Genomic DNA, 112,702 nt, shown 5'->3' with positions numbered 1-112,702 from the left:
GGCGATCGTGGCGACGAGACGGGTGTCGGCGACGCGGTCCGGCGGTGCCTCAACAGCGAGGCGCTGTTCCGCCTGACGTGCCGGTTGTGCAGGTCGCAGGCGTGGCTGCGGTGCCGCGTCCCTTGCGAGGCCGGGCGCGACGCGCAGTAGCGGATCGCCGAACAATAGCAGGCGATGCCCCGCGCGCCGGGCCTGCGCAGATGCGTTGTGCCCCGCCACCGCCTCGCCGATGGGAACGCCGCGGACCAGCGCTGCACACAGCGCGTCTATGGTCACCGGCGAAGCGAGGCTGATCCGGGACGTGGTGACGAGGGCCCCGATCGATGTCGAGACCGCGAGCCGCATCCCGGCGCCGTGAGTCCGATCGACGAAGCTTTTTCGTGAAGGCCAGCCGACGCAGGTGTTCCAGATCATGGCACGTGCCCGGATCGCCGAGGGATGCAGCTGGCGTAGCTTGAGTATCTGCGAGCCGAGGCGGGCGTCGCAGCGGTGGCAGTGGCCGCTGACCCGGCAGGTGGGTGGGCGCATCGTACCCGTGGCCAGGAAGTCGCGGTCGAGCGGGCAAAGCACCAGCGGGCCGAGATCGCCGTCGATGCCATCGCCGTGGCCGGTCAAGCAGACGAGGCTCTTGCCATGCCCCAGCAGGCTGCGCAGAGCCTCCGGATCGGCGTGACGGCCGGCGAGGGCAAATCCCGTGCCCTCGACCAGCCCAATCGGCAATCGAGGCACGATCTCGACGCGAAGCGGTGCTTCCTGTGTCGGTGCCGTCAACGCCGCGAGGCTCGCCGCTGCCTTGGTCTGCAGTTCCGCCAGATCGCGCCCGACGAGGATTCCGGGGATCGACAGCCCGACCGTCGCCTCGACGGCGTCGAGGTGCCGATCGGACAGATCGTCCGCCAAGGCGACGAGGATGTCATACGGACCGAGCGGCGACGCCGCGCCGACAGCATCGGCCACGAGACGTCGCCCCGTGCCCTCAGCGAGGGCCTCGGCGACATCTCGCGCACCGCTGCCGATCGCGTGGCAGGCGCCGCGCGTCCTGGCAGCGGCCGGCGCTGCGCCGGGCTCCTGCCAATCCCGGCATTCCGCCGGCATCGTCATCACCCCGGGCTGGCGCTACCAGTGCAGCGAGTCGCTGATCTCGACATTGACGCCGCTCCGGGCGAGATCGGCCCGGATACTGGCGAGTTCCGCCTCCGCCAGATGCAGCTTCTCGAGCCCCGTATGGAACCGCTCGAGCGCTGCCATCCGCATCTGGTTCTCTTCGCGGGCCGAGCCTTCCTGCAGGCTGTCCATTCCTTCCGCACTACCGGACATCGCGTCACTCCTTCCGATATCGTCGCAGCCCCACAGCGAGGCGTATCTCAGGATACACGTATTGGTTGTATCTACAAGACGTGTGAAAACAGTAAGGGGAGCGAATATCTTGTCGTCGGCGCCGTTGCGGGCTCGCTTTTCAAGGGGCGAGGGGGCAAAGCGGAGGCAACCCGCCCGATTCCATGACCGCGGTGATTGCATTGAAAAAACCGAGCGGCATCCTTGCCGGCATCTGCCTGACCATCCTTTCCGGCCTGTCCCTGGCGTCGATGGACACGGTCGGCAAGTTCCTGACCGGCAGGCTGCCGGTGATGGAGGTGGTCTGGGCCCGCTATTTCTTCCATACGCTGGTGATGGTCGCCTGGCTCGCCCCGACAACCGGCATGCGGTTCCTGCGGACGAAACGGCCGGGCCTGCAGCTTCTGCGCGGCGGCACGCTGCTGGTCGCGACGCTGCTGATGTACACGGCATTCTCGCGGATACCCTTGGCCGACGCGACCGCGGTGCAGTTCTTCGCGCCGGTGCTGGTGACGGTTCTGTCGGTGGTCTTTCTGGCGGAGCGGATAGGCGTTCATCGCCTGGCGGCGGTGCTCGTCGGCTTCGGCGGGGTGCTGCTGATCGTCCAGCCGGGATTTTCCGAGACCGATCCCTATCTGCTGCTGCCGCTCGGGGCGGCAGCGATCCTGTCGGTCTATTTCCTGCTGACCCGGACGCTCTCGGGGGCCGACGACAGCGCCTCGACGCTGTTCAACACGACGGCCGTGGGCGCCGTTCTTCTGACACTGGCGGTTCCGCTGGTGTGGCAATGGCCGACGCCGATGGAGTTCGCCATGATGGTGGTCGTGGGCCTTCTCGGCGCCATCGGGCATTTCTGCCTGGTCGTGGGCTTCTCCTACGCCTCGGCCTCGGCGCTCTCGCCCTTCCTCTACTCGCAGGTGCTGTTCGCCAGCATCTTCAGCCTGGTGCTGCTCGGCGATCCGTTGCGGCCGAGCCTCATCGCGGGCGCAGCGCTGCTCATCGGCAGCGGCATCTACATCTGGTGGCGCGAGAACCGGCGCTAGCCGGCCGGTCAATGTCTCTTCAGGGATCCCGGCGCCGCCGGGATCAGGACACGCTTCGCTGGCGCGGCGATCAGCGGGCGATGCGCAGGCTGGAGATCTCTTCGGTGATCGAGCCGAAGGCCGCCGCCAGCTGCTCCTTGCTCTGGGCGTCGTAATAGAGCTTCGCCGTCGGGTCGGCGATGCCGTAGGACGCGCAGTCCTCGAGCAGCTTCTTGACCGGGCTGCCATTGCGCACGTCGAAGGCGATGGTGAAGATCAGGATGCCGTCGGTGCCATCCGGATAGCGGCCGTCGCTTTTGGCGTTCTCGCAGATATTCGCGGTGGTCTCGTTCATTGCCTCGACATAGCGATTTTCGCTTGCCGATTTGGTCGTCTTGGTCGTGGCGTCGAAGATCCGGCCGGGCTTCGTGCCGGTACCGTTCATCACCTGGCCGTAGCCGAAGGCGCCGTATTGGGACCGGTTGGAATTGCTGCTCGAGGAGTAGGTGTTCTCGCCGTCTGTCATGACGACTATGACCTTGAGGTTGTCCTTGGCATCCTTGGCGCGGCCCTCGGTGAAAGGTTCGCCGGGCGAGACGACGTGCCAGCCCCAGATGAGGCCCTGCGGAATGTTGGTGAGGTTGTGCGGCTGCATCGCGTTGAGCGCCGCGTCGACAACACTCAGCTGGGCGCTGAGGGGCGTGATTGGCGTGGTGTCGCAGCTGTAATTGGTCCCATCGGAGCCATTTTCCGACGAGAAGTACTTTTTTATGTCGCGTTGTGACGCAAAGTAAAGCGCCGTCGACCGGTCCGAACCGCCGAGAATATCCTCAAGATAGTTATTTTCCGGTCGGGGGCTCTTTGGCTCATCGGGCGCGAACATCGGTACGAACAGCGATTTGCCGTTGCTCGAGGCAAGGGTTGCGGTTCCGGGCACGGGTGCGTCGTCGGTGGCTGCAAGTCTCAGCGGTCGGGCCTCCACGCAGCCTTCCCAGCCGGACGGAAATCGCTTCGACGCCGCTACCGCGACCTGCTCCCAGTATATGCAGTTGCTTCCCCACCAATACTTGCAGACATTTTGCGTTCCGGCCTTGACACTGGCGTTCTCCCACAGCCACTGCCGGGTCAGCCAGGCGCCGTCGGACTTGCGCCGCCAGCGATTACCGACCTTCTCTGCCAGCTTATTGTTGCCGTCTTTCCAATTTTCCCAGTCGAGATTCTCGTGGTGGATCGGCGAGTCCCCATAGCGGTCCATCCAAGGGGCGTCGATATTGTCCTTGCCGACATTCACCGATCCGGAGAAGGGGACGACGCCGATCATCACCGGCGGTAGACCCGGCGCGGTCTCGTTGATCTTCATCAGCGAGGCGGTCAGGTCCTTGGCGGCCTCCTTCAGCGTGTCGATCTTGCGTTTGCCGCCGACCGACCAGGCCATCGAGCCGGAATTGTCGAGTACCAGCGCCATCTCGATCGAGCGGTTCTGCACGACGATCTCGCTGGTCGCCGAAAGCGGGAACTGGCGCCAGTCGATCTGCTCGTTGGTGACGAAGGCCAGAAGGTCGCCGAACCACGTCGGCTGCTGACGCGTCGCCGTGACCTTCAGTACGGTCTCACCGTCGACCACCGTGACGCCATCGTAATGGAACTGCGTATAGCCGCGGGTGGCCTCGCCGGCATTGTGGAAGAAGTAGGCGGTAGCGACACGTGAGAGATAGCCGGGGTCCTGCGACTGCGCGTACTCCTTGGCCGCGGCGAGCGCGGCCGTGTCGGCGGACTGCTGCAGATTGCGCTCGGAGCCGTAGACCGCGTTGAGGTCGACGGCCGCTGCCATGCAGCAGGCCAGCAACGGCAGGGTCAGGCCGAAGATGACGGCGACATTGCCACGCCGGTCGTGCCATGCGGCGCGCAGGTTAGGGAGCTTGGTCATGGCGCGAGCCGCTGGTTGTTGCTGGGACATGCGGTCGATCCTTGCACGTCAGGCATCAAGGGACGGTGAATCCCATCGTGCTAATTTTCCCAGACGATCTCTTTGCTGAGCCGCGGCCGGAACGTGTAGCTCTTCTTCACGGTGATACCGTCGAACCAGCCCGCGAAACCGAAAAGCGGGTCGTAGTCGTAGGCGACGTCGGCAATGATCAGGTAGGTCTTCGTGTCGAAGAAGAGCTCCTCGGGCACCGGATGGGGCTGGTCCGGCGTAAGTCCCGCGCCTGTATTGCTCTTCGACCAGTCGACCACGCCCTTGCCGTCCGCGTCGACGGCGACCGTCGTGATCGTCATCTTGAGCTTGTCGGACGGAAACGGCGTCATGATCGCCGTGGAGATGTCGAATATGTTGGTGATCGCCACGTCGTTCATGGTTCTGGTGCGGGCGACCAGATTACCGATCGTCTCGGCGGTGGAGTCGACCTTCTGGACCATCTGGAACGCCTGCGTGCCTTCGAACCAGCCGAAGTAAAGCAGCAACGCGAAGGGCGCGATCAACGCGAACTCCACTGCACCGACGCCCTCGCGCTGCCGGACGAAGTCATGCAATCGGCGGGGAAGGCGAAAGCGGAATCCTCGGCGCATCGTCGTCTCCCTCAGCACGTGGTCTTGCTGCTGGCGAGATCGCCGAAGGGCTCGTTCATGAAGGCCGACATCGCGAAGATCACGGCATTCCCGTCGGTATCGGTTGCCAGGTTGCTGAGGAAGGCGGCCGACCACGGCCATTCGTAGAACACCCGCAGCACGGTGATCGAACTTGCGCCGCCGGGATCGAAGCAGAACTCGCTGTCGTCGATCTGCTTCAGCTGCATAGGGGCGTTGACCGGGATCGCCTTGTAGGTCGGGAAGGTGCGCAGGTCGATCTTCAGCTTCTCGCAGGCGAGGACGAAATCGACCTGCTCGCAGAGGCGCTCGCGAAAGTCTTCCTCGCTGATGTCGGCCTTCTGGATCTGACCCGTCAGCACCTGTCGTGCCACGCCGTCCACCGCCGTATTCAGGAGGACGCCGATTGCCGATATCCCGGCCGATTCGATGATGGCGAAGATCAGCGCGAACAGCGGCAGGCCGACGAACGCGAACTCGACCGCCGCGACGCCCGAACGGTCGCGCACGAAGGCCGACCGAAGTAATCGTCGGAAACAGGATCGTAAACGCAGCATCGGTCCGCCGTTGGATGAGACACGTCAAGATCATGCAGGCGGAGTCGTTACTTTTCCTTGAGGGAATGCCGCCGAATTCGAGCAATCGGCCGGTCAGGGACGGCGGCCACGGACGAACGCGCTTCTCCCGCGGACCCGACCCGTCGACCGCCGCCGTCGCCACGGCCCCAAGGCAACGGGATCACCATGGGCGGCCCCCTCCGCAACGGCAGGCTCGCCTTGATCAGGATCAAGGCGAGCCCATTCCGCGGCTGTCACAGGATCGACGAAACACCGCGCCGCGATGGCACCGACACTGTCGCGGCGGCCGATCCTGGAGAGGACACCGAACATGCGGAATCAAGTCGAGGCGATCCTCGTGGGCATTGCGGCCTTCGTGGCGATGCTGGGGGCGGCCTTCGCCCGGGATGCGGAATTCGCCGCCCACGCCTGGGTGCTGTTCTTCGTCCTGGCCGGGACCACGGTGGTGCTGCTGCGGCGCATCGAATTCGCCGACGCAGCCCAGATCCCGCTTCGCTCGGTGGACACCGGCTACATGGATGGCGTCGTACGCTACGGCGTGATCGCCACGATGTTCTGGGGCGTCGTCGGCTTCCTGGTCGGCGTGGTGGTGGCCTCGCAGCTTGCCTGGCCGGTCTTCAACATCGAGCCCTGGTTCAATTTCGGCCGGATGCGTCCGCTGCACACCTCTGCGGTGATCTTCGCCTTCGGCGGCAATGCCCTGATCGCCACCTCCTTCTATGTCGTCCAGCGGACGACGCGGGCGCGGCTCTGGGGAGGCGACCTCGCCTGGTTCGTGTTCTGGGGTTACCAGCTCTTCATCGTGCTCGCGGCCACCGGCTATCTCCTCGGCATCACGCAGAGCCGGGAATATGCCGAGCCGGAATGGTATGTCGATCTGTGGCTGACGGTTGTCTGGGTCGCGTATCTCGCGGTGTTCATGGGCACGCTCATCCGCCGCAAGGAACCGCACATCTACGTCGCCAATTGGTTCTATCTGGCCTTCATCGTCACCATCGCGATGCTGCACGTCGTCAACAACCTGGCGCTGCCAGTGTCGCTGCTCGGCGCCAAGAGCTACTCGGCCTTCTCCGGCGTGCAGGATGCGCTGACCCAGTGGTGGTACGGCCATAACGCCGTCGGCTTCTTCCTGACCGCCGGCTTCCTCGGGATGATGTATTACTTCATCCCCAAGCAGGCCGACCGTCCGGTCTACTCGTACCGGCTGTCGATCATCCATTTCTGGTCGCTGATCTTCCTCTATATCTGGGCCGGTCCCCATCACCTGCACTACACCGCGCTGCCGGACTGGGCGCAGACGCTCGGCATGGTGTTCTCGGTGATGCTCTGGATGCCCTCCTGGGGGGGCATGATCAACGGCCTGATGACGCTGCAGGGTGCCTGGGACAAGCTGCGCACGGACCCGATCCTGCGGATGATGGTGATCTCCGTCGCCTTCTACGGCATGTCGACCTTCGAGGGACCGATGATGTCGATCAAGGCGGTCAACTCGCTCAGCCACTACACCGACTGGACGATCGGCCACGTGCATTCCGGCGCGCTCGGCTGGAACGGCCTGATCACCTTCGGGGCGCTCTACTACCTGGTGCCGAAGCTCTGGAACCGCGAGCGGCTCTACAGCCTGCGCCTGGTCAACTGGCACTTCTGGCTCGCGACTCTCGGCATCGTCGTCTACGCCGCGGTCATGTGGGTCGCCGGCATCATGCAGGGCCTCATGTGGCGCGAGTACGACGGCGAGGGATACCTCGTCTACTCCTTCGCCGAGACGATCGCCGCCATGCATCCCTACTACATACTGCGGGCCTTTGGCGGGCTGCTCTACCTCGCCGGGGCGCTGATCATGGCCTTCAACATCTACCGCACCATCCGGGGCGACGTCCGCGAGGAGGCCCCGATGGGCCGACGCGCCGCGGTCGCGGCGCCCGCAGAGTAAGGATCAGCAGCCATGGCACCCACACAGAAGAAGTCCCTGCTCAAGCATCACGGCAAGATCGAACGCAACGCCACGCTGCTGCTCGTCGGATCGCTGCTCGTCGTCTCGGTCGGCGGCATCGTGGAGATCGCGCCGCTCTTCTATCTCGAGAACACGATCGAGAAGGTGGAGGGGATGCGGCCCTACTCGCCACTCGAGCTGGCCGGTCGGAACATCTACATCCGGGAAGGCTGCTACGTCTGCCACAGCCAGATGATCCGGCCGTTCCGCGACGAGGTCGAGCGCTACGGCCATTACAGCCTCGCCGCGGAGTCGATGTACGATCATCCGTTCCAGTGGGGCTCGAAGAGGACGGGGCCGGACCTCGCGCGCGTCGGCGGCCGCTACTCCGACGAGTGGCACGTACAGCATCTGATCGATCCCCGCTCCGTCGTGCCGGAATCGATCATGCCGACCTATGCCTTCCTCAGCCGCGATCTCGACATGGCTGATCCGGCGGGTCACCTCGTCGCCAATCGCGGCGTGGGCGTGCCCTATACCGACGAGATGATCGAGAGCGCCAGCGCCGACCTCAGAGCGCAGGCCGATCCCGACGCCGACACGTCGGGTCTGCTCGAGCGCTACCCGAAGGCGGTGGTCAGCAATTTCGACGGCGATGCCCGGCATCTGAGCGAGATGGATGCGCTGGTCGCCTACCTGCAGATGCTTGGAACGCTCGTCGACTTCTCGGTCTACGAGCCCGAACAGAACGACCGCTAGGAGCGCCGGAATGGATTACCAGACCATGCGCAGTTTTGCCGACAGCTGGGCCTTGCTGGCCATGGCCCTGTTCTTCGTCGGCGTCGTCCTCTGGGTGCTGCGGCCCGGCGGGCGCAAGAGCGCCGACGATGCCGCGAATATTCCGTTCAAGGAGGATTGAGATGGCCGACGAGAAAGAAGTCGACGCCGTAACCGGTGTCGAGACGACCGGCCACGTGTGGGACGGCATTCGCGAACTGGACACGCCCATGCCGCGCTGGTGGCTGTGGACGTTCTACGCGACGATCGCCTTCGCCGCCGTCTACACCGTGCTCTATCCCGCCTGGCCGCTGGTCAACGGCGCGACGACGGGCCTGCTCGGCTGGTCGAGCCGCGCCGATCTGCGGACCGAGATTTCCGCCGCGGACATGCTGAATGTCGACCGCGAGACGGCCATCCAGACCACCGAGGTCTCCAAGATCGCTGCGAGCCCGGAGCTTCGCCAGTACGCCGTCGCAGCCGGGCGCGCCGCCTTCAAGGTCAATTGCGTCCAGTGCCATGGCTCGGGTGCCCAGGGCGGGCCGGGCTATCCGAACCTCAACGACGATGCCTGGATCTGGGGCGGCACGGTGGACGACATCTATCTGTCGATCCAGCACGGCATCCGCTACGGCGCCGACGACGAGACGCGCTATTCGGAGATGCCGGCCTTCGGCCGTGACGGGATCCTCGACCGCACCCAGATCGCCGACGTCGCCTGGTATGTCCGCCAGCTTTCGGGCCAGGAGGCGGATGCCGCAGGGGTCGAGCGCGGCGCGCCGCTCTATGTCGAGAACTGCGCCGCCTGCCACGGCGAGGCCGGCGAGGGAATGCGCGAGGTTGGTGCTCCGCGGCTCAACGACGCGATCTGGCTCTATGGTGGCAGTCACGCGGAAATCTCCGCCCAGGTGGTCGCGCCGCGACACGGCGTCATGCCGGGCTGGGAAGACCGGCTGGGCGAGGGGACGGTGAAGGAACTCGCCGTCTACGTGCACAGCCTCGGCGGCGGTGAACAGGTCGCCGCCGAGTAGGCGGACCAGCCGGCGGCGCCGCGAGCATTCGCGGGTAAGGCCGCCAGCGCTCCGTTCTCCGCCGGCTTGACACAGATCAAGGTGGCCTTGCGGCCACTTCCTTATGCGGGACGATACCGGCCGCTATGCGGCTGAGACGAGGTCTCGACAATCCCATGCTGCACCAGCCCGACATCGACAAGATCGACGTCCAAGCCGTCAACACGGCGGCCCGACAACAGAGTCAGCCGCTCTACGCTCCCCGCCAGAAGATCCATCCGAAGCGCGCCGAGGGTCGGTTCCGCCGGCTGAAATGGATCATCATGGCGGTGACCCTCGCGGTCTACTACGTCACGCCATGGCTGCGCTGGGATCGCGGTCAATACGCCCCGGACCAGGCGGTGCTGATCGACATCGCCAACCGCCGCTTCTACTTCTTCTTCATCGAGATCTGGCCGCAGGAATTCTTCTTCGTCGCGGGGCTCCTGGTGATGGCCGGGGTCGGGCTGTTCCTGGTCACCTCGGTCGCCGGTCGGGCATGGTGCGGCTATACCTGCCCGCAGACGGTCTGGACGGACCTCTTCCTCGTCGTCGAACGGTTCTTCGAAGGCGACCGCAACGCCCGGATCCGTCTGGACAAGGCGCCGCTCAGCTTCGACAAGGTCCGCAAGCGCGTTCTCAAGCACGCGACCTGGCTGGTCATCGCCGTGGCGACCGGCGGCGCCTGGATCTTCTATTTCGCCGATGCGCCGACGCTGCTGCGCGACTTCCTGACCGGCTCGGCGCCCTTCGTCGCCTATGCGACCGTCGGGATCCTCACCGCCACGACCTATGTGCTCGGCGGGCTGATGCGCGAACAGGTCTGCATCTACATGTGTCCCTGGCCGCGCATCCAGGCTGCGATGCTCGACGAGGATTCGCTCGTCGTCACCTACAACGACTGGCGGGGCGAGCCGCGCACTCACGGCGCGAAGAAGGCGGCGGCCGCCGGCATTCCTGCCGGCGACTGCGTCGACTGCAACGCCTGCGTCGCCGTCTGCCCGACGGGGATCGACATCCGCGAGGGACAGCAGCTCGCCTGCATCACCTGCGCCCTCTGCATCGATGCCTGCGATGGCGTGATGGACAAGCTGGGGCGCGAGCGGGGCCTGATATCCTACGCGACGCTGCGCGACTACGACGCCAACATGGCGATCGCCACCGACCCGGCGACGGGCGCGATCGATCCCGCCCGCGTGCGTGGCCCGGACGGTAGCTTCACGGCCAGCCTCAAGCATTTCGATTGGCGGGTGCTGCTTCGGACCCGCACGTTGGTCTACACCGCCGTCTGGGCAGCAATCGGGATCGTCCTGTTGACGGCGCTGCTGGCACGAGACCGGCTGGAGGTGACCGTCCAGCACGACCGCAACCCGGTGGCGGTAACGCTCAGCGATGGCTCGATCCGCAACGGCTACACCGTCAAACTGCTCAACATGATCGCCGAGCCGCGGACCATCACGCTGCGGCTCGAAGGCCTGCCGAACGCCGCGATGCAGGTCAGCGACATCGACCAGCCGGCGGGAACCGAGTTCGCTGTCCCCGTCGAGCCCGACCGCTTGCGCACGCTGCGGGTTTTCGTGGCGCAGAGGCCGGAGGCGGTGCAGCCGGGCTCCACCGAGTTCCGCTTCGTCGTGGAAGACCCGGCCTCGTCCGAATCCGACAGCTACACCGCCATCTTCGACAATCCGGAGCGTTGACATGATCGAACGTCTATTGGGCACGAGCCAGTTCACCGGCCGGCATATGGCTGCGGTCATGGTGCTGTTCTTCGGCACGATCATCGCCGTCAATTTCACCATGGCGTTCCTCGCGACCTCGACCTGGAGCGGCCTCGTCGTCGGCAATTCCTACGTCGAGAGCCAACGCTTCAACACCGTGACAGAAACCCGCGAGCGCCAGGCGGCGCGAGGCTGGTCGGTCGATACGGGCTACGAAGATGGACGTTTCGTCGTCGCTCTCGTCGACCGTGAGGGCCAGCCCGTGCAAGGGAGCAAAGTGACGGCTGCGATCGGCCGGCCGGCCTCCGCGCAGCAGGACAGGACCCTGACACTGCAGCCGCTGCGGGAAGGCGGCTACGGCGGCGAAACCGATCTGGCGCCGGGGCTCTGGGAGGCCGACGTGATCGTCGAGACCCCCGGGGCGGAGAGCTGGGAGAAGCGGATCCGCTTCCACGTGGAGGCGGCTCGATGAGCTGTTGCGGCGGCGGACTGGCGGCCGTTGTCGCCGGCGAGACAGGTGATCCGGCGCGGCTCCTCAAGGCGGAGGAGCTGGCGCATGCCGGCCGCCTTCAGGACGACGGGACGGTTCAGTACGTTTTCGCCGTTCCGGATATTTCCTGCGGGCGATGCATCTCGACCATCGAGACGGCCCTGGCGAGCCTCGAGGGCGTCGTCAGCGCGCGGGTGAACCTGACGATGCGGCGGGTGACCGTCGTTCTCGACGAGGCGGACCGCCCGGCGCTGATCGTGCCGGAGACGCTGGAGCGCATCGGCTATCGGGCGACGTCGATCGACCTCGGCGATCTCGACGTGCTCGGGCAGCAACGGGAATCGGCGCAGCTGCTCAAGGCGCTGGCGGTCGCCGGATTCGCCGCCGCCAACATCATGCTTCTGTCGGTATCCGTCTGGTCGGGTGCCGATGCGGCGACCCGCGATCTCTTCCACCTCGTCTCGGCGCTGATCGCCGTGCCGACCATCGCCTATTCCGGCCAGGTCTTCTTCCGCTCGGCTTTCGCGGCGCTGCGCGGCGGGCGAATGAACATGGACGTGCCGATCTCGCTCGGCGTCCTGCTCGCCCTCGCCATGAGCCTTGCCGAGAGCCTGACCGGCGGCGAAGAGGCCTATTTCGACGCGGCTGTGACGCTCTTGTTCTTCCTGCTGATCGGTCGCTTCCTCGACCAGCGCATGCGCGAGCGTGCCCGCAGCGCGGTGACGGGTCTCGCCCGGCTGGCGGCCAAGGGCGCGACCGTCGTCGAAGGCGACGCGCTGCGTTACGTGCCGCTGGACGAGGTCCGCCCCGGGATGATCCTGCGGGTGGCGGCCGGCGAGCGGGTGCCGGTGGACGCCGAGATCCTGCGCGGGTCGAGCGCGCTCGACCGCTCGCTGGTGACCGGCGAGAGCGAGCCCGCCGCCGCCGCCGTCGGCGACCGGATCGAGGCCGGGACGCTGAATCTCACCGGCTCGCTCGACATGCTGGCGCTGAAGGCGGCCAAGGACTCCTTCCTCGCCGAGATCGTGCGGATGATGGAGGCGGCGGAGGTCGGGCGCGGCCATTACGTCCGAATCGCCGACCGGATGGCACGGATCTATTCTCCGGCCGTGCACATCCTCGCTGCCGCCAGCTTCCTGGGCTGGCTCGTCGCCACGGGCGGCGACTGGTATCACGCGCTCTACATCGCCATCGCCGTCCTGATCATCACCTGTCCCTGCGCGCTCGGCCTCGCGGTGCCGGTGGTCCACGTGATCGGCGCGTCACGCCTGTTCGAGGCGGGCATCCTGATGAAGGACGGCTCGGCGCTGGAGCGGCTCGCCGAGATCGACCAGGTGGTGCTGGACAAGACCGGCACGCTGACGACCGGCACCCCGCGCGTCGTCCGCGCCGATATCGGCGAGGGCGCTCCGGCCGCCTGGGCAAGGGCGCTTGCCGGCCACTCCACCCATCCGGCCTCGCGAGCCGTTCGGGCCTGGCTGGGGGCGGGGCCGACCCTGCCGCTCGTCGATATTCAGGAAGTCGCGGGATGCGGGATCGAGGGTCGCAGCGACGACGGGCGCCTCGTACGGCTGGGACGCGGCGATTGGGCTGCGGAAATCGCGTCGCCCGGCGGGGCACTGCCAGGCGATGGGCCGGCCTTTGCCGTCGAAGGCGGCGCGTGCGGCGGTTTCGTGCTCGCCGAGACGCTGCGTCCGGACACGGCGGCGGCGATCGGGGCGCTGGCGAGAGCGCGTCTCGGCGTCGAGCTTCTCTCCGGGGATGCCGCCGGCCCGGTCGACCGTCTGGCGCAGGGACTGGGGATCGACCGCTTCGCCTCGTCCCAGACGCCGGCGATGAAGATCGGCCGCATCCATGCGCTGCAGGCCGAGGGCCACCGCGTGCTGATGGTCGGCGACGGGCTCAACGATGCGCCGAGCCTTGCCGCCGGGGACGTCTCCATGGCGCCGGCCTCCGCCTGCGACGCGGGGCGGCAGGCGGCGGATTTCGTGTTCACGCGCGACAGCCTGATGGCGGTGCCCTTCGCGCACCGCATCGCGCTGCGGGCGAAGGACCTGGTGCGGCAGAATTTCGGCCTGGCGATCCTCTACAATTGCTTCGCCGTGCCGCTGGCGGTGGCGGGATACGTCACCCCGCTCGTCGCCGCGGTCGCGATGTCTTCCTCTTCGGTCATCGTGATCGGCAACAGTCTCCGGCTGACCCGGGGCGGTAGCGAGCGGCGGCTGTCGGGCCGGCAGGCCCCGCAGCAGCTTCCGGAGACGCCGGCGGCCAGCGGGTCGGTGGCGTCGCCGCAGCCCTTGCAGGAGCAGGCGGCATGAACCTTCTCATCGTGTTGATCCCGGTAGCGCTGGGGCTTGGAGCCCTCGGTCTGTTGGCCTTCCTCTGGAGCCTCAACAGCGGCCAGTTCGACGATCTCGACGGCTCGGCCGAGCGGGTGCTGGAGGATGATCGGCCATTGCCATGACCGCAGGGTGGTCCCGCCGTTCGCAGAGGCGGAGCCGCCTCGTCAGGGCCTGATCAATCTCACGCTTGGAATGCGCGGAGGGAACGCACCCCGCCGCGAAACGTCTCGCAGTGGCGGCATTCGCCGCACCCCGGTCCGGCCTTATCGTGCCGACCGGCAATTCAGGAGTTTTATCGATGATCCTTGCCAACGGAACGATCGTAGCCGTCGTGGACGGAAAGAACCTCAAGCTCTTCCACAACAAGGGGACCGAGACGCAGCTCGACCTCGCACCGATGGCGGACCCGACGATCGACGCCAGCAATGCCGGGTCGGGCGCCCGGCATCAGAGCTCGTCGGCCAATCCGGACGCGCATCGCGGCGACGAAGACGCCTTCGCCGCCGCAAGTGCCGAGCATCTCAACCAGATGGCGCTCAAGAACAAGCTCGAGCATGTCTTCATCATCGCCGACCCGCGCACGCTCGGCGAGATGCGCAAGCACTACCACGCGAACCTCAAGGGCAAGATCGTCGGCGACCTCGCCAAGGACCTGACCGGCCATTCGGTCGACGACATCGCCCAGGCGGTTCAGAAGGCCTGATCGGGCCGGCTTCCGCCGATAGACTCCCCGGCCGGCGCGTGCTCCGAAGCGGGCCGCGCCGGCCGCGATCGGACTGCCGGTCGACCGGCGCCACCACGCGACAAGCCACGCTGCCGCGCCGTTGTGCAGGCTGCACATCATTCGTTCTTTCGGTGCCGATTCAATCCGCAGGGCAGCGCCGCCGACCGGCTTGACCGCCTACCGGCCTTCCGTCAGTCTGTATTTGTGTAGACAAATGGAGGGGAGACGAAATGGGTTTGCTTTCAAAGACAGGCTGCGCGGTAGGCATGGTTCTCGCCGGGCTCACCGGCACTCATGCACAGACCACGAGCGTCAATATCGGCCTGTCCGGCTGGACCGGTTTCGCGCCGCTGACGCTCGCCAAGGAGGCCGGGATCTTCGAGAAGAACGGCCTCGACGTCACGCTCTCCAAGATCCCGCAGGCGAGCCGTCACCTTGCCATCGCGTCGGGCGACATCCAGTGCGCGGCGACGACGGTCGAGACCTGGGTCGCCTGGAACGCCAACGGTGTCGCGGCGACGCAGATCTTCCAGATGGACAAGAGCTACGGCGCCGACGGCATCGCCGTGCGCGGCGACATCGAGAGCTTCGCGGATCTGAAAGGCAAGACGATCGCGGCCTCGACGCCCGGCACCTCGCCGTATTTCCTGCTCGCCTGGATGCTCAACGAGAACGGCATGTCGCTCGACGACGTCTCGGTGGTCAATATGGAGCCGGGACCGGCGGCGCAGGCTTTCGTCGCCGGGCAGAACGACGCGGCGATGAGCTACGAGCCGTATCTGTCGACGGTGCGCGACGCGCCCAACTCCGGCAAGATCCTCGCCACCACGCTGGACTACCCGGCGGTGATGGACACGGTCGGCTGCACGCCGGCCTTCCTCGAGGAAAACCCCGAGGCGGCCAAGGCGCTCGCGGAGAGCTATTTCGAGGCGCTGGAGATGATCGAGAGCGACCAGGCCCGGGCCTACGAGATCATGGGCGCCGACGTGAACCAGACTGCCGAGCAGTTCGCCGCCTCCGCCTCGCACCTGCGCTGGCAGGACCGGGAGGCCAACAAAACGTTCTTCGCCGGCGAATGGCGCGAGTTCTCGGATGCTGCCGCCGACCTCCTGCTCGACATCGGCGTGATCCGCGAGAAGCCGGAAATCGACGGTCTGGCCGACCCGAGCTTCATCCAGTAAGGCATTCGCCATTGTCCCCCTGCGGCCGGTGCTAACCGGCCGCAGGGGCTTTTGACCCACCAAGCGCCGGACCCCGCACGATGATCCGACCCTTCCAGCCGGTGGACACGCGCACCCGCGTCGTCCTCGGCTTTTCGTTCTTCGTGCTGTTCGTCGCCGTCTGGTCGCTCGCGACCTTCGGCGGCTTCGTGTCGCGGACCTTCCTGGCCGATCCGCTAACCATGCTGGGTGACGGTTGGTACCTGCTGTCGCAGCGCGGTTTCCTCGGCGACATCGGCATTACGATCTGGCGCGTCGTCGGCGGCTTCACCATCGCGGCGGCGCTCGCCGTGCCAATCGGCATCGCCATGGGCACCTACAAGCCGGTGGAGGCGCTGCTCGAGCCCTTCGTCTCCTTCGCCCGCTATCTGCCGGCTTCCGCCTTCGTGCCGCTGCTCATCCTGTGGGCCGGCATCGGCGAGACGCAGAAGCTGCTGGTGATCTTCATCGGCTCGTTCTTCCAGATCACCCTGATGGTGGCCGGCGCCGTCGGCTCGACGCGGCAGGACCTGGTGGAGGCCGCCTATACGCTGGGGGCGAACGATCGCGGCATCGTGCGCCGCGTCCTCGTGCCGGCCAATGCGCCGGACATCGCGGAAATCCTGCGGCTCGTGCTCGGCTGGGCCTGGACCTACGTCATCGTCGCCGAACTGATCGGGGCTTCCTCCGGCATCGGCTACATGATCATCAACTCGCAGGCACTGATGGCGACCGGCCAGATCATCTTCGGCATCATCGTCATCGGCCTGATCGGCCTCGTCTCGGACTTCCTGTTCAAGTCGATCAATCGCTGGCTCTTCGCCTGGAGGCTGGCATGAGCGAGCTCGTCATTTCCGGCCTCGGCCGGGTGTTTCCCGGCGTGAAGGGCGGCGCGCCGGTCGTCGCGTTGCAGCCGACCGACCTCACCGTGCCGTCCGACGACTTCGTCACCATTCTTGGGCCGTCCGGCTGCGGCAAGTCCACGCTGCTGCGCATCATTGCCGGGCTCGACCGGCCAACCACCGGCACGGTGACGCTGGACGGGGAGGCGATCACCGGCCCGGGGCCGGATCGCGGCATGGTGTTCCAGTCCTACACGCTGTTTCCCTGGCTGAGCGTCGAGGACAATATCGCCTTCGGCCTGCGCGAGAAGCGCATGGGCGAGGCAGAGAAGCGCGAGATCGTCGACTTCTATGTCGACCAGGTCGGTCTCAAGGGCTTCGAGAAGCACTGGCCGAAGCAGCTTTCGGGCGGCATGCAGCAGCGCACCGCGATTGCCCGCGCGCTCGCCAACGACCCGAAGATCCTGCTGCTCGACGAGCCGTTCGGCGCGCTCGACAACCAGACGCGCGGGCTGATGCAGGAACTCCTGCTCGGCATCTGGGAGCGCGAGCACAAGATGGTGCTGTTCGTCACCCACGACATCGAGGAGGCGATCTTCGTCGGCTCGCGGGTGGTGACGATGTCGGCGCGACCCGGCCGGATCAAGTCGATCCTGCCCGTCGACCTGCCGCATCCGCGCCACTACAAGATGAAGTCGAGCCCGGAATTCAGCGAGATGCGCGCGCGGCTGACCGAGGAGATCCGCGCCGAGGCGATCCGCGCCGATCGCGGCGAACTGGCCCGCTCATAGACGGGACGTCAGCCGGTGGCTCTGCGGATGTACCATGCGCACGGCGGTGATCGGACGGGCGAGCAGCCAGGTGCGACGCTCGCCGACGAAGACAGGTTCGCTCTCTGCGACATCGAGGATCCTCGACTCGCGCGCGCTCGGCAGGGCGGCGAGGAAGGTGAATTCGGCGCGCGAGAACGGCGCGGCACCGACCAGCCATTCGTTCGGCCCCAGGGTCTCGAAGCTCTCTTCCATCGCCGTCGGCGCGGCCGACGGATTGATCAGCCGATCCTCGAACTGATACGGGCGCTCGTCGGCAAGATGCAGGCACTCCAGATGCAGGACCATGTCGCCGGGCGCGACGCCGAGGCGTTCGGCGTCGCGTGCATCCGCCGCTCGGGCTTCCCGCGCCAGCAGCTTGTAGCGGTAGGCAGCCCCGGCTGCGGCGACCTCCTGGGCGACCAGCGGAATGGCGAAGCGGGCCTGGCGGACGGGATGCAGCGCGACGCGCGTGCCCACCTTGCGCTTGCGCTCGATCAGTCCGGCGCGCGCCAGTTCCTGCAGCGCCCGGTTGACGGTGGCCCTGGCTGCGCCGAACTCGGCGGCCAGCGCCTCCTCGCCGGGGATCAGCGCGCCGGCCTTCCAGGTCTGCTCGCCGATGCGCCGGGCGATCTCATCCTTGATGACCCGGAACGAGGAGCGGGGACCGGGCTTCACAGGCGCCCCATGATTTTGGCCAGCACGGTGCGATAGCGCCGGGTCAGCGCCTCCGCGTCGATGTGCTGACCCTCCCGCACGACGTGACGCCCGGCCGACCAGGCATCCGTCACCGCGTCGCGGCCGCCGGTGAAGATCCAGCCGTCGAGGATGCCGTCGCCCTTGCCGGAGCCGGCGAAGCGGGGCGGGTCGAGTGCGACGAGATCGGCGAAGGCGCCGACCCGGATCGCACCCGCCTCGCGGCCGAGCGCACGAGCGCCGCCCTCAAGCGCGCCGTTGTAGAGGCGGCGGCCGACGGAGCCGCCCGGCTCGGCGAGCATGGCGCGGCCTCTGTGCTTGAGCCGCTGCGAATATTCCAGCTGGCGCAGTTCCTCGGCGGCGCTGATGCGGATGTTGGAGTCCGAGCCGATGCCGAAGCTGCCCCCAGCTTCCAGGAAGGCGACGCCCTCGAAGATGCCGTCGCCGAGATTGGCCTCGGTGACCGGACAGAGGCCGGCCACTGCGCCGGAGCGGGCAAGCGCTTCGGTTTCGCCCTGCGTCATGTGGGTGGCGTGGATCAGGCACCAGCGTTCGTCTATCTCGAAATTCTCGAGCAGCCATTCGATGGAGCGGCGCCCGGTCGACGCGAGGACTTCCGCGATCTCGGCCTCCTGCTCGGCGGCGTGCATATGAAGGGGTCCGTCCGGGAGGGCAGCCGCGAGCACCCTTATGTCGTCCGTCGGGGCGGCACGCAGCGAATGCGGCGCGAGGCCGAGCCTTGTGTCGGCGGGCAGGGAGCCGACAATCTGCTTTGTCCGCTCGACCAGCGCCAGGAACCGGTCGACATCGTTGCCGAAGCGCTGCTGGCCGCCGGCAAGCGGCCGCCCGTCGAGACCGCCGGTGCGGTAATGCACTGGCAGCAGCGTCAGGCCGATGCCGGTCTGTGCTGCCGCGGCCGCGATGCGCGCCGAGAGCTCGCCGAGATCGTCATAGGGCGCGCCGTTCGGTGCATGATGCAGATAGTGGAATTCGGCGACGGCGCCGAAGCCCGCCTCCAGCATCTCCATGAAGGCAAAGGCGGCGATCGCCTCGATCTCGTCCGGCGTCAGCACGTCGAGGAACCGGTACATCAGGACTCGCCATGTCCAGAAGCTGTCGCGGCCTTCCGGCCCGCGGGTCTCGGTGAGCCCTGCCATGGCGCGCTGGAACGTATGGCTATGGAGGTTCGACAGCGCCGGCTGCAGCACGGGGACAGTGCGGTCGGCAACTTCATCGTCACCCGCCGGGGCGATCGCGGTGATACGTCCGTGGTCGCCGATCGTGACGAGGCAGTCGCGCGCCCAACCGTCTTCCAGCAGCAGCTGTTCCGCCCTGATCCGCATCGGCTAACCTCGTCCCCGCCGCGATTGACAGTATATGTCTATACATAATAGGTTTTTGGCTCAACCGAAACCGACGGATGCGCGCCATGGCCAGACGCCTTCTCACCGAGCTGACGCTCGCGACCATGGAGCGGTCGGGCGCGCCCTACGGGCTGGTGACGAACGCGGCGGTGGCGACGATCGACGGGCGGATCGTCTTTGCCGGCCCGGCTGCCGACCTGCCGGCCGAATGGCACGGCAAGGAGGCCGAGGGGCTCGGACAGCGGCTGGTGACGCCGGCGCTGATCGACTGCCACACTCATCTCGTCCATGGCGGCAACCGCGCCCGCGAGTTCGAGCTGCGTCTGGCCGGCGCGAGCTACCAGGAACTCGCGGCGGCGGGCGGCGGCATCGTCTCGACCGTCTCGGCAACGCGCGCGGCGAGCGAGGATGCGCTGTTCGACAGCGCGTCGCGGCGTCTCGACGCGCTGCTCGCCGAAGGCGTGACGACGGTGGAGATCAAGTCCGGCTACGGGCTGACCGTCGCTGACGAGCTGAAGATGCTGCGGGTCGCGCGCTGGCTGGGCGCCGAGCGCGACGTGCGCGTCGTCACCACCTACCTTGCCGCGCATGCGGTGCCACCGGAATACCAGGGCCGGCCGGGCGACTACATCCAGGCGGTGGTGCTGCCTGGCATGGAGCAGGGCGCGGCCGAGGGGCTGATCGACGCGGTCGACGGCTTCTGCGAGGGCATTGCTTTCTCTGTCGACGAGATGGGAACCGTCTTCGAGCGCGCCAGCGCGCTCGGCCTTCCGGTCAAGCTTCATGCCGAGCAACTGTCCGATCTCGGCGGCGCGGCGCTTGCGGCGCGGTACGGCGCGCTGTCGGCCGATCATCTGGAATATCTGTCCCAGGAAGGGGTCGACGCGCTGGCGGAAGCGGGGACCGTGGCGGTGCTGCTGCCGGGCGCGTTCTACACGCTGCGCGAGCGGCAGGCGCCGCCCGTCGCGGCGCTGCGCGAGGCAGGTGTTCCGATGGCGCTCGCCACCGACTGCAATCCCGGCTCGTCGCCGCTGACCTCGCCGCTGCTCGCGATGAACATGGGCTCGACCCTGTTTGGCCTGACGCCGGAGGAAGCGCTGGCCGGTGTTACCCGCGAGGCTGCCCGCTCCCTCGGCCTCGCCGACGAGCTCGGCACGATCGCGGCCGGCAAATGCGCCGAGTTCGCCGTCTGGGATGTCGAGCATCCGGCCGAGCTCGCCTACCGGATCGGGTTCAACCCGCTGCACCGGGTGATCCGGGACGTCGCACCATGACGATCATGCTGACACCCGGCGAAGTCACGCTGGCAACGCTGGAGCGCATCTATCGCGGCGCCGAGCCGGTGCGGCTCGACCCCGCCTGCCGGCCCGGCATCGAGGCCAGTGCCGCGCGCATCGCCGAGATCGCGGCCGGCGAGGACGCCGTCTACGGCATCAATACCGGCTTCGGAAAGCTCGCCAGCGTGCGGATCGCGCCGGGCGACGTCGAGACGCTGCAGCGCAATCTCATCCTGTCGCACTGCTGCGGGGTGGGTGAGCCACTGGCCCCCGAGATCGTGCGGCTGGTGATGGCGACCAAGCTCCTGTCGCTCGGGCGCGGCGCCTCGGGAGTTCGCCCGGTGATCGTCGAGCTGATCGAGGCGATGCTGGAAAAGGCCATCCTGCCGGTGGTGCCGGGGCAGGGCTCGGTCGGCGCCTCCGGCGATCTGGCGCCGCTGGCACACGTCGCGGCCGCGATGATCGGCGAGGGCGAGGTGCTGGTCGACGGTACCGTGCGCCCCGCCGCCGAGGCGCTGCGCGCGGCGGGGCTGACGCCGGTGACGCTTGCGGCGAAGGAGGGCCTCGCGCTGATCAACGGCACGCAGGTCTCGACCGCTTTGGCTCTAGCCGGCCTCTTCCGCGCCTTCCGTGCCGCGCAGGCGGCGCTCGTCACCGGCGCGCTGTCGACCGACGCCGCGATGGGCTCCTCCGCGCCGTTCCATCCGGAGATCCACACGCTGCGTGGCCATCGCGGACAGATCGAGGCGGCGGCGTCCCTGCGCGCCCTGCTCGAGGGGTCGCAGATCCGCGACAGCCATCTGACCGGCGACGAGCGGGTGCAGGACCCCTATTGCATCAGATGCCAGCCGCAGGTCGACGGCGCCTGTCTCGACGTGCTGCGGCAGGCGGCGGCGACGCTGGTGATCGAGGCGAAAGCCGTCACCGACAATCCGCTGGTGCTGTCCGACGGCTCGGTGGTTTCCGGCGGCAATTTCCACGCCGAGCCGGTGGCGCTCGCCGCCGACCAGATCGCGCTGGCCATCTGCGAGATCGGTGCGATTGCCCAGCGGCGCATCGCGCTGCTCGTCGATCCGGCCCTGTCCTTCGGCCTGCCGCCGTTTCTCACCAAGCGTCCTGGCCTCAATTCGGGGCTGATGATCGCCGAGGTCACCTCGGCCGCGCTGATGAGCGAGAACAAGCAGATGGCGCATCCCGCCAGCGTCGACTCGACGCCGACCTCGGCCAACCAGGAGGACCACGTCTCCATGGCCTGCCACGGTGCCCGGCGGCTCCTGCCGATGACGCAGAACCTCTCGGCGATCATCGGCATCGAGGCGCTGACCGCAGCGCAGGGCATCGATCTGCGCGCGCCGCTCGCGACCGGCACCCGACTGCTCGACGCCCACGCCGCGATCCGCGCCGTCGTGCCGACGCTGGAGGACGACCGCTACATGGCGGGCGACCTGGACGCCGCGGCCGAGCTGGTGCGCTCCGGCGCACTGGTCGCGAGCGTCGGCGACGTGTTGCCGGGACTGGACTCGTGATGCGCGACATCGGCGCCGTCGATCTCCTCCCTTGTGGGGAAGATGCCGGCAGGCAGAGGGGTGTAGCGGGGGGCGCCTTCCTCGAAGCCTCTCGTCTTCTCTATCGGCGAGGAGGGATCAAGGCGGGCAGAAGTAGGGCGTGCACCGCCCCCCTCTGGGCTGCCGCCCATCTCCCCCACAAGGGGGGAGATCAGTCGCTGCGATGCTTCGCCATATCCGCTGGCGTCGGCCGCTCGCTGCAGCGGGGCGACTCCGCTCGAGTCCTAGGATTTTCGCACGACATCGGCGCCGTCGATCTCCCCCCTTGTGGGGGAGATGCCGGCAGGCAGAGGGGGGTGTCGGGGGGCGCTAGTCTTGGACGGTATCGCTTTCAAAACCAGCGACAGCAGGGATCACGCCGGAGATCGTGCGGCACCACCCCCCTCTGGGCTGCCGCCCATCTCCCCCACATGGGTGGAGATCGATCGCTGCGATGCCTCGCCTTTCCTGGAGGCCCAGCATGAGCCCCGTCGAAGTCCGTCGCGGCACGTCGCCGGTCATTCTCGGCCTGCCGCATACCGGCACCGACGTCCCGGACGACATCCGCGCCTGCCTGAACGACGAAGGCCTGAAGCTGCGCGACACGGACTGGCACATCGACCTTCTCTATGACGGGCTGCTGCCGGACGTGACGACGGTGCGCGCGACCTTCCACCGCTACGTCGTCGACGCCAACCGCGATCCAGGCGGGGCGAGCCTCTATCCGGGGCAGACGACGACGGCACTGGTGCCGCTGACCGATTTCGACAACCAGCCGATCTGGCGGGAGGGCAGGGCGCCGGACGACGCTGAGGTCGCGCGGCGGGTGAAGCTGTTCCATGCGCCCTATCATGCCGCGCTTGCCGCCGAGATCGCGCGGGTGAAGGCGATCCACGGCGTTGCCATCCTCTATGACTGCCACTCGATCCGTTCGCGCATCCCGTATCTGTTCGAGGGAATCCTGCCGGATTTCAACATCGGCACCGATGGCGGGCGAACCTGCGACAGGCTGGTGGAGCTCGCTGCCCGCGGCGTGTGCGCGACGGCGGACGGCTATACCAGCATCGTCAACGGCCGCTTCCGCGGCGGCTGGACCACCCGGCACTATGCCGCGCCGGGCGACGGGGTTCACACGATCCAGATGGAACTCGCGCAGTCGACCCATCTCGCCAGCGAGACCCCGCCCTTTGCGTATGACGAGACGCGGGCGGCGCGCCTGCGCCCCGTTCTCGCCGAACTCCTGCGCCGCCTCGAAGCGCTGGCGCCCGCACTGAAAGGCTGACCCGATGACGCTTCCCGACCGCCGCCACAACGCCCGCACCGTCCGCGCGGCCCGCGGCACAGAGCTGTCGGCCAAAAGCTGGCTGACCGAGGCGCCGCTGCGCATGCTGATGAACAATCTCGATCCGGAGGTCGCCGAAAACCCCAACGAGCTGGTGGTCTATGGCGGCATCGGCCGGGCAGCGCGCACCTGGGACGATTTCGACCGGATCGTCGCGTCGCTGCGGACGCTGGAGGAGGACGAGACGCTGCTGGTGCAGTCCGGCAAGCCGGTCGGCGTCTTCCGCACCCACAGGGATGCGCCGCGCGTCCTCATCGCCAATTCCAATCTCGTGCCGCACTGGGCGACCTGGGACCATTTCAACGAGCTCGATAAGAAGGGGCTCGCGATGTACGGCCAGATGACGGCCGGCTCGTGGATCTATATCGGCACGCAGGGGATCGTGCAGGGCACGTACGAGACCTTCGTGGAGGCCGGCCGCCAGCATTATGGCGGCAATCTCACCGGCAAATGGGTGCTGACCGGCGGTCTCGGCGGCATGGGCGGCGCGCAGCCGCTGGCCGCGGTGATGGCCGGCGCCTCCTGTCTCACCGTCGAGTGCAACCCGGACTCGATCGATTTCCGCCTGCGCACCCGCTACGTCGACGAGAAGGCCGAGACGCTGGACGAGGCGATGGCGATGATCGAGCGCTGGACCGCCACCGGCGAGGCCAAGTCGGTCGGCCTCCTCGGCAACGCCGCCGAGATCCTGCCCGAGATGGTCCGCCGCGGCATCCGCCCCGACATCGTCACCGACCAGACTTCGGCGCACGACCCAATAAATGGTTATCTGCCGATCGGCTGGTCGATGGCCGAATGGCGTGCCCGACGCGAGAGCGACCCGAAATCGGTGGAGAAGGCGGCGCGCGCGTCGATGCGCACCCATGTCGAGGCAATGCTCGCCTTCGATCAGGCGGGCGTGCCGACGCTCGACTACGGTAACAACATCCGCCAGGTCGCCAAGGACGAGGGGCTGGAAAACGCCTTCGACTTCCCGGGATTCGTGCCGGCCTACATCCGCCCGCTGTTCTGCCGCGGCATCGGCCCGTTCCGCTGGGCGGCGCTCTCCGGCGATCCGGAAGACATCTACCGCACCGATGCCAAGGTGAAGGAGATCCTGCCCGACAACCATCATCTTCACCGCTGGCTCGACATGGCGCGCGAGCGCATTGCCTTCCAGGGACTGCCGGCGCGGATCTGCTGGGTCGGGCTCGGCGACAGGCACCGGCTGGGCCTCGCCTTCAACGAGATGGTGCGCAACGGCGAACTCTCGGCGCCGGTGGTCATCGGGCGTGACCATCTCGACTCGGGCTCCGTCGCCTCGCCGAACCGCGAGACCGAGGCGATGAAGGACGGCTCCGACGCCGTCTCCGACTGGCCGCTGCTGAACGCCCTGCTCAACACCGCCTCCGGCGCCACCTGGGTGTCGCTGCACCACGGCGGCGGCGTCGGCATGGGGTTCTCGCAGCACGCTGGCATGGTGATCTGCTGCGACGGAACGGAAGACGCCGACCGGCGCATCGCGCGCGTCCTCTGGAACGACCCGGCCACCGGCGTCATGCGCCATGCCGATGCCGGCTACGACGACGCGCTCGACTGCGCGCGCGAGAACGGGCTCAATCTGCCGGCGATCCTCTAGGGGCAGACGTCGCTGGCCGAATGGCCGCGACGTCGGCGCCCATTGAAGTCCGCGTCGCGGCGGCGATAGGCTGGCCGGCCATGCCGGAGGGTGCCCGTGGACTTCATGAACCTCCTCAAGTCGATCGAGGCGCTGCTCTACGAGCTCGTCTCCTGGCTTGTCTTCTATCCGCTGACCCTGTGGCGATGCATCCGTGAGCCGTTGCGGATGATGGCCTATGCCAGGAGCGAGCTTGCCGATGTGCCGGACGAGCAGTTCATCGATGCGCTCAGCCCGCCGATCTTCCTGTTCCTGACGATCGTCATCGCGCATCTCCTGGACCTCGGTTTCGGCGCGTCGCACGTGACTGCCGGCGGCGTCTTCGCCGATACCCGCAATCTCCTGATGTTCCGGGCGGTGGCGTTCAGCCTGTTGCCGCTGCTCCTGGCGGTGCAGGCGGTCCGGCAGCAGGGGCTGGCCCTGAACCGGGCCACGTTGCGGCCGGCCTTCTACAGCCACTGCTTCATCGCGGCCCCCTTCGTCCTCGCCATCGACCTGGCGATGACGGTCGGCATTCGGGACGGCACCACGGCGCGGATGCTGGGCGCATCGATCTTCCTCGCAGGTCTCGCCTGGTATCTGGCCGCGTTGACGCAATGGTTCGTCGTCTATCGCGGAACCAGCCGGCATCGTGCCTTCGCCAGGGCGCTGCTCTTCGTTCTGCTGGGCGCCGTCGCGCTCCTGGCCGCGCTGATCCTCGCCGCCTTGTCCATCATGGTCAGCGACGGCAGAGGGCTGCAGTGAAGCTGCGGCGCGTGGGCGAAGGACCGTGAGGCGGGTCGGCTGCTTTGCCGGCGCTGGCGCCCGCGGCTGAGGTCGCCGGCTCCTTTGCCCGCGGCTTGACCGGCAGCACAGGTTCGGCCCATCAGTCCTGCGGAAAGCGCTGAGCCGAATACCGCATCGCGCTCGGCATACTGAGGAGCGGCGACATGGCACGGAAAATTCGGGACGCCAGCTGGCTGGTGGACGAAGCGGCGGCCGAGGCGCCGGCGGAGCCGTGCTGGCTCTGCGGGCGGCCGCTGGGAAAGACCGTCGACCGCTTCCACCCCATCCCCAAGAGTCGGGGCGGGCGCGACACGGTGCCCGTCCACCCGATCTGTCGGGAGACGATCGACGCCAACTTCACGGCGAGCGAACTGGTCCGTCATGCCGAGAGCGGCACGCCGCTCACCGACAACGAGACGGTCGCTCGCTTCGTAAAATGGGTCGCCGGCAAGCCCGCCGACTTTCACTCGGCAACCAAGACCGGGCGGTAGCGGCAGGCGTCGATGAAATCGCCGCGCTGTCGCGGCCGGATCTGAGCTCGTCGTCAGCTGGACGCGGATACGAGGCAGTGCCGCCGGTCGGCTCGTAGGCGGCGCTGAAGACCTGCGAGGTGACGTGCGCCCGAGATCGCGGCGGCGGTCATCGGAGACCAAGCCAGGCGGCGGCTTTGGCGTGCGGAATGGACGGAAACATAAGTTAATCGTTCGTCATCCCGGCCGATGGTTGTCCGGGCTAGCTCTGAGACTTCACGGAACCCCCGTCCTGCACGGCGTGGGCTCTGTCGTCATCGGAGTTCACCATGCCTTCAGTCTCCACCACCCACGGTTCCCAGGACGATCGAGCGAGAAATCGGGAGAGCCGCACGCCGGACCAACTCGGTGCCATGCGGGCACGGCGGCCGCATCACAAGGCCCGCAGGGGTGGAAGACTGATCGTCGTGCCCTGGTTCATGCCGAGCCGCGACGAAGGCAAAGGCGCCGGATCCCTGCAGTCGGTATGGATGGCTTTCGTGGTCGTCGCGTTGCTTGCCCTCGGCTGCACCATTGCGATGGCTGAGGAACGCCCGTCCGCCGTCAGTGTCGTGACGGCGCGCGAGAGTGTCCTGACCGACCGCGTCCGCGTCGTCGGCTCGCTGGTGGCGCGCGAGGAAAGCATCGTGAAGGTGGATCTTGCCGATGTGCGCATAGTCGCCGTCGAGGCAGAGGCGGGGGACATCGTGCAGCAGGGCGACGTGCTGGCCCGGCTCGATGCGACGCTGATCAATATCGAGCAGAGTGCCAACGCTGCCCGTCTGGCCCGCGCCGACGCGGCGATAAAACAGGTGGAAAGCCAGATCGAGGACGCCGCCCTGGCGCATGTGCAGGCCCGTGCGGACATGGAGCGCAGCAAGCAGCTGAGCGCCAAGGGCTTCGCCGCGGAAGAGACGTTCGAACTGCGCCAGACCACGCTGAAGCGGGCGGCTTCGGCACTGGCGCTTGCACAGCAATCGCTCTGGGTGGCGCAGGCGGACCGGCGGGTGATCGTCGCCGAAGGCCAGGAGATCGCAGCCCGGCTGGCGCGCACGGTGATCGCGTCGCCGACCGACGGCCGCATCCTGCGGCGAACTGCCAGGCTGGGCGCACTGACGTCCGCCAGCGGCGAGCCGCTGTTCGTGATAGCCGAGAACGGCGAGATCGAGCTCGATGCCGAGGTTCCGGAAGCGGATTTCGCGCGCCTGGCGGTGGGCCAGGCAGCCGGCATCGTGGTGCTCGGCCGCGGCACGCCGCTCGAAGGCCGCGTACGCTTGCTGGCGCCGGAGTTGCAGGCGGGCAGCCGTCTCGGTCGCGCCCGCATCAGCCTCCCGCAGGCCGGCAATCTCAGTGTCGGGGCCTTTGCGCGGGGCGAGGTGGACATCGAGCGCCGCGGCGGCGTGTTCCTGCCGGCGACGGCGCTGAGCGATCGGGCGGGCAAAGTCACCGCACAGGTCGTCGAGGACGGAACCGTTGTGGTGCGTATCCTGGAAACCGGCCTTCGAACCGCCGGGCTCGTCGAGATCCGTTCGGGGGTAGAGGCGGGCGAGACGGTCGTGCTGCGCGCCGGAAACTTCCTCGTCGAAGGCGACCGTGTGGCCCCTGTCGAAGTGGACTATCCGATGGCGGCACCGTCCGAACGCCCGATCCTGACGTCGGACGCTGCACAATGAACGTCTCCGCCTGGGCGATCCGCAACCCGATCCCGTCCATCCTCCTGTTCGTGGTGCTGACGGCGCTAGGCCTCTACAGCTTCCAGAAGCTGCCGATCACCTTCTTTCCGACGATCGACGTGCCGCAGGTCAGCCTGACGATCACCGATTCCGGTGTGGCCCCGACCGAGATGGAGACCAGCGTTACGCGTCTCGTCGAGGATGCCATCTCGGCGCTCTCCGGCGTCGACGAACTGAGCTCGACCATCAGCGACGGCGTCTCGACGACCTCGGTCGATTTCGAGCTCGGCGTGCCCATCGACCGGGCGGTGGCGGACGTGCGCGATGCGGTCGCGAAGATCCGCAGCGACCTTCCCGCGACGATCGACGAACCGGTCATCGAACGGGTCGATGTCGAGAGCGAGGCCGTGGTGACCTATGCCGCCGCCGACAAGGCCATGACGGCGGAAGAGCTCTCCTGGTTCGTCGACGACGTCGTCATCCGGCGGTTGCGCGGGGTGCCGGGTGTCGGCCGGATCGACCGGGTGGGCGGCGTGGCGCGCGAAATCCAGGTGCAGCTCGATCCCGATCGCCTGCTGGCACTCGGGATTACCGCAAGCCAGGTCAACACCCAACTCTCGGCAACGCACCTGGACCTTTCCGGCGGCCGCAGCGAGGTGGATGGGCGCGAGCGGGCGGTCACGATGGTGGCGACGACCGGCACTGTGGAGGAACTGGCAAGGCTGGCCATCGCGCTTCCCGATGGTTCGACGGCGAGGCTCGGGGAGCTCGCCACCGTCGTCGACGGCTTTGCCGAGCCGCGAAGCTTCGCGACGCTGGATGGCGGCGACGTCGTCAGCTTCTCGGTCTACCGAGCCCGCGGGGCGAGCGACGTCACCGTGGCCGAAGAGGTCGCGGATGCCCTGCGGCAATTGTCCGTCGAGCACGGCAATATGCGCTTCACGCGCATCGACGACAGCATCACCCAGACGCTCGGCAACTACCACGCCGCGCTGAGCACCCTTGCCGAGGGCGCGGCCCTCGCTGTCGTCGTCGTGTTCCTGTTCCTGCGCGACTGGCGCGCGACGGTGATTGCCGCGGTCGCGCTGCCGCTGTCGGCCATTCCGACCTTCTGGGCGATGGACCTGCTCGGCTTTTCGCTGAACATCCTCAGCCTTCTGGCGATCACCTTGGTGACGGGCATCCTCGTCGACGACGCCATCGTCGAGATCGAGAACATCGTCCGGCATGGCCGGAGCGGCAAGAAGCCGTACCGGGCCGCCATCGACGCATCAGACGAGATCGGCCTTGCCGTCATGGCCATCTCCGCCACGATCATCGCCGTCTTCGTGCCGGTCGGCTTCATGAGCGGCGTGGTCGGCCAGTACTTCCGCGAGTTCGGCCTCACGGTGGCGATCGCCGTGTTCTTCTCGCTGCTCGTCGCCCGGCTGATCACGCCGCTGATGGCGGCATATCTGTTGCGCGCGCATCCGGTGAGACACGCCCCGCAGGGACGCGCCATGCGGTTCTATCTCAGGCTGCTGCGCCTCTCGATGGCGTGGCGCTGGATGACGCTCGGCACGGCGTTCGCGCTGTTCGCCGTGTCGATCTGGTCGGCGCAGTTTCTGCCGAGCGAGTTCATCCCGCCGGAGGACAATGGCCGGATGTCGGTTTCGATCGAGCTGCCGCCGGGCGCGACGCTTGCCGAGACGCGGGAAACCGCCGGCCTCATCGCGTTGCGCGTCGGCGCGCTCGACGAGGCGCGACTCGTCTTCATCCAGGGCGGGGCAAATGCCGCCGGCCTAAGGGATGTCCGGCGCGCGGCCGTGCGGATCGACTTCGGACCGGCAGCGGAGCGGGCGCGTTCGACGGATGTGCTCGAGCCCGTCGTCGCCGACATCCTGCGGACCGTTCCGGACATCAGGTTCGAGATCCTCAACGATCGGGGCGGACGCGACGTGTCCTTCGCCGTCCTCGGCAAGGATGGCGAAGTCGCCGGAGACGCCGCTGCCGCCATTCTCGAGGAGCTGGCGGCCAGCAGCTTTGCCGTTGGAGCAAGCTCCACCGCGGCGGCGGCACGGCCCGAGCTCCAGATCCGGCCGCTGGCCGAGCGGGCGGCGGATGCCGGCATCTCCCCGCAAATCATCGCCGACACGATCCGCGTTTCCACCGTCGGAGCCAGCGACAGCGACCTGCCGGAATTCGTCGAGGACGGGCGCCGGATCCCGATCCGGCTGCAGCTCGCCGATTGGGCGCGCAACGACATCGGCACGCTTCGGTCGTTGCGCATTCCCAGCCTCGGGGGGCCAGCGGCCCCGCTATCGGACATCGCGACTATCACGCTCGGCACCAGTGTCGCCAATATCGATCGCTTCGACCGCGAGCGACGCATCGAGATCAGCTTCGACGCCCCGGCAGGAATGACCGCCGGCGAGGGTCTCGATGCTATCCAGTCGCTGGCAACGGTGCGGGCGCTGCCGGAAGGCGTGCGGCTCCAGGCGACCGGCGATTCCGACGACCAGGGCGATGTCTTCGCCGGCTTCGCCACCGCCATGACCGCCGGGCTCGGCCTGGTGATGATCGTCCTGATCCTGCTGTTCGGCAGCGTGCTGACGCCGCTGACGATCCTCGTCACGCTGCCGCTGTCGGTCGGTGGCGTGGTCGCGGCGCTGATGGCGACGGCGACGCCGATCTCGCTCCCGGTGGTCATCGGCGTCCTGATGCTGATGGGAATCGTCACCAAGAACGCCATCATGCTGGTCGACTTCGCGGTCGAGCGCGAAAAGGCGGGGGTGGCGCGTCGCACGGCGATGATCGAGGCGGCGGCGGAGCGGGTGCGGCCGATCCTGATGACGACGCTCGCCATGGTCGCCGGCATGATCCCGGCAGCAATGGCGTCCGGCGACGGCGGCGAATTCCGCGCGCCGATGGCGATCGCCGTGATTGGCGGCCTCATCGCGTCGACCATCCTGTCGCTGGTGGTCGTGCCGACGCTCCACTGCCTCGTCGGCGATGTCGGCGCGTTGTTCCATCGGCTATGGTCGCGCGTCGGTCCGGCGGTTGATACCGTCGAGACAGAAGAGCTAGAGGGATCGGCATGATGGCCGCCCCGAACAGTTCGGCCGACCATGGGCCTCAACGGGAATGCCATGAGCCAGAGCCCACCGACCAAGCGACCCTGCATTCTCATCGTCGAGGATGATTTCGAGATAGCCCGCATGCTGGCGGCAACCCTGGCCGACGCCGGCCTGTCGACGGAAATCGCGGGCGACGGCGTCGAGATGGATGCGCTGCTGCGGCGATCGGCGTTCGACCTGATCGTGCTCGACGTCATGCTGCCGGGGGAGGACGGGCTCAGCCTCTGCCGCCGGCTGCGCGCCGAGCTGACCATCCCGATCATCATGCTGACGGCCCAGGGCGAGGAGATCGACCGCATCGTCGGACTCGAGATCGGTGCCGACGACTACGTCACCAAGCCGTTCAGCGCCCGGGAGGTCACCGCCCGGATCCGGGCCCTGCTGCGGCGCGCAGCCTATTCCCCGAACGAGCGTGACAGTCTCAAGCCGCTGCGCTTCGATGGCTGGACCCTCGACCCGCAGCGCCGCCAGGTGCGTGACCCGAGCGGTGCACGCGTCGCCATGACAACGGCCGAGTTCGACCTGCTCCTGGTGTTTTGCCGAAATCCTGGAAAGGTGCTTTCGCGGGAGCAATTGCTGGCCAACACCCATGCCGGGCTCGCCGGCCCGATCGACCGCAGCGTCGACGTGCATGTGCGGCGCCTGCGGCAGAAGATCGAGGCGGATCCGGGCGAGCCTGTCCTGCTGAAGACGGTGCGGCTCGGCGGCTACATGTTCACCGCGACGGTGGAACTGCCGTGAACCGCCTCTGGCGGCGCCTGACGCCGCGCACGATCCGCGGACAGATCACCGTGGTCATCGTCATCGCGGTCGTGGCCGTTGTCATCACCGGACGGGGCATCGAAAGCCTGCGGAAAAGCGACTATTTCGGCATCGAGGATTTCGACGTCATCATGGAGCGGGCGTCGATGGTGGCGCTCCTGCTGCAACAGGCGGACCCCGACGAGCGCCCGGTTATCCTCAGATGGTCGGCGGCGGCGACCCCTCTGAACCTGACGCTGACCGATAATGCCGCATTGAAGCCGATGATCGCTGCCTCGCCGCCGGCCGGCTGGCTTGAAACAGTGACCGGCTGGCTTTTTCCGCCGGACGCAGAGCTGCCGCCCGGCGGGCGTAGACTCGTCATCGACGGGCGCCCGGCACTGTCGCTTCCGGTCGAGGGCGAAACCGTGCTGCTGGTGCGTGATCTTCCGAGCGCGTTCAACACCGACGACTTCATCGGTCCCCTCAGCTACTACGTCTCCGCGTTCGTGACGCTGATGCTGCTTTTCTCCATCTACGCCGTGCGCAGCGTGACGGCGCCGCTGGCGCGGATCTCGGCGGAGCTGAACCGCTCCGATGGCGTCAGCGAGGACACGGTATTCGACGAAAGAGGTTCGGAGGAGGTCATCAGCCTCGCGCGCGCGCTCAACGGCATGCGCACCCGCATCCGCGAGATGGTCGACACGCGCACCCGCATGCTGCGCAGCGTCAGCCATGACCTGCGGACGCCTTTGACCCGGCTGCGGCTGCGAACGGAGCGTCTGGAGGACAGCGAACTGCGCGAGATGATGATCGCCGACATCGATCACATCAACGCGCTAATCGATGAAACGCTGGATTACCTGCGGACCGACGCCACCGGTGAGGAGGCGGAGAGGACCGACATCGCCAGCCTGATGCAGACCCTCCAGGCGAATTTCGCCGATGTCGGCTTCGCGGTAACCTATGGCGGGCCGGACCGCCTGATCGGCCGGTGCAAGCCGAACGCGCTGACGCGCGCTGTGACCAATCTCTGCGACAACGCGCTGAAATTCGGCAGCAGCGCCGCAATCACCCTGGCTCCGGCCGGTTCGATGATCCGCATCGACGTCGCCGACGACGGGCCAGGCATCGCCGTCCATCAACGCACCAGGGTGCTCGAGCCCTTCTTCAAGGTGGATTCCGCACGGAGCACCGGCCGTAGTTCCAGCTTCGGCCTTGGCCTGTCGATCGTCACCGATATCGTGCGCGCCCATGGCGGCCGACTCGAGTTCCACGACAACCATCCCCGCGGTCTGATCGCCCGGATCTTGCTGCCCGCGCTCTAGCGGCGCTCGAAGCACGCCGCTCGTCGCTTCCCGTAATATTTCTACATAAAACGACGCTCACGGCCGCCGTCGCAGAGGCTACCGATCTCGCACGAGAACGACATCCATCGTCGTTCCTTTCTCGACGAGACGGCAATGACTGACATAGCGTCCACACACCGCAATCTCGATGCACTCCAGTTGCGCCGCAAGACGACGATCCGGATCGTCGTCGCGGCACTCGGCCCGCTCCTCGTCCTCGCCACCGGATCGGCGCAGCCCGACAGCCTGTACCGCGAGAGCCTGGAGGCCGCCGGGATCATGCTGATCGTCGTCGGCATTCTCGGCCGGACCTGGTGCACGCTCTATATCGGTGGCCGCAAGGCGCGCACGCTGGTCGCCGACGGCCCGTACTCGGTCAGCCGAAACCCGCTTTACCTGTTTGCCTTCGTCGCTGCGGCGGGCCTCGGCGCCCAGTCGGGCAGCTTGATCGTGGCCAGTCTCTTCGTCGTCGGCGCCTATGCCATCTTCGTGCCAGTGGTCCGCCACGAAGAGATTGCGCTCGGCGCACTCTTCGGGGCCGAGTTCGATGCCTATCGCAAGCGCGTGCCACGCTTTCTGCCGCGGCTTTCGCAGTGGCAGGACGCGCCGATCCTGATGATCGATCCGAAGCACTATCGGCAGACGGCGCTCGACGGCCTGATCCTGCTCGCTTTCGTCCCGGCGTTCTACGCCGCGGAATGGGTCCGAACTCTCGTTCCGGGCCTGCCTATCCTGCACCTGCCTTGATGGTTCGACGGGCAGGAGTGCGCGTTTCGCGGGGTCCGCCGGCGCGTGATCCTGCCGGCAGCGCCTTCCGCAACCCACCACCGGTTTCGACCAATCTCCACTTCCTAGGGGCTGAAAATGAACTTCCGTCTGTGCCTGCTCGCCACGACTGCCCTCGTCTCCGTCTCCTCCACCGCCCTGGCTGCCGATCCGGGGGAATACGAACCGGCAATTCCAGAAGCACCGGTTGTGGAAGCGCCGGCAGTTGATTCCGGGGTCGACCTGATCATCGAACTCGGCGTCGGCGGGAATGTCTCGCCGGAATACGAGGGCTCCGACAAATATTCGGTCTCGCCTTCGCCGATCGTGGGCTTCGGCTACCTCCGCATTCCAGGCCTGTTCGATATCGGCAGCACCGGCCCGGAGGAGGGCGGCCTCTCGATCGGCCCCGCCTTCGAGTACACGGGCGAGCGGAACGCCGATGATTTCGACGCCCTCGACGGCCTCGACGATGTCGACGCGACCTATGAGGTCGGCATCAGCGTCGGTTACGAATGGCAGTTCGCCGAGATCTACGGCGAGGCGCGCTACGCCTTCGGCGGCGCCGAGGGCGTGGTCGGGGAGGTGGGGGCCAATGCCATCTATCGGCCGACGCAGCAGCTCGTGCTGAAGGCCGGTCCCTTCGCGACCCTGGCCTCGGAGGACTACACCGAGACCTATTTCGGCGTGACCGCCGCGGAATCGGCGAATACCGGCTTTCGTCTCGACGCCTACGATCCGAAGGGCGGCCTGAAGAGTGTCGGCGTGTCGGGCTCGGCCCGGTACGAGTTCCGGCAGGACTGGTTCCTCAATGCCGATGCCTCCTACAGCCAGCTTGTCGGCGATGCAGCGGACTCCCCGATCGTGAAGGCCGGCGACGAGAACCAGTTCACCTTCGGGCTGGGCGTCTCCAAGCGCTTCACGCTCGACCTGTTCTAGGAAACGGGCGACGTCGCCGCCCCTGCGAGGCATCCCAGGGGCGGCGTTTTCTTGGAAGAATTGCGGAAGTGGAACATGAGACCCGACATGCTGCCGAGGCGCGGGATCACGCGCAGCATCTCTGCGAGCCAATGCCGTGCCGCACGCGGGATGGCGAACTGGTCGACCGGACGCTTGTCCCGGGAAGCCAAGGTTCCGATAGCCGACATCGTGGCGCTCGAGCGGGGACGTCGCCTGATCCCGGCGACGACGCTCAGGTCACTGATCCAGGCGTTCGAGCGCCACGACATCGACTTCCTGCCGGATGAAGGGCTGAGACTCGTCCGGGGTACGCTCGACCTGGTCGGCGACAGGACCGATGCTGCGGTCCCCGAAGAGGGGCGCGGAGACGAGCCACCGCCATCGTGATGAGCAGGATCGCTCGCCAGAGGCGCCTGAGCGCAAGGCTCGGGCGCCTCTGGCATCCCTCAGCCCTCGTGGATGAGGTCCGACAAGGCGATGGGGAACCGCCGGATGCGCCGGCCCGTCGCATGCCACACCGCGTTGGCGATGGCACCGCCCGTCCCGGTGACACCGATCTCGCCAACGCCTTTGATGCCGAGGGGGTTCACGTGCGGGTCGTCCTCGTGGACGAGGATCGCTTCCAGTGCAGGAACGTCGGCGTTGACCGGGATATGGTACTCGGCAAGATCGGCGTTCATGATCCGGCCCGAGCGACGGTCGACGACCGCATGCTCGTGGAGGGCGAAGGATATGCCCCAGATCATCCCGCCGAAGAGCTGGCTCTCGACGAGCTTCGGGTTGATGACGCGCCCGGCCGCGAACGCACCGACCAGCCGGCTCACCCGGATCTGCCCGAGATCGGGATCGACCCTCACCTCGGCGAACACCGCACCATGCGCGTGCATGGCATAGGCCTCCTGCGCAGCTCCGTCGGCGGCTCCCTGGCCACTCGCCTCGATCTCCGCGAGCCCGGCCCGCTCGAGGATGGCCGAGAACGACTCGCCCCGGCTTTCGTCGTCGCGGCGCACGAGACGCCCGTCACGCGCCAGCGTGCCGACATTGCCGGCACCAAAGAGCGGCGAGCGTTCGTCGGCCGTGGCGATCTCCGCGAGTTTGGCCAGGACGTTGAGGCCGGCCATGTGGAGCGCCATCCCGGCGGTTGCCGTATGGCCTGAGCCGCCGGCAATGCCTGCGTCGGGAAGATCGGAAGTACCTGACCTGAACTCGACCTCGTCGATGTGAAGGCCGAGTGCGTCTGCGCCGATCTGCGCCAGCGACGTCCAGGCGCCCTGGCCCATGTCGTGGGCACCGGTTTCGATGCGGGCGGTCCCGTCGCGACGGATCACGGCGCGGGCATTGGCCTGGAACATCACGGCAGGGAAGGTCGCCGTGCCGACGCCCCAGCCGACGAGGAGCCCGTCCGCATCCCGCATCTGGCGCGGCTCGAGCGGGCGTCCGGACCAGCCGAAGCGCTCGGCGCCTTGCGCGTAACAGTCCTTGAGGCGTTTCGACGAGAACGGCTTGCCGGACATCGGCTCGACGTCGGCGTGGTTCCTCAGCCGAAACTCGAGCGGGTCCATCGCGGCGGCATAGGCCGCCTCGTCGATGGCGCTTTCCAAGGCGATCGAGCCGCTGGCCTCGCCCGGCGCCCGCATGAAGAGCGGCGTGCCGGTGTCGAGGCGCACGGCTTCGTAGCTCGTCCGGATGGCGGGGCTGGCGTAGAGCGTGTGGGCGACGTCGGCCGCGGGCTCGAAGAAGTCGTCGAAGGTGCTCGACGCCGTTCTCGTGTGGTTCGCGATCGCGGTCAGCCCGCCATCACCGGCAATGCCGATGCGCAGCGTCTGCCGCGTGGCCGCGCGATGCCCGACGGGTCCGAACATCTGCTCCCGGCGCAGCACCAGCTTCACCGGCCTGCCGGTGAGCCTCGCCGCCATGATGCCCAGCACCTGCGGGCCGGCCGGGAAGCCCTTCGAGCCGAAGCCGCCGCCCAGATAAGGGCTGCGGATCGCGATATTCTCCGGCGCGATGCCGAACAGGCCGGCGAGGCGCTGCTGCGCCATGGCCATGCCCTGGGTCGGCATGTCGAGCGAAAGCCGGTCACCGTCCCACACGGCGACAACGCAATGCGGTTCCATGGCGTTGTGATACTGCGCCGGGGTCTCGTATGTCGCCTCGACGCGGCGGTGCGCAGCCCGCATGCCTTCCTCGACATCGCCCGTTTCGGCATGCGACGGACCGCCGACACCGACCGCTTGCGGAACGAAGCTCTCGGCGCCGTCAAGGCCGGTGAGGGCCGGCTCGACCTCGTATCGCGGGGCCAGCAGGGCGGCGCCTTCGGTTGCTGCCTCCAGCGTCTCGGCGATCACCACGGCGATGGGCTGTCCGGCGTAGCGCACCCGGTCGTTCTGCAGGAGGTCCATGCGGAACATGAAGGGGTTGGACTTCTCGTCCGGGTCCATGGCGAGGTCCGGCCGGTTGCCGGTCGTCATGATGTCGACGACCCGCGGATGGGCTCGTGCCGCGGCTTCGTCCAGGCCGATGACCCGGCCCCTTGCGATCGTGCTGGTGACGCAGACCGCGTAGAGCATGCCGGACGGGTGGTTGTCGGCGGCATAGGTCGCCGCGCCGGTGACCTTCAGGACACCTTCGCGGCGGGTCATCGGCTGGCCGATGTTCGAGCCGTGCCGTCGGTGCAGCGCGTTTTCGGTCAGGTTGATCTCAGACATGGTGCATACCTGCTGGAGCGGGAGCAAAGGCGGAGGCGGGGAGGGCCGGCAGCCGGTCGGGCGTGCCGGCGGCTGCAAGCTGCAGGGCGCGGGCGACGGTGCGCCGGGCGAGCTCGATCTTGTAGGCGTTGTCGCCGGAGGGGGATGCGTCCTCCAATGCCGCGTGAGCGGCTCGCTGGAACGCCTCGGGGCCGGGCACCTGGCCGACGAGTTCGGCTTCCGCCGCCTCGCAGCGCCATGGCTTGGCGGCAACGCCGCCGAGCGCGATCCGCGCCGCAGCGATGCGGTCGCCGTCCATCGCGAGCCCTGCAGCTGCCGAGACGAGAGCAAAGGCGTAGGACGTGCGCTCGCGGACCTTGAGATAGCGCGAATGCTTCGAGAATGCGTCGGCTTCGGCGGGCAGGCGCACCGCGACGATGATCTCGCCGGGCCGCCGGACCGTCGTCTGCTCGGGCGTGGTGCCGGGCAGGCGGTGGAAGTCGGCGAGCGGCACCTCACGGCGACCGTCGGTTCCCTCGAGCTCGACGACCGCGCCCAGCGCGACGAGCGGCACGCAGAAGTCCGAAGGGTGGGTGGCGATGCAGTGTTCGCTCCAGCCGAGGACCGCGTGCGCCCGGTTCTCGCCTTCCAGCGCATCGCAGCCGCTGCCCGGCGCACGCCGGTTGCAGGCACTGGCGGTGTCGTAGAAATAGCGGCAGCGAGTTTCCTGCATCAGGTTGCCGCCGACCGTCGCGGCATTGCGCAGCTGGGCGGAGGCGCCCGACAGCAGCGCCTCGGCCACCGAAGGATAGCGGGCGGCGAACTCCGGGTCGTGTGCAAGGTCTGCGTTGCGCACCATCGCCCCGATGCGGGTGCCGCCGTCGGGCAGCGTCTCGATCGCTGCGAGGCCCGGCAGATGGGTGATGTCGACGAGGCGTTCGGGGCGGGTGATGCCGCCCTTCATAAGGTCGAGAAGATTGGTGCCGGCGGCGAGGAAGACCGCACCTGGCTGCGAAGCCGCCGCGACCGCCTCGGCAACCGTCGCCGGGCGGACATAATCGAACCTGTTCATGCCGCCTGCTCCCGGTTGGTTTCCACAAGTCGGCCCTGTGCGTCGATCACCGCCTCGGTGATGCCGGCATAGGCACCGCAGCGGCAGAGATTGCCGCTCATGCCTTCGCGGACCCGCTCGGGGTCGGTGCCGGCCTGGCCCTCGGCGATCAGGCCGACGGCGCTCATGATCTGGCCGGGCGTGCAGTAGCCGCACTGGAAGCCGTCATGCTCGATGAACGCGGCCTGCACCGGGTGCAGTTCGCCGTTCGTGGCGAGGCCTTCGATCGTGGTGATGCCGGCCCCATCGAAGCTGATCGCCAAAGCGAGGCAGGAATTGATGCGGCGACCGTCGACGAGGATGGTGCAGGCGCCGCACTGTCCGCGATCGCAGCCCTTCTTCGTGCCGGTGAGGTCGAGCCGCTCGCGCAGGAGGTCGAGAAGCGTCACGCGTGGATCGTCGATCTCGACTTGCCGCGCCTCGCCGTTGATCGTCAGGCTAATGGAATGGTTCATGCGGTCACCCGTTCAGTGTTATCCGGACCGAATGGTCGAGGCGGCACGCCTCTGGCCAGCCTTGATAGTCTCTGCGCGGCGACGGGAAGCGAAGCTCAGCTTCGGCAGCGATCCATCGGCGCGGAACGGGATATACGGAGGCATCCTCCGCTTACAAGTCTAGAGGAGTTCGAAATTTACAGATGGCCTTGAAGCCAGGGAAGGCAACGCGCAAACCGCGAGCCGATTCGGTCCGGAACCGGGAACGTTTGCTAGAGGCCGCGGCGGAGGTTTTCCGCACGGGCGGGGCGGAGGCGAGCCTGGAGATGGTCGCCCGTCGCGCCGGGGTCGGGATCGGCACGCTGTACCGCCATTTCCCGACCCGGGATGCGCTGTTCGAGGCGGTCTATCGGCGGGAAGTCGAGCAGTTGACCGAACTCGCGGAGCAACTTGCCGGGGCAGGAGACCCGGTGGACGCGCTTCGGGAATGGCTGCGTGCGGGGATCAGACTGGTGGCGACGAAACGTGGCGCGCTGACCGCCCTTGCGCTCGCAGTGGACAGTTCTTCGGAGGTCTACGCATTTTCCCAGACCAATCTCACCAAGGCCGCCGGGATGCTCCTCCAGCGGGCCATCGCGGGAAAGCGGATCCGTGACGATGCCACGGCCGAGGACCTCCTTCATGTGCTGATCGGCATTTCGCTGATGGGGAAGGAGGCCGGTTGGGAAAAAAAGGTGATCCGGCTCATCGACATCTTCGTCGATGGACTCCAGGAGCAACCGGACGGGCATCCGGTGGCTGAAGCGCCTCATGCGGAATAGAAGCGATCTGACATGGAAGGCCCGAAAGCCTGTGATGGTGGGCGCGACAGGGATTGAACCTGTGACCCCCTCGGTGTGAACGAGGTGCTCTCCCGCTGAGCTACGCGCCCGGACCGCGCGGCGAGGCGCCAGCGGCAAGGTGCCGGGGATATAGTGCCCGAAAGGCCCGCTCGTCAACAACCGGCTTGCCATAGGCCGGTCGTGGCGCGCCGGTCAGCGAAGCAGTGTTGTCCCGGACACGGTTCGCCGGGCGAAATCAGCATCGAGCCGGGCGTAGTCGTCGATTATCACCGTGGCTCCGGCCCTTGCGTCGGGATCGGGCGCATAGCCGAAATCGACCAGCACTGAAGCGATGCCCGCAGCGCGGGCCGCCGCGATGTCGGTGATCGTGTCGCCGATCATGATCGACCCCGCCGCCTTGCCGCCGCTTTTCTCGATCGTGCCGGTAAGGTGGATCGGGTCGGGCTTGCGGCGGGGGAAGGTGTCGGCGCCGCAGATGGCCGCGAAACGGTCGGCGAGGCCGAGTTCCGACAGGAGCAGGATGGCGAGCCGCTCGTGCTTGTTGGTGCAGATGGCCAGCGTGAAGCCGCCGGCGGCGAGGCGGTCCATTGCATCGAGTACCCCGGGAAAGGGGCGTGACCGGACGGCGATGTTGGCTTCGTAGTGGCTGAGGAAGCGGGCCAGCTGCTCGGCTTCCTCGGCTTCGCCGAGGGGGCGGCCGTCCCAGCCATAGGCCTCGCGCAGCATCACCCTTGCGCCGTGGCCGGCATGCGGGCGCACCAGGTCGAGCGGCACCGCCTCCATGCCGACCGATGCCAGGCAGTGGTTCAGGCTGTCGGCGAGATCCGGCGCGGTATCGACGAGGGTGCCGTCGAGATCGAAGACAGCGACATCCGTCATGTCAGGGTTCGCCTTGCGCTGATCGCCGCGATCCTGCGGCGTCGCCCGCTCTGGCCGGACTCGGCGATGGCGTCAACCACGGGGGTCGGTAATCGACACTCCGGTCGAGACCGGCTAGACGGTCGGGCAGAACGCGCAGGAACGAGGCCGTCATGGCGGACATGCAGGAACTGAAAAGGCAGGCCGCGAAGGCTGCGCTCGAGCGCGTCGAGGACGGCATGCGGCTCGGTATCGGCACGGGCTCGACCGCCGAGGCATTCATCCGCCTGCTGGCCGAGCGGGTCGAAGGCGGGCTCGGCATCGTCGGCGTGACCACTTCCGAGCGGTCCGAGGCGTTGTGCCGTGAACTCGGTATTCCGACAGCGACGCTGGAGGCGGTGCCGCAGCTCGACCTGACGGTGGACGGCGCGGACGAACTCGACGCCAGGCTGCGCCTGATCAAGGGCGGCGGCGGGGCGCTGCTGCGCGAGAAGATCGTCGCGGCGGCGTCGGACCGGATGCTGGTGATCGCCGACGCTTCGAAGCGGGTCGAGACGCTCGGGGACTTCCCGCTGCCGATCGAGATCAACGGCTTCGGACTGATCGCGACCTTCCTGGCGATCCAGAAGGCGTCGCGAGCCATGGGGCTTGCTCCCGACATGACATTGCGCCGCGTCGGCGAGGAACCGTTCATCACGGACAGCGGTCATTTGATCCTCGACGCATCGTTCGGCCGCATCGAGGAGCCGGAAGCACTGTCCGCAGCGCTGCATTCCGTGCCGGGCGTGGTCGAGCACGGGCTTTTTCTGGGTCTTGCGACGGAGGCGATCCTGGCATCGCAGGACGGGATTTCGATCCTGCGAGCGTGAGGCCCACGGTGGCGAGTTAACTTGTCAGCCCATGCGGCGATCCACTAGACCGTGCGCCGAGGACGACCAGGCATCCCCGAGAGGCTCCGAGAGCACAGGGCCAGCCTTCGTCGTAATAACGTGATAAGCCGATGCGAGCCGATACGGGCATCGCCAGATAACGGAGACTAACGCTTGATGAACTTCAGCCAATCGACGCGCCGGGGCCTGGTCGTGGCCGCCGCCTTCGCGCTGATGGTGCCGGCATCGGCGATGGCGCAGGAGGCTTCCGCCTCGCACATCGCAGCCGCCCGCGACGCGATCGCCGCCATCGACGCGACGGCGCAGTTCGACAACATCCTGCCGAACGCGGCGACGCAGATCAAGGCAGAACTGATCCCGAACAGCCCCGATCGCCAGACCGAGATCTCGGACATGGTCGACGAGCGGGCCATCGAGCTGGCGCCGCGCCGTGCAGCGCTGGAATCGGAAGTGGCCCGCGTCTATGCGAACCTCTTCACCGAGGAAGAGCTGCGCGCCATTGCCGACTTCTATCAGTCCGAGGCCGGCAAGAAGCTGCTGGCGCAGGGTCCGGCGGCGACGCGCGACATGCTTCAGGCCGCGGAAGTGTGGAGCAACGGCATCGAACGCGATCTCCGCCAGAGCGCGCTCGACGGCATGAACGAGCTATATGGCAGCGCGACTCCGGCCGAGGGCGCGGCGCCCGCCGATCCGGCTGCGCCCGCGACGCCGCAGTAAGAACGGGAGCCGGCGTGAGCACCTACGACTACGATCTCTTCGTCATTGGCGGCGGCTCGGGCGGCGTCCGTGCGGCCCGCCGGGCGGCGATGCTCGGCAAGCGGGTGGCGATCGCCGAGGAGTACCGCTTCGGCGGCACCTGCGTCATCCGCGGCTGCGTGCCGAAGAAGCTGTTCGTCTATGCCTCGCAATATTCCGAGGCATGGGAAGACGCGCGCGGCTATGGCTGGCATTTCGGCGAGCGCCGGTTCGACTGGTCGCAACTGCTGGCCAACAAGGATCGCGAGATCGAGCGGCTCGAAGGCATCTATCGCGCCAATGTCGAGAAGACCGGCGCGCAGATCCTGGCGTCGCGCGCGGTGATCGAGGGGCCGCACGAGATCCGGCTCCTGGCGACGGACCGGGTGGTCACGGCGGACAAGATCCTGATCGCCACCGGCGGTCGGCCCAACCCGCATGGCGACCTGCCGGGCGCGGAACACTGCATCACCTCGGACGAGGCGTTCCACCTGAAGCGGCTGCCGGGCTCGGTGGTGATCCTGGGCGGCGGCTACATTGCCGTCGAGTTCGCCAACATATTCCATGGTCTCGGCGTCGACACGACTCTGCTCTACCGTGGCCAGGAGATCCTGCAAGGCTTCGACGACGATCTGCGCAACGGCCTGCATCAGGCGATGACCCACAAGGGCATGTCGGTACGCTGCCGCGACACGCTGACCAGGGTGGTGCAGAAGCCGGACGGGCGCTTCGAGGCGCATTGCGAAAGCGGCGACATCCTCGACGCCGACGAGGTCATGCTGGCGATCGGCCGCAAGGCGAATACGGAGAATCTCGGCTGCGAAAAGGCCGGGATCGCGCTGGACTCGCGTGGCGGCGTGGTCGTCGACGAATATTCTCGCACCAATGTCGAGAACATCTTCGCCATTGGCGACGTGACGCATCGCGTCCAGCTGACGCCGGTCGCCATCCACGAGGCAATGTGCTTCATCGAGACCGCGTTCCGCGACAATCCGACCATCCCGGACTACGCTACCATCGCCACGGCAGTCTTCTCGCAGCCCGAGATCGGCACGGTTGGGCTCACCGAGGCCGTTGCGACCAAGAGCTTCGACGAGATCGAAGTCTACAAGGCCAGCTTCAAGCCGCTGAGGAACACGCTCTCCGGGCGCGACGAGCGGATGATGATCAAGCTCGTGGTCGACGCCGACAGCCGGCGCGTGGTCGGAGCGCATATCCTGGGCCCCGACGCGGGTGAGCTCAGCCAGGTGCTCGGCATCGCCGTCAAGGCCGGGGTGACGAAGGACCAGTTCGACGCCACCATGGCCGTGCATCCGACCATGGCCGAGGAACTCGTCACCATGTACGAGCCGAGCTACCGCCTGCGGAACGGCGAGCGCATCGCCGCCTGACCGGCGCCCCGGGCGCCGGCGGGAGGGTCGGACACGGCATCGGCCCTGGTCTTCACATGTGGCGATCGCCCCGCGGCACCAAAGCCGTGCGGATATTGATCTTGCGCCGCGGTTCGCTACAGCAGGGCCCATGGATATTCACGAGGACCATCCCGATCTGGCGCAACTGGCGGCGAAGGGCGAGATCGTCGCCTATTTCGGCTACGGGTCGCTGGTCAATCGCCGGACGTTGCGCACGAAGTTCCTCGGCATCCGCCGGGCGAGCGCCGTTGGCTGGCAGCGCTTCTGGCTGCCGCGCGGCGTGGGTGGCGAGATGGCGCTGCTGTCGGTGCAGCCGACAGAGGATCAGGCCATCGAGGGAGTGGTCGTCTATGACCGGGCGGAGCATCTGCCCGCCGTCGACGAGCGCGAGGCAGGCTACGCGCGGCGGATCGTCGATCTCGGCCGTCTCTCCGTCGAGCGGCCGCCGATTGCCGACGTGCCGGTCTATATCTATGAGGCCCACCGGGGCGCCCTCGACGCCTCCGAAACCCAGTCCGCGATCCTGCAGAGCTATCTCGACGCGGTGATGCAGGGGTTCCGCACGCTTTACGGCGAGGATGGGCTGCGCCGCTTCGTCGCCGGCACCGAGGGCTTCGAGACAAAGGTCCTGCAGGACCGCGAGCAGCCGCGCTACCCACGCGCCGTCACCCTCTCCGATGGCGAGGCAGCGCTGTTCGACCGGCTGGTCAGCGAACGCGGCGCGCAGTTCATCACGGCGGCCTGAACGGGGTGCGCGCCCTGCTACGCCGCGAAAGATGACAAATCTGCCCGGAAGTGCTTAAAGCCCGCGCAGGTGGCGTACCAATTGTACGGTGCGGCGACCATCTTATTTCGACCCGCGACGTATAAGACAGACGACCGGCGCAGCGTCCGGTCAGGAGACATGACCATGGCGAAGGACTGGAACCCGGCAAGCTGGCGCTCGATGCCCATCGAGCAGGTCCCGGATTACCCGGACCCGATGGCACTTGCCGAGACCGAGAAGAAGCTCGCGACCTATCCGCCGCTGGTTTTTGCAGGTGAGGCGCGCAAGCTGACCCGTGCGCTTGGGGAAGTGGCGGAAGGCCGCGGCTTCCTGCTGCAGGGGGGCGACTGTGCCGAGAGCTTTGCCGAGCACGGCGCCGACAACATCCGCGACTTCTTCCGCGCCTTCCTGCAGATGGCCGTCGTCCTGACCTTCGGCGCCTCGCAGCCGGTGGTGAAGGTCGGCCGCATCGCCGGGCAGTTCGCCAAGCCGCGCTCGTCGAACAACGAGACCCGGGACGGCAAGACTCTGCCTTCCTATCGCGGCGACATCATCAACGGCATCGAGTTCGACGAGGCCTCGCGGATTCCCTCGCCGGAGCGCCAGATCGAGGCGTACCGCCAGTCGGCGGCGACGCTCAACCTGCTGCGCGCCTTCGCCCAGGGCGGCTACGCCAATCTGGAGAACGTGCATCAGTGGATGCTCGGGTTCGTGGGCGGGAGCCCGGAGGCGGAGCGCTATCGCGCGCTCGCCGACCGCATCTCCGAGACGATGAACTTCATGCGGGCGATCGGGATCAATTCCGAGAACCACCCGTCGCTGCGGGAGACCGATTTCTTCACCAGCCACGAGGCGCTGCTGCTCGGCTACGAGGAAGCGCTGACGCGCGTGGATTCGACCTCCGGCGACTGGTACGCCACGTCCGGCCACATGATCTGGATCGGCGACCGCACCCGGCAGGAAGAGAATGCCCATGTCGAGTTCTGCCGCGGCATCAAGAACCCGATCGGCCTCAAATGCGGCCCGTCGCTCGAGCCGGACGCGCTGCTGCGGCTGATCGACAGGCTGAACCCGGAGAACAAGGCCGGGCGCCTGACGCTGATCACCCGCTTCGGGCACGAGAAGGTCGAGGCGCATCTGCCGAAGCTGATCCGCGCCGTGGAGCGGGAAGGGCGCAAGGTCGTGTGGTCCTGCGATCCGATGCACGGCAACACGATCACGCTCAACCACTACAAGACGCGGCCCTTCGACCGGATTCTCTCCGAGGTCGAGAGCTTCTTCGCGGTGCATCGGGCCGAAGGCACCCATGCCGGCGGCATCCATATCGAGATGACGGGCAAGGACGTCACCGAATGCACCGGCGGCGCGCGGCCGGTTTTGGCTGAAGATCTGTCGGATCGCTACCACACCCATTGCGATCCACGCCTCAACGCCAACCAGGCGCTGGAGCTTGCCTTCCTGGTGGCCGAGCTGCTGAAGCACGACCACGCGGCCGCGCCGCAGCAGCAGCAGGCGGCCCGCCGCTGAGCGGCGTCGCGGTTGATGTCGGGCGGACGGATCGGTGAACGATCCGTCCGCGGCAGGCGCCGGTGACGGGCGAGGCCACCGGATACTATCTTAATCGGGTCCCCCGCCGGAGCCGACGCGATGCCCCTGATGCCCAGCCTGTTCATCTCCCACGGCTCTCCCGACGTGGCGATCGCCGAGACCGAGGCGACGCGCTTCCTGCGGGGCCTGGGCGCCGCCTTGCCGCGGCCGCGGGCCATCGTGGTGGCGAGCGCGCATTTCGAGGCCGAGGGCAGGGTTCTCGTCTCGGGTGATGCGGCGCCCGAGACGATCCACGATTTCGGCGGCTTCGACCGCAGCCTCTACGAGATCCGCTACACGGCGCCGGGCGATCCGGAGCTTGCTGCAACCGTGGCGGCAGCGCTCGGCGACGGCGGGTTCGCCGCGGAGGTGGTGACCGGCCGTGGCTTCGACCATGGCACATGGGTGCCGCTGAGCCTCGCCTACCCGGACGCGGACATCCCCGTTATCCAGGTGTCGATCGACCCGGGCGAGGGCCCGGCCTACCATCTGAGGCTGGGGGAGGCGCTGGGCTTCCTGCGCGCCGAGGAAGTGCTGGTGATCGGGTCGGGCTCGTTCACCCACAATCTTCGCGAAGCCTTTGCCCGCATCCGGCAGAACGATCGCCAGGCGGCGACGCCGGAATGGGTCTCAGGTTTCGCCGACTGGATGACGGACCGGCTCGTCGCGGGGGACCGGTCGGCGCTGCAGACCTATCGGACGAGTGCTCCGTTCGCCCGTGAGAACCATCCGACCGACGAGCATCTGATGCCGCTCTATGTCGCCCTGGGAGCGGCGGGCGCCGCGGCCAAGGCGACGAAGCTTCATGCGAGCCAGGATTTCGGCGTGCTGGCCATGGAAGCCTTCGCTTTCGTCTGAGGCGAAATATCCAGCGATACGAAGCGGAAACCGGCGGATGCTGAGACCATGATTCAAGCGATCGACCTCGACACACGCCCCGGATTGCCCGCCGACCTGCGCGCGCTGCTCGAGAAATATCCGCGCGATGTTTGGGACGGCCACGCCAATCTCGGCACCACGGCGCGGTTCTGGCTGCAACGCCACGACATGTTTCGCGAACTCGGGGCCGCGCTCGGCGACGGGCTGTCGCAGCATCGCGAAGGCACGGTCGAGCTCGATCCCTTCCGCCGCTGGTTCGCGCCGCGGCTGCAGTTCTTCCTGACGCAGCTCGAGGGCCATCACCAGGTCGAGGACCAGCATTACTTCCCGGTCTTCCAGCGGGCCGAACGCAAGCTGGCGCACGGTTTCGACCTGCTCGAGGCCGATCACGAGGTGATCCACCACGACCTCATGCAAACCGCGGAAACGGCCAACCGCTTCCTGGCGATCGAGGTAGCCGCCGGCCCTCGGCCGAGCGATGCGGCGCGCCGCGCGGCGGATGGCTACGCCGATGCGAGCGAGCGGCTGTTGAAACGGCTGATCCGACACCTCGAAGACGAGGAGGATCTGATCATTCCTCTGATCCTCGATCGGGGAGAGGCTGCGATCGGGATCTGACGGCGGCCAGTTCCGGCCGCGGCTCGTCGGGTGCGGCAGTCTCGCGGCGGCGGGGCCCGCGGATGCGCCTTGTGAGTGCAGGACCCCATTGCCGCCAGGCGAACCAGCTTGCGAGCAGGACGGCGATGACCGCCAGGGCGATGCCAACGCCTTGCTCCATCACTTCCAGCTGCGCGAAGACCGAGCCGATCGAGTAGCCGAAGACATAGCCGAGCGTGGTGAAGATGCCGGCCCAAAGCCCTGCGCCGATCAGGTTGAGCAGCGCGAAATGTAGCACCGATATGCGCGAGAGGCCGAGCGCGATCAGTCCCGGCATCCGCAGCCCGTAGATGTAGCGGTTGACGATGACGAAGAAGGCCGGGAACCGCTCGACGAGGCCGATCGCCCGGGCGAATTTGTCGTGATCGCGCCAGCGCGCCACCCAACGATGGTTCGAGCAGTAGCGCGCGAACAGGAAGACCGAGAGATCGCCGATGCACGAGCCGACAAAAGCGAGGGCAATCATCATCTCCAGCGGGTAGGAGCCGCGGTAGGCAAGGAAGCCGCCGATGATCGCGAAGACCTCGCCCTCGAAGAAGGTGCCGGCCAGGACGATGATCGGTCCGAATTGGCCAATGAGGCCCAGTATCTCGTACACCATGGCTCCGAACATCGGGATGGGGACAGCCATCGGCAACCGGCCGCGGCGTTGTCAGGTTCATTCCGCCGGCTTGTTACAGAGTTTTGCGGCGCAAAAAAGTGGTTTCATTCGCCAGGCTGACGAATGGCCGTCGAGCGCCTGCCACTCAATCCCGCCGGAGCGCTCATGCGTCTGCCGGCAGGATCGCGCGTCGTATTGTCATCTGCAAGCGTCACGACCGACTGCGTTCCATGCGGTCGAGGCGCTCGTCGATCGCGGCCAGCATCGCGCCGAGGGCAGCAATTTCGGTGCCGCGCAGAGCATCGACCTTCTCGTGCAGCGCCAGGATCTCGATCTCGGCCTTGAGGTTGACCTGGTAGTCGTGGCTGGCATCGAGCCGGTCACGCGCAGCCGCGCGATTCTGAGACATCATGATGATCGGCGCCTGGATGGCGGCGAGCATCGACAGGATGAGGTTGAGGAAGATGAACGGGTACGGGTCGAACGGGTTCTGCGTCAGCAGGACCGTGTTGACGAGAGCCCAGATGACGAGGAAGCCGAGGAAGCCGAGAATGAACCCCCACGACCCGCCGACGATCGCGATCCTGTCCGACAAACGGTCTCCGAACGAGAGCTGCGCATCGAAATCGGCGTTGCTGTCGGCGGCGATGGGCTGCCGGGCGTGCGCCTGCTCCAGGATCCGCCGCTCGGCGGGGCGTAGCACGTCGAGCGGTCGGCCGAACCAGCGCAGGGCCCCCGCCTCGAATTTCTCTCTCGACATGGTGGTTCTCTCCAAAGTCGGCCGAAGCCGGGCTCGCGCCGTCACCGGGAGATTGATATGAGCCGGATCGACGGTTGAACAGATGACCGGCGAGAACACCAACGGGATGTTCCGAGAAGGGCTTGGCGTGCAGAACCTGACCGACCGCCTGACGCTTGCCGTCGCGCAGCTCAACCCCGTCGTCGGCGACGTCGCCGGCAATCTGGAGCTTGCCCGCACGGCACGGGCCGAGGCTGCGACCCAGGATGCCGACCTTATCCTGTTCACCGAGTTGTTCATCGCCGGCTATCCGCCCGAGGACCTCGTCCTGAAGCCGGCCTTCGTCGATGCTTGCCGGGAGGCAGTGGAGTCGCTGGCGCGGGACACCGCGGACGGCGGGCCGGGTGTGATCATCGGCTGCCCGCTGCGCGACGACGAGGGCCTGCACAACGCCGTTGCGGTGCTCGACGCGGGCCGGATCCAGACCTGGCGTTCCAAGGTCGACCTGCCGAACTACGGCGAGTTCGACGAGAAGCGGGTCTTCCAGGCCGGTCCGATGCCGGGTCCCGTCAACTTTCGCGGGCTGCGGCTCGGCATTCCGGTCTGCGAGGACATCTGGGGCGAGCTCGGCGTCTGCGAGACGCTGGCGGAATCGGGCGCGGAAATCCTGCTGGTGCCCAACGGCTCGCCGTTCTATCGCGGCAAGCTCGACGTGCGTCACCAGGTGGTGCTGCGGCAGGTCATCGAGACCGACCTGCCCATCGTATACGCCAACGCCGTCGGTGGGCAGGACGATCTCGTCTTCGACGGCGCATCCTTCGCGTTCCATGGCGACCGCAGTCTCGCCTTCCAACTGCCGGAGTTCGACGAAGGCGTCTACGTCACACGCTGGCGAAAGACCGAGGACGACTGGATCTGCGAGGGCGGGCCGGTGGCTTCGCTGCCGGACCCGGACGAGGCGATCTGGCGGGCCTGCGTCCTCGGGCTGCGCGACTATGTCGACAAGAACGGCTTCCGCTCGGTCGTGCTCGGTCTTTCCGGCGGCATCGACTCGGCCATCGTCGCCGCCATGGCCGTCGATGCGCTGGGCGCGGCGCGCGTCCACTGCGTGATGATGCCCTACCGCTACACGGCCGAGACCAGCCTCGAGGACGCGGAAGCCTGCGCCATCGCGTTGGGCGTGCGCTACGACGTCGTGCCGATCGCCGAGGCGGTGGAGGGGTTCGGCCATGCCCTGGCGCCGCTGTTCGCCGGCACCGAGCCGGGCGTGACCGAGGAGAACATTCAGAGCCGGGCGCGCGGCGTCATCTTGATGGCGATCTCCAACAAATTCGGCGCGATGGTCGTGACCACCGGCAACAAAAGCGAGATGAGCGTCGGCTATGCGACGCTCTATGGCGACATGAACGGCGGCTTCAACCCGATCAAGGATCTCTACAAGACCGAGGTCTTCCGCCTCGCACGCTGGCGCAATGCCCATCGTCCGGCTGGCTCGCTCGGTCCGGACGGGGTGATGATTCCCGAGCGGATCATTGACAAGCCGCCATCGGCGGAACTGCGCGAGGACCAGAAGGACGAGGATTCGCTGCCGCCCTACGAGGTGCTCGACGCGATCCTCGAGCATCTGGTCGAACATGACGGCGGCGTCGACGATCTGGTGGCGCGCGGCTACGACGCCGACACGGTGCGGCACATCGAGCGGCTGCTCTACGTCGCTGAATACAAGCGTCGCCAATCGGCGCCGGGCACCAAGGTGACGCGGAAGAATTTCGGCCGCGACAGGCGCTATCCGATCACCAACCGCTTCCGGCACGGAGCCTGACCATGCTGGAAATCCCGCCGCTCGACTCGCTCGCCATCGCCTTCACCGGCGTCGGCCTCCTGTTCTTTCTGCGATATTTCCTCGCCATGCGACGGATATGGAAGGTCGTCGGCTATCGGCCGAGCTTCCAGTTCGGCGACTTCTTCCGGGCGACGCGGCGCGAGGCGTTCGGGCCCGATCTCGAACCCGAACGGCGCTATGCCGCGCGACAGCTGGTGATCGGGAGCGCGATGCTGCTCACCGGACTGGTTCTATTTGCCTGGCTGCTGGCGACGGGCACGCCGATACGGCTGGACATCTGAGCCGGCAGTCACCGGCGTTGACGGCGCCCGGCCGAGCCCCCTGATTGCCAGCGCCTCCCGCGTTCTCTAGTCAGGGCCATGACCGTTACCGTTCGTTTCGCGCCGTCGCCCACGGGCTACCTGCATATCGGCAATCTGCGCACCGCGCTGTTCAACTGGCTGTTCGCCAGGCGGGAGGGCGGACGCTTCGTCCTGCGCTTCGACGATACCGACCGGGAGCGGTCGCGGCGCGAATTCGCCGACATGATCGAGACGGATCTTGCCTGGATCGGCATCGCGCCCGATCTGACGGTGCGGCAGTCGGACCGGCTGGCACTCTACGAGGCGGCGGCGGAACGGCTGCGGGAGGAGGGCCTGCTCTATCCCTGCTACGAGACGCCGGACGAGCTCGACCGCAAGCGCAAACGGCTCGCGGCGCGTAACCTCCCGCCGGTCTATGGCCGCGAGGCGTTGCGGCTGACGGAGGCCGAGCGCGGCGCGTTGGCTGCCGAGGGCCGCCGCCCGCACTGGCGGTTCCTGCTGCCGAATTTCGGCGCCGATCCGTTCGCGCCGACGCGGACCGAGATCCACTGGGACGACCTCATCCGCGGACCGCAGACGGTCGATCTCGCCTCGCTGTCGGACCCGGTCCTGGTGCGTGAGGACGGCAGCTTCCTCTATACGCTGCCGTCGATCGTCGACGACGGGGAACTGGGTGTCACACACGTCATCCGGGGCGACGACCACGTCACCAATACCGGCGTCCAGGCGGCGATCTTTCAGGCGCTCGGCCTCGCGGTCCCGCGCTTCGGCCATCACAACCTGCTGACGGCGCTCGGCGGCGAGGGCCTGTCGAAGCGCACCGGGGCGCTGTCGCTCAAATCGCTGCGGGAGGAAGGCTACGAGCCGATGGCCGTCGCCTCGCTGGCGGTACTGGTCGGCCATGCCGGCGCCATCGAGGCCATGCCGGATTTGTCATCCCTGGGCGACCGCCTCGCCTTCGACGAGGTCTCGGCATCGTCGTCGAAGTTCGATCCCGCCGAGCTCGACCGGCTTAACGCCGAGATCGTGCACGGGCTCGAATATCCGGCGGTTGCCGACCGGCTGGCGGCGATGGGCGTGCCGCCGGAGCACGCGGCGACCTTCTGGGATGTCGTCCGGGGCAATTGCGCCAAGGTCGGCGACGTTGCCCAGTGGGTGCCGGTGGTTTTCGGCGGCGAAGTGCCGACGCCCGACCTCTCCGAGGACGACCAGGCGATGGTCCGGACGGCGCGTGACCTCTTGCCGGCGGGCGAGATCGACGCCGGCACGTGGCGCGCCTGGACCGGCGCGGTGAAGGAGGCGACGGGCCGCAAGGGCAAAACGCTGTTCATGCCGCTCCGCCTGGCGATCACCGGCGTCGACCATGGCCCCGAGCTTGCCGGCCTGCTGCCGTTGATCGGGCGCGAGCGGTTGCTGTCGCGCCTCCGCTGAGGCGAACGAGATTCTGAGGCGCGCGCCTCAGCCCTCCGCTTCCTCCTGCTGGACGGCCTGCGCCGTTGCGATCGCCGCCATGTTGACGATGCCGCGGGAGGTGACCGAGGGCGTCATCACGTGGGCGGGCGAGGCCGCGCCGAGCAGGATCGGCCCGACATGAAGCGCCTCGGTCATCGTCTTCACCACGCCGAGCGTGATGTTGGCGGCATCGAGATTGGGGAAGATCAACAGGTTCGCTTCGCCCTTCAGGGTCGAGTTCGGCATCAGACGCTTGCGCATCTCCTCGTTCAGCGCGGCGTCCCCGTGCATCTCGCCGTCGACTTCGAGCTCCGGGGCCTGCGCACGGATCAGCGCCAAAGCGCGGCGCATCTTGCGCGTCGCCTCGGTGTCGTCTGTGCCGAAATTGGAGTGCGAGACCAAAGCGCCCTTCGGCTCGATGCCGAAACGCCGGATCGCCGCGGCGGCGAGCAGCGTCATCTCGGCGATGTCCTCGGCAGACGGGTCGCGCTGTACGTAGGTGTCGAGGAAGAACTTGGTGCCCTGCTGGAAGATCAGCCCGCTCATCGCGGCGAAGCGGCGCACGCCCGGCATCATGCCGATGACCTGGCTGATGTCGCGTACATGTGGCGGGTACCGACCCTCAAGGCCGCAGAGCAGTGCGTCGGCTTCGCCGCGCGAGACCGCGACGGCGCCGATCACCGTGTTGTTGGTGCGCACGATGGTGCGCGCCGTATCGGGATTGACGCCCTTGCGGCCTACCTTTTCGAAATAGTGGTCCACATAGTCCCGGTAGCGCGGATCGTCCTCGGGATTGACCACCTCGAAGTCGGTGCCTGGCCGGATGCGCAGGCCGTAGCGCTCGAGCCGGCTCGCAATGACGCCGGGACGGCCGACGAGGATCGGCAGGCAAACCTTCTCCTCGAGCAGAACCTGCGCGGCGCGCAGCACGCGCTCGTCCTCGCCGTCGGAGAAGATGACCCGCTTGCCGGAATTGCGGGCGATCTGGAAGATCGGCTTCATCATCAGGCCGGAGCGGAAGACGAAGCGGTTCAGCCGGTCGAGATAGGCCGGCATGTCGGTGATCGGCCTCAGGGCGACGCCCTCGGCCTCGGCCGCCAGTGCCACCGCCGGCGCGATCTTCAGGATCAGCCGCGGATCGAAGGGCGAGGGGATCAGGTAGTCCGGGCCGAACACCGGCGTGTCTGAACCATAGGCCTTGGCCGCGACTTCGGAGACTTCCTCGCGGGCGAGAGCCGCGATGGCGTCGACCGCAGCGATCTTCATTCCCTCGGTGATTCCGGTGGCGCCGCAATCCAGCGCGCCCCGGAAGATGTAGGGGAAGCAAAGGACGTTGTTGACCTGGTTGGGGAAGTCCGAGCGCCCTGTGCAGATCATCGCGTCGGGCCGCACCGCCTTAGCAAGTTCCGGCATGATCTCCGGCGTCGGGTTGGCGAGCGCCATGATCATCGGACGCTCGGCCATCGACTTGAGATATTCCGGCTTCAGGACCCCGCCGGCGGAGAGGCCGAGGAACACGTCGGCGCCCTCGATTGCTTCCTCCAGGGTCCGCTTGTCGGTCTGCCGCGCGTAGACTGCCATCCAGCGGTCCATGCGCTTCTCGCGCCCCTCGTAGACGACGCCTTCGATGTCGGTGCAGGTGATGTTTTCGCGCCGGGCGCCGAGTTCCACCAGCAGGTTGAGGCAGGCGATGGCGGCGGCGCCGGCGCCGGAGGTGACGATCTTCGCCTCCGCCAGCGTCTTGCCGGCGAGCATCAGACCGTTGCGGATCGCCGCCGCGACGATGATCGCGGTGCCGTGCTGGTCGTCATGGAAGACCGGGATCGCCATGCGCTCACGCAGCCGGGCCTCGACCTCGAAGCACTCCGGCGACTTGATGTCTTCGAGGTTGATGCCGCCGAAGGTCGGCTCCAGCGCCGCGACGACGTCGCAGATGTGGTCGATCTCGCGCGCCTCGATCTCGATGTCGAAGACGTCGATATCGGCGAATTTCTTGAACAGGACAGCCTTGCCCTCCATCACCGGCTTGGAGGCGAGGGGACCGATGTCGCCGAGGCCGAGCACGGCCGTCCCGTTGGAGACAACCGCGACCAGATTGGCCCGGCTCGTGTAGACCGCCGCCAGCGACGGGTCACGGGCGATCTCGCGGCAGGGAGCGGCGACGCCGGGCGAATAGGCCAGCGCAAGGTCGCGCTGGTTGCCGAGCGGCTTGGTCGCGCGGATCGCGAGTTTTCCGGGCGTCGGGTAGCGGTGGTAGAACAGCGCCTGCTCGTCGAGGTCGGCGATGGTCATGCCCGTGCCGCCTGTTTCGTTCTCCGACATGCAAAGTCCCCCGCTTTTTCGACAGCCTTCCCGCGCCGCCCGGGGCTCCTTCTAAACGATCACCTGCGGCTGGCAACCGAAGAGCGCCGACTGCCGCAACGGGAGCGCGCCGTGCGTCACACGGATGCAATCAGAATCAGTCATTTCCAGCTCTTAGCGAAGGGGACCACAGAGGCAGGGACAGGATGGCGACCATGCACCAGCTGACGACGGCGCGTCACTTCCGGACGCTGTTCATCTCCGACGTCCATCTCGGGTCCAAGGCGGCACAGGCCGAGTTGCTGGTGGATTTCCTGCGCGTGCATGACGCCGAGAAGATCTATCTCGTCGGCGACATCGTCGACGGCTGGCGCCTCAAACGGTCCTGGCACTGGCCGCAGGCCCACAACGACGTGGTCCAGAAGCTGCTTCGCAAGGCCCGCAAGGGCGCTTCGGTCATCTACGTGCCCGGCAACCACGACGAATTCCTGCGGGATTTTCCCGGCCAGCATTTCGGTGGCGTCGAGGTGAAGCTGACCGACGTCCACGTCACCGCGGACGGACGCCGGTTCCTCGTCATCCACGGCGACGCTTTCGACGTCGTCGTCCGCAATGCCCGCGTCATCGCCTATCTCGGCGACTGGGCCTACGATGCCGCGATCGCCATCAACGTCGTGTTCAACGTCGTGCGCCGCCGCCTCGGTTTCCCCTATTGGTCGATCTCGTCCTGGGCGAAGCTCAAGGTCAAGAACGCCGTCAACTTCATCGGCGCCTTCGAGATGGCGCTGGCGGAGGAGGCGCGCCGGCACGACTGCGAGGGCGTTATATGCGGCCACATTCACCACGCGCAGCTGACCTCGCATGACGGCATCGAATACGTGAACACCGGCGACTGGGTGGAAAGCTGCACCGCCGTCGCGGAGCGCCACGATGGATCGTTCGAACTGATCCGCTGGACCGAGACGGCGCGCGAGAAACTTCCGCGAGGCGAGGACGAGACTTATGTCGCCGATGTCGTCCCGCCGGCCGCGGCCGAGGCGGCGTGATAGCAAGGACGATGTCCATGAACCGTTTCCTGATCGCCACCGACGCCTGGCACCCGCAGGTAAACGGCGTGGTCCGCACGCTCTCCAGTCTCTGCGACCAGCTGCGTGACCGCGGGGCCGAAGTGCGGGTCGTCAGCCCGCTCGACTTTCGCACCGTCGCCTGTCCGACCTATCCGGAGATCCGGCTGGCCCTCGCTTCCGCCGACCGGCTGGGGCAGATCGTCGACGAGTTCCAGCCGACCGCCATCCACATCGCGACGGAAGGCCCGGTCGGCCTCGCCGCAAGACGGGCGGCACTGCGCAGCGGACGGCGCTTCACGACAAGCTTCCATACGCGGTTCCCGGAGTATCTGCGCAAGCGGGCGCCCATCCCCGAGAGCGTCACCTACGCCTTCCTGCGGCGATTCCACGCCCCGGCCTCGGCATGCCTGGTGCCGACCGAGTCGATGCGCCGCAAGCTCGTCGAGCTCGGCTTCAGCAACCTCGTCACCTGGACGCGCGGTGTCGATCGCCGCCAGTTCCATCCCGCCGAGCCGATCGCGCTGAACCTGCCGGGTCCGATCTTCCTCACCGTCTCGCGGATCGCGCCGGAGAAGAACATCCAGGCGTTCCTGGATCTCGACCTGCCGGGATCCAAGCTGGTCGTCGGCGACGGCCCGATGTTGCCGGAGCTGATGAAGCGATATCCGCAGGTGCATTTCGCGGGCGCCCAGACCGGCGAGGCACTGGCACGCTATTACGCCTCGGCGGACGTCTTCGTGTTTCCGTCCAAGACGGACACGTTCGGGATCGTGCTGATCGAGGCGCTGGCCTGCGGCGTGCCGGTGGCCGCCTATCCGGAGCCGGGCCCGCTGGACGTCATCGCGGGGTCGGATGCGGGGCGGATCTCGACGGACCTGCGCGAGGCGTGCCTTGCGGCGCTGTCGCTGCGGCGCAGCGACGCGCTGGAGCGCTCCAAGGCCTATAGCTGGGAAGCCTGCGCCGACGTGTTCCTGCAGACCTCGATGGATGCGCAGGCCGCACCGCCGCTGCGCCTCGCCGGGTAGGCAACCGGACTCGACGATCGACGTCGGGCTGCGTCAGCCCCAGAGTTCCGGGGTGGGCGGCGCGACGGTCGAGCGGTCGTCGACGAGGCCATGCGGCCGGTCCTTCGCCAGCAGCAACGGCCCGTCGAGATCGACGAAGTCCGCCATCTGCGCCAGCAGCACGGCAGGCGCCATGGCCAGCGACGTGCCGACCATGCAGCCGACCATCACGCCGAAGCCGAGTTCCTGCGCCCGTGCGACCAGCCGCAACGCCTCGGTCAGGCCGCCGGTCTTGTCGAGTTTGACGTTGACGTAGTCGTAGCGGCCCCGCAGCGCCTCGAGGTCCTCGGTGGTGTGGACCGACTCGTCGGCGCAGATCGGCACCGGGTGGGGAATGTCCGCGAGTATGGCGTCCGAATCCTTCGGGAGCGGCTGTTCGACCAGCACGGCGCCGGTGGCTGCGGCCGCCTGGAGATGAACGCCGATATTGGCGGCGGTCCAGCCCTCGTTGGCGTCGAGGATCAGCCGGGCTCCGTTCGTGGCGGCATGGATGGCGGCCATGCGCTCGAGATCGTCTTCCGTGCCGACCTTGATCTTCAAGAGGCTGCGCCGCGCCGCTTTGGCGGCATCCGCCATGGCCGCGGGCGCGTCGATGCCGATCGTGTAGGCGGTTTCGAGCGGCCGGGGCGCCGTCCGGCAGATCAACGCCGCCACGCGCTGCCCGCTCGCCTTGGCCTCGAGGTCCCAGAGCGCGCAGTCGAGCGCGTTGCGCGCCGCGCCGGCGGGGAGCGTCCTGCCGAGATCATCCCGCGAGGCGCCTCGCTCGATTCCTGCCCGGGCGGATTCCATCGCCGCGACGACGCTGTCGATGCTCTCGCCGTAGCGGGCATAGGGCACGCATTCGCCCCGGCCGCGAAAGCTGCCTTCCTCGATCTCGCAGACGATCACCACCGCTTCGGTCTTGGCGCCGCGCGAAATACGGAACTCGCGGGCGAGCGGGAAGTGCTCGACTGTGACCGAAACACGACGCGGCATGGCTTATCGATCCCTGTGGGCGGTGGAACGGCGGAGAATCCATGACAAGACGTCAATAGATGATTAATCCTTCGCCCTTGTACGAAGCGCCGCGAACAGGGCGAACCGCGCCTCGCTATGTCCGGCTCTTCGAAGGAAGGTCAAGCACTCGCCCATGCCCGAGAGTTCTCCAGCACGGACCGCCGGCGCGACCGGGCGGCGGCACGCTGTCCCGCCTGCGCTCGATCGCGAGCAGCGGGACGGGCATGTCGTGCTGAAGGCGACGGGCGACTGGCTGGCGCGCACCGTCGGCTCGCTGGAGCAGACGGTCAGTGAGGTCGGCAAGTCGGACGCCAGGTCCAGCACCATCGTCGATTGCGGCGATATCGGCCGCATCGACACGGCAGGCGCGTTCGTCATCGAGCGGCTGGCCCGCGATCTTGGGGGCCCGTCCCAGCTGGAGGGCGTCGCGGACCGCGACACCGCCCTGTTCGACGCGGTGCGGCGGGCGATGGACCGGGAGCGACCGGAACCCGAAACCGCGCGTCGCAACGTCATCATGGGTCTGCTCGACGCGGTGGGGCGCGGTGCCGTCGGCATGTATGACGAGGTCGTCATCGCGCTCAACATCATCGGCGGCGCGATCTTCGGCGCCGGCCGCCGGCTGAACGGGCGGACGCAGATCCGCTCGGCGGCGATCTTCAACCAGATCGACCAGATGGGCGTGAAGGCGGTGCCGATCATCATGCTGATGAGCTTCCTCATCGGCGCGATCATCGCGCAGCAGGGGGCCTTCCAGCTGCGTCGCTTCGGCGGCGAGGTCTACGCGGTCAATCTCATCAGCATCCTCGTGCTGCGCGAGATCGGGGTGCTCCTGACGGCGATCATGATCGCCGGGCGTTCCGGCAGCGCCATCACCGCCGAGATCGGTTCGATGAAGATGCGCGAGGAGGTCGACGCGCTCCAGGTCATCGGGCTGAACCCCATCGGTGTCCTGGTGTTTCCGCGCCTCGTCGCGCTGACCATCGCGCTGCCGCTGCTGACCGTGCTCGCCAATCTCTCGGCGCTGCTCGGCGGCATGCTGGTGCTGAACGTCTATTCGGGAATCTCGACGGCGAACTTCATCCAGGGAATGCAGTCTTCGATCGACCTGTTCACGGTGTTCTCCGGCCTGATCAAGGCGCCTTTCATGGCGATCATCATCGGGCTCGTGGCCTCATCGGAGGGCATGAAGGTCGGGGGCAGCGCCGAAAGCCTCGGCCTGCACGTTACCGCCGCCGTAGTGAAAGCCATCTTCCTCGTCATCCTGATGGATGGCCTATTCGCGATCTTCTATGCCTCCATCGGTCTCTGATCCCGCCCGCCCGAACGGTGCCGCCGCCGCTTCGCGGAATGATGACGACATCATCATCCGCGTCGAGGACGTCACCGTGCGCTTCGGCGAGAATACGATTCTCGACAAGCTCTCGCTGGAAGTGCGCCGCGGCGAGATCCTCGGCTTCGTCGGCCCGTCCGGTTCGGGCAAGTCGGTGCTGCTGCGGACCATTCTCGGCCTCAACCAGAAGCAGGGCGGAACGATCGACGTTTTCGGGATCAACTATCCGGATGCGAATGACGAAGATCGGCTGGCGGTGGAGCGCCGCTGGGGCGTCCTGTTCCAGCACGGCGCGTTATTCTCCTCGCTGACGGTCCTGGAGAACATCGAAGTCCCGATGCGCGAGTATCTCGACCTGTCGCCGGAGCTGATGCACGAGCTGGCGCGGTTGAAGCTCGATCTCGTCGGCCTGCCGCAGGACGCCGCCGGGAAATTCCCCTCGGAACTGTCGGGCGGCATGATCAAGCGCGCAGCCCTCGCAAGAGCGCTGGCGCTCGATCCCGACATCGTGTTCCTCGACGAGCCGACCTCGGGCCTCGACCCAATCGGCGCCGCCGATTTCGATCAGTTGATCATGACGTTGAGGGACACGCTCGGGCTGAGCGTGTACATGGTCACTCACGACCTCGACAGCCTTTTCCAGGCCTGCGACCGCATCGCCGTTCTCGGGGATCGCAAGGTGCTGGTCGAAGGTCCGCTGTCGACCATGCTCGCCTTCGATCACCCCTGGGTGAAATCGTACTTCCACGGCAAACGTGCGCGCACCATCGCCGCGCCGGAAAATGCCGGGCATGCCCTAGAGGGGATCGTTTGATGGAAACCAAGGCGAATTACGTCCGAGTCGGAATCTTCACGCTCGTCGTCCTCGTTCTGGCGTTCGCCTTCGTCTACTGGTCGATCTTCGCTTCCCAGGGGGATTCGCGCGTGCCGTTGCTGGTGCGGATCGAGGGTTCGGTCACCGGCCTGCAGCAGGGCAGCCAAGTTCTGTTCAACGGCCTGCCGGTGGGCGCCGTGCAGTCGCTGCGCATCGATCCCAACAATCCCCGGGTGGTCATTGCGTCCACCCAGGTGGATCCGGACCTGCCGATCAAGGAGACGACGCAGGCCAATATCGGCTTCCAGGGCCTGACCGGCTTTGCCTTCATCGAGCTGAAGGGCGGCGCCGCCGACGAGCCGGACATCATCAAGGAGGCCCAGCAGCAGGGCACCGTGCCGATCATCCGGGCCAATCCGTCCGACATCACCGACATCCTGGCGACGGCGCGCGACATCGCCGATCGGGCGAACACCATCCTCGGCGAGTTCGAGAGCATCGTCGCCGGTGCCGGGCCGTCGATCAGCGTCACGCTCGAAAACGTCTCGAAGACGTCGGAGAACATCGAGCAGTTCACCTCCAGCCTCGCGTCCAATTCGGATGACATCGACGAGTTCCTGCAGAGCCTCAGCCGGCTCGCCAATACCGCCAACACCGTCGCCGAGGGGCTTCCCGATGCGATTTCCGAGGTTCAGGCGATCCTTGCGGCTGTCGACCCGGCAGCGATCCGCACCACGGTCTCCAACGTCGCAGCCATGTCAGAGACGCTGCGTGCCCAATCCGACAACGTCGAGAGCGTCGTGGCCTCGGTGCAAACCGCCGCGGACAGCGTCGGCGAAGTCGGCGAGATCATCAGCCGCAACACGCCGCAGATCGACCGCTTCCTTGCCGGTCTCGGACCGATCACCGAGACGGCGACGCGGGTGGCCGAGCGCCTGGACACGACGCTTGAGACGGCCAATCGGGTCGTCGCGGCGGTCGATCCCGCAGCAGTCTCCACCGCCATCGACGACATCGCCGCGACGGCCAGCAACGTCTCGTCGCTGACGCAGTCGATCTCGACGCAGCGCGAGGCGATCAATTCGGCGATCGCCGGCGTCGCGAATTCGGCGCAGAACGTCAACCGGATCACCACCACGATCGCGGGTCGCAGCAGCGAGATCGACGGCCTGCTCGCCAGCCTCGGGCCGATCACCGAAAACATCAGCGCCGCCAGCCGCCAGGTCAACGAGACGGTGGCCTCGGCCGACGCGCTGATCAACTCGATCGACGCCACGACCGTCAACGAGGTCATCGGCGACGTGCGAAACGTCACCTCGGCACTGAGCGCCAAGACCCCTGAAGTCCAGTCGATCATCGACGGTGTCGACCAGACGGTCCGGACCCTCGAGGCGACCCTCAACGGGTTTTCCGAGACCCGCGCCCAGGTCGACACGCTGCTGGCCAGCATCGATCCGGGTCAGGTCAACCGCGCGGTCGAAAACGTTTCCTCGGCGACCGACAACGTCGCCCGGGCGGCGGACTCGATCGCCGGCGTCGCCGATTCCATCGGGGAGCGGCGCGAGGACATCAACGACATCATCACCAATGTCGAGCTGACCAGCCAGCGGATCAGTGCCGCCTCGCAGCGCATCGACAGCGTCGTGACCTCGGTCAACGACCTCCTGGCCGGCGCGAATGACGGCACCAGCCTCGGCACCGACGTCGCCACGACGCTCCGGTCGATCCGGGCCGCTGCCCAGTCGATCCAGGCAGAGGTCACGCCGATCTCGGCCAATCTCCAGCGGTTCACCGGTCAGGGCCTGCGCGAATTCCAGACGCTGGTTCGCGATGTGACACAGTCGGTTGGCCGGATCGACAGGGCGGTCGACGATTTCTCGAACAACCCGAGCCGGCTGATCTACGGCGGCGACGAGGTCAAGCAGTTTGACGGCCGGACCCGGCGCTGAGCCCCATGGACTCAGCGTTGACAGCGGCAATGACGAGTGCGAGCAAAGGTCGCGACCGCGACAGGAACAGGCAAGAAATGATGCGTTCAACGTCCCGACCGGTCCTGCTGGCGTTCCTCGCGGTGGCCCTCAGTTCCTGCCTGTCGACGCCCCCGCCGGACACGTTCGAGATCTCGGCCCCGGCCATGGTCCAGAACGTCGCCGGCCAGAGCCGGGCGCAGATCCTGATTCCGGAGCCGACGGCGATCAAGACGCTGGATTCCGAGCGGATCGTGGTGAAGCCGACGCCTTATTCGGTCGAGTATCTTGCCGGGAGCCAGTGGAGCGACCGCCTGCCGCGCATGGTCCAGTTGCGGCTGCTGCAGGCCTTCGAGAACACCGGGCGCATCGGCGCGGTCGGCGTGCCCGGCCAGGGCCTGGCCATCGACTACCAGATGGTCATGGAAGTCCGGAAGTTCGAGATCGAGGCGGTCGGCCCGGCGCGGGCGGTGATCGAGATCTCGGTCAAGGCGCTCAACGACCGCAACGGCAGCGTGCTGCGCACCCAGGTCTTTGCCGTGCAGGTGCCGGTCGCGGGGACGAGCAACGCCGACTACGTCGCGGCCCTCGACCACGCCTTCGAGCAGATCTCGGGCGAGATCGTCCGCTGGACGCTGGCGCTTATCTGACCAGACCTCGGCGCGCCATCGCTTCTGCCTGACATACCGGGGCCGGTGACAAGCGAAAGCTCGTCACCGGCTTTGCTCTCTCGCATACCGGGTATCTTTGTAACCCGCACCGCTGGCGCTGCCTGCCGGATCCCTGTCATCACTTGGAATCAGAACGGCGGCCGCTCCTTTCGAAGCGGCCGCCGTTTTTCGTTACCGATGGCGCATGCCGGGACCTCAGCTGTCGAAGCGACCGGATGCATGCGCGAGCATGGTGTAGACCTTGCCGGTGTCGGAGGTCAGGTAGGTGTGCGTCGTCCGGTTGTCGGGATCGTTCTTCGACACGTCGCCGAGCAGCGTCTCGAAGTCGCCGATATAGCGGTCCACCGCCTCCCGGAATGTCGTGTCGCGCTGATACTTCCGGCGGATCTCGTCGAAGGTCTGCTGGCCCTTCATCGTGTAGAGCCGGCGGGTGAAGACGTTGCGCTCGCCCTTGCGGTAACGGTCCCAGAGCTCCACCGAGGCGTTGTGGTCGATCGCACGGGCAATGTCGACCGACAGCGAGTTGAGCGAGTCGACCACATGCTCCGGCGAGCGTTCCGTCGGCTGCGAGGCGGCAGGTGCCGGCCGTGCCGGGGTGGCCGCAGCCGGCGCCGCCTCCTCCTCGTCGCGGGAGGCGCGGCGCAGCAGGTCCGAGACCCAGCCGCCACCCGGCCGCGATGCGGCGGCCTGAGTTCCCTGCGACTCCGCCGGCCGCGCCGCGGGACGCAGCGGCGAGGGCTGAGCAGCCTGCGTCCGCTCCGAGCCGCGCATCTCGGCGGAGCCAGCGGTCGGCGCGGAACCGGCGGACGTTGACGGCGTCCGCGACGGAGCGTCGTAGTTCGACCCCCTCAGATCGCGTGCGAGATTGCCGTCGGTCATGAAGGACGCAGCGATCTGCGCCTCCACGTCGCGCTCTTCCTCTTCGGTGAACAGCGCCTGGTCGACAGGCTCCGAAACCCGCGGGCTTTCAGGAGCGGGCCGCTGCTGCTCGACGCGCTTGGCAGCGGGGCGGGATGGTGCTTCCACCGCGGCCGGACGCTGCGACGACGAACGGGACGACACGTCGAAGGCGCGGCCGGACTGCGAGACGATGTCCGAGAGATCCTTCAGGGCGCGGATCTGGTCGGCGACGGCCCGACGCATCGCCTCGGTGGTCTCGCGGGTTTCCTCGGGCAGTTCGAAGACGCCGCGCCGGATCTCGTTGCGGGCGCTCTCGAGCTCCTCGCGGATCTCCGCGGCGGTCCGGCGCATCTCCTCGGTCGCGCCGTGGAAGCGCTGGGTGGCATCCTCGACGACCGACTGGATCGAGCTGCGCATGGCCTCGGCGGCCGCCCGCGAACGTTCCTCGGCGCTCTGCATCTGCGCATCCGCCTCGCCGAGCTTCTCGCCGACCTCCGACGAGAGCCGCGCCGAAACCAGCCGCGAGCGCTGCTCGGTCCGCTCGAACAGGCCCTCGATGACCTCCTCGAAGGAACGCATCAGTTCGCCGATCTCCTCGGACCGCTTCACCAGGCCCGCCGACAGCTCCTCGATGCCGCCATGGCCGTTCTCGAGCGTCGAGCGCAGCGTCATCTCGCTCGCCTCGATCAGCTTGACGGCGTCGCCGAGGACTGCCCCGTGCTCCTGGAAGCGGTCGGCAATGCCGGCGACCTTCGAGAAGGCGCTCATCGACAGATGGTCGAGGCGCTCGACATTGCTCTCCAGGAGGCGCGAGGAGAGCGAGATCGAGTTGGACGCCTGCTCGGCGCCCTGAGTGAACCGGGTGCCGGTTTCCTGCAGGGTGGCGTCGATCGCTCCGAGATTGCTGGCCGCCTCCTGCACGAGGCCGCGCAGCGATCCGCTGGTCTGCGCCAGCCGGCCGATGAGGCCACCCACTTCACGCTGCAGCTGGTCGCGCATTTCGGCCACGAGCCCGACGGCCGTCGTGGTCTTCTCGTCGAAGGCCCCGAGGACCTCGCTGGAAGACGCATTCAGGCTCTCGATCGTTTCGCTGGCACGGCGGCCCAAGGCGGCGACGAGGGCGGCATTCTCCTCGCGCATCCGGTCCGAGGCGTCGCGGGTGCTGCGTTCGAGCAGCCGTGCGAACTCCGAACCGTTCTCGCCCAGCTGGTCGAACATCGGCCGTGCTTCCTCGTCGAGGACGCGGGAGATTTCGCTCGTGCGGGCGCTGAGCAGCGCGGCGAGGGTGCGGGTCTTCTCGTCGATGTCGTCGCCGAGCATCCGGGCGCGCGCGTCGATCTCCTGCTCGGACCGGGCAAGACGGGCGACGAGCTCTTCGCCGACATTGCCGGCGCTTTCGAGCAGCTGCTCGCGGGCGCGCTCGGTCTCGACGCGGATGGCGCTGGAGATGGAGGCGAGCTGGCCGGCCAGTTCGCCGCCGCGCGCCATGATCTCCGTGCGGGCACCGTCGGCGTCGCGCAGGAAGGTCTGCGAGGCTTCGGCGAGCTGGTCGTGGATGGCGCGGGTGGCTTCCTCCAGGTCGGTGCGCAGCGGGTTGGCAGCCAGCATCTCCGACAGCCGCTCCGAGACGGCGGCGAGTTCCTCGGTAAAGCGCTGCGAGCGCTGCTCGAGGGTCTCGGCGACCCGATCGGTCTCGCTGCGGATCTGATACGAGGCGCCGGACAGGCGACGGGCAAAGCCGTCGGTGTTCTGCTGCATGGCTGCCTGCGCCGCCTCGGTCATTTCGCGCATGCGCTCGGCGGCACTCTCCACCTGCGCGGCGATCTCGCCGGCATCGGTGACGAAGCGCTCGCGGCCCTCCTGACCGGCCAGGCGGAGCCGCTCGCTCGCCTCGTCGACGCTGGCTGCGAAGCTGCCGGTGTTGCGCTCGAACTCGCCGGCCACCGCAACGGTGATGCCGGCAAGGCTGTCGGCCAATGCGGCGCGCTGTTCGGCAAGACCGGTCCGCACCTCCTCGGCTTCCGTCCGCATGCGGCCGGACAGGTCGGCGATCGACCTTGCCAGTTCTTCGGCTTCGGCAGCGAAGCGGCTGCGCGACTGCTCGGACAGCGAGCGGATGATCTCCGCCGCGCCGCTGATGTTCTCCGCGATACGGCCGCCTTCGCCGACCAGCGAGGAACTTGCTTCCGAAGCCTTGGTCGCCAGATCGTCGGCCAGCGCGCCGAGGCGCTCGGCGAGACGGTCGGCCTCGCCGGACAGCCGCAGGCGCGCGTCTTCGGTGGAGGTGAGGAAGATCTCCTCGATCCCGTCGACGCTCGCGGCGATCTTGCGCGTCTCGCCTTCGAGGCTCTGACGGGCCCGAGCGGCTTCCTCGCCCATGGCTGCCGTCGCACTGGCAATGGTCTGGCGCAGCGTGTCCGCGATCGTGGCGGTACGGGTGTTGAGCGTGCGCTCGACATTGCCGAGGCCGCGATCCAGAGCCGTCGAGATCGCTTCGGTGCGCTGGTCGAGTGCTCCGGTCAGGCTCGTGGAGCCGGTCTCCAGCGCCGCGAGCAGTTCGTCACGACGGATTTCCAGCGAGGTCGAGACGTCGCCGACGCTCTGCTCGATGACGCGGCGGACGTCGTCGGCACGGTCGCCGAGCGTGGCGGCCGCCGAACGGGCAGCTTCCTCGACGATGCCGGCGATGCTGTCGCGACGTTCCTCGAGCGCCGAGGCCAGTCGAAGGTCGGCCTCGAAGATCGCCTCGGCAATGCCGTTGACGCGCTCTTCGATGGCTGCCGCGATCGAATCGCGGCCATTGTCGAGCTGTTCGCCGATGCGGGCGGTGCGCTCGTCGAGGCCGGCGAGCAGCGTGCCCTCCGATCCGTCGATGACACCCTGCAAGGCGGCCAGCCGGTCGTCGAGCCCGTCGACCAGAATGGCACGTGCCTGTTCGATGACGCTGCGCAGCGCCGCCGTGCGGCCGTCGAGGCTCTCCCCGACGCGCATCACCCGCTCGCCGATCTCGCTGGAGAGCGTCTCGGTGCGCAGGTCGAGGTCGCCGATGAGCGTGCCGTGGCCTTCCTGCATGATCGCGCGGATGGCTTCGACGCGGCCGTCGAGGCTTTCGCCGACGCGCATGACCCGCTCGCCGATCTCGCTGGAGAGCGTCTCGGTGCGCCGGTCGAGGTCGCCGATGAGCGTGCCGTGGCCTTCCTGCATAATCGTGCGGATAGCCTCGAAGCGACCGTCGAGGCCGTCCCGGAGCGAGATCTCGACTTCCTCGGCCGTCGACCGCAGTTTGCCGACCCGCTCGTCGAGACCGTCGACGAGGAGGCCAAGCGCGTCTTGGACGGCAGCGAGATGCGTGCCGGCATCGATGGCGATACGCTGTCCGAAGCTATTGGTTCGGGCGTCCATCTCCTCGCGAAGCCGCTCGGTATTGCGGTCGACCTCGCCGACAATGGCAAGACGCGAACCGTCGATGACGCCGCTGAGCGACTGGACCCGCTCGGCGAGGTCCTCGGCGACGTTCTTGACCGCCTGGTCGAAGCTGCCGGAAATTCCGGCAATGCGCTCGTCCAGGGAAAGAAGGAGGTTCTGGTGGGTCTCTTCGGACAGGCTGCGCAGCACGCTGGCGCGCTCGTCGAGCGTCGTCCGGATCGCCTGGTGACGCTGGTCGAGCCCGGCGAGGAGATCGTCCTGTGCCGTCGACAGGATCGTGTGGCTGGCGGCGAGGCGATCGGCGAGGCCCATGGTGAGGGCCCCGGTGCGCTCGTCGATGCCACCGATGAGGCGGGCCGACTCGTCTTCGATCGAATCGTGGAACTGCCCGACGCGCTCCGACAGCAGGCTGGCGATGGCCTCGATCCGCTGGTCGAGTCCGTTGACGAGACCATCACGGCCGGCGGCAACCAGTCCCTCGATGGCTTCGCGCCGATCGTCGAGCAACTGGGCCAGCGAACCGGTCCGGTCATCGATGCCGCGGGCGAGAGCCCCTTCGGCGCCGCCGATCAGGTCCTCCATCCGGGCGACAGTGTCCTCGATGGCCCGGGTCAGGCCGGCGGTCTTCTCTTCCAGGTTGCCGAGCAGGCTCTGCTGGGCGAAGGCGAAGGAGGCCTCGATGTCCTCGCCGTGACCGACGATCGCCTTCTCGATCGAGAGGACGCGGCCGTCCAGCGTTTCGCGGAAGCCGGCCGTGCCGCGGTCGACCGCAGCCTCGATCTCGTCGCGTCGCTGCGAGAGGAGGTCTTCCAGACGCGCTGCTGCCCGCTCGATGGCGGCGTCCATGTCGCCTGCCTTCTGCGCAATGCTGTCGATCCGGCCGTCGCTGGCGAGGTCGAAGGCGAGCAGGCGGTCGTCGACGGTGCCGGCGAGCTGGCCGGTCCGCTCTTCCATGAGCGCAGCAAAGGTGGCGATGCGCTCGTCGAAGAGGTGGCGCAGCTCATCGGCGCGACCTTCGAGCGTCGACTGCGCCAGGGTGACCGCGTCGCCGGCCTTCATCGTCAGTTCGGCCTGGCCGCTGGCAAAGGCATTGGCGATGTCGCGGGTGCGATCGGCGAGAGTCCGCGCGAATTCCAGGGAACGGCGCTCCAGCGCCTCGGCGATCCGGTCGCCGGAGCGGTCGATCGCGTCCGTCCGCTGGTCGAGCGCCGCCACGAGCGAACCGCCGCGCTCGGTCAGCGCCTGTTCGATCGTCTCGATACGGCTGTCGAGCCCGCCGAGGGTGCGGCTGTTGGCATCGTCCAGCAGACGGCTGGCACGCTCGGTGCGCTCGCCGAGGCCGAGCTCCAGCGTCTCGATGAAGCGCAGGGAATCGGCATCGAGCCGCTCGCGGCGGCTGTCCACGGTTTCGACCAGGCTGGTGAGGAAGATCTGGTTCTTGTCGCCGATTTCGCGCATCCGCTCCTCGAAGGCTTCTTCGAGGCTGGTCAGGAAGGTCTGACCTTCCATCGCCAGGCCGATGGACCGGCCGTCGAGCGCTTCGGTTAGCTCGGCAAGGAAGCGTTCGCTCTCGCCGGCAATGTTCTGGCCGCGCGCCTGCATGAGGCCCGAGACCGCATCGCCCGTGGCGGTCAGGCGGGCGGTGACGTCCTGGCCGATATCGGTGAGACGGCCGACGATGGCACGGGAGCGTGAATCGAGATCCTCCATCCGCTCGTCGAACTGCCGAGCGACGTCCTCGCCGGTGGTGATCAGGCGATGCGTCGCGTCGTCGGCGCTCTGGCCGAGACGCGCCACCAGGCTTTCGGTATGGGCGGTCAGGCTGTCATTGGCGTTGCGGCTGCGCTCCTCGAACGCTTCCACGAGATTGCCGCTGCGGGCGGCGAAGTCCTTGTTGAGCACTTCGCTGCGCTCGTCCAGCAGGGCGGTGAAGCGATGCGAGGCATCCTCGATCCGCTGCAGGATCTGATCCGATGCGCGGTCGACATCCTCGACCAGGCGCTGGTGCGAGCCGACGACGGTCGAGCGCAGGCGCTCGCCATGCGAAAGCATCGCCTCGCGCTCGGCGCCGAGATCCTGCACCAGCGTGCGGATCTTCACCTCGTTGTCGGCATAGGCCCGCTCGAGGGCGCCGACTTCCTTGTGCACGATGTTTTCGAGATCGGACGTCCGCGCCAGGGCGCGCTCGACGCCTTCACCGAGGGCCGCGACCTCGCGGCGGACGGCCTGGCCGACGCTCATCACCCGTTCGGTGGCCACCGTCTCCGGCTCGGCGAGACGCAGCGCGACCTCGGCGAGAGAACGGCTCATCAGCCGCAATTCGGCCGAGCGACGGACCATGACGGCGAAGGCGAAGATCAGCAGCACCGGCACGAAGGCGATCGCCGCAAGCAGCGCCACCTCGCCTTGGCGCGCGGGATCGGTGACGCCGGCAGACAGCGCGGCAAGATCGTACAGGCCAAAGGCGACGAAGCCGGTGACGGCGAGCCAGGCAACGGAGACGGCGAGGGCGATCCACAAAGGTGCCTTCGAGGCGCGCCGGTTGAGAAGCGCGTCGGCCATGACCGTCGAGCGGCGCTCTTCGTCGTTTGCCGGCGGCTGGGCGTAGGCGCGCGGCGTCTCGTCGGCGGGAGCGGGGCGGCGAGAAGCGGTGGCCGCGGCGGACGGCACCCATGTTTCGTCGCCGGCTTCGCGGCGCAGACCGACCGTCTGCGAAGCGTCCGCGGGACTGCCGGTCACGTCGACGCTGTCGGTGTCGAGCGGATCAGCAGATGCGACAGGCGCGGACGCATCGGCCTCGTCGTTCCGCAACTGGCCGGCGGTCTCGTTGATCTGGCGCTCGAACTCGTCCAGAGAGAATTCGACCTCGGCGTGCTGGGTCGCGGCGTCATCCAGGAGCGTTCCGGATGCCTGACCGGGCTCGTCGTAGGTTTCCGGCCCGCCGAGATCGGCCCTGAGGGCCGCTTCGAGCTCGTTGACTGCCTCGTCCGAAAGCTGATCGATGGGATTGGTCTTAGACATGGCCGTCGCGCCTCAATACTCGTTACTATGGACCCGCTCCGCCGAGGGTCGCCATACGGACGTGCACGAGGGGTTGGAAGCCCCGTCCGATTCCGGCATGCTGGCCGTCGGCGGTAGGCGCATAGCCTCCAGCCGGCAGTTTCGCATGATCCATGGTAGATAGCGACTGCATCGAAAGAAACCGTAAAACCGCCGGATACCTACAAGTTTAAACATAAGGTTAACGGCTTTACGAAAATTTTGCGGGTTCCGACCGTCGCCCCTGCGGCGCCGAGGTTGCGGCGATTCAGGCGGTGACGGCGGTACAAGCCGTTCGGCTCATTCCGCGCGTTCCGGTTAATCCTTCATACATGCTGTCGCCAGATGATCGGGTGTTCCGGTGACATGCCGCCACGCGCCGGGATGCGGTTGCCGCCATTCGGCATTGAGGGAGACGGACATGCTTCAGGCGGTGCTGAAGGCGAGAAAGGCCGGGGCCGGCGAGACGGTCGGCGGCACGCAATGTCCGTCGCGGCGTCGGCCGATCGATCTCGTCCACCTGGCGCGCCAGACCTGCGGCGACCGCGCGCTCGAAGCCGACGTGCTGGGCATGCTGAGCCGCCAGCTCGACACGCTGCTGCGGCGCCTCGACGGCGCACGCGAAGAGGACAGGCGGCAGATCGCTCACGCGCTCAAGGGGACGGCCCGCAACGTCGGAGCGTTTCGCCTGGCCGACTGCGCCGAGCGCTACGAGACCGCGCTGCGTGACCCGGCGGCGCTGGCGCAGCTGCGCCGTGAGGCCGAGGCAGCGGCAAGCTTCGCCCGCTCGCTGATCGACTGAGGGTGGGCGAAAGCCCTCGGGGTGGTCCGCAAGAGTTGACTTCGCAACCCGGCAGACTCTAACAGACCCGCAGTCTGCCGCCTTCGGCGACGGGCCGGTGCGCTGACGGCTCCGGCCGGCCGGGCGCCCGACCGACCCCGTCCCGTCTTTTCCCGCAACGGGAGGGCGACGTCGCCGCCCGCAATCATCGAACGAGAGACCAGCGCTCATGGCCAAGCTCACCTTCGTCACCCATGACGGACAACGCTACGACATCGACGCCCCCATCGGGACGACCGCGATGGAGAACGCCATCCGCAACGACGTACCGGGCATTGAGGCGGAGTGCGGCGGGGCATGTGCCTGCGCGACCTGTCACGTCTATGTCGACGAAGCATGGACGGCCAAGACCGGCGAGCCGGAGGCGATGGAAGAGGACATGCTCGACTTCGCCTACGAAATGCAGCCGAATTCGCGGCTCTCCTGCCAGATCAAGATCCGCGAGGATCTCGACGGGCTGGTGCTGCGGGTCCCCGAGCGCCAGGCCTGATCGCCGGCAACCGACCGGCTTATCGTCTCAAGCGATCGCAGTGCGCGCCAGCTACCGGCCGTATTCCTGCATGGTGCGGTTGAGCGCGCGGCGCAGCCGGAAATTCACCTCGCGTCCCTCGATCGTGTCGAACTCGATCTGGGCGCGCTCGTGCGAGGCGAGATAGCGCTGGGTGACGTTGTTCACCTGAGCCTCCATCGCGGCGCAGTTGGGCTGGGCCCGCAAGTTGCGGATCGCCATTTCCATGCGCTTCAGCCATTCGCGGGCAATCTCGGCGTGGCGGTTCTCGTGGCGGCGGATGTCTTCCTCGAGCGTCCTCCACACCAGGATCGTTTCCGGCGCCACTCGCTTCGGCGGCGTCCACCGCGGCAGCGTCATGTTGAGCGTCAGGCCGAGATTGGTCTGGTCGACCTGGCAGCCGCCGGAAACCCGCTTGTACGTCACCTGTCCGTCGAACTTGACCTCGGTCGCGCCGGGATGGCGAAGGCCGGTCTCGGCGACATAGGGACCGCTTCGGCTGAGATCACGGTCAAGTTCCTCGAGCGTCGAACCCTTCACGGCGAAATAGGTCGTGCGCTGGGTGACGGTCGCCGCCTGGACCAGCCCAGCGTGGGCAAGCGCCACGCCCAGCGCCAGGACGCCGATCAGCGGCATGCCCATTTTCGTCCGCATTTCTGGTGGTCCTCCGCCGGAGACGAGGCTGCTCATACCTGCATTCCGCAGGCTAACCCATCGCCGCCGCAACACAAGCCGCCTCGCGCGCAATTGCGCGCCGCGCAGCGGCACGTTACCGACGACGCAGGAAGATACCAGCTGGCAGGAGCGTCCATGGACGTCATCGAACCAAGGGGCGGCATCTGGCAGGTCGGCCATGGCCGCAGCGTCGAGCTCGGCGAATCCGCCTGCATCATGGGCATCCTCAATGCGACGCCGGACAGCTTCTCCGACGGCGGACGCTACGCGAGCGTCGAAGCCGCCGTGGCGGAATCGCTGAAGATGGTCGCCGAGGGCGCCACCATCGTCGACATCGGCGGGGAATCGACGCGGCCGGGGGCAACCCCAGTCGACGCGGCGGAGGAGCAGCGCCGGATCTTGCCGGTGATCGAGGAACTGGCGCGCCGCTCGGACTGCCTGATCTCGGTGGACACCTATCGCTCGGGGACGGCAAGGCTCGCAGTCGAAGCCGGGGCCCATATCGTCAACGACGTCTGGGGCGCGCAGAAGGACCCGGCGATCGCGCGCGTTGCGGCGGAGACCGGTTCGGGTCTCTGCATGATGCATACGGGTCGCGAGCGCGAGACGCTTCCCGACGTCATCGAGGACCAGTTCCTGTTCCTGCGCCACTCGCTGGAGATCGCCCGCGCGGCGGGTGTTCCAGATGCCGCCATCGTGCTGGACGCCGGATTCGGCTTTGCCAAGGATGGGCCGGAGAACATGATCCTGATGGCGCGTTTTGCAGAGCTGATGCGCCTCGGCTTCCCGCTGCTCGTCGGCACCTCGCGCAAGCGCTTCGTGCGCGGCGCGATCGGCCGCGAGGATCCCGAGCCGGACATCGCCTCGGCGGCGACCTCGGTACTGCTGCGCGAGCGCGGGGCGGACATCTTCAGGGTGCACAACGTGCCGGCCAATCGCGACGCGCTGATGATCGCCGATGCCATGCGGCGCGCGCTCCAGGGCGAGCGCTGGTGACGGTCGCCGCCTGTCTGGGGCTTGGCGGCAATATCGGCGATCCGCAGGCGACGATGGCGGCGGCGCTCCGCCTTATCGATGGTCGAGCCGATTGCGATGTCGTTTCGGCGTCGCGGCTCTACCGTACGCCGCCTTGGGGCAAGACCGACCAGCCCTGGTTCTTCAATGCGTGCGCGACGGTCGCGACGACGCTGTCGCCGCGCGACCTGCTGGAGCTGTGTCTTGAGACCGAGCGCAGCTTCAAGCGCGAGCGCCGCGAGCGCTGGGGGCCGCGAACGCTCGATCTCGACGTTCTCGATTACGGAGAACGGCCCTACGAGGACGATGCGCTGATCCTGCCGCATCCTCGGGTGACGGACCGCGCCTTCGTGCTGATCCCGTTGGCCGAGATCGCGCCGACCCTGCGGATCGCTGGCCGCACGGTCACCGAGTGGGCCGCCGCCGCCGATCCGGAGGGTATCGAGCCGGCGAGTGTTGACGGCGAATGGTGGCGGGAGCCGGGCATGCCCGGCTGACGGATCCTCAGTCGGCGAGGGCGCTCTGGCGGACGGCGCCGGTGCGCTTGAGGTTCATGCCGATGACCGGCACGAGGTCGGAAGCGACGCGGACCGAGACGGTGATCGCCATCGTGTCCTGGTCGGCGAGGCGCGCGATCATCGCGCCCTTCAACTGCTTGCGGTCGAGGCCGACGACGATCCGATCTGCACCGACGTCGCCCGAGACGATGTCGAGGCCCTTGCCCTTGGCACCGTCCTGGAAGGCACCGGTGTAGCCCTTGCCGCCGCGCACGACTTCCGCCCGCATCGGCTGGGAGAACAGCCCGACCCGGCAGGAGCCGTCGAGCGCCATGCCGACGCTCTTGGCATGCTGGGTGCCCGCGAAGTCGCAGATGAACTTGGTCCCCTTGTACTTGCCGGCGACGATCTCGCCCGGGCCGGACCACTGGCCGACGACCTGGCGGAAGAAGGTCTCGTCGTTCTCGGCGAAGGCCGGCGTGGAGAGGCCGGTAGAGGCGGCGATCGCGAGAGCGAGACCGGCCTTGAGAATGCGGGACATGGGCGGACCTTCCTGACGGGCGCAAGCGGTTGTTTCACCAATCTTTATCGCTCGTAAGGGTTAAGAGAGCCTTGCCAAGGGGTTCACAAATCGTTCGGACCGGCCTCCGCCGGACGTCGACGAGCGGCGGAGCCGCCGCCGATCGAGACAAGTTCGGAGAGGATGTCGCCGATGCGCGGACGCCGGGTCCGCAGGAATGGAAGCGGCCGACACAGATCCATGGCGGCGAGGCCGACCCGCGCGGTCAGGAGGCCGTTGACCACGCCTTCGCCCATCCTTGCCGAGAGTTTCGCGGCAACGCCGTGGCCGAGAAGCTGCTGCATGACGCCGTCGCCGATGGCGATCGACCCGGTGACTGCGAGATGCGCCAGAACGTCGCGGGTCAGGCGGATCAGGCCGAGCGTTCCGGGCCGCGCGCCGTAAAGCTCCGACATCCGCCGGATCAGCTTGACGGTCTCGAAGAGCACGTAGGCGACATCGACCAGTGCCTTCGGGCTGACAGCGGTGACCACCGAGACTCGCTTGGCGGAGGCCAGGACCAGCGTCCGAGCCGCGGCATCGAGCGGACCGAGCAATTCGCGCTCGGCGAGCGCGATGAGGTCGGCGCCGTCGATCACCTCGTCGTCGAGCGCGGCAAGGCGCGCCCGGCCATGCGCCGTCTCCGGTCGTCCCGACAGCAGAGCTGACAGCGAGCGCACCACGGTCCGCGCGTCGTTCGCCGAGTTCGCCTCGTAGGCGGCAAGGCCGTCGCGGCGCTCGCGGTCGACCGCCGACAGGCGCATCAGGCCGATGGCCTCGCGCGCGGCGAGGCCGACGGCGCCGACTACCAGCAGCACCGTGACACCGACCGCGAGCCAGCCGAGCCAGTCATAGCGCGCGAAGAGGTCGCGGATCAGCGCATCGATCGCCAGCGCGACGCCGAGCGACACCAGCACACCCAGGGCGGCGATGAAGAGCTTGCCGAAGGAAAAGCGGCGCCGTCGCCTTGTCGCGGGTGCGGCCTCCAGTGCTTCCAGAGCCTGGCGTTCGATGGCGTCATCGGGCTCCAGCGCGACCCGGGTCAGGTCGTCGATGGCCCGGGGGGCGCGGCGGGGCACAACCCGCTCCTCCACGGGCGGGGTGCGGGCAACGCCGGCTTCGTCGAGGCGATATGCACCGGGACGGCGGGCACGGCGGGAGGCGTCGTCGTTGCTCATGCCAGCCGGTCTCCGAGGAGGAACTGCAGGGCGCGGTCGAGGCGGATGTGGGGGAGCGACAGCGTCAGCCCCTCCGCCGTGCGCTCAAGCCGCGGCGGGCGGAACCGCACGAAGCGGATCCCGTCCGCCGGCTTGCCGGGGTTCGGCAGGAACAGCCGGGCAGGGTCGCTCGGCAGATCGCCGGGGAACACCGCCGTCTCGGTCTCGCCGTCGAACGTGTCCCGGCCGATGGTCTCGCCGGCCGCCGGGGTGCCGACGATCACCGGCAGGCGGTCGTCGCCGTCCATGACGGTCGCCTCGCGGGTCGCTCGAACGGCAGCGAGGGCCAGCACGTCCGTCTCGGCCCCGGAGAATTTCGCCCGTGCGATGGCGTCGTCGAGCAGCCGGCGGACGATCGCCTCGAGCTGCCGGTGGCTGTCGCGGTGCAGGTGGTCCGCCTTGGTCGCCGCGACGAGGATACGGTCGATGCGACGGGTCAGGAAGGAGCCGAGCCAGGTGCTGCGTCCGGGACGGAAGCAGCCGAGAATGTCGGCGAGGGCGGTCTCGAGGTCGCGCACCGCCTCGGGGCCGGCATTGATGGCCTGCATCACGTCGACCAGCAGGATCTGCCGGTCCAGCCGGGCAAAATGCTCGCGGAAGAACGGCTTCACCACGACGGTCTTGTAGGCCTCGTAGCGCCGCGCCAGCAACGCTGCGAGCGAGCCCTTCGGATAGGTCCGGCCCGGCTCGACCGGCAGCGGCGCGAATGTCAGCGCGGGCGAGCCTTCGAGGTCACCCGGCATAAGGAAACGGCCGGGCGGCAAAGTCGACAGGGCGGTCGAGTCGTCGCGGCAAGCCTTGAGATAGTCGGCGAAGGCGGCGCTGAGCGACTGGGCGGTCGGCTCGTCGGCCGGCTGGGCTAGATCCAAGCCGTCGAGCAGCGCGAGGAACTTGCCCGCCATGGCCTTTCGCGACGGCAAGCGCGCACGTTCGAGCGCCTCGGCGGAGAAGCGTGCGAAGTCCTTCTCCAGAAGCGGCAGATCCAGAAGCCACTCGCCGGGATAGTCGACGATGTCGAGCGACAGCCGGCCGCCGGAGAACATGCGCGACCAGCCGGAAGCCGATTCGTACTCGATGGTCAGGCGCAGCTCGGAGATCGCCCGCGTGGATTTCGGCCAGGCGCGGTCTTCCAGGATGGTGCGGATATGCTCCTCGTACTGGAAGCGCGGCACCGCGTCGTCCGGCTGCTCCTCCAGATAGCTGCGCATGATGCGGCCGCTGGCCTGTGCCTCGAACAGCGACAGGCGCCCGCCATGCAGCAGATTGTGGACGAGGGCGGTGATGTAGACGGTCTTGCCGGCCCGCGACAGGCCGGCGACGCCGAGCCGGAGGTTCGGGTGGAAGAGGCCGGTCGTGCGGTCGGCGAAATTGTCGAGGACGAGCCGCGCCTCGTCGGCAAGGGAGGTCATGAACGCGCGGGTTTCCTCTGCTCTGGCTGCGAGGTCGATATAGGGGGCCCGTGCCGACCCCGAAAGGCCGGAGCTTCAGCCTTCGCCGAGATCGGCGGGCACCAGCAGTTGCCGGAGAGTGCCGGCGCCCGGGGTAATGTCGGCAAGGGGGGTGGAAAACTCGACGATTGCCAGGCCGCAGGTGGGAAAGCCGGCCGCGAGCGTCTCGAGCGCCTTTGCCTCGCCGTCACCGGCCAGCGAGACGGTGAATTCCTCGATCGTCGGATTGTGGCCGACGAGCAGCAGCCCTTCGGCGTCGCCCAGGCGGCGCGCTTCGCCATAATAGGCCTCGACGCCAAGAGCATAGAGCGAGTCGGAAAGGTGCTCCGGCGTCCCGGCCTTCAGCGCCGGACGTACGAGGTCCAGGGTCTCGGTCGCGCGGGTCGCGGTCGAACTCGCCACCGCGTCGATGCGCCAGTCCGCCTTCGCAAGGAATTCCCCAAGCCGAACCGCGTCGTCGCGGCCACGCTCGTCGAGCGGGCGCTGGTGATCGCGCTGGCCCGGAAGGGCCCACGAGGAATGCGCGTGGCGCAGGATGAACAGGCGGCTTGGCGGGGCGGCAGACATAGACGTTCGAGTATGCCGAATCCGCCGCCGCGGCAATCGGGGCGGCGCCTCGGCAACAATCACTGCGCGAGGCGCAAGGGAGGCACCAGCGCCGGTGGATATGGTTGCGCCTTCGTCGCGCGTCATCCGCCTGTCATGCTTGGCGGCGGATAAGCGCGCGGAAAGGCGAACGAATTCCGCGCGTTAGTTTTTTTGAGTCACTTTCAGGTTGTCGCGGGTCAAGCAACTTGTTCGGGCGTTGAAGCGTCGTTATAAGCCCGGGCTGCGGAACGGAGGTGCCCAATGAGCGAGACACTCAAGATGGATGCGACCCTGTCGGAAGACGGCCCGTTCATGAATGATCGCCAGAAGGAGTACTTTCGCCGAAAGCTGCTCGCCTGGAAGGCCGAGATCCTGCGCGAATCACGCGAGACCCTCGAAGCCCTCGCCAACGAGAACAGCAGTCAGGCGGATGCAGCGGACCGGGCCTCTTCGGAGACCGACCGGTCGATCGAGTTGCGGGCGCGCGATCGCCAGCGCAAGCTGATCTCCAAGATCGACGCGGCGCTGGAGCGGATCGAGGACGGAACCTACGGCTTCTGCGAAGAGACCGGCGAGCCGATCAGCCTGAAACGCCTGGATGCAAGGCCGATCGCCACCATGTCGCTTGAGGCGCAGGAGCGCCACGAGCGACGCGAAAAAGTCTACCGGGACGAATAGGCCGACCCATACGCGGCGCCGCGACCGAACGTCCGTCGGCGAAACCCCAGTATTGCCGGGCTTTGCCTAACGAGGCCGGCGACCGACATCCTCGTCCCGCCCTCTTTTGCTGATGCCTCGTCGAGGCACGCCGCCGAACCGGCGGCCGGCCACATCGTTCGCTGATCGGGCCGCGGGCCGCCATATCCGCCCGACCCGCGTCAGCCGCGGTCGCGGCGGTCGCTTTCACCGAAGCTGAAGTCGCCCAGCAGGCGTTCCATCTCCTCCTCCAGCGTCAACTTGCGTGCCGGCGTTGCGGCCTCGCCGGTCGCGGGGGAATGCCGCTTATCGCGATTCGTATTGGGACCGATTTCCGCAACTGCCCCGGGCGCCGCCGTCGCCGGCCGATGCGCCGGTTCCACGAGAGGTGGCGCCAAAGCCGGCCCTGCCTCGTCTTGGGGTTCTGAGATCGCCTTTTCGGCTGCAACGGGCGGGGCTTCGTCGCGTGACAACTCCGAATCGAGCTCGGCCGACAGGAAGTCTTCGAGACTGGGTTCCGGCATGGACGCGCCGGCTGGCTCGTCACGCGTCGCTGCGGATGGGACCGGCGCGACCGGTGGTGCGGAAGCTGCGATCGGCGCATCCGCGACCGGTGGTTTCGCGGGCACGGCCGGCGCTTGCGGCTCGAGAGGCGCGCCACGGTTCTGGATGGCCGTGGCGAAGCTGCGCACGGAAAGCGGGCGCCTCTCGGGTGACGCTTCTGCCGGCTTGTCCGGCGTCACGGCAGATGCGGCGGCCGCTGGCGCGCGGGGCAAAACCGGCGAGGCGGAGCGGCTCAGGCGCTCGCGCAGCTCTGCACGTTGCCGCGACATTTCCGGTGTGGGTTGCGGATCCGGCATCGCCAGCGATGGCTCGATCCGGCCGGCGCCCTCAGGCGATACGTTGGGTGACGGCTGCGGCGCGGCGGCTTCTTCGCGCGGTGCAGCAACCGGCAGTGTCGGCGTCGCCATCGATCGGGGCTGCACCGGTGGAACGGGCGGACGCGGCGGAAGTCGGACCGCCTCGGGTTCCGGCCGTCGCGAATCGGGCAGCGGCGCCGGGTCGCGTCTTGGGGCCGCCGGACGGGTCGGCGCGACGACGGGAGCGGGTGCCGGCGTGACGACAGGGCTTGGCGCTGCCTCGGCGCGCGGGTCACTGCCCGGCTCATCCCCGCTCTGCGCTCCGTGCCGCGGCTCGTGTCGGGCGGGGGCGGGCGGGGGCGCAACATGCGGTCGGGCCTGGCGCTCGTCGCCGTTGGACGGGCCATCCCAGCGGCGCGCTGCCGGTGCGTCGCCAGGCTCCGGCAGCCGGTCGAGCTGCGGCTCGGTGCGCGAGCGCGAGGCGGGCACGCGGAGGATGTTTCCCTCCAGCAGGATGTCGGTCTGGCCCCCGACGAGCACCAGATGCTCCACCTCGTCACGTCGCACCAGAACCAGACGGCGCTTCTCGTCGATTCGCGCCACGTCCATGACCGCCAGCCGGGGCGCCCGGGTCTTGAACCCGCCGCCGCCGATACCGCCGAAGGCCTTTCTGGCCAGCAGGATCACCACGATCGCCAGAAGGCACACGACGAGGGCGACGATTGCCACCCAGACGATCGGGGCGAGGCTCTCCCCGACGATATCGACAAGCCATTGGGGCATGGGCTGCAGCTCCTGCGGGGCGGGAGGGACCGGCCACTGCCGAAAAAGCGCGGCCGGGCCGAGTTGAACGAAGAGGCCCTAACTCAAGCATAGGACCAGCTTGGCTGTTCATAGTGCGTCATTGATCGCGCGCGAAGGCGAAAGCGGGCTTTTTCGCGATTGCAGGCCAAAGAAAAACCGTTCAAGCGACATCTCGCCTCGGTCTGGCTTTTGATTCAGTATCGCACGCGCTCAACATGGCGCATGCAGGCGAGGGGCAGAATGAACGGAGTGGCGATGGGAACGGTCGAGAAACCTTTGATCGACCGGGCCGCGGCGGCCTCCGGCGTGCGCCGTCTGCTGGTGCTGGGCGGCGGGCTCATCCTGCTCGCGGCGGTGCTGGCGCTGTTCGGCCATGCCTATGGGGCGATCGCGCTGGTAATCATCTTTGGCGCGCTGGCGATCGCGGGCATTGCCGCGATCTTCGCCACCGCGCTCGGCTTCGTGCAGTTCACCGGCCGAATCGCCGAGGGCGCGATCGCCAAGGATTTCCTGGACACCGCGCGGACCGGCACGCTGATCGTCGATCGCAAGGGCCGGATCATCTATGCCAACCGCGCCTATGGCGAGGCGACGGGCGCGACGACCGCCGCCTCCGTTAAGACGCTCGAGCGTCTCCTGGCCCGCGAGCCCGAGGCCTCCGAGGCGATCTACGCGCTGGCCAATCTGGCGCGGGAAAACCGTGCTGGTCACCGCGAGTTCCGGCTGCCGCGCAGCCTGTCAGGGAGCGAAGCCGCCCCGGCGGCCCATTGGTACCGAGCCTCCGTCCGGCCGCTGGCGACGTCGAGCGGCATGCTGCAGGCCTGGCAGATCCTCGACATCACCGCCGACCGCAAGCACGAGGAAAGCTCGTTCCAGGACCTGCAGCACGCGATCGACTATCTCGACAAGGCGCCGGCCGGCTTCTTCGCTGCGGACGCCGATTACCGGATCGCCTATCTCAATGCCACGCTGGCCGGCTGGCTCGACGTCGACCTGAGCGAGTTCAAGCCGTTCAGCCGTTCGATCCTCGAGTTCGTCCCGGAAGTATCGCACGCGCTGCTGTCACCACGCGCGAACGCCAGCGATCCCGACGTGCCGACGGTCATCGATCTCGACCTTGTGACGGAGCGCGGCCAGAGCCTGCCCGTCCGGCTGCTTCGGCGCAGCGCCGAGGGCGATGCGGCCGCGCCGGGCATCGTGCGCACCTTGGTGCTCAACCGCGGCGGCGACAACGAAGCACCGGGTTCGCTGGAGGTCGTGGAGGCGCGGTTCACGCGTTTCTTCAATTCCTCGCCGATGGCGATCGCCGCGCTCGACGAGCACGGGCGGGTGGTGCGGGCCAACGCGGTCTTCGGCCAGCTTTTCGGCCAGGAGGCAGCGGCCGGCGGAGCGGAAATCGAACGCAGCCTGCGCGAGGGCGGTCGCGAGGGGCTGCGCCAGGCGCTGGCCGCGGCGACGACCGGGCGGGCCGGCATACCGGCGATCGACGCCGAGATCGAGGGCGAACCACCGCGCTCCGTCCGGCTCTATATCAGCGCCGTTCCCAAGGCGGGTGGCGATACCGACGAAGCCGCGATCCTCTACGGCGTCGACATCACCGAACAGCGCGTGCTGGAGGACCAGTACGCCAAAAGCCAGAAGATGCAGGCGATCGGCAATCTCGCCGGCGGCATCGCGCACGACTTCAACAACGTCCTGACCATCATCACTGCGTCTGTCGACTTCCTGCTGCTCAACCATCGCACCGGTGACCCGTCCTTCCAGGATCTCCTGCTGATCAAGCAGAGCGCCAACCGGGCGGCGTCGCTGGTCCGCCAGCTGCTGGCCTATTCTCGCCGCCAGACGATGCGGCCGAAGATGCTGAGCCTCACCGACGTGATCGCCGACATGCATCTGCTGCTGAAGCGGGTCAGCGGCGACAACACCAAGCTGGAGCGCCATCACGAGCGGGATCTCTGGCCGGTCATGGCGGATATCGGCCAGTTCGAGCAGGTGATCACCAATCTCGTGCAGAACGCCCGCGACGCGATGCCAGGCGGCGGCAAGATCACCATCTCGACGCGCAACGTGCCGGCCGACGAGGCCCGTCGCTTCGGTTATGGCGAGTTAACCGAGGGCGACTACGTGCTGGTCGAAGTTGCCGACACCGGGACCGGCATGCCGGCGGAAGTCGCCGAGCGGATCTTCGAGCCCTTCTTCACCACCAAGGAGATCGGCAAGGGCACCGGGCTTGGCCTCTCGATGGTCTACGGCATCGTCAAGCAGTCCGGCGGCTTCATCTTCGTGGAATCCACGCAGGGCGAAGGGACAGCCTTCCGTATCTTCTTGCCGCGGCACATTCCGGTCCAGGTGGCCGCCATCAAGAGCGACGCCGGGTCCGTGGCCGTCAGCAATGCCAAGATGGATCTCTCCGGCACCGCCTCGATCCTCCTCGTCGAGGACGAGGATCACGTGCGCGCCGGCAACGTCCGGGCCCTCAAGATGCGCGGCTACGAGGTGCACGAGGCGGCGTCGGGTATCGAGGCGCTGGAGGTGATGGAAGAGCTCGAGGGGCGCATCGACCTCGTCGTCTCCGACGTGGTGATGCCGGAGATGGACGGGCCGACGCTGCTGCGCGAGATGCGCCAGAAGCGCCCGGACCTGAAGTTCATCTTCGTCTCGGGCTATGCCGAGGACGCGTTCGCGAAGAACCTGCCGGAGGGTGAGAAGTTCGGCTTCCTCGCCAAGCCGTTCTCGCTGCGCGACCTTGCCGTCTCGGTGAAGACGATGCTCGACGAGTAACGCCGGTCGCGCCTCTGGCTCAGCCGCCTGCGCGCATCGCGACGGCGATCCGGGCGGCGAGGCGGGCGTTGTTTTCCACCAGGGCGATGTTGGCCGTCAGCGAACGTCCGTCGCTGAGTTCGAACATGCGCCGCAGCAGGAACGGCGTGACTTCCTTGCCGACAACGCCCCGGGCTTCGGCGTCGGCCAGCGCGGCGTCGATCCAGCCGTCCACCGTCGCCTGCGGCAGGGCATCCGCCTCGGGGACGGGATTGGCGATCAGCATCCCACCGCCGATGCCGAGCGATTGGCGGGCTGCCTGGAACGCAGCGATCGCCTCGGGCGAATCGAGCCGCAGCGGCGCCGGGATGCCGGAGCCGCGCGACCAGAAGGCCGGCAGTTCGTCCGCGCCGTGGCAGACGACGGGAACACCCTTCGTCTCAAGGACTTCGTAGGTCTTCTTCAGATCAAGAATCGCCTTTGCGCCGGCGCACACGACCAGCACCGGCGTCCGCGCCAGTTCCTCGAGATCGGCCGAGATGTCGAAGCTCGTCTCGGCGCCGCGATGCACGCCGCCGATCCCGCCGGTCGCGAAGACATGGATGCCGGCAAGGGCGGCGGCGATCATCGTTGCCGCGACGGTGGTCGCACCGGTGCGGCCGAAGGCGACGGCATAGGCCAGGTCGGCCCGGGACAGCTTCATGGCGTCACGCGCTGTCGCAAGCCCCTCCAATTCGGATGCCTCGAGCCCGACGCGAAGACGGCCGTCAAGCACGGCTATGGTCGCGGGGACGGCGCCCTCCTCGCGGATGATCGCTTCGACCCGCCGCGCCATGGCGAGATTCTGCGGGTAGGGCATGCCGTGCGTGACGATGGTGGATTCCAGCGCCACCAATGGCTGCCCGTCCTCGATGGCAGCGGCCACTTCGTCGGACAGGCCGAATGGGGAGGCGGGTACCATCAGAATATCCTTTCCTGCGAACGCGGGGCCGGCATGCCGGCCACGCATTCATCGATCAGCCGGGCCATGCCGGGCGGCGGGAATGTCTCCGTCGCAACGCGCAGCGATGACGCGGCGACGCCGCGGCGGACGCAGTCGAGCCACGGGCGTCTGGCCCAGAGGCCGACAAGGGCAACCGCCGCCAACGTGTCGCCCGCACCGGTGACATCGCGTGCCACGACCACCGGCGGCTGCTGGAAGAGCACGGTGTCCCCCTCGATGATCGCCACGTCGCGCGGCCCGTCGGTGATCACGGCGCGGCTCACACCGATCTCGGCGAGGAGTTCGGCGAGGAGAAGCGGGCTCGTCATGGGCGTTGCCTCGACCAGGCTGGCGGCTTCGGCACGGGAGAGGAAAACCGCCGTCAGCGCCGGCAGGATGGCGGTGAGGCGGGTCACCTTGGCCGGAGAGACGCCGATCGCGACGATGGGCCGCTGGCCAGCTGCCGCGGCCAGCGCCGCGAGCGCGGCCGGCGGCAGATTGGCATCGACCAGCACCGCGTCCGACCGCGCCAGCGCCTTGCGGACGTGGACGCGCGTGAAGATGCGGGGCACCAGCCTGTCATAGAGGGCCATGTCGGCGATGCCGGCGACCAGTTCGCCGCGATCGTCCAGCACGGCGGTATAGTTCGGTGTCCGCCGGTCCAGCCACGTCACGCTCACATCGTCGAACCCTTCCTCCGACAGCGCCCGGGCGACGCGCTGGCCGTCCGCGTCGCCGCCCCGCGCCCCATGGAACGCCACCTTGCAACCAAGCCCGTGCAAGGCCACCGCCGCGTTGAAGGCGGCACCCCCCGGCAGGTCGACGAGATGTCCGGGATTGGACGCGCCGGCAACAAACGGCACATCCGACCGGGCACGCCTATCGATGTGGGCGGCGCCGGCGACGAAGACGTTCGGGCACGGGGTGAGGGAGAGGTTCATCGATCCTTAAGCATTGGTAGCAGCGGCGGCCGATTCGTCGTACCTCGCGAATACGGAACAAAGCATGACAATCGACTTGCCGAATGAGAACAAACGCGGTACAAATTCGTCCAAGCCGTCATTGCACCCCGATCCAACGCGTGAAATAAGGTCCCGTCTCCATGGCACAGAACTCACTCCGTCTCGTCGAGGAAATTTCGTTGGACAAGACCAAGGCTCTGGACGCCGCGCTTTCGCAGATCGAGCGGGCGTTCGGCAAGGGCTCGATCATGCGGTTGGGCGAGAACGAGAAGATCGTCGAGATCGAGACGGTCTCCACCGGCTCGATCGGCCTCGATATCGCGCTCGGCGTCGGCGGCCTGCCGAAAGGCCGCATCGTCGAGATCTACGGCCCGGAAAGCTCGGGCAAGACGACGCTGGCGCTGCACACGATCGCGGAAGCGCAGAAGAAGGGCGGCATCTGCGCCTTCGTCGACGCTGAACACGCACTCGATCCTGTCTATGCCCGCAAACTCGGCGTGGATTTGGAGAATCTCCTGATCTCGCAGCCGGACACCGGCGAACAGGCGCTGGAGATCACCGACACTCTGGTTCGCTCCGGCGCCATCGACGTCCTGGTCATCGATTCGGTGGCGGCGCTGACGCCGCGGGCCGAGATCGAGGGCGAGATGGGCGACTCGCTGCCCGGCATGCAGGCGCGGCTGATGAGCCAGGCGCTGCGCAAGCTCACTGGCTCGATCTCGCGCTCGAAATGCATGGTGATCTTCATCAACCAGATCCGCATGAAGATCGGCGTGATGTTCGGTTCGCCCGAGACCACGACGGGCGGTAATGCGCTGAAGTTCTATGCCTCGGTGCGCCTCGACATCCGCCGGATCGGCGCGATCAAGGATCGCGACGAGGTCACCGGCAACCAGACCAAGGTCAAGGTCGTCAAGAACAAGCTGGCGCCGCCGTTCAAGCAGGTCGAATTCGACATCATGTACGGCGAGGGTGTCTCGAAGACCGGCGAGCTCATCGATCTGGGCGTGAAGTCCGGCATCGTCGAGAAGTCCGGCGCCTGGTTCTCCTACAACAGCCAGCGGCTCGGCCAGGGACGCGAGAACTCCAAGGCGTTCCTGCGCGACAATCCGGCGGTCGCCAACGAGATCGAGCTGTCGATCCGGCAGAATGCCGGGCTGATCGCCGAGCAGCTGCTCGTCGATACCGGCGATGGGGACGGCGCGGCGGCAGACGATTGATGCTTTGATCCCGCCGGGGGCCCATGCTCCGGCGGGATGCTCGGCTTCCGCCTGATAGACACCTGTTTGCCGCCTCTGTACAAAGCGCCCTTCGGTCGGCGCGGCCGGCGTCACGTGACGCTGCCCGCCATTGTCCCCGCATGTGCTTCGAAGGTCTTTCATGAGTGGCGTCAACGAGATACGGTCCGCGTTCCTGGACTATTTTGCGCGCGAAGGCCACGAGAAGGTGGCATCCTCGTCGCTGGTGCCGCGCAACGACCCGACATTGATGTTCACCAATGCGGGCATGGTGCAGTTCAAGAACGTCTTCACCGGGCTTGAGAGGCGTGACTACCAGCGCGCCGTCACCTCGCAGAAATGCGTGCGGGCGGGCGGCAAGCACAACGATCTCGACAATGTCGGCTACACCGCCCGACATCACACCTTCTTCGAGATGCTCGGGAATTTTTCGTTCGGGGATTATTTCAAGGAACGGGCGATCGAGCTCGCCTGGAACCTCATCACCCGCGAATACGCGATCCCGGCCGAGCGGCTGCTGGTCACCGTCTATTCGGAGGACGAGGAGGCGGCGGTGCTTTGGCGCAAGATCGCGGGGCTCTCCGACGACCGCATCATCCGGATTTCCACGTCCGACAATTTCTGGTCGATGGGCGAGACCGGTCCCTGCGGTCCGTGCTCGGAGATCTTCTACGACCACGGCGAGGGGATCCCCGGCGGGCCGCCCGGAAGCCCGGACGAGGACGGCGATCGCTTCATCGAGATCTGGAATCTCGTGTTCATGCAGTTCGAGCAGCTGAGTGCGTCGGAGCGGGTCGACCTGCCGCGCCCGTCGATCGACACCGGCATGGGGCTGGAGCGGATCGCGGCGGTGCTGCAGGGCGTCCACGACAATTACGACATCGATCTTTTCCGGGCGCTGATTGCGTCGGTGGAATCGGCCGTCGGCTCGCGGGCCGAGGGTGACGCGGTGGCGAGCCACCGGGTCATCGCCGACCATATCCGCGCGACGGCGTTCCTGATCGCCGATGGCGTGCTGCCGTCCAACGAGGGGCGCGGTTACGTGCTGCGCCGGATCATGCGGCGCGCAATGCGGCACGCCAAGCTGCTTGGCGCGCGCGAGCCGGTGCTGTTCAAGGTCCTGCCGACGCTGGTCGCCGAGATGGGCCGGGCCTATCCGGAACTCGTCCGGGCCGAGGCGCTGATCTCCGAGACTCTGCAGCTGGAGGAAAAGCGCTTCCTGCAGACGCTCGACCGCGGCCTGTCGCTGCTTGCCGATGCCACCGAAGGGATGAACGCCGGCGAGCGGCTTTCCGGCGATACCGCCTTCAAGCTCTACGACACCTATGGCTTCCCGCTCGACCTGACCCAGGATGCGCTGCGGCCGCGCGGGATCACGGTGGATCTCGACGCCTTCGACACCGCCATGGAGCGCCAGAAGGCGGAAGCGCGCGCCAGCTGGGTCGGCTCCGGCGAATCCTCGTCCGACACGATCTGGTTCCCGGTCCGCGACCGTGTCGGCGCGACCGAGTTCCTCGGCTACGACACCGAGCGGGCTGAGGGCGCCGTGCTGGCGCTGGTCGCCGACGGTCGCGAGATCGAGACGGCGGAGGCCGGCACGGACGTCGCGGTCGTCGTCAATCAGACACCGTTCTACGGCGAATCCGGCGGGCAGCTCGGCGACAGCGGCACGATGCGGGGCGAGGGCGCGGAGATCGCCATCACCGACACGCAGAAGGTAGCGAACGGGCTGTTCGTGCACCGTGGCAAGGTCACCAAGGGGCGCGCGCGCGTCGGCATGGCCCTGGACCTCGAGGTGGATCACCGCCGTCGCACCGGCATCCGCGCCAATCACTCGGCTACCCATCTTCTCCACGAGGGGCTGCGCGAAGTGCTCGGCTCGCACGTGGCGCAGAAGGGCTCGCTGGTCGCGCCAGATCGGCTGCGTTTCGACTTCTCGCATCCCAAGCCGCTGTCGGCGTCGGAAATCGGCGAGGTCGAGCGGCTGGCGAACCGGATCATCCTGCAGAATGCGCCGGTCGATACGCGGCTGATGGCCGTCGATGACGCGATCGCCTCCGGCGCGATGGCGCTGTTCGGCGAGAAATACGGCGACGAGGTCCGCGTCGTGTCGATGGGCACGGCCGAAGAGGGTGCCAAGGCGGGCAAGGCCTATTCGATCGAGCTCTGCGGCGGCACGCATGTGCGCGCCACCGGCGATATCGGGCTGGTGCATGTCGTCGGGGAGAGCGCCGTCGGCGCTGGCGTCCGCCGGTTGGAGGCGCTGACCGGCGAGGCAGCGCGGGCCTATCTCAACGAGCAGGACGCGCGGGTGCGCCGCATGGCGGCGGCGCTGAAGGTCTCCCCGGCCGAAGCGGCAGAGCGGGTCGAGGCGCTGGTCGAGGAGCGGCGGCGGCTCGAGCGGGAGCTGGCGGAGGCGAAGAAGCGCCTTGCGATGGCAGGAGAACCTGGTGCCGGCGAGGGGGCTGCGGCGCCGAAGGAGATCGGCGGCGTGGCGTTCCTCGGCCGGGTTCTCGACGGTGTCGCCGGCAAGGACCTCAAGGGGCTCGTCGACGAGGCCAAGGCTCAGATCGGTTCGGGTATCGTTGTCTTCGTCGGCATCGCCGAAGGCAAGGCGTCGGTCGTGGTCGGGGTCACGCCGGATCTGACGTCGCGCTTCGACGCCGTCGCGCTGGTCCGCGAGGCCAGCGCCGCGATCGGCGGCAAGGGCGGGGGCGGGCGTCCCGACATGGCCCAGGCCGGCGGCTCGGAGACGGGTAACGCCGCCGCAGCCGTCGCGGCCGTGGAAGCGGCGCTGGCTGGCGCCTGAGCGAAACGCAAAACGCCGGCCCGAAAGGGCCGGCGCTTTTGTATGTTCAGCCTGCGGACCCTGGTCCGCCTGCCTCACCTTAGGGTCAGTCGTCGATCGGCATCGTCGCGACGGCAGCCGCGTCGAGCGACAGCGTCATGCGGGCACCGTCCATAGCGAAATTCTCGAGGCCGATGACGCGCTCCTCGTCGCCGTAGCCTTCGCCGTCGAAGTCGACGACGAAAGCCGTCGGGGTGTTCGCGTCGGTGCCGACGACTTCCTCGATCTCGCCGATCTCCGTCCCTGCCGCGTCGTAGACGTCCATGTCGTCGAGGTCGTCTACCGTCACGTTGAAGGGCGGGACCATCACGTCGTCGTCGACGTCCACCATCCCGGCTGTCTGGGCGAAGGCGGTGCCGGCGAAAAGCCCGGCCGAGAGCAGGGCGACGTCAAAGGTCTTGGTCGTGAAAGCGGTCATTCGAATTCTCCTTGTTCGGCTAAAGGAAGCCTCCGAGCGCTGAAAAAGTTGCATGATTTTCGTGTTTCGCCTTCTCGCTGACCGACAACCCGACATGAAAACGCCCGGCTGGTGGCCGGGCGCTATCTGCTCAGTCGTCTTCGGCAAAGAGGGTTACGCCATCGCCTTCTGGAGGTTCTCGTCGACCTTGTCGAGGAAGCCGGTGGTCGACAGCCACGGCTGGTCCGGACCGATCAGCAGCGCCAGATCCTTGGTCATGTGGCCGTTCTCGACGGTGGAGATGCAGACGCGCTCCAGCGTGTCGGCGAAGGCCTTCAGCGGCGCGTTGTCGTCGAGCTTGGCGCGATGGGCGAGGCCGCGCGTCCAGGCGAAGATCGACGCGATCGAGTTGGTCGAGGTCTGCTCGCCGCGCTGATGCTGGCGGTAGTGGCGGGTGACCGTGCCGTGTGCGGCCTCGGCTTCGACCGTACGGCCGTCCGGCGTCATCAGCACCGAGGTCATCAGGCCAAGCGAGCCGAAGCCCTGCGCCACGGTGTCGGACTGCACGTCGCCATCGTAGTTCTTGCAGGCCCAGACGTAGCCGCCCGACCATTTCAGATTGGAGGCGACCATGTCGTCGATCAGGCGGTGCTCGTAGATGATCCGGGCTTCCTTGAACTTTTCCTCGAACTCGGTCTCGTACACCTCTTGGAAGATGTCCTTGAAGCGGCCGTCATAGACCTTGAGGATGGTGTTCTTGGTCGACAGGTACACGGGATAGCCGCGCTGCAAGCCGTAGTTCAGCGAGGCCCGGGCGAAGTCGCGGATCGAGTCGTCGAGATTGTACATGGCCATCGCGACGCCGGCGGCGGGCGCGTCGTAGACCTCGTGCTCGATCGTCTCGCCGTCCTCGCCGACGAACTTGATGGTCAGCTTGCCCTTGCCCGGGAAGCGGAAATCGGTGGCGCGGTACTGGTCGCCGAAGGCATGGCGACCGACGATGACAGGCTTGGTCCAGCCCGGGACGAGCCGCGGCACGTTCTTGCAGATGATCGGCTCGCGGAAGATCACGCCGCCGAGGATGTTGCGGATCGTGCCGTTGGGCGAGCGCCACATCTTCTTCAGGCCGAATTCCGCGACGCGGTCCTCGTCCGGGGTGATGGTGGCGCATTTGACGCCGACGCCGTGCTTCTTGATGGCGTTGGCGGCGTCGATCGTCACCTGGTCGCCGGTCTCGTCGCGGTGCTCGACGCCGAGATCGTAATATTCAAGGTCGATGTCCAGATAGGGGTGGATCAGCTTGTCCTTGATGAACTGCCAGATGATGCGGGTCATCTCGTCGCCGTCCAGTTCCACGACCGGATTGTCGACCTTGATCTTTGCCATCGATGTCTTCCCCAGAAACTAAGATGCGGCCATGTGGCCGCTTGACAGCCGGGTGCTGTGTGCCTCCCGACGCTTGCTGCGCCCTATAACATCGGTATCGGTGGAGGCAAAGCAGGAGCGCCCTATCATCGGGGCTGTCGAAGCACCGCCGAAGCGGCTGCGTCCGCCGCCGACCATATCCCAAGGGAGCCCGTCATGCCCGAAACGCTTCGCGTCGAAGCGCCCTGCGGCCCGGTGCGCGGCATCAGGAAGGATGGCGTCGCCCGGTTTCTCGGCATTCCCTATGCGGAGCCGCCGCTCGGCATGGCGCGCTTTGCGAGGCCGAATCCGCGGCGGGTGTTCGATACGGTGCTGATCGCCGATCGATATGGCCCCGCCGCGCCGCAGCGGCGAGCCATGCCGGAGCCGCTCGGGCGTATCGCCGGCACCACGAGCACGTTCGACGAGGATTGTCTCAACCTCCACGTCTGGACGCCGGACCTTGCCGGGAAGCGCCCGGTTCTGGTGTTCATCCACGGTGGCGCATTCATCATCGGCTCCGGAGCGCAGTATCCCGGCGACGATCTGGCGCGGCGCGGTGACATCGTCGTGGTCACGATGAACTACCGGCTTGGGTTCTTCGGCTTCAACGCCTTCGCGGAGATATTCGAGGGCGACGACAGGTTCGCGGCGAATGCCGGCCTGCTCGACCAGCGCCTCGCGCTCCAATGGGTGCGCGACAATATCGCGGCCTTCGGCGGCGACCCCGAGCGCGTCACCATCGCGGGCGAGTCGGCCGGCGCCGCATCGGTGGCCTTCCATCTGGTGTCCGAGGGATCGCGCGATCTGTTTTCCCAGGCGGTCATCCAGTCCGGAAACCTCAACATGTTCCAGCCGCGGCAGCGGGCCGAAGCGGTGCACCGCGAGGCGGTGAAGGCGCTGTTGCCCAACGGCAACCGCGAACGGCTCTTCCGGATGAGCCACAGCACGTTCAGCGCGGCGACGCGGGCACTGGCGGCGAAAAACTCGGGCATCCTGACACGACCGTATTGCGATGGCGTCGAGATGCCCGAAGCCGATCTCACCACGCTGTATGGCGCGATGAAGAAGGTGCCGATGATCGTCGGCACCAACCGCGACGAGTTCTCCTTCTTCAGCGAGTTGCCGGTGTTTCCCTTCGAGACGGAGAAGCCTGCCATGCAGGCCTGGATTGCCAGCATCGCCGATGCCGAGACCGCCGAGCGCATCGCGCGGCTCTACACCGCCGGGCGGGACGGACGGATCGCCTTCGGCACCGACCTCTTGTTCCGCATGGCGGCGATCCACCAGGCGGAAATCCACTGCCGCGATGCGCCGACCTTCATGTATCGGCTCGACTGGGAGACGAAGGGCCTGCTGAGCCGGCTCGGCGCGACTCATTCGGCCGACCTGCCGCTGATCTTCGAGGATTTCCTGAAACCGTTCCGCAGCGTCTATCTCGGCATCCTGCCGGACCCGCGCCGCCAGGCACTGGCCGACCGGATGCGGTCGCACTGGATCGGCTTCGTTCGCGACGGGCGGCCGGGCGCGGACTGGCCCGCCTACGAGGTCGAGCGGCGCGAAACCAAAATCTTCGGCATCAGGGACCGGGTGCTCGCGGATCCGGAAGGCGTCCGGCGCGTCGCCTGGGAAGGGGTGGACGGGTTCGCCCCGTGATCGCCTGCTTGGCGTAATGCGGGAACCGGGTTATCTGCAGCCGAAAAAGGGACCGCGCTTGGCACAGGATCCAGATCATCGCCCCGTCGAGCCGACGGAGACCGCCACGGCGAGAGCCGGACCGGCCGTCGTGCTCGTCGAGCCGCAACTCGGCGAGAATATCGGCATGGTCGCGCGGGCGATGGCGAATTTCGGCCTGATCGACCTGCGCCTCGTCAATCCCCGTGACGGCTGGCCGAGCGAGAAGGCCCGGGCCGCGGCTTCGAGTGCCGACCACGTGATCGACGCCGTGCGACTTTACGACAGCGTCGAGACGGCGGTCGCCGATGTCATGTATCTGCTCGCCACCACGGCGCGCCCTCGCGACAGCTACAAGCCGGTGCGCGGCCCCGAGACCGCGGCGCGCGAGATGCGCGCCCGCTCCGCGGCAGGCCAGAAGGTGGGCATGCTGTTCGGGCGCGAACGCTACGGGCTGTCGAACGCCGAAGTCGGGCTCGCCGACGAGATCGTGACCTTCCCGGTCGATCCGGCCTTTGCCTCGCTCAACATCGCGCAGGCCGTGCTGCTGATGAGCTATTCCTGGCGTGCCGCCGGGGCGGAAGACGCGACGGTCCCGCGCTTTGCGGCGCCTGAGGCGCCCCCTGCGGAAAAGGCCGACCTTTACCGGTTGCTGGACCATCTGGAGACGTCGCTTTCGCGCACCGGCTATTTCCATCCGCCGGAGAAGCGCGACGCGATGGTGCAGAACCTGCGCACGATGCTGACCAAGGCGGGTTTCACGGAACCCGAGGTTCGAACGTTGCGCGGCGTCCTGCGGGCATTCGACTACGAGATGGGCGAGCGGGGACGATCCGGCCGGGAGTCGACCGGTTGAGCGCGCCGATCCTCGTCTTCGACTCAGGCATCGGCGGCCTGACCGTGCTGCGGGAGCTGCGGACCCACATGCCGGACCGGAAGTTCGTCTATGTCGCTGACGACGCCGGTTTCCCGTACGGGGACTGGCAGGAAGACGAATTGCGGGAGCGGATCGTCTCGCTGTTTCGAGATCTGGTGCCGCGCTACGCGCCGCAGCTCGCGGTCATTGCCTGCAACACCGCGTCGACGCTGGTGCTGGAGGATCTGCGGGGCGCGTTCGACATCCCGTTCGTCGGGACGGTGCCGGCTATCAAGCCGGCCGCCGAGCGGACCCGCTCCGGCCTGATCAGCGTGCTCGCGACGCCCGGGACGGTGCGGCGCGACTACACGCGCGACCTGATCGGCCGCTTCGCCGGCCACTGCGCGGTGCGGCTCGTGGGGTCGAGCGAACTCGCCCGGCTGACCGAGCAGTCGATCCTCGGCGGCGAGGCCTCCGACGCCGCGATCGCTGCGGAGATCGCGTCATGCTTCGTCGAGGAGGAAGGACGTCGCACCGACATCGTCGTGCTGGCCTGCACCCACTACCCGCTGATCGCCAACCGGTTTCGGCAGCTGGCGCCGTGGCCGGTGGACTGGCTCGATCCGGCAGAGGCCATCGCGCGTCGCGCCCGTTCGCTGAGCCCGGTGGTGGACGACGAGATGCCGGAGGGGTTCGATCAGGCGCATTTTACCAGCGGCGACGCATCCTATGCGATGCGCCGGCTGATCCGGGGTTTCGGCCTCGAGTTCTGCGACTGACGCCGGTTTCCATCGGCCAGGAGGGTCACCGCCCCACGAGGTCTGCGAAACGTTCGTAGCGCAAGTCATCCTCGGCACGGCGGAGTTCGTCCTCCGCATCCCAAAGGTCATCGCGAAGGCGTTCGATTTCCCGACGCTTCTCGCGCCGTTCCTTGTCGTCGTCCCTGATCTCGTCGATTTCGTATCGAAGCACGTCGATCCGGCTGCGCAGCTGGTCGCGGTGCTGCCGCGCGTCGTAGACCTTCTTGTTCGCGTAGTAGGGGGCCTCGAAGCCGTCTTTCAGGTCGATCGGGCAGGAGTCGGCGTAATAGCGTCCCTCCGCGCCGAGCCGGGCGCCATTTGCTGGGGTGCAGAAGGTGGTGATCCCTCCGTCCCAGCCCGCGCGCCAAGCCGCCGCGTCGGGTGTAATGCCATGTTTCGAGCAGGCTGCCTGATGCTCGGCTACGAAGCCGATCGGCTTACCGCTGGCGCCGTCGGTCTCCCCGAGCCGACGCCAGTCGCTCGTCACGCATTCTTCTTCGGACAAGGTCGCGCATGCGCCGAGAGCCAGTGCCGCCCCGACGACCAGCGACAATGCCCACGTCATGTTCTTCACGCCAGAGACTCCCCTTCCCGTACGTCAGGCAAGGGGTGGCATCGTCACGCGTCAAAATCAACAACTCGCGGCGGGTTGCGACGGGCATCGGTGCATCGCTTGCACCAAAGCCTCGCCGAGCGTCTCAGCCGCGCTGGAAGGAGAGGTCGGAAACGGTCACGTCCGCGCCTTCGATCTTCTCGATCACCTGCATGCGGAACGTGTCGTTACCGGTGTTGCGGATCAGCATGCGCGCCTTGTTGTCGTCGTAGATCACGCGGCCCCAGGTGACCTGGAGATCCAGCGTGTCGCCCTGGCGCGAGCCGAGGAGCCTGGCAGGGCCGCTGGCCGAACCGGTATAGGTGCCGCTGTAGTTGCCGCTGGAGGGATCGATCTTGAGCTGCGCGCCGATCTCGCGACTCATGATCAGCATCGAGCGGCAGGTTCCCTGAAGCGCGAAGGCGGTCTCGCCGGAGCGGGTGCCCTGGACGTCGCAGTTGACGTTGGTGGCGGTGGGCAATTGCTCGACCTTGACGGAGCCGCCGCCGCTCCAGCCGCCGTCGTAGCGGGCGAGGTAATTGGCACCCTGCGCGAAGGCGCCGCCGGCAACGGCGGTGGCGAGGACGGCGAGCGTCGTGACGAGCATGGGCTTCATCGCAGGTTTCCCGTTCGTGATGTGATTGAAGGTTGCCCTATCAGTCAGTTACGGCGCGATGATGGCCGCCGCGCCGGCGCGAAGATGACGGCGGGGGAACGGCGCGGCGCGGTCCGGCGTTGTGAACCATTGAACTGAAGGGCTCGCATCTCATGGACATCATCCGCATCATCCTCGCCATCATCCTGCCGCCGGTCGGCGTCTTCATGCAGGTCGGCTTCAGCAAGCACTTCTTCATCAACATCATCCTCACCTTGTTCGGCTACATCCCGGGCATCATCCATGCGATCTGGGTCATCGCGAAGTACTGACCTCCGCGGTTGACTTGAGCGGCTTACGCTCTTAGGAGATGCCGGACCGGTTGGACTCGCTCCAGCCGGTTTTTTGACGTGTCCCGTGGACGGCATCGCATCGTGCCCATGCCGTCCTGTCAGTCCGCATCCGCGGGCAGAGGAGGGCGCGTTTCCTCGGAGAGCCGACGGATCGTCCGTTCGGCCTCTTTCTGTTTGAAGGAAATGCGATGAGCAAGCGCGCATCAGCGAAGTACAAGATCGATCGCCGCATGGGCGAGAACATCTGGGGACGTCCGAAGTCCCCGGTGAATCGCCGCCAGTACGGCCCGGGCCAGCATGGCCAGCGGCGCAAGGGCAAGGTGTCGGATTTCGGCGTCCAGCTCCGTGCGAAGCAGAAGCTCAAGGGCTATTACGGCGACGTCACCGAGAAGCAGTTCCGCAAGATCTACGAAGAGGCTGCCCGTCGCCGGGGTGATACCTCCGAAAACCTGATCGGCCTGCTCGAGAGCCGTCTGGATGCCGTGGTCTATCGCGCGAAGTTCGTCGCGACGATCTTTGCCGCCCGGCAGTTCGTCAACCACGGCCATATCAACGTCAATGGCCGCCGCACCAACATCCAGTCCTATGTCTGCAAGGCCGGCGACGTGATCGAGATCCGTCCGAAGTCGAAGCAGCTGGCGATCGTTCTGGAAGCCTCGCAGCTCGCCGAGCGCGACGTGCCGGACTATCTCGACGTCGATCACCAGAAGATGGTTGCCACCTACACCCGCGTTCCCGGCCTCCACGATGTGCCCTATCCGGTGCAGATGGAGCCGAACCTGGTCGTTGAGTTCTACTCGCGCTGATCGGCAGACCTCTCATCGAATGCCAAAGGCCGTCCCTTGGGGCGGCCTTTTGTTTTGGGCGAGCGGCGGCTACATGGGACGCGGATACGAGGACGGACCGGTGATGCTCGACAGCGACCTTGGCGACACGACGGCGGCGGCCGATACCGGGGACGCCGAGATCGGCAGTGGCGCCCACCTTCTGTTTCGCGACGCGCCGGACTCGGTGACGTTCCGCAAGCTGCGCAAGCGCCTGCTGCGCGAGATGCGCGAGGCGATCGAGCGGCACGCGATGGCCAGGCCGGGTGCGCGCTGGCTCGTCGGCATATCCGGCGGCAAGGATTCCTATGCGCTGCTGGCGCTGCTGCATGATCTGAAATGGCGCGGTCTGCTGCCGGTCGACCTGCTCGCCTGCAATCTCGACCAGGGCCAGCCGAACTTTCCCAAGCATGTCCTGCCGGATTTCCTCGACCGCTTCGGCATTCCCCACCGCATCGAGTATCGCGACACCTATTCGGTGGTCACCGAAAAGGTGTCGGCCGGTGCAACCTATTGCTCGCTCTGCTCGCGGCTCAGGCGCGGCCACCTCTACCGCATCGCGCGTGAGGAGGGCTGCGAGGCGCTGGTGCTCGGGCATCACCGCGACGACTGTCTCGAGACCTTCTTCATGAACCTCTTCCATGGCGGGCGGCTCTCGGCGATGCCGGCGAAGCTCCTCAACGACGAGGGCGACCTCATGGTGCTGCGGCCGCTGATCGCCTCGGCCGAGGAGGACATCGCGAAGTTCTCGGCAGCGATGGGGTTCCCGATCATCCCGTGCGACCTCTGCGGCAGCCAGGACGGGCTGCAGCGCAACGTGACGAAGCAGATGCTGGCCGACATGGAGCGGCGCTTCCCCGGCCGAAAGCAGGTGATGATGCGGGCGCTGGCGAACATCCGGCCTGGCCATCTCCTCGACCCGGCGCTGTTCGACTTCGCCGGCCTCGCGCCGACAGCAACCCCCCAGACGGAAAGCTGACATTGACCGCATCGATCGACATCGACCGCCTCGCCGAGATCCTCCGTGAGGCCGCCATCGCGGAGATCATGCCGCGCTTCCGCAATCTCGGCGCCGGCGACATCCGCGAGAAGACCTCGGCGACCGATCTCGTCACCGAAGCCGACGAGGCGGCCGAGCGGTTCATCGCCCGGCATTGCCGGGAGATCGCGCCGGATGCGCTGTTCGTCGGCGAGGAATCGGTCGCCGCCGACCCGGCGCTGCTCGATCGCCTCGACGCGGCCGAGCTCGCCATCGTCGTAGACCCGGTCGACGGCACGGCGAACTTTGCCGCCGGCCTGCCGCTGTTTGCCGTCATGGCCGCGGTAGTTTCCAAAGGCGAGACGGTCGCCGGCATTATCTACGATCCGGTCGGCGACGATTTCATGCTGGCAGAGAAGGGCGCCGGAGCCTTCCAGCGAACGCCGACAGGTCCAGCGCTGAAGCTCGACACCGCGGCGTCGCTGCCCCTTTCGGACGCGATCGGCTGCGTCAGCGCGACCTATTTCCCGCACGACGAGAGGACGGCGCTGCTGCCGCGTCTCGGCGCACTGAAGATCGTCGGCAACTATCGCTGCGCCGGCCACGAGTACCGCCTGCTCGCGTCGGGCGGCACGCATGTCTCGATCTATTCGAAACTGATGCCCTGGGATCACCTGGCCGGGTGCCTGCTGGTTGCCGAGGCAGGCGGCCATTTCGCGATGGCCGATGGTTCGCCCTACACGCCGCGTCACCGCGACGGGGCCATCATCGCCGCCTGCAGTTCCGGCGTCTGGGCCGAGGCGCAGGAGCGGCTGCTCCCGGCCTAGGCTCGGCAAGCGCCCTTACTCGGCCGGCTTGCGCTCGAGGCCCGCGCCGTCATCCGGCGCCGGGTCGTATTTCGCGTCGAACAGCCGGCCTTCCGCCAGGTAGACGCAGACCAGCGAGGATACCGACAGGACGATGAAGCCGAAGAGCATCGGCAGCACGGTGCCATCGTAGAAATAGCCGATCACGGCGCCGAAAAGGCCGCCGCCGAAGGTCTGCATGAAGCCGAGGACCGAGGAAGCGGTGCCCGCCACATGGCCGAGCGGGTCCATGGCGAGTGCGTTGAAGTTCGTGCCGATGAAGCCGAACAAGCCGAAATTCACCGTCATCGCGAGGACGAAGAACCAGAAGGGCGCTGCGCCCCCCATCGCGAGCGCAACCGCGAAATGCAGCACGGCGACGAGCAGGAAGCCGATCAGCGCCCCGTGCGACAGCCGGCGCATGCCCAGCCGCTCGACGAGCCGCGAATTCGCGAAGGACGCGACCGCCATGAAGACCGCGGTCGTCGAGAAGGCGACGGTGAAGATCGGCCCGAGGCCATAGACCCCGGTGTAGATCTGCTCCGCCTGGTTGATGAAGCCGAACAGCACGCCGAAGATCAGCGCGGTGGAGATCGTATAGCCGAAGGCGACGCGGTTGGTCAGCACGATTCGGAACGCCTCGAAGGTCCGCTTGAAGGTGAGTTCACGCCGGTCTTCCGGTGCAAGCGTTTCCGGTAGCCGCATCGCCGACCAGAGCGTCACGAACAGGCCGAAGACGGCGATCGCAACGAAGACCTCCCGCCAGGAGCCGAACAGCATGATCGCCTGGCCGATATTCGGCGCGATCACCGGGATCGCCATGAACACCATCATGACCAGCGACATGACGCTTGCCATGCGGCGGCCGCCGAAGCAGTCGCGCACGACGGAAATGGCAATGACGCGGGTGGCCGCGGCGCCGATGCCCTGCACTGCGCGCAAGGCGAGGAGGACGCCGAAGGTCGGCGAGAAGATCGCCGCGACCGACGCCAGCACATAGACGGCAAGACCGAAGAACAGGATCGGCCGGCGCCCGAAGCGGTCGGACAGGGTACCGTAGACGATCTGCGCACCGCCGAAGCCGAGGATGTAGGCGGTGATGACGAGCTGCCGCTGGTTGGGATCGGTGACGCCGAGCGCCGCGCCCATTTCCTGCAGCGAGGGAATGAAGATGTCGATGGCTGCCGCGTTCAGGGCCATGAGGCAGGCGATGAGCGTCACCAGCTCCCAATAAGGCATCCCGCGGGTTTCGGTATTTCTCGACAAGTCAGACATCTCGGCCTCGCAGCGCTCAAATCGTCGCGGCATGCTGATCGGAACGATCACTGGCTGTCGCAGGGTGGGAAATTTCGACGCGCGGTGGCTGCCGATCGAAGGCAGGGCGCTTCTAAAGTTTTATGGTGCGCCGCAAAATTTGCAAGAGTGCCTTACGTTTTCGGCGCGATGACGGACCGTCACTCCTGTCCCAAACGGAAAAGCCCGCGCTGTCTGCGCGGGCCCTGCGATCACTTTGCGGCGATGAAGCTGTCGGCGGTCAGGCGTTCGCGGCAGCAGGGGCCGTCGTCGCGACACCCTTCTCACCGAAGAACGACTGCAGTTCGCCGGCCTGGAACATCTCGCGGATGATGTCGCAGCCGCCGACGAACTCGCCCTTGACGTAGAGCTGCGGAATCGTGGGCCACTGGCTGTAGTCCTTGATGCCCTGGCGCAGGTCGTCGGCCGAGAGGACGTTCACGCCCTTGTACTCGACGCCGAGGTAATCGAGGATCTGCACCACCTGGCCGGAAAAGCCGCACTGGGGGAAGGCCGGCGTGCCCTTCATGAAGACCACGACGTCGTTGGTCCTCACCTCGTTGTCGATCCATTCGTTGATGGCGGTCATGGCTTTTCCTGTCTCGTGAATGTCTGGGTGCGGGCTCTGCCTGTTGCGTCAGCTGCCTGTCGAACCGGTCAAGATCTTGTCTGCGGCGATAGTCGCATCGCGCGGGTCGCCCTCAACATACTATTTCGGGGCGCTGGTTTGAAGGGCCAGGGCGTGCAGCTCGCCACCCATGTTCCCCTGCAGGGCCTGGTAGACCATCTGGTGCTGCTGCACCCGCGACTTGCCGCGGAAGCTCTCCGACACGACTTCGGCGGCGTAATGGTCGCCGTCGCCGGCGAGGTCCCGGATGCTGACGACGGCATCGGGTATCGCGTCCTTGATCATCGTCTCGATGTCGCGGGCGTTCATGGGCATGAAATGTTCTCCGTGGCCGACCGGATTCGCCGTTCGCCTCGATGATAGGGTCCGGTCACGCCACGATCAATGCGAAGCGCATCCGGCGAAGCCACTCAGGCCGCCGCCGCCGGCTCGACGATTTCGCCCGACATGTAGGATGGGAACCAGGATTCGTGCGCGACGACCATGTCCGCAACCGGCACCGCGAGCCGGCCTTCGATCACGAGTTCGGAGCCGCCGGCGGAGCCCAGATGGCGGAGCGGCACGTCCGCTTCCGCAGCCATCAGCTTGATGCCCTCGGCGTCGGCCTCGGTCACCGCGATGACGTAGCGGGCCTGGTCCTCGCCGAACAGCAGCGCATGGCCATGCCCGTCGCCCGCATTGACGGATGCGCCTAGACTGGAGGCCATGCACATCTCGGCCAGCGCGACGGCAAGGCCACCATCCGACAGATCGTGGCAGGTGGCGACGCGTCCCGCCTGGATCAGGCCGCGGACGAAATCGCCGTGGCGCTTCTCGGCGACGAGGTCGACCGGCGGCGGCGTGCCTTCCTCGCTGCCGACGATCTCCCGCAGGTAGATCGACGCGCCGAGATGCGAGCCGTCAAGGCCGACGAGGAAAAGCACGTCGCCCGCGCGCAGGCCGCCGATCGTCGCGGTCTTGGTGCGGTCCTCGATCAGCCCGACGCCGCCGATGGTGGGCGTCGGCAGGATCGCCGTTCCCTGGGTCTCGTTGTAGAGCGAGACGTTGCCGGAGACGATCGGGAAGGCAAGGGCAGTGCAGGCGGCGCCGATGCCCTCGACGGCCTTGACGAACTGGCCCATCAGCTCGGGCTTCTCGGGATTGCCGAAATTGAGGTTGTCGGTGGCCGCCAGTGGCTCGGCGCCGACGGCCGTGAGGTTGCGCCAGCACTCGGCGACCGCCTGCATGCCGCCCTGCAGCGGATCGGCCTCGCAATAGCGGGGCGTCACGTCAGAAGAGAACGCGAGCGCCTTGGTGGGGTGGCCGTCGACCCGCACGACGCCGGCGTCGCCGCCCGGCCGCTGCAGCGAGTTGCCCTGGATCAGCGTGTCGTACTGCTCGAACACCCAGCGCCGCGAGCAGAGGTCGGGCGAGCCCAGCAGCGTCAGCAGCGTCGCGCCGAGATCGGCCGGCTCCGTCAGGTCGCTCGCGTGGATCACCCGCGCGGGCTTCGGCTCGATCCACGGGCGGTCGTATTCGGGCGCGTCGTCGCCCAGCTGCTTGATCGGCAGGTTGGCAACTTCCTTGCCCTGCCAGAGGACCCGGAAGCGCAGATCGTCGGTGGTGCGGCCGACGACGGCGAAGTCGAGGCCCCATTTGACGAAGATCGCCTCGGCCTCGATCCGGCGCTCCGGGTCGAGCACCATCAGCATGCGCTCCTGGCTCTCCGACAGCATCATCTCGTAGGCGGTCATCCGTGCCTCGCGGACCGGCACCTGGTCGAGATCCAGCTCGATGCCGAGATCGCCCTTGGCGCCCATCTCGACGGCCGAGCAGGTGAGGCCCGCGGCGCCCATGTCCTGGATGGCGATGACCGCGCCGGTCTGCATCAGCTCGAGGCAGGCCTCCAGCAGGCACTTCTCGGTGAAGGGATCGCCGACCTGCACGGTCGGGCGCTTCTCCTCGATGTCGGCGTCGAACTCGGCCGACGCCATGGTCGCGCCGCCGACGCCGTCGCGGCCGGTCTTGGCGCCGAGATAGACGACCGGCAGGCCGACGCCCTTGGCTTCCGAGTAGAAGATCGCGTCGGTCCGGGCGAGGCCGGCGGCGAAGGCGTTGACCAGGCAGTTGCCGTTGTAGCGGGGGTGGAAATTCACCTCGCCGCCGACGGTCGGCACGCCGAATGAGTTGCCGTAGCCGCCGACGCCGGCGACGACGCCGGCGACGAGGTGGCGGGTCTTGGGATGATCTGGCGCGCCGAAGCGCAGCGCGTTCATCGCCGCGATCGGGCGGGCACCCATGGTGAAGACGTCGCGCAGGATGCCGCCGACGCCGGTCGCCGCACCCTGGTAGGGCTCGATGAAGGAGGGGTGGTTGTGGCTCTCCATCTTGAAGACGACGCAGAGCCCGTCGCCGATATCGACGACGCCGGCATTCTCGCCCGGCCCCTGGATGACGCGCGGGCCCTTGGTCGGCAGCGTGCGCAGCCAGCGCTTGGAGGATTTGTACGAGCAGTGTTCGTTCCACATCGCCGAGAAGATGCCGAGCTCGGTGAGGCTCGGTTCCCGGCCGATGAGGTCGAGCACGCGCTGGTACTCGTCGGGTTTCAGCCCGTGCGCGGCGATCAGCTCCGGGGTGATCAGGGTCTCGGTGGTCATGGCGTGTCCTGCAGCATCGAAAGGCGGGCCGTTACCGCGCCTGTTAGCATCTGGCGGGGCTGCGACAAAGTCCCGCGTCGGCAGGGCGAGGATGGCGGGCGAGACGGTCTGTCGCACCCGTCGCCCGTAGGCGCGTCGGTCGATCGGTGGTCTCCTTCGCTATGGGCACACGGGAGGACCTGATGGGTATGCATCCTCGGCAGCGCCGCTCCGCTCTGGCCGCCTTCGCCATGCTGGTCGCCGCCGCGCTCATCGTGCCGACCGACAGGGCCGCGGCAGTGTTTTCCGGCGAGATGAGCCCGACGGTTCGGTCCGGCGACAGCGACTACGCCGACGGCGTCGAGGCCTTCGAAGACGAGGACTGGCCGGCAGCGATCACCGCCCTCGCCAAGGTCGTCGAGCGGCGCCCGCACCACGACAATGCCTGGTCGCTGCTCGGCTATTCGCTGCGCAAGTCCGGCAACCACGAACGGGCGCTGGACGCGTATGGGCGGGCGTTGTCGATCAACCCGCATCATCGCGGCGCCATGGCCTATCTTGGCGAGGCCTATCTCGACCTCGACCGGGTGCGCGACGCCAAGATCCTGCTCATCCGCCTCGCGACAGAATGCCGCCGCGTCGCCCTGACCTTCTCCGACGGCAACTTCCAGAATGGCTGCGGTGAGTACGCGACCCTCAAGCAGTCGATCGAATCCTATGAAATCGATCCCGCCGGGAGAGTGGAGCCGGTGGCGCAGCGCTGGTGACGCTCGCGGCCCGATCAGGCGGCGCGCGCCGTCACGTAGGCGATACCCTCGCTGCGGCAGATTCCGGTGTCGTCGGCTCTGCGCAGCACCAGCGTGTCGTCGTCGACCTGCGAGATCGGTTCGCCGTCGAGCCGGCGCGTGAAGATGATTAGCGCGTGGTCGTGGCCACCGGATGCGGCCGGCGAGCGCAGGCAGACCCCGTAGCCGTCATGATCCGGCGTCGGCACCAGCGTCGCCGAGCGCTCGGACGGCCGGCGCCGATAGATGCCGGCAGCGGCAGAGGTCACGTAGGAGATCTCGGCCGACCGGAGTGGCGCGCCGACGGCGTCGGCTGGATCGGAGGCAGGCAGCGTAGAAACCTGCATGCCTTGCGGAAGCATCGGCACGTCGACGAGGGGCGCGGCACCGCTCGCCGCGCAGGCCGACAAGCCGCCGGCCGCGAGCATCACGGCAGCCATTTTGCGAGGAAAGCGCCGGGTCATCGCTTCAGGCTTCGCAGCCATTGGCACCGCTGCGCCAGCGGGCGAGGTCGGCGGTGATCCGGGCGGCTACCGGCTCGTTCATCAGGGGGCCGTAGGTGTCGATGGCGCCAGAGCCGCTGCGCCCTTCGACCACCAGCAGCGGCCGTGCCTCGATCTGCCCGCGCGGGACCAGCAGGAACCGTGGCCGGCCTGAGAAGGACGAGAGCTCCGGTGCCAGGCTGTAGGCGGCGAAGGCCGGATCCTTCGACTTGAACCAGCAGCGATTGGCGTTCAGCGTCAGCCGTTCGAGGCGATCGAGCCCGGAATCCGCCTTGGCCGTCGAAGGCGTATCGGCCGGTCCGGGCGCGCTCGCACAGCCTGCGAGGGTGACGCCGAAAAGCAGCAGGGCGGCGATGGTCGGGCCGGAAGGCTGCTTCACGCGGCGAGGCTCGAGGCGGTCATGCCCAGGGCGCTCTCGAACAGCGCCCGGCCGTCCGTGCCGCCATGCTCAGGTTCGACGAGATTTTCCGGATGCGGCATCATGCCGAGCACGTTGCCGGCTTCGTTGACGATGCCGGCGATGTCGCGCATCGCGCCGTTGGGGTTGGTGCCAGCGGCATAGCGGAAGACGATGCGATCCTGGTCCTCGAGCGCCGAAAGCGTCTCCGCGTCGGCATAGTAGTTGCCGTCGTGATGGGCGACCGGGCAGCGGATGATCTGGCCCTTGTCATACAGCCGGGTGAAGCGGGTCGCGGAATTCACCACTTCGAGCTTCACCTCGCGGCAGACGAAGCGCAGCGTGTTGTTGCGCATCAGCGCGCCGGGCAGGAGCCCCGCCTCGCAGAGGATCTGGAAGCCGTTGCAGACGCCGAGCACCGGCACGCCTTTCGCGGCGGCGTCGGCCACCGCGCGCATGACCGGCGAGCGGGCGGCGATCGCCCCGCAGCGCAGATAGTCTCCGAAGGAGAAGCCGCCCGGCACGACGATCAGGTCGACATCCGGGATGCTCGTCTCGGTCTGCCACACGGTGAGCGGCGTGCGCCCTGTGATGGCGGTCAGCGCCGCGATCATGTCGCGGTCGCGGTTGAGCCCGGGAAGGAGGACGACAGCGGTGTTCATGGCTTCACGGCAACCGTTTGGAGAGGGAGGCCGGTTCGGCCCGGAAAGGGTAGCGGTGGCGTTATCCCGCGGGAGATCGGACGACGCTCAGATGGTCAGGGATGTGGATCGAAAGGCGTCGATGGCTCTGCCAATTCACGCAGCTCACGTCGACGCTCGATGCGGTCTAGCCGAGCATCGTAGCGATCCAGTATCCCGTAGATATTCAGAAGGTCATTCTGCACCGACGCCATGGTTCCCTGCGTCCCAACCATCGTGCCGCGCATCGAATGGAGCTCCGACTTGATCTCGGAAACCCGGAAATCCAGCTTGTCGAAGCGCTGATGAAACTGTTTCATCAGCTCATGCAGCAATTCGTTGGTGACTTCGGCCATCACACCCTCTGATAAAACCGCTACACGATCTCCACAGTGTAGTTCTCGATGACCGTGTTCGCCAGCAACTTGGCGCACATGTCCCGGAGCGATGCCTCGGCGGCGGCGCGGTCCTCGCCGTCGATCTCGACGTCGAACACCTTGCCTTGGCGGACGGCGCCGACGCCGGAGAAGCCGAGGGCGCCGAGGGCGCCCTCGATGGCCTTGCCTTGCGGGTCGAGGACGCCGTTCTTCAGCGTGACGACGATGCGGGCCTTAATCAATTGCTCTGCTCACGAAATACGTCTGTCTCTTGAATACACCAGCTTCAATGCCGGTACCGGCTGCTTGGCGGGACGTCGCCGCCTTACTTGACCAGTACCGGCCCCGAGGGGCGGGGCGGCTCGTTTTCATTCATGATCCCGAGCCGGCGGGCAACTTCCTGGTAGGCCTCGACGAGGCCGCCCATGTCCCGGCGGAAGCGGTCCTTGTCCAGCTTGTCCTGGGTCACGACGTCCCAGAGCCGGCAGGAATCGGGCGAGATCTCATCGGCGACGATGATCCGCATCATGTCGCCTTCGAACAGGCGGCCGGTCTCGATCTTGAAGTCGACCAGCTGGATGCCGACGCCGAGGAAGAGGCCGGAGAGGAAGTCGTTGACCCGTATGGCCAGCGCCATGATGTCGTCGATCTCCTGCGGGCTCGCCCAGCCGAAGGCCGTGATGTGCTCCTCGGAGACCATCGGATCGTCGAGATGGTCTGCCTTGTAGTAGAATTCGATGATCGAGCGGGGCAGAACCGTGCCCTCCTCGATGCCGAGCCGCTTGGCGAGCGAGCCGGCCGCGATGTTGCGCACCACCACCTCGAGCGGAATGATCTCGACTTCCTTGATCAGCTGCTCGCGCATGTTGAGCCGCTTAATGAAGTGCGTCGGGATTCCCATCTTGTTCAGATGGGAGAAAATGTACTCGGAGATGCGGTTGTTGAGGACGCCCTTGCCGTCGACGACCTCGTGCTTCTTCTTGTTGAAGGCGGTGGCGTCGTCCTTGAAGAACTGCACCAGCGTGCCAGGCTCCGGGCCCTCGTAAAGGATCTTGCCTTTGCCTTCGTAGATACGGCGGCGACGTGTCATTTAGGGAACTCTATCGTGATGGGCGCGCCGACCCCGGAAAATCCGGCGCAAGAAACGGCTGACGATCGTGCGGGTGAATAGACCAAACGGGACTTCATCACAATCACCGCGGCAGCCGACCCGAGGGAAGTCGTGCCCTTCAGGGGGTTTATCAAGTGTTCTTTCGCGGCGGGGGCGATGATTCCCGCTTCAAAAGCGCCGCCACTATCCGTATGTCAGTCGCAAGGCTCATCCAGGATCGGGCCGATTCCCTTGTGAGGAGGAACGCCATGTCGATGACCGACCGCGAGCGCGATTTCGAGAACCGCTACGCCCATGATCAGGAACTGCGCTTCCGCATCGAGGCACGGCGCAACAAGCTGCTCGGCCTCTGGGCCGCCGAGAAGCTCGGCAAGACCGGCGAGGACGCCAACGCCTATGCGCAGGAAGTCATCAAGGCCGATTTCCTGCAGCCGGGCGATGACGACGTCTTCCAGAAGATCCGCAAGGACTTCGACGCGGCGGGTGTTCAGGAGTCCGATCATCAGATCCGCCGCTGCATGAGCGAGTATCTGATCGAGGCGGAAAAACAGGTCCGGGCCGCCTGAACGCCATGGCCCTGTTCGATCTTCGGGGCGCCCTGGCGGAGGGACGCTGCGTCCTTTCGTCATGGTTGGGCCTAAACGACCCGGTCGTGCAGGAAGCCTTCCTGCGGGCCGGGTTCCACGCGGTCACTTTCGACATGCAGCATGGCCTGCTGGATACGGGGTCGCTGCGCGACGGCATCGCGCTTGCCGTCCATCTCGGCAAGCCGGCGCTGGTTCGGCTGCCCGTCGCCGACCGGGCGCTTGCCTCGCGCGCTCTCGATTTTGGCGCCTCGGCAGTGATCATGCCGATGATCGAAACCGTCGATGACGCACGCGCCTTCGTTGCTGTGGCGAAATATCCGCCGCTCGGCCAGCGCTCCTATGGTCCGACTCGGGCGGCCGAGCTGCATGGTTACGATGATCGCGCCAACTATGTCGGGGACGCGCGGAGCCAGACGCTCGCCTTCGCGATGATCGAGACGGGCAGGGCGCTCGCGTCGCTTGAGGAAATTCTCGCGATCGACGGGCTGGACGGGGTCTTCGTCGGTCCGTCGGACCTGTCTATCGCGCTGTCGGGCGACGGCACGCTCGACCCCCGCGGGGCGGCGAACGAGGCGGCCATAGGCCGAATCGTTGCCGCCGCGGAGGCCCATGGCAAGATCGCCGGGATCTACGCGGGGACGCCCGAGGACGTGAAGCGCTATCGCGCGCTCGGCTATCGGCTCGTCTGCGTCGGCTCGGATTTCGGGGTGATTGCGGTCGGCGCGCAGTCTCTCGCCGACGCCTCCCGCGCCTAGGACCCGAAGCTCAAGCCGAGACGGTCAGACGCGACATGAACTGACCGAAGGTCAGGAGGCCTTCTGGCCACGGGCCATGGCCGCTGTCAGCGTTGATATGGCCGGCCTCACCCGCATCGACGAACAGCGAACCCCAGGCGCCGGCGATGTCCTCGGCGGCCTCGAAGGACGTGAAGACGTCGTTGCGGCTGGCGATGACGACGCTCGGGAACGGCAGCGGGTCCCGCGGATAGGGACCGAACGTCATCAGGTGACGCGGCCGGATCGCCTCGTTCTCGACATCCGGCGGCGCCACCAGGAATGCACCGGCGACTCGCTTCTCGAACTGCGGGATCGCCTGGATGGCCGTCGCGACGCCCAGCGAGTGCGCGACCAGCACCACGGGTCGGGTGCACTGGTTGACGGCGTCGGCGACGACCCGCGTCCAGTCCTCGCGGACGGGCTTGCTCCACTCGGCCTGCGGCACCCGGCGGGCCGTCGAGAGTCTTTTCTCCCAACGGGTCTGCCAGTGATCTTCTGGGGAGCCCTTGTAACCAGGGACGATGAGGATGTCGGCTTCGGCAACGCGCATGGCCGGGAGATGCAAATTGCGATGCGCGAAGTCAACCGCGAGGCTGCGCTGAAGCGCGTAGACACTCAGTTGGCCGGCGCGGCGTCCATCGGCTCCTCACTGGCCGCCGAGGGTTGAACGTCGTCGGCCGTGCGTGTCGCCTCATCCGGGGTCGTCGTGAAGAAGACGAAATAGACGACGAGCGCGAGCAAGATGCTCGCGACAGCGATCCAGATCGAGTGGTTGCGGCGGCGTGGCGGCGTGTTCGGATCGGACATCGATAGGCTCCCTCGTCTTCGCGGGAGAAGGCCGTCGGCGCGTCCCGCCAATGGGAAAGCACCCCGAGCGGGCCCGGGTTCCCCCTCACCGTGCCGGGACAGGCCTTGCCTCAGCCGCCGCGGCCGAAGACCCGCTGGAAGATCGTGCCGACATGCTTGGTGTGGTAGCCGAGATCGAACTTCTCGCGCAGCTCGGCTTCCGGCAGGGCTGCGAGAACTTCCGGGTCGGCGAGCAGCTCGGTCAGGAAGTCCTTGTCCTCTTCCCAGACCTTCATCGCGTTGCGCTGGACCAGCCGGTAGGAGTCCTCGCGCGACACCCCGGCCTGGGTCAGCGCCAGCAGCACCCGCTGCGAATGGACGAGGCCCTTGAACTTGTTGAGATTGGCCAGCATCCGGTCCGGATAGACCAGCAGCTTGTCGATGACCCCGGTGAGGCGGGCGAGGCCGAAGTCGAGCGTCACCGTCGCGTCGGGCCCGATATAGCGCTCGACGGAGGAGTGGGAGATGTCCCGCTCGTGCCAGAGCGCGACATTCTCCATCGCCGGCATCGCGTAGGAACGCACCATGCGGGCGAGGCCGGTGAGGTTCTCGGTCAGCACCGGGTTGCGCTTGTGCGGCATCGCCGACGAGCCCTTCTGGCCCGGCGCGAAATATTCCTCGACTTCCAGCACCTCGGTGCGCTGCAGATGGCGGATCTCGGTCGCCAGCCGCTCCATCGACGAGGCGATGACGCCGAGCGTGGCGAAGAACATCGCATGCCGGTCGCGCGGGATGATCTGCGTCGACACCGGCTCGGGCGTCAGGCCCATGGCCTTGGCGACATGCAGCTCCACCCGCGGGTCGATATTGGCGAAAGTGCCGACCGCGCCGGAAATGGCGCAGGTGGCGATCTCGGCGCGGGCCGCGACCAGGCGCTCGCGGCAACGGCTGAATTCGGCATAGGCGAGGGCGAGCTTGACGCCGAAGGTGGTCGGCTCGGCATGGATGCCGTGCGAGCGGCCGATGGTGACCGTGTCGCGGTGCTCGAAGGCACGGCGCTCCAGCGCCGCCAGCAGCCCGTCGAGATCGGCGATGAGGATGTCGGATGCCCGGGCCAGCTGGACGCTGAGACAGGTGTCGAGCACGTCGGAGGAGGTCATGCCCTGGTGGACGAAGCGCGCGTCCGGCCCGACGATCTCCGACAGATGCGTGAGGAAGGCGATGACGTCGTGCTTGGTCTCGCGCTCGATCTCGTCGATGCGGTCGACGTCGAAGGTCGCGGCATTGCCCTTTTCCCAGATCGTCCGCGCGGCGCTTTCCGGGATGACGCCGAGCTCGGCCAGTGCGTCGCAGGCATGCGCCTCGATCTCGAACCAGATCCGGTACTTCGTCTCCTGCGACCAGACGGCGACCATCTCGGGGCGGGAATAGCGGGGGATCATCGGCGGTCACTTTCGGGGCATGGGAGGGCTACCGCGCCGTCTAACAGACCGGGAAGGGCACCTCAACAACACGGGGCCCGGGTCTGCAGGACGAGACCTCGCCAACGTCAGTTAAAGGCTTGACCACGCCGGCAGGCGATCTCCCGCCGCCGCCCTGGCAGCGAAGACGCCGCGTGCGATGGCGCGGGCCATGGTGGCGGCGGCTGCGGCGCCGAGTTCGGCGCGCTGGCGCCGATCGAGCACGGCGCCGCTTCCGCCTGTCGCGACACCGAAGACCAGGTCGCCGTCGAGGTCGGTATGGGCCGGCCAGAGGGCGCGGGCGTAGCCATCCTGCCCGGCGATGGCGAGGCGCCGGGCGCCGGCCTTGTCGAGCACGGCGTCGGTGGCGACGATGCCGATCGTCGTGTTGCCCCCGGGCCGGGCGTCGAGCTTGGTCCGGACCTCGACCCCGTCCAACGGCCAGGGCGCCGGCTGGCCGAGACGACCGAACTCGTCGTCGATCTCGAAGGGGGCAGCCCAGAAATGCCGCGTCGATCCGACGAGGGGAGAGCCGACGGCATTCACTGCGACCAGGGCGGCAACGGTGACGCCGCTTTCCAGGACCGTGGAAGCAGATCCGAGCCCGCCTTTGACCGTCGCCGTCGTGCAGCCGGCGCCCGCGCCGACGCTGCCGATGACGAAATCGGCACCGGCACCGGCCGCCGCCGCATAGCCGAGATCACGATACGGCGGAAAGCGGCCCCAGGTCTTGTCGCCGCCATTGGCGAGATCGAAGAGGATGGCCGCCGGGACGATCGGGACGTGTGCTCCCGCGACTTCGAAGCCGCGACCTTGTTCGGCCAGGAATGCCATCACGCCCGCCGCCGAATCGAGGCCGAAGGCCGAGCCGCCCGACAGTCCCAGCGCATCGATCGCCTGCACGGTGTTCTCCGGCTCCAGCAGCGCGGTCTCCCGCGTGCCGGGCGCGCCGCCGAGGATCGACACCGAGGCGACGGCCGGCTGGTCGAAGACAACGGCTGTGGTGCCACTCTTCAGGGCTGCGTCGTCTGCATGGCCGACGCGTATGCCGGCGATGTCGGTGAGAAGGTTGCGGGGTCCTGCCCGCCACGCGGCCATGGCTCAGCCACCGGCTTCGTCGGCGAAGCGGTCGCCGCGCCAGACGAAGACCCGGTAGAGGTCGAGATCGGAATCGCCTTTCGCGTCGAAGCGCACGGTACCGAGTTCCGTCGCGAAAGCGCCGGACTGGAGCACGGCCGGGACCGTCCGGCTGCTCTCGCGGGCCGCCCGCACCGCGGCGACGGCGATCTCGGTCGCGGCGAAGGCCGGGCCGAAATACCCTTTCGGCGCCGTATCGTCCGCCGGCGTCGGCGCGTCGGCGCTGCCGGCCAGTTCCGGAAAACGCATGCGCGGCGCGACGGCGACGACGCCGTCGGGCAGGGGCACGTCGATGCTCGCCTCGTCGAGCAGCGACTCACCGCCGACGATCTCAAGCTCGAGCCCCAGCTCGCCGGCGTCGCGGGCGATGGTCGCGATGTCCGGCCGATCGCCCGCGATGACGAATCTTGTGACGCCGGTGCGTTCCAGGCGGCGGACCAGCGCAAACTGCTTCTCTTCGGCGGGGCGATAATTGTCGATCGTCTGCGGCACCATTCCCTGCTCCTCGAGCAGGCGCCGCACGGAGTCGGTCAGGCCCCGCGCGGTTATCGAGCCGTCTTCAACGAGCCCGAATGGCTGGTCCCGCCAACGCGAGGCGAGGATCTGGGCGACCTTGGCCGCTTCCGCATCTGATCGCGGCGCGATTCGCCAAATCAGGTCCCCGGTTCGTTCGCGCCGGTCGGTCAGTCGGTTCGCCCGCACCCCGACGTTGAGCGTGGGGATTGCCGCTGTCCGCAGGACCGGCAATGCCGCCTCCAGGGCTTCGGTGCAGAGGAAGCCGACGACGATCGCCACGTCCGTCGCAACGAACGTCTCCGCTGCCTGGCGACCGCCTTCCGCCGAGCAGGCCGTATCGGCGGTCACGGTCTCCGCCCGCCCGTCGGTGCCCGACAGGCGGGCCACGGCGGCCTCCACGCCGCTCCTCAACTGCTCGCCCAGAATCGCCTCGCTGCCCGACAACGGGGCGGCGACGCCGATGACCACCGGCGCCACGGGCTGCTGCGCCCCTGCCGGGGAGACCAGCCAGGCGGCGAGAAAGAGCGTGAGGCGGAGCTTGCTGCGCGGCAGGGATGCGTCGGACATGCCCCGACCTTATCGCGGCACGCCTGTATTGACGAGACCGCGAGGCTGCGGCGGGACCGTCGCGACGGAGCCGACAGCTCGTTCACCGATGAGCGAACGCGCTGTATGCGAGCGCCGGCCGTCGCCCCCGTGC

General features: G+C 67.4%; 104 protein-coding genes and 1 tRNA gene (1 of these 105 running past the window's edge). 61 read left to right on the top strand and 44 right to left on the bottom strand.

What is annotated here, in order from left to right:
- Both GGR03_RS04685 and GGR03_RS04680 read right to left on the bottom strand, forming a co-directional pair.
- Positions 1-957, bottom strand: the 5' portion of a protein-coding gene (locus GGR03_RS04685) for a hypothetical protein (RefSeq protein ID WP_183206359.1). Its footprint begins 549 nt before the window's first position; 957 of the gene's 1,506 nt are visible here — the first part of the coding sequence; its start codon is at positions 955-957; its stop codon lies beyond the left edge, outside the window.
- A gap of 159 nt (positions 958-1,116) precedes the next feature.
- Positions 1,117-1,317, bottom strand: a complete 201-nt coding sequence (locus tag GGR03_RS04680) for a hypothetical protein (protein ID WP_183206358.1) — start codon at positions 1,315-1,317, stop codon at positions 1,117-1,119.
- A gap of 191 nt (positions 1,318-1,508) precedes the next feature.
- On the opposite strand from GGR03_RS04680, the gene GGR03_RS04675 reads away from it, so the two are divergent.
- Positions 1,509-2,378 (top strand): DMT family transporter, encoded by an 870-nt coding sequence (locus GGR03_RS04675; protein ID WP_343058674.1) that lies wholly within the window; start codon positions 1,509-1,511, stop codon positions 2,376-2,378.
- A 70-nt stretch (positions 2,379-2,448) separates the two neighbouring features.
- On the opposite strand, the gene GGR03_RS04670 is transcribed toward GGR03_RS04675, so the two are convergent.
- The 3 genes from GGR03_RS04670 to GGR03_RS04660 all read right to left on the bottom strand — a co-directional run bounded on the left by GGR03_RS04670 (position 2,449) and on the right by GGR03_RS04660 (position 5,452).
- Positions 2,449-4,284 carry a vWA domain-containing protein gene (locus GGR03_RS04670; RefSeq protein ID WP_183206356.1) on the bottom strand — a complete coding sequence of 612 codons (1,836 nt, stop codon included), beginning with the start codon at positions 4,282-4,284 and terminating at the stop codon, positions 2,449-2,451.
- An 80-nt stretch (positions 4,285-4,364) separates the two neighbouring features.
- Positions 4,365-4,925: a TadE/TadG family type IV pilus assembly protein gene (locus tag GGR03_RS04665; protein WP_183206355.1), complete on the bottom strand. Its 561-nt coding sequence runs from the start codon at positions 4,923-4,925 to the stop codon at positions 4,365-4,367.
- A gap of 11 nt (positions 4,926-4,936) precedes the next feature.
- Positions 4,937-5,452, bottom strand: a complete 516-nt coding sequence (locus GGR03_RS04660; RefSeq protein ID WP_183206354.1) for a TadE/TadG family type IV pilus assembly protein — start codon at positions 5,450-5,452, stop codon at positions 4,937-4,939.
- Positions 5,453-5,831: 379 nt separating this feature from the next.
- On the opposite strand from GGR03_RS04660, the gene ccoN reads away from it, so the two are divergent.
- The 12 genes from ccoN (at position 5,832) to GGR03_RS04600 (ending at position 17,386) form a co-directional block, all read left to right on the top strand.
- Positions 5,832-7,454: a cytochrome-c oxidase, cbb3-type subunit I gene (gene ccoN, locus GGR03_RS04655; RefSeq protein WP_183206353.1), complete on the top strand. Its 1,623-nt coding sequence runs from the start codon at positions 5,832-5,834 to the stop codon at positions 7,452-7,454.
- Between the two features lie 12 nt (positions 7,455-7,466).
- Positions 7,467-8,213, top strand: a complete 747-nt coding sequence (ccoO, locus tag GGR03_RS04650; RefSeq protein ID WP_183206352.1) for a cytochrome-c oxidase, cbb3-type subunit II — start codon at positions 7,467-7,469, stop codon at positions 8,211-8,213.
- Positions 8,214-8,223: 10 nt separating this feature from the next.
- Positions 8,224-8,373 (top strand): cbb3-type cytochrome oxidase subunit 3, encoded by a 150-nt coding sequence (locus GGR03_RS04645; RefSeq protein ID WP_183206351.1) that lies wholly within the window; start codon positions 8,224-8,226, stop codon positions 8,371-8,373.
- A 1-nt stretch (position 8,374) separates the two neighbouring features.
- Positions 8,375-9,262, top strand: a complete 888-nt coding sequence (gene ccoP / locus GGR03_RS04640; RefSeq protein ID WP_183206350.1) for a cytochrome-c oxidase, cbb3-type subunit III — start codon at positions 8,375-8,377, stop codon at positions 9,260-9,262.
- Positions 9,263-9,387: 125 nt separating this feature from the next.
- Positions 9,388-10,977: a cytochrome c oxidase accessory protein CcoG gene (gene ccoG / locus GGR03_RS04635; RefSeq protein WP_246367583.1), complete on the top strand. Its 1,590-nt coding sequence runs from the start codon at positions 9,388-9,390 to the stop codon at positions 10,975-10,977.
- A gap of 1 nt (position 10,978) precedes the next feature.
- Positions 10,979-11,470: a FixH family protein gene (locus tag GGR03_RS04630; RefSeq protein WP_183206349.1), complete on the top strand. Its 492-nt coding sequence runs from the start codon at positions 10,979-10,981 to the stop codon at positions 11,468-11,470.
- Positions 11,467-13,806: a heavy metal translocating P-type ATPase gene (locus GGR03_RS04625; RefSeq protein WP_183206348.1), complete on the top strand. Its 2,340-nt coding sequence runs from the start codon at positions 11,467-11,469 to the stop codon at positions 13,804-13,806. The genes GGR03_RS04630 and GGR03_RS04625 overlap by 4 nt, the downstream gene beginning before the upstream one ends.
- On the top strand, positions 13,803-13,952 hold the full coding sequence (gene ccoS, locus GGR03_RS04620; protein ID WP_183206347.1) for a cbb3-type cytochrome oxidase assembly protein CcoS: 150 nt from the start codon (positions 13,803-13,805) through the stop codon (positions 13,950-13,952). Before GGR03_RS04625 ends, ccoS begins: the two co-directional genes overlap by 4 nt.
- 176 nt (positions 13,953-14,128) lie before the next feature.
- The gene (locus tag GGR03_RS04615; protein WP_183206346.1) at positions 14,129-14,533 is read left to right on the top strand and encodes a host attachment family protein; all 405 of its coding nucleotides are present in this window, start codon (positions 14,129-14,131) and stop codon (positions 14,531-14,533) included.
- A 287-nt stretch (positions 14,534-14,820) separates the two neighbouring features.
- Positions 14,821-15,735: an ABC transporter substrate-binding protein gene (locus GGR03_RS04610; RefSeq protein WP_183207028.1), complete on the top strand. Its 915-nt coding sequence runs from the start codon at positions 14,821-14,823 to the stop codon at positions 15,733-15,735.
- A gap of 80 nt (positions 15,736-15,815) precedes the next feature.
- Positions 15,816-16,592 (top strand): ABC transporter permease, encoded by a 777-nt coding sequence (locus GGR03_RS04605; protein WP_210291989.1) that lies wholly within the window; start codon positions 15,816-15,818, stop codon positions 16,590-16,592.
- Positions 16,589-17,386, top strand: a complete 798-nt coding sequence (locus GGR03_RS04600) for an ABC transporter ATP-binding protein (protein ID WP_183206345.1) — start codon at positions 16,589-16,591, stop codon at positions 17,384-17,386. Before GGR03_RS04605 ends, GGR03_RS04600 begins: the two co-directional genes overlap by 4 nt.
- Here GGR03_RS04600 and GGR03_RS04595 read toward each other — a convergent pair.
- Both GGR03_RS04595 and GGR03_RS04590 read right to left on the bottom strand, forming a co-directional pair.
- Positions 17,381-18,082 carry a histidine utilization transcriptional repressor HutC gene (locus tag GGR03_RS04595; protein ID WP_183206344.1) on the bottom strand — a complete coding sequence of 234 codons (702 nt, stop codon included), beginning with the start codon at positions 18,080-18,082 and terminating at the stop codon, positions 17,381-17,383. The two genes, GGR03_RS04600 and GGR03_RS04595, sit on opposite strands and share 6 nt — an antisense overlap.
- The gene (locus tag GGR03_RS04590; protein ID WP_183206343.1) at positions 18,079-19,443 is read right to left on the bottom strand and encodes a formimidoylglutamate deiminase; all 1,365 of its coding nucleotides are present in this window, start codon (positions 19,441-19,443) and stop codon (positions 18,079-18,081) included. Before GGR03_RS04590 ends, GGR03_RS04595 begins: the two co-directional genes overlap by 4 nt.
- Before the next feature lie 86 nt (positions 19,444-19,529).
- On the opposite strand from GGR03_RS04590, the gene hutI reads away from it, so the two are divergent.
- From hutI to GGR03_RS04525, 13 genes are all read left to right on the top strand, one after another.
- Positions 19,530-20,738, top strand: coding sequence for an imidazolonepropionase (gene hutI / locus GGR03_RS04585; RefSeq protein ID WP_183206342.1), 1,209 nt, complete (start codon positions 19,530-19,532; stop codon positions 20,736-20,738).
- On the top strand, positions 20,735-22,267 hold the full coding sequence (gene hutH / locus GGR03_RS04580) for a histidine ammonia-lyase (RefSeq protein WP_183206341.1): 1,533 nt from the start codon (positions 20,735-20,737) through the stop codon (positions 22,265-22,267). The genes hutI and hutH overlap by 4 nt, the downstream gene beginning before the upstream one ends.
- Positions 22,268-22,766: 499 nt before the next feature.
- Positions 22,767-23,567, top strand: a complete 801-nt coding sequence (gene hutG, locus GGR03_RS04575) for an N-formylglutamate deformylase (protein ID WP_183206340.1) — start codon at positions 22,767-22,769, stop codon at positions 23,565-23,567.
- Between the two features lie 4 nt (positions 23,568-23,571).
- Complete coding sequence (gene hutU / locus GGR03_RS04570) at positions 23,572-25,245, top strand: urocanate hydratase (protein WP_183206339.1); 1,674 nt, start codon at positions 23,572-23,574, stop codon at positions 25,243-25,245.
- Between the two features lie 96 nt (positions 25,246-25,341).
- On the top strand, positions 25,342-26,028 hold the full coding sequence (locus GGR03_RS04565; RefSeq protein WP_210291988.1) for a permease: 687 nt from the start codon (positions 25,342-25,344) through the stop codon (positions 26,026-26,028).
- A gap of 185 nt (positions 26,029-26,213) precedes the next feature.
- Positions 26,214-26,540, top strand: coding sequence for a hypothetical protein (locus GGR03_RS04560; RefSeq protein ID WP_163041993.1), 327 nt, complete (start codon positions 26,214-26,216; stop codon positions 26,538-26,540).
- Between the two features lie 308 nt (positions 26,541-26,848).
- The gene (locus GGR03_RS04555; protein WP_183206338.1) at positions 26,849-28,231 is read left to right on the top strand and encodes an efflux RND transporter periplasmic adaptor subunit; all 1,383 of its coding nucleotides are present in this window, start codon (positions 26,849-26,851) and stop codon (positions 28,229-28,231) included.
- The gene (locus GGR03_RS04550; protein WP_183206337.1) at positions 28,228-31,311 is read left to right on the top strand and encodes an efflux RND transporter permease subunit; all 3,084 of its coding nucleotides are present in this window, start codon (positions 28,228-28,230) and stop codon (positions 31,309-31,311) included. Before GGR03_RS04555 ends, GGR03_RS04550 begins: the two co-directional genes overlap by 4 nt.
- Before the next feature lie 48 nt (positions 31,312-31,359).
- Positions 31,360-32,088: a response regulator transcription factor gene (locus GGR03_RS04545; RefSeq protein WP_210291987.1), complete on the top strand. Its 729-nt coding sequence runs from the start codon at positions 31,360-31,362 to the stop codon at positions 32,086-32,088.
- Positions 32,085-33,416 (top strand): ATP-binding protein, encoded by a 1,332-nt coding sequence (locus tag GGR03_RS24715; RefSeq protein ID WP_183206335.1) that lies wholly within the window; start codon positions 32,085-32,087, stop codon positions 33,414-33,416. The genes GGR03_RS04545 and GGR03_RS24715 overlap by 4 nt, the downstream gene beginning before the upstream one ends.
- Before the next feature lie 135 nt (positions 33,417-33,551).
- The gene (locus tag GGR03_RS04535) at positions 33,552-34,184 is read left to right on the top strand and encodes a methyltransferase family protein (protein ID WP_183206334.1); all 633 of its coding nucleotides are present in this window, start codon (positions 33,552-33,554) and stop codon (positions 34,182-34,184) included.
- A gap of 117 nt (positions 34,185-34,301) precedes the next feature.
- Positions 34,302-35,141 carry a MipA/OmpV family protein gene (locus GGR03_RS04530; protein WP_183206333.1) on the top strand — a complete coding sequence of 280 codons (840 nt, stop codon included), beginning with the start codon at positions 34,302-34,304 and terminating at the stop codon, positions 35,139-35,141.
- A 75-nt stretch (positions 35,142-35,216) separates the two neighbouring features.
- A complete protein-coding gene (locus tag GGR03_RS04525; protein WP_183206332.1) occupies positions 35,217-35,549 on the top strand; it encodes a helix-turn-helix domain-containing protein in 333 nt (110 codons plus the stop codon).
- A 59-nt stretch (positions 35,550-35,608) separates the two neighbouring features.
- Here the strand turns inward: GGR03_RS04525 and GGR03_RS04520 are convergent, their stop codons facing one another.
- The 3 genes from GGR03_RS04520 to GGR03_RS04510 are packed head-to-tail and all read right to left on the bottom strand — an operon-like array spanning position 35,609 to position 39,415.
- Positions 35,609-37,870, bottom strand: coding sequence for a xanthine dehydrogenase family protein molybdopterin-binding subunit (locus GGR03_RS04520; RefSeq protein WP_183206331.1), 2,262 nt, complete (start codon positions 37,868-37,870; stop codon positions 35,609-35,611).
- The gene (locus GGR03_RS04515) at positions 37,863-38,921 is read right to left on the bottom strand and encodes an FAD binding domain-containing protein (protein WP_183206330.1); all 1,059 of its coding nucleotides are present in this window, start codon (positions 38,919-38,921) and stop codon (positions 37,863-37,865) included. The genes GGR03_RS04520 and GGR03_RS04515 overlap by 8 nt, the downstream gene beginning before the upstream one ends.
- Positions 38,918-39,415: a (2Fe-2S)-binding protein gene (locus GGR03_RS04510; RefSeq protein WP_183206329.1), complete on the bottom strand. Its 498-nt coding sequence runs from the start codon at positions 39,413-39,415 to the stop codon at positions 38,918-38,920. The genes GGR03_RS04515 and GGR03_RS04510 overlap by 4 nt, the downstream gene beginning before the upstream one ends.
- A gap of 182 nt (positions 39,416-39,597) precedes the next feature.
- On the opposite strand from GGR03_RS04510, the gene GGR03_RS04505 reads away from it, so the two are divergent.
- A complete protein-coding gene (locus tag GGR03_RS04505; RefSeq protein ID WP_183206328.1) occupies positions 39,598-40,215 on the top strand; it encodes a TetR/AcrR family transcriptional regulator in 618 nt (205 codons plus the stop codon).
- Between the two features lie 35 nt (positions 40,216-40,250).
- On the opposite strand, the gene GGR03_RS04500 is transcribed toward GGR03_RS04505, so the two are convergent.
- Positions 40,251-40,325: transfer RNA gene (locus GGR03_RS04500), tRNA-Val, on the bottom strand.
- Between the two features lie 103 nt (positions 40,326-40,428).
- A complete protein-coding gene (locus GGR03_RS04495; RefSeq protein ID WP_183206327.1) occupies positions 40,429-41,115 on the bottom strand; it encodes an HAD-IA family hydrolase in 687 nt (228 codons plus the stop codon).
- A gap of 152 nt (positions 41,116-41,267) precedes the next feature.
- On the opposite strand from GGR03_RS04495, the gene rpiA reads away from it, so the two are divergent.
- The 7 genes from rpiA (at position 41,268) to GGR03_RS04460 (ending at position 47,981) form a co-directional block, all read left to right on the top strand.
- On the top strand, positions 41,268-41,963 hold the full coding sequence (rpiA, locus tag GGR03_RS04490) for a ribose-5-phosphate isomerase RpiA (RefSeq protein WP_183206326.1): 696 nt from the start codon (positions 41,268-41,270) through the stop codon (positions 41,961-41,963).
- Positions 41,964-42,140: 177 nt separating this feature from the next.
- On the top strand, positions 42,141-42,701 hold the full coding sequence (locus tag GGR03_RS04485) for a DUF2059 domain-containing protein (RefSeq protein ID WP_183206325.1): 561 nt from the start codon (positions 42,141-42,143) through the stop codon (positions 42,699-42,701).
- 14 nt (positions 42,702-42,715) lie between these two features.
- A complete protein-coding gene (gene gor / locus GGR03_RS04480; RefSeq protein WP_183206324.1) occupies positions 42,716-44,110 on the top strand; it encodes a glutathione-disulfide reductase in 1,395 nt (464 codons plus the stop codon).
- Between the two features lie 130 nt (positions 44,111-44,240).
- The gene (locus GGR03_RS04475; RefSeq protein WP_183206323.1) at positions 44,241-44,876 is read left to right on the top strand and encodes a gamma-glutamylcyclotransferase family protein; all 636 of its coding nucleotides are present in this window, start codon (positions 44,241-44,243) and stop codon (positions 44,874-44,876) included.
- A gap of 165 nt (positions 44,877-45,041) precedes the next feature.
- Positions 45,042-46,424, top strand: coding sequence for a class II 3-deoxy-7-phosphoheptulonate synthase (locus GGR03_RS04470; protein WP_183206322.1), 1,383 nt, complete (start codon positions 45,042-45,044; stop codon positions 46,422-46,424).
- A 120-nt stretch (positions 46,425-46,544) separates the two neighbouring features.
- Positions 46,545-47,342, top strand: a complete 798-nt coding sequence (locus tag GGR03_RS04465) for a DODA-type extradiol aromatic ring-opening family dioxygenase (RefSeq protein WP_183206321.1) — start codon at positions 46,545-46,547, stop codon at positions 47,340-47,342.
- 48 nt (positions 47,343-47,390) lie between these two features.
- On the top strand, positions 47,391-47,981 hold the full coding sequence (locus GGR03_RS04460) for a hemerythrin domain-containing protein (RefSeq protein ID WP_183206320.1): 591 nt from the start codon (positions 47,391-47,393) through the stop codon (positions 47,979-47,981).
- Here the strand turns inward: GGR03_RS04460 and GGR03_RS04455 are convergent.
- Positions 47,935-48,651: a DedA family protein gene (locus GGR03_RS04455; protein ID WP_246367582.1), complete on the bottom strand. Its 717-nt coding sequence runs from the start codon at positions 48,649-48,651 to the stop codon at positions 47,935-47,937. The two genes, GGR03_RS04460 and GGR03_RS04455, sit on opposite strands and share 47 nt — an antisense overlap.
- Before the next feature lie 181 nt (positions 48,652-48,832).
- On the bottom strand, positions 48,833-49,381 hold the full coding sequence (locus GGR03_RS04450) for a DUF1003 domain-containing protein (protein ID WP_183206319.1): 549 nt from the start codon (positions 49,379-49,381) through the stop codon (positions 48,833-48,835).
- Between the two features lie 82 nt (positions 49,382-49,463).
- On the opposite strand from GGR03_RS04450, the gene GGR03_RS04445 reads away from it, so the two are divergent.
- From GGR03_RS04445 to gltX, 3 genes are all read left to right on the top strand, one after another.
- Positions 49,464-51,182 (top strand): NAD+ synthase, encoded by a 1,719-nt coding sequence (locus GGR03_RS04445; RefSeq protein ID WP_246367581.1) that lies wholly within the window; start codon positions 49,464-49,466, stop codon positions 51,180-51,182.
- A gap of 2 nt (positions 51,183-51,184) precedes the next feature.
- On the top strand, positions 51,185-51,484 hold the full coding sequence (locus GGR03_RS04440) for a hypothetical protein (protein WP_183206318.1): 300 nt from the start codon (positions 51,185-51,187) through the stop codon (positions 51,482-51,484).
- Positions 51,485-51,562: 78 nt separating this feature from the next.
- Positions 51,563-52,936 (top strand): glutamate--tRNA ligase, encoded by a 1,374-nt coding sequence (gene gltX, locus GGR03_RS04435; protein WP_183206317.1) that lies wholly within the window; start codon positions 51,563-51,565, stop codon positions 52,934-52,936.
- A gap of 27 nt (positions 52,937-52,963) precedes the next feature.
- Here the strand turns inward: gltX and GGR03_RS04430 are convergent, their stop codons facing one another.
- Positions 52,964-55,279: an NADP-dependent malic enzyme gene (locus tag GGR03_RS04430; RefSeq protein ID WP_183206316.1), complete on the bottom strand. Its 2,316-nt coding sequence runs from the start codon at positions 55,277-55,279 to the stop codon at positions 52,964-52,966.
- 185 nt (positions 55,280-55,464) lie between these two features.
- Here GGR03_RS04430 and GGR03_RS04425 point away from each other — a divergent pair, with 185 nt between their 5' ends.
- Positions 55,465-56,304, top strand: coding sequence for a UDP-2,3-diacylglucosamine diphosphatase (locus GGR03_RS04425; RefSeq protein WP_183206315.1), 840 nt, complete (start codon positions 55,465-55,467; stop codon positions 56,302-56,304).
- Between the two features lie 17 nt (positions 56,305-56,321).
- Positions 56,322-57,350: a glycosyltransferase family 4 protein gene (locus GGR03_RS04420; RefSeq protein ID WP_183206314.1), complete on the top strand. Its 1,029-nt coding sequence runs from the start codon at positions 56,322-56,324 to the stop codon at positions 57,348-57,350.
- A gap of 33 nt (positions 57,351-57,383) precedes the next feature.
- On the opposite strand, the gene dgcA is transcribed toward GGR03_RS04420, so the two are convergent.
- The gene (gene dgcA / locus GGR03_RS04415) at positions 57,384-58,364 is read right to left on the bottom strand and encodes an N-acetyl-D-Glu racemase DgcA (RefSeq protein WP_183206313.1); all 981 of its coding nucleotides are present in this window, start codon (positions 58,362-58,364) and stop codon (positions 57,384-57,386) included.
- Positions 58,365-58,518: 154 nt separating this feature from the next.
- On the opposite strand from dgcA, the gene GGR03_RS04410 reads away from it, so the two are divergent.
- The 4 genes from GGR03_RS04410 to GGR03_RS04395 all read left to right on the top strand — a co-directional run bounded on the left by GGR03_RS04410 (position 58,519) and on the right by GGR03_RS04395 (position 63,149).
- Positions 58,519-59,697 (top strand): MlaE family ABC transporter permease, encoded by a 1,179-nt coding sequence (locus GGR03_RS04410; protein WP_183206312.1) that lies wholly within the window; start codon positions 58,519-58,521, stop codon positions 59,695-59,697.
- On the top strand, positions 59,678-60,532 hold the full coding sequence (locus GGR03_RS04405; RefSeq protein ID WP_183206311.1) for an ABC transporter ATP-binding protein: 855 nt from the start codon (positions 59,678-59,680) through the stop codon (positions 60,530-60,532). Before GGR03_RS04410 ends, GGR03_RS04405 begins: the two co-directional genes overlap by 20 nt.
- A complete protein-coding gene (locus tag GGR03_RS04400; protein WP_183206310.1) occupies positions 60,532-62,481 on the top strand; it encodes an MlaD family protein in 1,950 nt (649 codons plus the stop codon). Before GGR03_RS04405 ends, GGR03_RS04400 begins: the two co-directional genes overlap by 1 nt.
- A 77-nt stretch (positions 62,482-62,558) precedes the next feature.
- Complete coding sequence (locus GGR03_RS04395; protein ID WP_183206309.1) at positions 62,559-63,149, top strand: ABC-type transport auxiliary lipoprotein family protein; 591 nt, start codon at positions 62,559-62,561, stop codon at positions 63,147-63,149.
- 216 nt (positions 63,150-63,365) lie between these two features.
- Here the strand turns inward: GGR03_RS04395 and GGR03_RS04390 are convergent, their stop codons facing one another.
- On the bottom strand, positions 63,366-70,517 hold the full coding sequence (locus tag GGR03_RS04390) for an apolipoprotein A-IV repeat region-like domain-containing protein (RefSeq protein WP_183206308.1): 7,152 nt from the start codon (positions 70,515-70,517) through the stop codon (positions 63,366-63,368).
- A gap of 439 nt (positions 70,518-70,956) precedes the next feature.
- Between GGR03_RS04390 and GGR03_RS04385 the strand changes: the two genes are divergently transcribed.
- A complete protein-coding gene (locus GGR03_RS04385) occupies positions 70,957-71,337 on the top strand; it encodes an Hpt domain-containing protein (RefSeq protein ID WP_183206307.1) in 381 nt (126 codons plus the stop codon).
- Between the two features lie 208 nt (positions 71,338-71,545).
- Positions 71,546-71,866: a 2Fe-2S iron-sulfur cluster-binding protein gene (locus GGR03_RS04380; protein ID WP_183206306.1), complete on the top strand. Its 321-nt coding sequence runs from the start codon at positions 71,546-71,548 to the stop codon at positions 71,864-71,866.
- A gap of 51 nt (positions 71,867-71,917) precedes the next feature.
- Here GGR03_RS04380 and GGR03_RS04375 read toward each other — a convergent pair whose 3' ends face one another.
- Positions 71,918-72,538: a DUF922 domain-containing Zn-dependent protease gene (locus tag GGR03_RS04375; RefSeq protein WP_183206305.1), complete on the bottom strand. Its 621-nt coding sequence runs from the start codon at positions 72,536-72,538 to the stop codon at positions 71,918-71,920.
- 156 nt (positions 72,539-72,694) lie between these two features.
- On the opposite strand from GGR03_RS04375, the gene folP reads away from it, so the two are divergent.
- A complete protein-coding gene (folP, locus tag GGR03_RS04370) occupies positions 72,695-73,555 on the top strand; it encodes a dihydropteroate synthase (RefSeq protein WP_183206304.1) in 861 nt (286 codons plus the stop codon).
- Positions 73,549-74,070, top strand: a complete 522-nt coding sequence (gene folK / locus GGR03_RS04365; RefSeq protein WP_210292035.1) for a 2-amino-4-hydroxy-6-hydroxymethyldihydropteridine diphosphokinase — start codon at positions 73,549-73,551, stop codon at positions 74,068-74,070. The genes folP and folK overlap by 7 nt, the downstream gene beginning before the upstream one ends.
- A 7-nt stretch (positions 74,071-74,077) precedes the next feature.
- On the opposite strand, the gene GGR03_RS04360 is transcribed toward folK, so the two are convergent.
- The 4 genes from GGR03_RS04360 to GGR03_RS04345 all read right to left on the bottom strand — a co-directional run bounded on the left by GGR03_RS04360 (position 74,078) and on the right by GGR03_RS04345 (position 77,861).
- Positions 74,078-74,611 (bottom strand): hypothetical protein, encoded by a 534-nt coding sequence (locus GGR03_RS04360; RefSeq protein WP_183206302.1) that lies wholly within the window; start codon positions 74,609-74,611, stop codon positions 74,078-74,080.
- An 83-nt stretch (positions 74,612-74,694) separates the two neighbouring features.
- Positions 74,695-75,807, bottom strand: a complete 1,113-nt coding sequence (locus GGR03_RS04355) for a YcjF family protein (RefSeq protein ID WP_183206301.1) — start codon at positions 75,805-75,807, stop codon at positions 74,695-74,697.
- Positions 75,804-77,255 (bottom strand): YcjX family GTP-binding protein, encoded by a 1,452-nt coding sequence (locus tag GGR03_RS04350; protein ID WP_183206300.1) that lies wholly within the window; start codon positions 77,253-77,255, stop codon positions 75,804-75,806. The genes GGR03_RS04355 and GGR03_RS04350 overlap by 4 nt, the downstream gene beginning before the upstream one ends.
- 75 nt (positions 77,256-77,330) lie before the next feature.
- Complete coding sequence (locus GGR03_RS04345) at positions 77,331-77,861, bottom strand: SixA phosphatase family protein (RefSeq protein WP_183206299.1); 531 nt, start codon at positions 77,859-77,861, stop codon at positions 77,331-77,333.
- Positions 77,862-78,143: 282 nt separating this feature from the next.
- On the opposite strand from GGR03_RS04345, the gene dksA reads away from it, so the two are divergent.
- Positions 78,144-78,560 (top strand): RNA polymerase-binding protein DksA, encoded by a 417-nt coding sequence (dksA, locus tag GGR03_RS04340; RefSeq protein ID WP_183206298.1) that lies wholly within the window; start codon positions 78,144-78,146, stop codon positions 78,558-78,560.
- Positions 78,561-78,760: 200 nt separating this feature from the next.
- On the opposite strand, the gene GGR03_RS04335 is transcribed toward dksA, so the two are convergent.
- Positions 78,761-80,221: a flagellar biosynthetic protein FliO gene (locus GGR03_RS04335; protein WP_183206297.1), complete on the bottom strand. Its 1,461-nt coding sequence runs from the start codon at positions 80,219-80,221 to the stop codon at positions 78,761-78,763.
- Positions 80,222-80,482: 261 nt separating this feature from the next.
- Between GGR03_RS04335 and cckA the strand changes: the two genes are divergently transcribed.
- The gene (gene cckA, locus GGR03_RS04330; RefSeq protein ID WP_183206296.1) at positions 80,483-83,023 is read left to right on the top strand and encodes a cell cycle histidine kinase CckA; all 2,541 of its coding nucleotides are present in this window, start codon (positions 80,483-80,485) and stop codon (positions 83,021-83,023) included.
- A gap of 19 nt (positions 83,024-83,042) precedes the next feature.
- On the opposite strand, the gene GGR03_RS04325 is transcribed toward cckA, so the two are convergent.
- Both GGR03_RS04325 and GGR03_RS04320 read right to left on the bottom strand, forming a co-directional pair.
- Positions 83,043-83,963, bottom strand: a complete 921-nt coding sequence (locus GGR03_RS04325; RefSeq protein ID WP_183206295.1) for a pseudouridine-5'-phosphate glycosidase — start codon at positions 83,961-83,963, stop codon at positions 83,043-83,045.
- Entirely contained in the window at positions 83,963-84,925 is a 963-nt protein-coding gene (locus GGR03_RS04320) for a PfkB family carbohydrate kinase (RefSeq protein WP_183206294.1), read from the bottom strand. Before GGR03_RS04320 ends, GGR03_RS04325 begins: the two co-directional genes overlap by 1 nt.
- 161 nt (positions 84,926-85,086) lie before the next feature.
- Here GGR03_RS04320 and recA point away from each other — a divergent pair, with 161 nt between their 5' ends.
- Positions 85,087-86,166 (top strand): recombinase RecA, encoded by a 1,080-nt coding sequence (gene recA / locus GGR03_RS04315; protein WP_183206293.1) that lies wholly within the window; start codon positions 85,087-85,089, stop codon positions 86,164-86,166.
- A gap of 160 nt (positions 86,167-86,326) precedes the next feature.
- Positions 86,327-88,993, top strand: coding sequence for an alanine--tRNA ligase (gene alaS / locus GGR03_RS04310; RefSeq protein WP_183206292.1), 2,667 nt, complete (start codon positions 86,327-86,329; stop codon positions 88,991-88,993).
- Between the two features lie 85 nt (positions 88,994-89,078).
- Here alaS and GGR03_RS04305 read toward each other — a convergent pair whose 3' ends face one another.
- Positions 89,079-89,450 (bottom strand): PRC-barrel domain-containing protein, encoded by a 372-nt coding sequence (locus tag GGR03_RS04305; protein ID WP_183206291.1) that lies wholly within the window; start codon positions 89,448-89,450, stop codon positions 89,079-89,081.
- A gap of 153 nt (positions 89,451-89,603) precedes the next feature.
- Complete coding sequence (locus tag GGR03_RS04300; RefSeq protein WP_183206290.1) at positions 89,604-90,815, bottom strand: NADP-dependent isocitrate dehydrogenase; 1,212 nt, start codon at positions 90,813-90,815, stop codon at positions 89,604-89,606.
- A 195-nt stretch (positions 90,816-91,010) separates the two neighbouring features.
- Between GGR03_RS04300 and GGR03_RS04295 the strand changes: the two genes are divergently transcribed.
- Genes GGR03_RS04295 through murI form a run of 3 tightly spaced genes read left to right on the top strand, consistent with a single transcriptional unit; the run spans position 91,011 to position 94,142 of the window.
- The gene (locus GGR03_RS04295) at positions 91,011-92,489 is read left to right on the top strand and encodes a carboxylesterase/lipase family protein (protein WP_183206289.1); all 1,479 of its coding nucleotides are present in this window, start codon (positions 91,011-91,013) and stop codon (positions 92,487-92,489) included.
- A gap of 58 nt (positions 92,490-92,547) precedes the next feature.
- A complete protein-coding gene (locus GGR03_RS04290) occupies positions 92,548-93,363 on the top strand; it encodes an RNA methyltransferase (RefSeq protein WP_246367580.1) in 816 nt (271 codons plus the stop codon).
- Positions 93,360-94,142: a glutamate racemase gene (gene murI / locus GGR03_RS04285; RefSeq protein WP_183206287.1), complete on the top strand. Its 783-nt coding sequence runs from the start codon at positions 93,360-93,362 to the stop codon at positions 94,140-94,142. Before GGR03_RS04290 ends, murI begins: the two co-directional genes overlap by 4 nt.
- A 25-nt stretch (positions 94,143-94,167) precedes the next feature.
- Here the strand turns inward: murI and GGR03_RS04280 are convergent, their stop codons facing one another.
- Together GGR03_RS04280 and GGR03_RS04275 are read right to left on the bottom strand one after the other, a co-directional pair.
- Positions 94,168-94,728, bottom strand: coding sequence for a DUF2799 domain-containing protein (locus GGR03_RS04280; protein ID WP_246367690.1), 561 nt, complete (start codon positions 94,726-94,728; stop codon positions 94,168-94,170).
- Between the two features lie 133 nt (positions 94,729-94,861).
- Positions 94,862-95,371, bottom strand: a complete 510-nt coding sequence (locus GGR03_RS04275; RefSeq protein WP_183206285.1) for a hypothetical protein — start codon at positions 95,369-95,371, stop codon at positions 94,862-94,864.
- A 152-nt stretch (positions 95,372-95,523) separates the two neighbouring features.
- Between GGR03_RS04275 and GGR03_RS04270 the strand changes: the two genes are divergently transcribed.
- The 4 genes from GGR03_RS04270 (at position 95,524) to GGR03_RS04255 (ending at position 98,333) form a co-directional block, all read left to right on the top strand.
- Positions 95,524-95,682: a YqaE/Pmp3 family membrane protein gene (locus GGR03_RS04270; RefSeq protein ID WP_183206284.1), complete on the top strand. Its 159-nt coding sequence runs from the start codon at positions 95,524-95,526 to the stop codon at positions 95,680-95,682.
- A 209-nt stretch (positions 95,683-95,891) separates the two neighbouring features.
- On the top strand, positions 95,892-96,509 hold the full coding sequence (gene rpsD / locus GGR03_RS04265) for a 30S ribosomal protein S4 (protein WP_183206283.1): 618 nt from the start codon (positions 95,892-95,894) through the stop codon (positions 96,507-96,509).
- Between the two features lie 103 nt (positions 96,510-96,612).
- Positions 96,613-97,506 (top strand): tRNA 2-thiocytidine(32) synthetase TtcA, encoded by an 894-nt coding sequence (ttcA, locus tag GGR03_RS04260; protein ID WP_183207024.1) that lies wholly within the window; start codon positions 96,613-96,615, stop codon positions 97,504-97,506.
- Between the two features lie 2 nt (positions 97,507-97,508).
- Positions 97,509-98,333 (top strand): inositol monophosphatase family protein, encoded by an 825-nt coding sequence (locus GGR03_RS04255; protein ID WP_183206282.1) that lies wholly within the window; start codon positions 97,509-97,511, stop codon positions 98,331-98,333.
- Between the two features lie 15 nt (positions 98,334-98,348).
- Here the strand turns inward: GGR03_RS04255 and GGR03_RS04250 are convergent, their stop codons facing one another.
- The 4 genes from GGR03_RS04250 to purL all read right to left on the bottom strand — a co-directional run bounded on the left by GGR03_RS04250 (position 98,349) and on the right by purL (position 102,908).
- A complete protein-coding gene (locus GGR03_RS04250; RefSeq protein WP_246367579.1) occupies positions 98,349-99,590 on the bottom strand; it encodes a multidrug effflux MFS transporter in 1,242 nt (413 codons plus the stop codon).
- A gap of 295 nt (positions 99,591-99,885) precedes the next feature.
- Positions 99,886-100,233, bottom strand: coding sequence for a Grx4 family monothiol glutaredoxin (gene grxD / locus GGR03_RS04245; protein ID WP_183206280.1), 348 nt, complete (start codon positions 100,231-100,233; stop codon positions 99,886-99,888).
- Between the two features lie 120 nt (positions 100,234-100,353).
- Positions 100,354-100,587 carry a BolA/IbaG family iron-sulfur metabolism protein gene (locus GGR03_RS04240; RefSeq protein WP_163041936.1) on the bottom strand — a complete coding sequence of 78 codons (234 nt, stop codon included), beginning with the start codon at positions 100,585-100,587 and terminating at the stop codon, positions 100,354-100,356.
- A gap of 95 nt (positions 100,588-100,682) precedes the next feature.
- Positions 100,683-102,908, bottom strand: coding sequence for a phosphoribosylformylglycinamidine synthase subunit PurL (gene purL, locus GGR03_RS04235; protein WP_183206279.1), 2,226 nt, complete (start codon positions 102,906-102,908; stop codon positions 100,683-100,685).
- A gap of 182 nt (positions 102,909-103,090) precedes the next feature.
- Between purL and GGR03_RS04230 the strand changes: the two genes are divergently transcribed.
- Complete coding sequence (locus tag GGR03_RS04230) at positions 103,091-103,654, top strand: tetratricopeptide repeat protein (protein WP_183206278.1); 564 nt, start codon at positions 103,091-103,093, stop codon at positions 103,652-103,654.
- Between the two features lie 14 nt (positions 103,655-103,668).
- Here the strand turns inward: GGR03_RS04230 and GGR03_RS04225 are convergent, their stop codons facing one another.
- The 6 genes from GGR03_RS04225 to purC all read right to left on the bottom strand — a co-directional run bounded on the left by GGR03_RS04225 (position 103,669) and on the right by purC (position 106,719).
- Positions 103,669-104,112, bottom strand: a complete 444-nt coding sequence (locus tag GGR03_RS04225; protein WP_183206277.1) for a hypothetical protein — start codon at positions 104,110-104,112, stop codon at positions 103,669-103,671.
- Positions 104,113-104,140: 28 nt separating this feature from the next.
- Positions 104,141-104,554, bottom strand: a complete 414-nt coding sequence (locus GGR03_RS04220) for a hypothetical protein (protein WP_252920095.1) — start codon at positions 104,552-104,554, stop codon at positions 104,141-104,143.
- Positions 104,551-105,234, bottom strand: a complete 684-nt coding sequence (gene purQ, locus GGR03_RS04215) for a phosphoribosylformylglycinamidine synthase subunit PurQ (RefSeq protein WP_183206276.1) — start codon at positions 105,232-105,234, stop codon at positions 104,551-104,553. Before purQ ends, GGR03_RS04220 begins: the two co-directional genes overlap by 4 nt.
- 95 nt (positions 105,235-105,329) lie before the next feature.
- Complete coding sequence (locus GGR03_RS04210) at positions 105,330-105,608, bottom strand: hypothetical protein (RefSeq protein ID WP_183206275.1); 279 nt, start codon at positions 105,606-105,608, stop codon at positions 105,330-105,332.
- A 20-nt stretch (positions 105,609-105,628) separates the two neighbouring features.
- Positions 105,629-105,871, bottom strand: coding sequence for a phosphoribosylformylglycinamidine synthase subunit PurS (gene purS / locus GGR03_RS04205; protein ID WP_183206274.1), 243 nt, complete (start codon positions 105,869-105,871; stop codon positions 105,629-105,631).
- Positions 105,872-105,954: 83 nt separating this feature from the next.
- Positions 105,955-106,719, bottom strand: coding sequence for a phosphoribosylaminoimidazolesuccinocarboxamide synthase (gene purC, locus GGR03_RS04200; RefSeq protein ID WP_183206273.1), 765 nt, complete (start codon positions 106,717-106,719; stop codon positions 105,955-105,957).
- A gap of 269 nt (positions 106,720-106,988) precedes the next feature.
- Here purC and GGR03_RS04195 point away from each other — a divergent pair, with 269 nt between their 5' ends.
- Positions 106,989-107,306, top strand: a complete 318-nt coding sequence (locus GGR03_RS04195; protein ID WP_183206272.1) for a DUF1476 domain-containing protein — start codon at positions 106,989-106,991, stop codon at positions 107,304-107,306.
- A gap of 5 nt (positions 107,307-107,311) precedes the next feature.
- Positions 107,312-108,082, top strand: a complete 771-nt coding sequence (locus tag GGR03_RS04190) for an HpcH/HpaI aldolase family protein (RefSeq protein ID WP_183206271.1) — start codon at positions 107,312-107,314, stop codon at positions 108,080-108,082.
- A 10-nt stretch (positions 108,083-108,092) separates the two neighbouring features.
- On the opposite strand, the gene GGR03_RS04185 is transcribed toward GGR03_RS04190, so the two are convergent.
- The 5 genes from GGR03_RS04185 to GGR03_RS04165 form a co-directional block, all read right to left on the bottom strand.
- Entirely contained in the window at positions 108,093-108,653 is a 561-nt protein-coding gene (locus GGR03_RS04185) for an RBBP9/YdeN family alpha/beta hydrolase (RefSeq protein WP_183206270.1), read from the bottom strand.
- A 65-nt stretch (positions 108,654-108,718) separates the two neighbouring features.
- On the bottom strand, positions 108,719-108,910 hold the full coding sequence (locus tag GGR03_RS04180; protein WP_183206269.1) for a hypothetical protein: 192 nt from the start codon (positions 108,908-108,910) through the stop codon (positions 108,719-108,721).
- A 110-nt stretch (positions 108,911-109,020) separates the two neighbouring features.
- A complete protein-coding gene (gene purB, locus GGR03_RS04175) occupies positions 109,021-110,331 on the bottom strand; it encodes an adenylosuccinate lyase (protein ID WP_183206268.1) in 1,311 nt (436 codons plus the stop codon).
- A gap of 111 nt (positions 110,332-110,442) precedes the next feature.
- Positions 110,443-111,447, bottom strand: coding sequence for a P1 family peptidase (locus GGR03_RS04170; RefSeq protein WP_183206267.1), 1,005 nt, complete (start codon positions 111,445-111,447; stop codon positions 110,443-110,445).
- 3 nt (positions 111,448-111,450) lie between these two features.
- Positions 111,451-112,569: a branched-chain amino acid ABC transporter substrate-binding protein gene (locus GGR03_RS04165; RefSeq protein WP_183206266.1), complete on the bottom strand. Its 1,119-nt coding sequence runs from the start codon at positions 112,567-112,569 to the stop codon at positions 111,451-111,453.
- Between the last annotated feature and the right edge of the window lie 133 nt (positions 112,570-112,702).

It is taken from the genome of Aurantimonas endophytica, assembly GCF_014196845.1.
GTDB classification, from domain to species: Bacteria; Pseudomonadota; Alphaproteobacteria; order Rhizobiales; family Rhizobiaceae; genus Aurantimonas; species Aurantimonas endophytica.
Note: the sequence above shows the minus strand (reverse complement) of the source record. Positions and strands in the feature narration are given on the sequence as shown.

What these genes read in the sequence shown, in the direction of transcription:
- GGR03_RS04240 (WP_163041936.1), bottom strand. Translation starts at nt 100,587, where the DNA reads ATGCCCATGAACGCCCGCGACATCGAGACGATGATCAAGGACGCGATA.
- ccoN (WP_183206353.1), top strand. Translation starts at nt 5,832, where the DNA reads ATGCGGAATCAAGTCGAGGCGATCCTCGTGGGCATTGCGGCCTTCGTG.
- GGR03_RS04355 (WP_183206301.1), bottom strand. Translation starts at nt 75,807, where the DNA reads ATGAGCAACGACGACGCCTCCCGCCGTGCCCGCCGTCCCGGTGCATAT.
- GGR03_RS04385 (WP_183206307.1), top strand. Translation starts at nt 70,957, where the DNA reads ATGCTTCAGGCGGTGCTGAAGGCGAGAAAGGCCGGGGCCGGCGAGACG.
- purQ (WP_183206276.1), bottom strand. Translation starts at nt 105,234, where the DNA reads ATGAACACCGCTGTCGTCCTCCTTCCCGGGCTCAACCGCGACCGCGAC.
- ccoS (WP_183206347.1), top strand. Translation starts at nt 13,803, where the DNA reads ATGAACCTTCTCATCGTGTTGATCCCGGTAGCGCTGGGGCTTGGAGCC.
- hutI (WP_183206342.1), top strand. Translation starts at nt 19,530, where the DNA reads ATGGCCAGACGCCTTCTCACCGAGCTGACGCTCGCGACCATGGAGCGG.
- GGR03_RS04305 (WP_183206291.1), bottom strand. Translation starts at nt 89,450, where the DNA reads ATGACCGCTTTCACGACCAAGACCTTTGACGTCGCCCTGCTCTCGGCC.
- dksA (WP_183206298.1), top strand. Translation starts at nt 78,144, where the DNA reads ATGAGCGAGACACTCAAGATGGATGCGACCCTGTCGGAAGACGGCCCG.
- GGR03_RS04410 (WP_183206312.1), top strand. Translation starts at nt 58,519, where the DNA reads ATGCCCGAGAGTTCTCCAGCACGGACCGCCGGCGCGACCGGGCGGCGG.
- cckA (WP_183206296.1), top strand. Translation starts at nt 80,483, where the DNA reads ATGAACGGAGTGGCGATGGGAACGGTCGAGAAACCTTTGATCGACCGG.
- alaS (WP_183206292.1), top strand. Translation starts at nt 86,327, where the DNA reads ATGAGTGGCGTCAACGAGATACGGTCCGCGTTCCTGGACTATTTTGCG.
- GGR03_RS04485 (WP_183206325.1), top strand. Translation starts at nt 42,141, where the DNA reads ATGAACTTCAGCCAATCGACGCGCCGGGGCCTGGTCGTGGCCGCCGCC.
- GGR03_RS04455 (WP_246367582.1), bottom strand. Translation starts at nt 48,651, where the DNA reads ATGGCTGTCCCCATCCCGATGTTCGGAGCCATGGTGTACGAGATACTG.
- GGR03_RS04185 (WP_183206270.1), bottom strand. Translation starts at nt 108,653, where the DNA reads ATGCGCGTTGCCGAAGCCGACATCCTCATCGTCCCTGGTTACAAGGGC.
- GGR03_RS04495 (WP_183206327.1), bottom strand. Translation starts at nt 41,115, where the DNA reads ATGACGGATGTCGCTGTCTTCGATCTCGACGGCACCCTCGTCGATACC.
- GGR03_RS04475 (WP_183206323.1), top strand. Translation starts at nt 44,241, where the DNA reads ATGGATATTCACGAGGACCATCCCGATCTGGCGCAACTGGCGGCGAAG.
- ccoP (WP_183206350.1), top strand. Translation starts at nt 8,375, where the DNA reads ATGGCCGACGAGAAAGAAGTCGACGCCGTAACCGGTGTCGAGACGACC.
- GGR03_RS04335 (WP_183206297.1), bottom strand. Translation starts at nt 80,221, where the DNA reads ATGCCCCAATGGCTTGTCGATATCGTCGGGGAGAGCCTCGCCCCGATC.
- GGR03_RS04630 (WP_183206349.1), top strand. Translation starts at nt 10,979, where the DNA reads ATGATCGAACGTCTATTGGGCACGAGCCAGTTCACCGGCCGGCATATG.
- GGR03_RS04515 (WP_183206330.1), bottom strand. Translation starts at nt 38,921, where the DNA reads ATGAACAGGTTCGATTATGTCCGCCCGGCGACGGTTGCCGAGGCGGTC.
- GGR03_RS04615 (WP_183206346.1), top strand. Translation starts at nt 14,129, where the DNA reads ATGATCCTTGCCAACGGAACGATCGTAGCCGTCGTGGACGGAAAGAAC.
- GGR03_RS04625 (WP_183206348.1), top strand. Translation starts at nt 11,467, where the DNA reads ATGAGCTGTTGCGGCGGCGGACTGGCGGCCGTTGTCGCCGGCGAGACA.
- GGR03_RS04345 (WP_183206299.1), bottom strand. Translation starts at nt 77,861, where the DNA reads ATGTCTGCCGCCCCGCCAAGCCGCCTGTTCATCCTGCGCCACGCGCAT.
- GGR03_RS04390 (WP_183206308.1), bottom strand. Translation starts at nt 70,517, where the DNA reads ATGTCTAAGACCAATCCCATCGATCAGCTTTCGGACGAGGCAGTCAAC.
- GGR03_RS04645 (WP_183206351.1), top strand. Translation starts at nt 8,224, where the DNA reads ATGGATTACCAGACCATGCGCAGTTTTGCCGACAGCTGGGCCTTGCTG.
- GGR03_RS04445 (WP_246367581.1), top strand. Translation starts at nt 49,464, where the DNA reads ATGACCGGCGAGAACACCAACGGGATGTTCCGAGAAGGGCTTGGCGTG.
- GGR03_RS04550 (WP_183206337.1), top strand. Translation starts at nt 28,228, where the DNA reads ATGAACGTCTCCGCCTGGGCGATCCGCAACCCGATCCCGTCCATCCTC.
- purC (WP_183206273.1), bottom strand. Translation starts at nt 106,719, where the DNA reads ATGACACGTCGCCGCCGTATCTACGAAGGCAAAGGCAAGATCCTTTAC.
- purL (WP_183206279.1), bottom strand. Translation starts at nt 102,908, where the DNA reads ATGACCACCGAGACCCTGATCACCCCGGAGCTGATCGCCGCGCACGGG.
- GGR03_RS04525 (WP_183206332.1), top strand. Translation starts at nt 35,217, where the DNA reads ATGAGACCCGACATGCTGCCGAGGCGCGGGATCACGCGCAGCATCTCT.
- GGR03_RS04535 (WP_183206334.1), top strand. Translation starts at nt 33,552, where the DNA reads ATGACTGACATAGCGTCCACACACCGCAATCTCGATGCACTCCAGTTG.
- GGR03_RS04610 (WP_183207028.1), top strand. Translation starts at nt 14,821, where the DNA reads ATGGTTCTCGCCGGGCTCACCGGCACTCATGCACAGACCACGAGCGTC.
- purB (WP_183206268.1), bottom strand. Translation starts at nt 110,331, where the DNA reads ATGATCCCCCGCTATTCCCGCCCCGAGATGGTCGCCGTCTGGTCGCAG.
- GGR03_RS04460 (WP_183206320.1), top strand. Translation starts at nt 47,391, where the DNA reads ATGATTCAAGCGATCGACCTCGACACACGCCCCGGATTGCCCGCCGAC.
- GGR03_RS04395 (WP_183206309.1), top strand. Translation starts at nt 62,559, where the DNA reads ATGATGCGTTCAACGTCCCGACCGGTCCTGCTGGCGTTCCTCGCGGTG.
- GGR03_RS04195 (WP_183206272.1), top strand. Translation starts at nt 106,989, where the DNA reads ATGTCGATGACCGACCGCGAGCGCGATTTCGAGAACCGCTACGCCCAT.
- GGR03_RS04270 (WP_183206284.1), top strand. Translation starts at nt 95,524, where the DNA reads ATGGACATCATCCGCATCATCCTCGCCATCATCCTGCCGCCGGTCGGC.
- GGR03_RS04275 (WP_183206285.1), bottom strand. Translation starts at nt 95,371, where the DNA reads ATGAAGCCCATGCTCGTCACGACGCTCGCCGTCCTCGCCACCGCCGTT.
- folP (WP_183206304.1), top strand. Translation starts at nt 72,695, where the DNA reads ATGGACGTCATCGAACCAAGGGGCGGCATCTGGCAGGTCGGCCATGGC.
- GGR03_RS04405 (WP_183206311.1), top strand. Translation starts at nt 59,678, where the DNA reads ATGCCTCCATCGGTCTCTGATCCCGCCCGCCCGAACGGTGCCGCCGCC.
- GGR03_RS04360 (WP_183206302.1), bottom strand. Translation starts at nt 74,611, where the DNA reads ATGTCCCGCATTCTCAAGGCCGGTCTCGCTCTCGCGATCGCCGCCTCT.
- GGR03_RS04250 (WP_246367579.1), bottom strand. Translation starts at nt 99,590, where the DNA reads ATGCCTTATTGGGAGCTGGTGACGCTCATCGCCTGCCTCATGGCCCTG.
- GGR03_RS04545 (WP_210291987.1), top strand. Translation starts at nt 31,360, where the DNA reads ATGAGCCAGAGCCCACCGACCAAGCGACCCTGCATTCTCATCGTCGAG.
- ccoO (WP_183206352.1), top strand. Translation starts at nt 7,467, where the DNA reads ATGGCACCCACACAGAAGAAGTCCCTGCTCAAGCATCACGGCAAGATC.
- GGR03_RS04665 (WP_183206355.1), bottom strand. Translation starts at nt 4,925, where the DNA reads ATGCGCCGAGGATTCCGCTTTCGCCTTCCCCGCCGATTGCATGACTTC.
- hutU (WP_183206339.1), top strand. Translation starts at nt 23,572, where the DNA reads ATGACGCTTCCCGACCGCCGCCACAACGCCCGCACCGTCCGCGCGGCC.
- GGR03_RS04180 (WP_183206269.1), bottom strand. Translation starts at nt 108,910, where the DNA reads ATGTCCGATCCGAACACGCCGCCACGCCGCCGCAACCACTCGATCTGG.
- GGR03_RS04605 (WP_210291989.1), top strand. Translation starts at nt 15,816, where the DNA reads ATGATCCGACCCTTCCAGCCGGTGGACACGCGCACCCGCGTCGTCCTC.
- ttcA (WP_183207024.1), top strand. Translation starts at nt 96,613, where the DNA reads ATGCTCGACAGCGACCTTGGCGACACGACGGCGGCGGCCGATACCGGG.
- GGR03_RS04165 (WP_183206266.1), bottom strand. Translation starts at nt 112,569, where the DNA reads ATGTCCGACGCATCCCTGCCGCGCAGCAAGCTCCGCCTCACGCTCTTT.
- GGR03_RS04440 (WP_183206318.1), top strand. Translation starts at nt 51,185, where the DNA reads ATGCTGGAAATCCCGCCGCTCGACTCGCTCGCCATCGCCTTCACCGGC.
- GGR03_RS04520 (WP_183206331.1), bottom strand. Translation starts at nt 37,870, where the DNA reads ATGTCTGAGATCAACCTGACCGAAAACGCGCTGCACCGACGGCACGGC.
- GGR03_RS04555 (WP_183206338.1), top strand. Translation starts at nt 26,849, where the DNA reads ATGCCTTCAGTCTCCACCACCCACGGTTCCCAGGACGATCGAGCGAGA.
- GGR03_RS04510 (WP_183206329.1), bottom strand. Translation starts at nt 39,415, where the DNA reads ATGAACCATTCCATTAGCCTGACGATCAACGGCGAGGCGCGGCAAGTC.
- dgcA (WP_183206313.1), bottom strand. Translation starts at nt 58,364, where the DNA reads ATGCCGCGTCGTGTTTCGGTCACAGTCGAGCACTTCCCGCTCGCCCGC.
- GGR03_RS04530 (WP_183206333.1), top strand. Translation starts at nt 34,302, where the DNA reads ATGAACTTCCGTCTGTGCCTGCTCGCCACGACTGCCCTCGTCTCCGTC.
- rpsD (WP_183206283.1), top strand. Translation starts at nt 95,892, where the DNA reads ATGAGCAAGCGCGCATCAGCGAAGTACAAGATCGATCGCCGCATGGGC.
- GGR03_RS04300 (WP_183206290.1), bottom strand. Translation starts at nt 90,815, where the DNA reads ATGGCAAAGATCAAGGTCGACAATCCGGTCGTGGAACTGGACGGCGAC.
- gltX (WP_183206317.1), top strand. Translation starts at nt 51,563, where the DNA reads ATGACCGTTACCGTTCGTTTCGCGCCGTCGCCCACGGGCTACCTGCAT.
- hutG (WP_183206340.1), top strand. Translation starts at nt 22,767, where the DNA reads ATGAGCCCCGTCGAAGTCCGTCGCGGCACGTCGCCGGTCATTCTCGGC.
- grxD (WP_183206280.1), bottom strand. Translation starts at nt 100,233, where the DNA reads ATGACCGCCATCAACGAATGGATCGACAACGAGGTGAGGACCAACGAC.
- GGR03_RS04380 (WP_183206306.1), top strand. Translation starts at nt 71,546, where the DNA reads ATGGCCAAGCTCACCTTCGTCACCCATGACGGACAACGCTACGACATC.
- GGR03_RS04430 (WP_183206316.1), bottom strand. Translation starts at nt 55,279, where the DNA reads ATGTCGGAGAACGAAACAGGCGGCACGGGCATGACCATCGCCGACCTC.
- GGR03_RS04600 (WP_183206345.1), top strand. Translation starts at nt 16,589, where the DNA reads ATGAGCGAGCTCGTCATTTCCGGCCTCGGCCGGGTGTTTCCCGGCGTG.
- rpiA (WP_183206326.1), top strand. Translation starts at nt 41,268, where the DNA reads ATGGCGGACATGCAGGAACTGAAAAGGCAGGCCGCGAAGGCTGCGCTC.
- recA (WP_183206293.1), top strand. Translation starts at nt 85,087, where the DNA reads ATGGCACAGAACTCACTCCGTCTCGTCGAGGAAATTTCGTTGGACAAG.
- GGR03_RS04680 (WP_183206358.1), bottom strand. Translation starts at nt 1,317, where the DNA reads ATGTCCGGTAGTGCGGAAGGAATGGACAGCCTGCAGGAAGGCTCGGCC.
- GGR03_RS04170 (WP_183206267.1), bottom strand. Translation starts at nt 111,447, where the DNA reads ATGGCCGCGTGGCGGGCAGGACCCCGCAACCTTCTCACCGACATCGCC.
- ccoG (WP_246367583.1), top strand. Translation starts at nt 9,388, where the DNA reads ATGCGGCTGAGACGAGGTCTCGACAATCCCATGCTGCACCAGCCCGAC.
- GGR03_RS04590 (WP_183206343.1), bottom strand. Translation starts at nt 19,443, where the DNA reads ATGCGGATCAGGGCGGAACAGCTGCTGCTGGAAGACGGTTGGGCGCGC.
- GGR03_RS04230 (WP_183206278.1), top strand. Translation starts at nt 103,091, where the DNA reads ATGGGTATGCATCCTCGGCAGCGCCGCTCCGCTCTGGCCGCCTTCGCC.
- GGR03_RS04470 (WP_183206322.1), top strand. Translation starts at nt 45,042, where the DNA reads ATGGCGAAGGACTGGAACCCGGCAAGCTGGCGCTCGATGCCCATCGAG.
- GGR03_RS04465 (WP_183206321.1), top strand. Translation starts at nt 46,545, where the DNA reads ATGCCCCTGATGCCCAGCCTGTTCATCTCCCACGGCTCTCCCGACGTG.
- GGR03_RS04560 (WP_163041993.1), top strand. Translation starts at nt 26,214, where the DNA reads ATGGCACGGAAAATTCGGGACGCCAGCTGGCTGGTGGACGAAGCGGCG.
- GGR03_RS04325 (WP_183206295.1), bottom strand. Translation starts at nt 83,963, where the DNA reads ATGGTACCCGCCTCCCCATTCGGCCTGTCCGACGAAGTGGCCGCTGCC.
- GGR03_RS04670 (WP_183206356.1), bottom strand. Translation starts at nt 4,284, where the DNA reads ATGACCAAGCTCCCTAACCTGCGCGCCGCATGGCACGACCGGCGTGGC.
- GGR03_RS04420 (WP_183206314.1), top strand. Translation starts at nt 56,322, where the DNA reads ATGAACCGTTTCCTGATCGCCACCGACGCCTGGCACCCGCAGGTAAAC.
- GGR03_RS04190 (WP_183206271.1), top strand. Translation starts at nt 107,312, where the DNA reads ATGGCCCTGTTCGATCTTCGGGGCGCCCTGGCGGAGGGACGCTGCGTC.
- GGR03_RS04375 (WP_183206305.1), bottom strand. Translation starts at nt 72,538, where the DNA reads ATGCGGACGAAAATGGGCATGCCGCTGATCGGCGTCCTGGCGCTGGGC.
- GGR03_RS04280 (WP_246367690.1), bottom strand. Translation starts at nt 94,728, where the DNA reads ATGACGTGGGCATTGTCGCTGGTCGTCGGGGCGGCACTGGCTCTCGGC.
- hutH (WP_183206341.1), top strand. Translation starts at nt 20,735, where the DNA reads ATGACGATCATGCTGACACCCGGCGAAGTCACGCTGGCAACGCTGGAG.
- GGR03_RS04210 (WP_183206275.1), bottom strand. Translation starts at nt 105,608, where the DNA reads ATGGCCGAAGTCACCAACGAATTGCTGCATGAGCTGATGAAACAGTTT.
- GGR03_RS04295 (WP_183206289.1), top strand. Translation starts at nt 91,011, where the DNA reads ATGCCCGAAACGCTTCGCGTCGAAGCGCCCTGCGGCCCGGTGCGCGGC.
- GGR03_RS04505 (WP_183206328.1), top strand. Translation starts at nt 39,598, where the DNA reads ATGGCCTTGAAGCCAGGGAAGGCAACGCGCAAACCGCGAGCCGATTCG.
- GGR03_RS04425 (WP_183206315.1), top strand. Translation starts at nt 55,465, where the DNA reads ATGGCGACCATGCACCAGCTGACGACGGCGCGTCACTTCCGGACGCTG.
- GGR03_RS04350 (WP_183206300.1), bottom strand. Translation starts at nt 77,255, where the DNA reads ATGACCTCCCTTGCCGACGAGGCGCGGCTCGTCCTCGACAATTTCGCC.
- GGR03_RS04320 (WP_183206294.1), bottom strand. Translation starts at nt 84,925, where the DNA reads ATGAACCTCTCCCTCACCCCGTGCCCGAACGTCTTCGTCGCCGGCGCC.
- GGR03_RS04400 (WP_183206310.1), top strand. Translation starts at nt 60,532, where the DNA reads ATGGAAACCAAGGCGAATTACGTCCGAGTCGGAATCTTCACGCTCGTC.
- GGR03_RS04225 (WP_183206277.1), bottom strand. Translation starts at nt 104,112, where the DNA reads ATGGCTGCCGTGATGCTCGCGGCCGGCGGCTTGTCGGCCTGCGCGGCG.
- GGR03_RS04450 (WP_183206319.1), bottom strand. Translation starts at nt 49,381, where the DNA reads ATGTCGAGAGAGAAATTCGAGGCGGGGGCCCTGCGCTGGTTCGGCCGA.